The organism is Umezawaea beigongshangensis (assembly GCF_016464305.1).
Taxonomy (GTDB): Bacteria; Actinomycetota; Actinomycetes; order Mycobacteriales; family Pseudonocardiaceae; genus Umezawaea_A; species Umezawaea_A beigongshangensis.
Genome location: NZ_JAEIOJ010000005.1, coordinates 167,359 through 272,867, shown reverse-complemented (window position 1 = coordinate 272,867; position 105,509 = coordinate 167,359). Strand labels below are relative to the sequence as shown.

Genomic DNA, 105,509 nt, shown 5'->3' with positions numbered 1-105,509 from the left:
CGGGTGCGCAGCGTGGAGCTGATCTCTGCCATGGCGACGAGTGTCGACTGCGGCCCGTGGTCACACCAGGGGTCGCAGATCGCCCGACATGGTGGTCAGCACGGCGGCGAGGTCGGCCGTCGTGCGCTCCGGGTTGATCTCCGAGTCGTCGGGCAGGTAGGCGAGCGGGTCCTCCAGCAGCGGCTCCGGCAACCGCAGGAGCCCCTCCACGAGGGCGTGCAGGCACAGCGCCGCGTACCCGCGCAGGTACCCGCCCTCCTGGGTGAGCACGACGCGGTCGGCGAACTCCGCGACGCGGCGGCCGATCTCGCGGTAGCCGGACGCGGTGAGCGAGAGTCGCCCGTTCGGGTCGAACGCCGAGCCGTCGAAGCCGGACGCGCAGACCAGGAGGTCGGGCCGGAAGCGCCGCAGGGCGGGCAGCACGACCTCGTCGAGCGCCCGCAGGTGCGCCGCGTCCCCCGCGCCGAGCGACAGCTCCACGTTGATGTTGCGGCCACCGGCGCCGACCTCGTCCGGCGCTCCGGTCTGCCGGTGGTTCGGCCCCCACGCGCCGTGCCGCATGTGGATCGACGCGGTGAGCACGTCGGTGCGGTCGAAGAAGACGTCCTGGGTGCCGTTGCCGTGGTGGACGTCCCAGTCCAGGACGGCCACCCGCAGCCCGGCGCTCGCGGCGGCCTGCGCGGCGAGCGCGGCGTTGTTGACCAGGCAGTACCCGTCGGCCGACGCGCGCTGGGCGTGGTGGCCGGGCGGGCGCACGAGGGCGTAGGCGACGCGGGTGCGGCCGTCGAGCACGGCGCGGGCGGCCTCCAGGGTCGTCCCGGCCGCGGCGAGCACGGCGGGCCAGCTGCCCGGTCCGACGACGGTGTTGGCGTCCAGTGCCACCCGGCCGGGACCGGCGCACGCCTCCCGCAGCCGCTCCAGGTACTCGACCGAGTGAACGGTCGCCAGCTCGTCGAGCGTGGCGGCCCGGCCCTCGCGCCAGGTCAGGTGGGGTGCGACGGGACCGTGCCGCAGCGCGTGGCGGAAGGTGCGCAGCCGGGCCGCGCTCTCCGGGTGCCTCTCGGGCTCGTCGAGCCACTCCGGCGTGCCCGCCAGCTCCCACAGCCCCTCTCCGGCGTCGTGCTCCAGGCAGTCCTCGTGCCAGAAGATCTCCACGTCCCCAGTATCGGGGTGATCACGGATGTCCAGGAGGCCGTGCGGGCGGGCACACTGTCCCCATGGGCATCATCGCTGGTCTCATCGCCGTCCTGGGTCTGCTCGCCGCCCTGGCGCACGACGGCTACCTCGCCATGCTCGGCTCGGCGGCCAAGAAGAAGGCGGCGGCCGGTGCGCCGATCGCGCAGTTCGTCCGCAGTCGCTGGACGACGGCGGGCATCACGACCGCCATCGCGCTGATCGGGCTGCTGATCACCACCGGCGACGGCGCGGCGCTGGACGTCGTCGGGGCGATCGTGGCCGGCGGCAGCGGCCTGCTGGCGACGCAGCAGCTCAAGACCAGCCACCAGCGGTTGAGCAGCGGCGCCTGACACTCACACCTTCGGGTGCTGCTCGCGCTGAGACGGTGATCGGGGCGCGCGGGCCCGATCCACCCGACCTAGCCTTCCTGACACGAGGGAGCCGGTCACCACCGTCCTCCGGACGGTGACCGGCTCCCGGGTCGGGAGGGTCTGCGGACATGGACGACGGAGCGAGGCCCGAGCACACGGGCAGGCACCGGCTCGGTGAGCGTGACACCGGAGACGGCGCCGTCTCGTGGGGTCCGATGACCGGTCGGCTCGACCCGCCGCGGCCGGGCGACGACGTCCTTCTGGCGTGCGCCCCGCACACCGTCGACCCGGTGGAGGACTCCGACGGGCTGCGGAAGTTCAACATCGGCCTGGTCCCCGCGTCGGTCACCCCGCCGCGCACCTGGAAGCGGGCGGCGTGGTTCTCCGTGCTGTCGGCGACGAGCGCGCTCGTGGGGCTCGCGGTCGCCACGTCGCTGCTCGTCGGCTCGCGGTCGTCCACGGACCAGATCGGCCTGCCGGGCTATCCGTCGACCCCGCCGCGCCCGACCGGCCCGGTCACCGACGAGTTCGAGGTGGACGCGGCGATCGGCGAGCGGCTCCCGAGCACGACCCGCACGGCGCGGCGCGCGGGCGGTCAGCACGCGGGCGGTCAGCACGCGAGCGGGCACACCGATCGGGTTCCGGCGCGCAACCGCGCCGCGACCCCGGACGTCGCACCGGGCCGGGTCGTCCCCGGGGCCTCGCCACCCGCCGTCACGGCTCCCGCCGCCGACGGTGGTGCCATGGTGGCCAGGACCGGGACGTTCTTCTCCGAGATCGCGACGAACGCGGACACGGCGCTCGCGCTGGCGACCGACTCGTTCCGCACGAGCACCGAGGCGCTGGTCCAGCAGCGGTACGCCGACGTGGCCCACGTCGAGGTCCAGCAGATCACGGCCGATCCGGCGCGCGGGGTGACCGTGACGGTACTCCGGGTGACGCGCGAGGACGGCAGCACCACCACGGAGACGCACGAGCTGACGTTCACCCTGGGTGACGACCCCCTGATCGACGGCGAACGGCCAGCCAGCGGCGACCAGCGGTAGTTCGCAGACGCACAGCCAAACGACGGTCCGTGATCGTTGCTCCGTCCGAGCGACCACCAGTACCGCTAGACGCCACGAAAAGGTGAATACCGCAGTTCACCTGGCGTCCGGACTCCTGCACCGGGTACGAGTTGCGTCGACCGCAGAACGCACGGAGGAGTCGCCAGTGCAGCGCCCCACGACGTCTGGTCGTCGGCACGACCGCGCCGGAGCGATCACCGTGGCAGAGCTGATGGACAAGCAGCCGCGCCCGATCCGCATCCCCACGCACGACCAGGCGTCCACCGATCGCCTCGTGCTGGACCTGCTGCGCGCCGAGCGGCACGAGCACGTCGTCCCGCGACGGGCCAGCAGGGCGACCAGGGCCGCCGGTGTCGTCACGGGCGCCCTCGTGCTGTTCGCGTCGGTCGCGACGGCGGCCGCCCTGGCGGGGAACCGGCCGGCCGCGCACGTGCCGCCCACCGGCGAGCAGCTGGAGATCACCGGCGTCACCGCCCTGCGGCCCGACCTGCTGCGCGAGCAGCTCAGGATCGACGACGCGCCCGCGCCGGAGCGGAACGCCGGTGTCGCCGAGCCCTCCGCGTCGCCGCTGGCCGCCGACGTTCCGGAGACCGGGACAGCCGCGCCGTCCGCCGTGTCGTCCGCCCCCGCGGCGGGGAACACGGGGAACACGGGGAACGCGGAGACCACGGGGAACGCCGTTCCCGCGACCCCGCGGCAGCGGGACGTCGCGACGGTCGACGAGGTGGGACCGCTGTCGCAGGTCGAGGTCGTGCGGGCCTTCTACTCGCTGCTGCCCGGTTCACCGGCCGCCGCGGCGGAGCTTCTCGGCCCCGGTCTGCTCGACGGCGCTCCCGGCGACTTCGCGCTGTCGTGGGCGTCGATCAGGTCGCTGACGCTGCACAGCGCGACCGCGCGTCCCGACGGCTCGGTGCTCGCCGTGGTCTCGATGGAGGAGCTGACCGGCGGGCAGCTGCGGATCGAGCAGCTCTTCCGGTTCGCCGACGCGGTGACGCCGCGCATCACCGGCACCGAGGTGCTGTCCGCCCTGCGGAGCTGACGCTCGTGAACCCGGTGTGATCACGTCAGAACACCTCGTGGCGTTGATCACTCAGAGTAAGTAGATGTGTGGCGATACTCACCATGAGTATGACTTGATCAGCGATTACCTGTGAGATTGCCCCCGAAGGGGTTACGAATTGGGTCACAATTCGGTATCCATATGCACGGCCAGTACGCAGACGTCTGGCAGGAAAGGTGACGAGCGGTGCCGAACGAGGACAAACGTCGAAGGCTGGACGGGACGACCGACCGGCTCTCCGTGGCCGAGCTGATCGCCCGGCGCGAAGCCGAGACGCAGCCCATCCCCGTCGTCACCGCCGAGGACGCTCGCGACAGCCGCCCCGCGGGCGGCAGCACCGCCACCGAGCCGACCGTCAAGTTCGCGAAGGTCCGCCAGCTCCCCCCGGACAGCGAGCTGCACGTCACCGAGCTGCTGCGCCGCGAGGGCCGCGACGACGACCCCGACCGCGGCGGTCTGTCCATCGGCAAGCTCGTCGCCATCGCCAGTGGTGGAGTCGTGCTCTGCGGCTCCGTCGCCTTCGGCGCGTCGTCCTGGCTGTCGACGCCGGACGAGCGCCCGCTCGCCGACGTCCGCTTCGACACCACCGACCGCTCCACCGGTTCGGACCGGGCCGAGACCGGCAACGGCAACGCCGCGACCCGCCAGCCGACCGGTCAGGACTTCAGCACGTCGGTCCCCACGACCACCGCGACGCAGGTCCAGCAGCCGCAGCAGCAGCCGGAGGCGCGGGTCCCGCAGCAGGCGCCGCGCGAGATCCACCGCAACCCGGTGCAGCCGAAGCAGCAGCCCGTCGAGCAGACGGCGCCGCAGACGCAGACGCCCGCCCCCGGCACCGAGACGCCCGCCCCGGAGACCTCGGCCCCGCCGAGCACCAGCGCGCCGGTCGAGACCACGCCCTCCCCCGTCACCACCACGCCGCCGGTGTCGTCGGACGCACCCTCCACGGCCCTCCCGTCGGCGTCCGTGCCCGCACCCGCACCCGCACCCGACGAGAGCACCACCAGCCCGGCCCCGAGCAGCGGCGTCGTGGTCGACGTCGACCTGGACCTCGGCCCGGTCCTGAACCTCCTCGGCGAGTTCGACTTCTTCGCTCCGGCCGAGTAGGCGTTGCTCCACTCGGCCCCAATCCGCGACGATCTTCGCCCGAACCGGTGACGGCGGGGCCTCGCGTCCGGTATTCCGTTCGGAGTCGGACGACTGGCGGGAAGGGCTAATCGCGGTGCGCGGAGTGTGGCGTCCTGAACGGTTCGTCGTGTTCGGACCCGTGTCCGGCGGGCGTCCGGTGGTGACCCCGGCAGGGGTACGCTCTTCTGGCAGTCGCCCCCCGCACGTGCGTCGCAGGCTCGTTCCCGCGCAGGTGAGGGCTGGGCAGGGTCGGCCCGACACGACGAGGAGCCCCAGCGTGAGACCTGCAGCACCAGCCGCGGTCCCGCAACGCGCCGACGAGGTGGTCGGGTGAGTTCCGACGGTCGTCTGATCGCCGATCGGTACCGCTTCATCGATCGCATCGGCAGCGGTGCCATGGGCGTCGTCTGGCGTGCCCAGGACGAAAGACTCGGCCGCATCGTCGCGGTCAAGCAGCTGCTCCTCCAGCCGGGCCTGGAGACCACGGAGCAGGACGAGGCGATCCAGCGCGCCATGCGCGAGGGCCGCATCGCCGCGAAGCTGCACCACCCGAACGCCATCGCCGTGTACGACGTGGTGGAGGAGAACGGCGCTCCGTGCCTGGTCATGGAGTACCTGCCCTCGTGGAGCCTCGCCGACGCGCTCGCCGACCAGGGTTCGCTCGACCCGATCGAGGTCGCCCGGATCGGCGCGCAGGCCGCGTCCGCGCTGTCGGCCGCGCACGCGGCGGGCATCGTGCACCGCGACGTGAAGCCCGGCAACGTGCTGCTCGCCGAGAACGGCCTGGTGAAGATCACCGACTTCGGCATCTCGCGGGCCAGCGACGACATCACGGTCACCAAGACCGGGCTGATCGCCGGAACGCCCGCCTACCTCGCGCCGGAGATCGCGCGCGGTCAGGACCCGACGCCGGCGTCCGACGTGTTCTCCCTCGGCTCCACGCTGTACGCGGCGATGGAGGGCGAGCCGCCGTTCGGCCTGAGCGAGAACACGCTCGGCGTGCTGCACGCGGTCGCCGCGGGACGGATCAACCCGCCGGAGCACGACGGTCCGCTCGCGGACGTGCTGCTGCGGCTGCTGAACTACGAGCCCGACGACCGTCCCACGATGAGCCAGACCCGCGAGCTGCTCAACGCGGTGGCCCGCGGCAGGACGCCAACGCTCAGCGGTCTGCGGGCCGCCGGCACTCCCGGAGCCGCTCCCACGGGCGCGACGACGGTGTTCGACCCGGATCGCACGCGGGTCGTCGGCGGCGGCGCGCGCACCTCTCCGCCGCGGGGCCCGGTCCGCACCTCTCCGCCGATGGCCCCGGTGCACCCGGAGTCGAACAACCGGCCGCTGGTGATCGCCGCGGTCGTGCTGGTGCTCCTGCTCGCCCTCGGCGGCCTGCTGATCGCGCTGGGCGCGTTCGACTACGAGCAGAAGCCGAAGGACGAGCAGCAGCCCGACACCGGTGGCGGGGTCACGTCGTCGCAGACGGCCGCTCCGACGACCTCCTCGCGCGCCGCGGTGGCACCGCCTCCCGAGCAGCCCACCACCCAGGAGCCGACGACCGAGCAGGAGACGACGACGCAGGTGGTGGAGGAGAAGGAGACGACCACCACTCCGCCTCCGACGACGACCACCCAGCCCCCGGTCACGACCAGCAAGCCCCCGGTGACGACCACCCAGCCGCCCGGGACGAGCACACCCTCCCTCTCCCTGCCGCCAGGAGGCGGTGGAGGAGGAGGCGGAGAAGACGAATAGTCGACCTCGTAAGGTGGACACACGCACTAGAGGGTGACGTAATACCTCCAGAACGTGTGCAATGTTGTCGCCCGATGGCGATGCGAACACGTACGCGCCACGCAAGAAGCCGACGCAGCAGTACACAGGGAGCAACCGTGACCGACGATGGCCGCCTAGTTGCCGGCCGCTACCGGTTGGGTCGGAGAATCGGCAGCGGGGCGATGGGCGTCGTGTGGCAGGCGCACGACGAGCGTCTGCACCGCACCGTCGCGGTGAAGCAGCTCCTGTTGCAGCCGGGTCTGGCCGAAGCCGACACCGACGAGGCGAAGAGACGCGCGATGCGCGAGGGGCGCATCGCCGCCCGCTTGCAGCACCCGCACGCCATCGCCGTCTACGACGTCGCGGAGGACGACGGCCAGCCGTGGCTCGTCATGGAGTACCTGCCGTCCAAGAGCCTGTCCACCGTGCTGTCCGAGCGCGGCACGCTGAGCCCCCGCGACGTCGCCAACATCGGTTCGCAGGTGGCCTCGGCGCTGTCCGCCGCGCACAACGCGGGAATCGTGCACCGCGACATCAAGCCCGGCAACATCCTGCTCGGCGACGACGGCACCGTGAAGATCACCGACTTCGGCATCTCGCGGGCGACCGGTGACGTCACCGTCACCGCGACCGGCATGCTGGCCGGCACGCCCGCCTACCTCGCGCCCGAGGTCGCCAAGGGCTACGACCCCGGCTCGCCGTCCGACGTGTTCTCCCTGGGTTCCACGCTGTACGCCGCCGTCGAGGGCGCTCCGCCGTTCGGGTTGAACGAGAACACCATCGCGCTGCTGCACCAGGTCGCCTCGGGCAAGATCGTGCCGCCGAAGCACGCCGGGCAGCTCACGGCGCTGCTGATGCGCCTGCTGCGAGCCGAGCCGGAGGACCGGCCGACGATGGCCGAGGCCAAGGAGGGCCTGGCCGCGGTGGCCGCCGGTCGTGCCGCGCCGGAGTTCCCGATGGCCGCGCCGACCTCGCACCCGCCGTCGTGGCGAGGCACCCCGATCGCGGTGAACCAGCCCTCGGCGACCCGCGCGATGGCGCCCGCCGGACCTCAGCAACAGCAACAGCAGCAGCAGCAGCAGCAGCAGCAGCGACAGCAGCAGCCGCCGCCCGCGCCGAACGCGACGCGGGTCGACGTGCGCTCGGTCGACAACCGGGGCCACGCGCCCGGCCGGCAGGCCAGCCCTCCCCCGCCGCCTCCGCGCGCCGCGAACCGTCCGGCCGCCGCCCCGCAGTACAACTCGCGACCGGCCGCGTCGGCGCCGGGCAGCAACAAGAAGTCCGTGCTCTACACGGCGCTGGCGGTCGCCGCCGCGGCCGTGATCGGCATCCTGGCCGTGAACGCGTTCTCCGCCGACGAGGGCAGCAGCGGGAACAACAACGCGGGGTCTCCCGGCACGTCGTCGTCCGTGCAGCCCAGCAACGGCGCCGCGCCGCCCACCTCGCGGTCGCAGTCTCAGGCCGGGGGCAGGACGCCCAAGACCAACGGGTACACCGCCGCCCCCACCAGGGAGGAGCAGAAGGCGCTGTTCGAGGCGTACTTCGAGCTCGCGCCCAGCGATCCCACCGCGGCGTGGAAGTGCCTCAACCAGAAGATGCAGTCCGGCGGGTTCGACGGCTACCGCGGGTTCTGGGAGACGATCGAGTCGGTCGAGATCATCAACTTCACGCCGAACGACGACATGGCCTACGTCCTCGACCTGAAGTACACGAGCAAGGCCGGTGAGGTCGTCACCGAGCGCAAGCTCCTGTCCCTGGAGTGGCGCGGCGACGTGGTGCTGATCAGCAAGGAGGAGAACTACGGCTAGGGCCGGACGGCGCTGGTGAGCGCCTCGATGAGGCTCACCACCGCGGGGTTGCCCATCGCGTCGGCCCGCACGGCCGCGTAGATGTTGCGCACCGGTTCCGGCCTGCGCAGCCTGCGCACCACGACCCCCTGGTGGATCGTGTCCAGGCTCAGCCCCGGCACGACCGTCACGCCCAGGCCGGCCGCCACGAAGCCGCGGGCGGTCGGGAAGTCCTCGGCCTCGACGACGGTGCACGGCGTGAACCCCGCACCGGCGCACGCGTCCACGACCACGTCGCGGCACGGCCCCGGCTGGTAGAACGTGTCGACCCACGGTTCCTCCGCGAGGTCGGCCAGGTCGACGATCCGCTTGCGCGCCAACCGGTGCCCGCGCGGCAGCACCGCGACGTAGGCGTCGTCCAGCAGGTGCACCAGCCGCACCCCCGGCACGAGTTCCGTGCCGGGGTGGACGATCGCGATGGCCACGTCGGCGCGTCCGGCCTCGACCTCGCGCATCGGGTCGTCGGGCTCGGTGAGCTTGAGGTCGAGCCGCACGGCGGGGTGCGCGCTGCGGAAGCGGGCGACGGCCGGGGGGACCAGGGCGACCCCGGCGGTGGCGAAGTAGCGGACCCGCAGGCGACCGGCCCGGCCCGCGCGCAGGTCCGCCAGCGCGGCCTCGGCCTCCAGGAGCTTGTCGGCGAGCACGGCGGCGTGCTCGGCGAGCAGCGTGCCCGCCTCGGTCGGCCGCACACCGCGCCCGGCGCGCTCCAGCAGCGGAAGCCCGGCCTGCCGTTCCAGGACGGTGAGCTGCTGGCTGATCGCCGAGGGCGTGCAGCCGAGGTTCGTGGCCGCGGCGGTGATGGAACCGCTGCTCACGACGGCTCTGAGCACCTGCATCCTGCGCACGTCCAGCACGACGCGATCTTACAGTTCAGCTTAAGGGTCGTGCACTTCTTTTCACTTGTGCTGACGAGTCCGGCCGCTCATCGTGAAGGGGTGAACACCGCACCGAAGATCGGGGAAGAGTCGTGACGGCACCGGGCACGCTGGTCCGCATGGGAGTGCTCGCACTGCTGTGGGGCTCCAGCTTCCTGTGGATCAAGATCGCGCTCACCGGCCTGAGCCCCGTGCAGATCGCGCTCGTCCGCACGCTGCTCGGCGCGGCCGTGGTGGTCGCGATCACCGTGTCCCGCGGTCAGCGGCTGCCCGCCGACCGCGGCACGTGGGCGCACGTGGGCGTGGCCGCCCTGTTCGGCAACGCGATCCCGTTCGTGCTGTTCGCCGTCGGCGAGCAGACCGTGGACTCCGGCGTGGCCGGGGTGCTCAACTCGACGACGCCGCTGTGGACGCTCGCGCTCGGGTTCGCGCTGGGGTCGGAGAAGCGGCGCACCCCCGTCCAGCTGACCGGCCTCGCGCTGGGCTTCGGCGGCACGCTGCTGATCTTCGCGCCGTGGCAGCGGGGCGGGCTGATGACCTGGGGCGCGCTGGCGTGCCTGCTGGCCGCGATCTCCTACGCGGTGGCCTACACCCACATCGGGCGGCACGTGTCCGGCCGGGGCCTGTCCTCGCTGCAGCTCACGTCGACGCAGCTCCTCGCGGGCGGCGCGCTGATCGCGGTGACCGTCCCGGTCGGCGGCCTCCAGCCCGTGCACCTCGACGCGGGCGCGCTGATCGCCGTGGGGATCCTGGGCGTGTTCGGCACCGGCGCCGCGTTCATCATCAACAACCGCCTGATCGCCGACGAGGGCCCGACGAACGCGACGACCGTGGGATACCTGCTGCCGGTGGTGTCGGTGCTGCTGGGCGCGGCGTTCCTCGGAGAGGACCTGAACCTCCGGATCGTGGCCGGCGCGCTCGTGGTCCTCGTCGGCGTGGCCCTGTCCCGGCGGGCTCCGGCACCGGCGGTGGTTCCGCCGCCGACCGTCGCCGAGCCGGTTCTCTGCGCCAAGTAGTCGATCAACCACGGTGCGTTATCGCTGGTGAGAGGGCCATTCAAGACGGTTTTCCAGGGCAAACGGGTGAAAGTGAGACAGCCGTCTCCCCCGATCGAATGGTTCATCGGCGAATGTCGTCTGCGGGGGGTGGGTCGCGCGTCTTCTTCCATGAGAGCGTGAAGTCCGCAGGGAAGGAACCCGATCATGGAACTCGAAAACGCGCCCGTCAGCGTGGAGACCACCTTCCACCTCCTGGTGCCCGGCGTCGCCCCCGCACCCGTGGAGGCGGAGCTGACCTACAACCCGGAGGACCCCTACGCCGTGGCGGTCCTCTTCCACACCGGGCAGGGCAAGGTCGAGTGGATGTTCGCCCGCGACCTGCTGGCCGACGGCCTGCTGACACCCTCCGGCGAGGGCGACATCATGGTGCGGCCGGCGGCCGACGACCCGGCGCGCGTGCTCCTGGAGCTGAACGCGCCGACCGGTTTCGCGATCCTCACCGCGGAGGCCGAGGACGTCGCGGAGTTCCTCGACCTCACCTACGACGTGGTGCAGCCGGGCGAGGAGGACCTGTGGATCGACTTCGACCGCGAGCTGGCGAAGATGGTCTTCACGGACTGAGGAGCCGGCCGTGGCCTCCACGACGACTTCGCGCGGTGGGCTGAGCGGGCCGGTGCTCAGTCCAGCAGGACCCAGAAGGTGCCACCACCGACCACGACGCCCATGAGTGCTCCGGCCAGCACCTGGGCCGTCGTGTGGTCACCCAGCTCCACCCGCGACCACGCGACGAGCACGGCCGGCACCAGGAACACCAGCGGCCAGAGGCCGGACACGACCGCCATCGTCGCCGTCGAGGCGAACGCGACGGCGGAGTGCAGCGAGATCTTCCAGCGCAGACCGAACGTGACGACCGAACTGACCACCAGCGCGGCCACCATGCTCCCCATCAGCGCGAGCAGCGGCCGCGGCGCCCCGCCGACGAGCATGACGACGGTGCCCGAGATCAGCGACGCGGCCGCGACCAGCAGCGGCACGACCCTGCCCTCGCGGTTGGTGACGTGGTGCCCCTTCCAGCGCCCGAGCCTGGCTCCGCGCACGATGACGGCCATCGGGAGCACCGAGGCCGTCAGCGCCACCAGCAGACCCCACAGGAGGGTCCCGCCGAGCGTGCCGGTGACGTGCCACGCCAGCGCGAAGGGCAGTATCAGCACCCAGACCCACGGTGCGAGGACCTCGGTGCACGCGCGGGCGAGCCGACGGGCCACTCAGACCAGCCTGCGGTCGGACGCCCAGCGGGACAGCTCGTAGCGGTTGGACAGCTGCGTCTTGCGCAGCACGCTGGACACGTGCGTCTCGACCGTCTTGACCGAGATGAACAGCTCGGACGCGATCTCCTTGTAGGCGTAGCCGCGCGCCAGCAGCCGCAGCACGTCCCGCTCGCGCGGCGTCAGCAGGTCCAGCTCCGGATCGCTGATCGGAGCCGCGCCCGGCCGGTCGGCGAAGGCGTCCAGCACGAATCCGGCGAGCCGCGGCGAGAACACCGCGTCGCCCTCGGACACCCGCACGACGGCCTTCGCGAGCTCCTGGCTGGAGATGGTCTTGGTGACGTAGCCGCGCGCGCCGCCGCGGATGACGGCGATCACGTCCTCGGCCGCGTCGGACACCGACAGCGCCAGGAACACCACGTCGGGCAGCGTCGTGCGCAGCCTCTTGAGCACCTCGGCGCCGCCGCCGTCGGGCATGTGCACGTCGAGCAGCACCACGTCCGGCCGGTGGTGGCCGATCCCGGCGACGGCCTCGGCGACCGATCCGGCCTCGCCGACGACCCGCACCCGGTCGGTCACCGAGTCCAGCTCGGCCCGCACCCCCGCCCGGAACAGGGCGTGGTCGTCGACCAGGAACACCGTCACGAGCTCCTGCCCGTCCGGTCCCTCGTGTGCGCTCACGTGCGCGCCTCCGTCTTCCTCGGCATCTCCAGGTGCACCTCGGTCCCCTCTCCGGGGGCCGTGCGCAGCCCGGCACGTCCACCGTGCCGGTCCATCCTCCCCCGGATCGAGTCCGCCAGCCCGTGACGATCACCCGGAACGCCGTCCGGGTCGAATCCGGTGCCCCGGTCGCGCACGAACACGTTCACCCGGTCCGCCTCGACCTCGCCGTAGACGCTGACCTCGGAGACGCCCGCGTGCTTGGCGGCGTTGACGACGGCCTCCCTGGCCGCCTGCACGACCGCGTTGATCCGCTCGTCGACCTCGCAGTCGCCCACCACGACCTGCTGGACGCTGATCGCGAAGGCGTCCTCCACCTCGCCGCACACGGCGGCGACGGCGGCCGCGAGGGTCGTGCTGGCCCGCTGGGCGGTCATCTCGCGGCCGTAGCCGGACGGACCGTAGAGCCAGCCGCGCAGCTGCCGCTCCTGGCCGCGAGCGAGGCGGCGCACCTCGCGCGGCGCGTCGGCCTGCTTCTGGATGAGGGCAAGCGTTTGCAGCACCGAGTCGTGCAGGTGGGCGGCGATCTCGGCGCGCTCCTCGGTGCGGATGCGGGCCCGCCGCTCCTCGCCCAGCGCGCCCACCAGCTTGATCCACAGCGGCACGGTGAGGACGGCGACGCCGATCAGGGTGGCGGCCACCGCGAGCAGCGCGAAGCGCATCTGGTCCAGGCCGATGTTGGTGAACAGCAGCACGCCGATGCCGATGGCCACGAGCGCCACCCCCGCGAGGACGCGGAGCGCCGTGATCCGCCTCGTGCGGGCCCCGTCGCGCCAGCGGCGGCGCTGGGCCTCGTCCGCCTCGCGCCACACCACGGCCGCGCCGACGAGGGCCACCGCGACGGGTCCGGTGATCCAGCCGCTGATGGCGGACCCGGACGACATGCCGGAGAACACGGCCAGCCCGACGCCCAGTGCGGCGAGGCCGACGGCCTGCTGCCGCTCGCGCGGCGTCGGAGGCGCTTCCGGGGCGTCGGACGCCCGCTGGGGCACGAACAGCCAGAACATGCCGTAGGCGAGCACTCCGACGCCGTTGAGGGCCGCCAGCGCGGCGAACACCGCGCGCACCCAGAACACGTCGACGCCGAGGTGGTCGGCCAGCCCGCCCGACACGCCGGCGACCAGGCGCGCCGACCTCCGCCGCCGCACCGGTTCCACCGCTCGCACCTGCACCGTCTCCACCGGGGAACTCACCCCCTGATCGTCACACGTCCGCACGGCCGGGTCATCAGGGTCGCACCCTGAGTGCCCGGTTCAGGGGCGTCCCCGATGTGCTGGAGCCCCTCGGAGACGCATGCTCTTCGACGTGAGTGGACATGTGGGCACCCAGCCGAGCGTCGACGAGACGCTGAAGGACTTCTGGGCGACCCGGCCGAATCGCCCGCACAGCGGACGGAAGATCGCCGGCGTCGCCGCGGGTATCGCGGAGCGGTACCTCATCGACCCGGTCGTCGTGCGGATCGCGCTGGTCGTGCTGGCGCTGTCCAACGGCGCCGGACTGCTGCTCTACCTGGTCGCGTGGCTGCTGCTGCCGTCGCGCAACGACGAGGCGTCACCGGCGGAGTCGATCCTCGGCAGGGGACGCAGCTCGTCGTCCACGGGCCTCGTGGTCGTGCTGTGCCTGGCGCTGCTGCCGACGACCGGGTTCGTCGTCAGCGGCGGCTTCCCGACGATCAGCGGGCTGCTGCTGGCGCTCGGCGGCCTGTTCCTGCTGCACCGGCACCGCGGGCACCTCAACCCCGCGGCCGCGGTGGTGGCCGAGCCGCTGGCGCACCAGCACGTGCCGCCCGCCGCGCCGACGGCCCCGTTCCCCGCCCACTTCGGCGCGGTGCCCGCCACCGCGCCGCACGCCGGGTCCGGAGCAGCGGCGCAGTCGCCGCCCTCGTGGGACCCGCTGGGCGCGGCCCCGTTCGCGTGGGACCTGCCCGAGCCCTCGGCTCCCCCGGTGCCGCCGCGCGCCGCGGCGCCGCGCCACCGCTCGCGCGTCGGTGGCGTGACGTTCGCCCTGGCCGTGCTCACGGCGGGCGCCGGGGTGATCGCCGCGAACCACAACCCGTGGTTCACCGGGGGCACGATCGCCGGTCTCGCGCTCGGCGTCGTCGGCCTCGGCCTGGTGGTGAGCGCGTTCCGCGGCGGCGGGCGCGGCCTGATCGGCACGGCGGTCCCGCTGTCGATCGTGGCGCTGGTGCTGACGAACGCCGGGTTCGACCGCTGGGAGCGGGTCGGCGACGTCACGGCGAGGCCCACCGCAGTCGAGCAGGTGGACGACGCCTACGAGACGGGGGCCGGCAACGTCACCCTGGACCTGAGCGCCCTGCCCGCGCAGGGCGAGGTGGAGACGCGGGTCGAGGTGGGGGTCGGCGGCGCGGAGGTGATCGTGCCGAGGACCGCCGACGTCCAGGTCGTCTGCGAGAGCGGTGTCGGCTCGGTGTCGTGCCTCGGCGAGGAGCGCAGCGGTCCCGGCAGCGAGCTGGACGTCGAGGACCGCGGTCCCGACGGCGAGGGCGGCGTCGAGGTCGAGCTGTACGTGAGGTCCGGTGTGGGAGACGTGGAGGTGACCCGTGGCTGAGCACGACGTGCCCGAGCGCCGGGGGGTGGACCTGGTGGCCCTGCTGTTCGGTCTGGGGGCGCTGACGGTCTCCGGCTACGCCCTCAGCGGCGGCGAGTACCTGGACGAGGCGATCGACCTGCGCTGGGTGCTGGCCGGTGGAGCGGTGGTCGTCGGCCTGCTCCTGCTGATCAGCAGCCTGGTCCGCAAGCGGCCCTGAGAACGCGACGAGACCGCCCCGCCGGAATCCGGCCGGGGCGGCCTCGTCGTGGAACCGCTACTCCCACTCGATGGTGCCCGGCGGCTTGGACGTCACGTCCAGGACCACCCGGTTCACCTCGGCGACCTCGTTGGTGATGCGGGTCGACACGCGCTCCAGCACCTCGTACGGCAGGCGCGTCCAGTCGGCCGTCATGGCGTCCTCGCTGGACACCGGACGCAGCACGATCGGGTGACCGTAGGTGCGGCCGTCACCCTGCACGCCGACGCTGCGCACGTCGGCCAGCAGCACGACCGGGCACTGCCAGATCTGCCGGTCCAGCCCGGCGGCGGTCAGCTCCTCGCGGGCGATGGCGTCGGCCTGGCGCAGGATCTCCAGGCGCTCGGCCGTCACCTCGCCGATGATGCGGATGCCCAGGCCGGGACCGGGGAACGGCTGGCGCTGCACGATCACCTCGGGCAGGCCCAGCTCGGTGCCCACCCGGCGCACCTCGTCCTTGAACAGCGCGCGCAGCGGCTCGACCAGCTCGAACTGGAGGTCCTCCGGCAGGCCGCCGACGTTGTGGTGGGACTTGATGTTCGCCGCGCCCGTGCCGCCGCCGGACTCCACGACGTCCGGGTAGAGCGTGCCCTGCACCAGGTAGTCGTAGTGCTCGCCCTGATCGCCCGCCTCGGCCTGCAGGTCCAGGGCGGCCTGCTCGAACACGCGGATGAACTCGCGGCCGATGATCTTGCGCTTCTCCTCGGGGTCGGTCACCCCGGCCAGCGCGGTCAGGAAGCGCTCGCGCGCGTCGACCGTCACCAGCCGCACACCCGTCGCGGCGACGTAGTCCCGCTCGACCTGGGTGCGCTCACCGGCGCGCAGCAGACCGTGGTCGACGAACACGCAGGTCAGGCGGTCGCCGATGGCGCGCTGCACCAGGGCGGCGGCCACGGCGGAGTCCACGCCGCCGGACAGGCCGCAGATCGCGCGGCCCTCGCCGATCTGGGCGCGGACGCGCTCGACCTGCTCGTCCACGATCGACGAGGTGGTCCACTCCGGCTTCACCCCGGCGATCTCGTGCAGGAACCGCCGCAGCACCTCCTGGCCGTGCGGCGAGTGCCCGACCTCCGGGTGGTACTGCACGCCCGCGAAGCGCCGCTCCACGTCCTCGAACGCGGCCACCGGGGCGCCCTCGCTGGTGGCGGTCACCGTGAAGCCCTCCGGGGCCTTGGTGACGCAGTCGCCGTGGCTCATCCACACCGGGTGGCGGGCGGGCAGCTCCTCGTGCAGCGTGCCGCCCTCGGAGCTGACGTCCAGCTCCGTGCGGCCGTACTCGCGGGTGCCGGTGTGCTCGACGGTGCCGCCGAGCGCGCCCGCCATCGCCTGGAAGCCGTAGCAGATGCCGAACACCGGAACGCCGGTGGAGAACAGCTCCGGGTCGACGCGCGGCGCGCCCTCGGCGTAGACGCTGGACGGCCCGCCGGAGAGCACGATCGCGGCCGGGTCGCGCTCCAGCAGCTCGGCCGTGCTCGCGGTGTGCGGGACGACCTCCGAGTACACCTGCGCCTCGCGCACCCGGCGCGCGATCAGCTGGGCGTACTGCGCGCCGAAGTCGACGACGAGTACTGGACGACTGGTGCTGTCAGCCACGGGGGGCAAACCTCCTTGCGACGACGGTTTCGCGCAGGTGGAGGATGCCACGTGCGGGCGAGGAGGTGCTCACCGGAGGCGGTCTCGGCGAGGTCCTGCGCACCGGCGACGAGGTGCGCGGGGCGACGGGCCGGTGGACGCCGCGGGTGCGCGGACCGCTGCGCCACCCGGCCGCGCGCGGGTCCGACCGCGCGCCGGGTCCCACGACAGCCACCACCTCGCCGTCGCGGCGCACGTGCGCTCCCCGCCGCGGGGGTGAGCCGTCCGGGTCGCGCCGTGCGCGTGCGGGAGTGCGAGGGAATACCGTTGGGGCATGGACGCGATCACCCCGCAGCCCCGGCCCTGCTGGATCGCCGGACGTCCCGAGCAGGGCGTCGGCGAGATCACCGTGAGCCACCCGTTCGACGGCACCGAGGTGGCGACGGTCGCCGTGCCGGGGCCAGAGCAGGTCGAGCGCGCGGTGGCCGCGGCCGCCGCCGTCGCGAAGGAGTTCCGCCGCACCCCCGCCCACGTGCGGGCCGCCGCCCTCCACCACGTCGCCGACGGGCTGACCGAGCGGGCGGAGGAGGTCGCCGAGACGATCACCGCCGAGAACGGCAAGCCGCTGAAGTGGGCGGAGGTCGAGGTGAAGCGGGCCGTGTCCACGTTCCGCTTCGCCGCGGAGGAGGCGCGCCGGTTCACCGGCGACCTCCAGCGCCTGGACACCGACCCCGGCGGTGAGGGCCGGATGGCGATCGTGCGGCGCGTGCCGCGCGGCCCCGTGCTCGCCGTGGCCCCCTTCAACTTCCCGCTGAACCTCGTGGCGCACAAGGTCGCGCCCGCGCTCGCCGTCGGCGCGCCGGTCGTCGTGAAGCCGGCCAGCGCCACACCGCTGTCGTCGCTGCTGCTCGGCGAACTGCTCGCCGAGACCGGCCTGCCCGAGGGCGCGTTCTCCGTGCTGCCGGTGCGCGGCTCCGACACGAAGACCCTCGTGGCCGACGAGCGGCTGCCCGTCATCTCCTTCACCGGGTCCACCGGCGTGGGCTGGTCGCTCGCCGAGCAGGCGCCGCGCAAGCACGTCGTGATGGAGCTGGGCAGCAACTCGGCCGCCATCGTGTGCGCCGACTGGGACGACCTCGACCACGCCGCCGCGCGCATCGCCACCTTCGGCAACTACCAGGCCGGGCAGTCCTGCATCGCCGTGCAGCGCGTCATCGTGCACGCGAGCCACGCGGAGGCGTTCGTGCCGAAGCTCGTGGCGGCCGTGCGGGCGCTGCGGACCGGCGACCCGCACGACCCCGAGGTCGAGGTGGGCCCGCTGATCGACGAGGACAACGCCGAGCGCGTCGAGCGGTGGATCACCGAGGCCGTGGACGGCGGCGCCGAACTGCTGACCGGCGGCGGGCGCAGCGGCACGAGCGTCGAGCCGACCGTGCTGCGCGACGTGCCCAAGGACGCCGACGTGTGGCGGCAGGAGGTCTTCGGGCCGGTGCTGGCGGTGTCCGTCGTCGACGACCTCGACGCGGCGCTCGCCGAGGCCAACGACACCGAGTACGGCTTGCAGGCGGGCGTCTTCACCCGCGACGTGCGGGTGGCGTTCGAGGCCGCCGCCGAGCTGGAGGTCGGCGGCGTGATCATCGGCGACGTGCCGTCCTACCGGGCCGACCAGATGCCCTACGGCGGCGTGAAGAACTCCGGCACCGGCCGCGAGGGCGTGCTCTCGGCGATGGAGGACTTCACCGAGCAGAAGACCGTCGTCCTCACCGGCGTCCAGCTCTGAACCACTACCAGCCCGAGGCCCGTCGCCGCGCCGCCCGCAGACCGTCGGGCGGCGCGGCGGCGGCCACGTGGCCGTCGGGACGGACCAGGACCTCGCCGGGCAGCACCGTGAAGTCCGGGCCGAAGCGCCTGCTCCCCGGCAGCATCTCCCCCGCGCAGCCCGGCGTCGTCAGCGGCGAGTCGCGGTAGGCGAACGGCTGCGACAACGTGCCCGAGTCGATCTCCGCGCGGGCCGCGGGATCGTGCACGCTGCGTTCCAGCACGTCACGGCGGTGCGCCAGCTGCTGCGGGGTCTCCGGCACCAGGAACCGCATCGTGTCGCCCGTGACGCGCAGGTTCTCCCGCGCCGCCGCGCCGCGCTCGGCGTCGTAGGACGGCAGCAGCGCCGGCCCGGCCTCGCCCGTCCGGTGCAGGGCGATCTTCCAGGCCGCGTTGTCCGCGTCGCAGATGCCGGAGTTCGCGTTCCGCGCGCCGAACGGGCTCATCACGTGCGCCGCGTCGCCCGCGAACAGCACACCGCCCTCCACCATCGACGGCACGCGGCGCTGCTGGAACCGGCGCACCGACGCCCGCAGCACCTCGTGCGGCCCGTCGCCCACGACGTCCCGCACCCGCGCAGCCACCCGCTCCCCGGACGGCTCGAAGTCCTCCGGCACGCGCTGGTCGACGCGCACCACGCCGTCCGGCTGCGGGTGCAGCAGGACCTGACCGCCGGGATCGCTCGGCGGGTCGAAGTAGAAGTGCCGCTCCGGACGCGCCGCGCCGGCGCGCACCCGCACGTCGGCGACGAGGAACCGGTCGCTGAAGGAGTGACCGGGGAACGGCAGGCCCAGCAGCTCGCGCACGGTGGAGCGCGCGCCGTCCGCCGCGACGCAGTGGCTGCCGCGCAGCACCGTGCCGTCGGCCGTCGACACCGTGACGCCCCGCCCGTCCTGCCACAGCGCGGACACCCGCCGGTCGAAGCACAGCCGCACCAGCGGCGAGGCGCGCGCCCGCCGCTCCAGCAGGTGCTCCAGGACCGGCTGCGGCACGTTGACGAACGGCGGGAAGGCGTCCGGCCCGGCCTCGGCGAAGTCCGTCACCAGCACCTCGTGCCCCCGGAAGAACGTGCGCCCCCGGTACCAGGCGATCCCCGCGTCGGCGATCTCCCACCCGGCGCCGACCCGCTCCAGCACGTCCAGGACGTCGCGCTGCAGGCAGAGCGATCCGCTGCTGCGCACGACGTGCTCCGGCGCGGCCTCCAGGACGGTGCTGGGCACCCCGGCGCGGGCCAGCAGCAGCGCGGCGGTCAGCCCGACCGGACCGGCGCCCACCACCAGCACGGGAGACCTCATCGGCTTTCCCGCGCCTCGCGGTCCCCCGGCTCGCCGCGGGTCACGTCCCGCGGCGCGAGGTCTCCGTCGAACGCGATCGGCGGCGCTGCCACGCCCTCCACTGTGCCACCGGATCGGCACCGGTGGGGGGCGTGTGCGTCACGGCCGCGCGGGCGTCGTGCGCACCTCCGCGATCGGCAGCCGCAGCGCGCCTGGCGCGTGCGCCGGCACGGCCGGGTCCCTCGGCGGGACCGGTGCCACGCGCCGGTACTCAGCGCCCTGGGCCGGTCGCGGGTCGGGCTCGCCCCGGTTCGGCCACAGCGCGAACGCCCGCTCGGCCTGCGCGGCGATCGTCAGCGACGGGTTCACGCCCAGGTTCGCCGAGATCGCCGCGCCGTCCACGACCGACAGGCCGGGGTAGTGGTGCACCCGGTGGTAGGGGTCGATGACGCCCGATCGGGCGTCCGAGCCGATCGGGCAGCCGCCGATGAAGTGCGCGGTCAGCGGAACGTCGAACAGCTCGCCCCACGTGCCCCCGGCGACCCCGTCGATGTGCCGCGCGGCCAGCTCGTTCGCCCGGTGCCCGGCCGGGATGAACGTCGGGTTCGGCTCCCCGTGGCCCTGCTTCGAGGTGAGCCTGCGGCGGCCGAACACCCCGCGCCGGACGAACGTGGTGATCGAGTTGTCCAGGCTCTGCATGACCAGCAGGATCACCGTCCGCTCGCTCCAGCGGCGCACGGACATCATCCGGGCGAGCTGGCGCGGGTGCCGGACCGCCTTGCGCACGAACTGCACGATCCGGGGCGTGCTGGCCGCGCCGTCGGTCGACAGGGTCTGCAACAGGCCCATGACGTTGCTGCCCCTGCCGTACCGGACCGGCTCGATGTGGGTGCGCTCGTCCGGGTGGATCGAGGAGGTGATGGCGACCCCGCGGGTGAAGTCCCGCTCCGGGTCCACCGTGTAGCGGCCCGCGCCGACGATGGCCTCGGAGTTGGTCCTGGTCAGCTCGCCCAGCGTCGGCGACAGTCGCGGCAGCGTGCCGTCGGCGCGCATCCGGTGCAGCAGCTGCTGCGTGCCCCAGGTGCCGGCGGCCAGCACGACCTGGCCCGCGGTGATCGTGCCCCTCCCCCGGCGGAGCGTGCCACCGGTGCGGCGGGTGCTGATCTCCCACGTGCCGTTGACCCTCGGCCGCAGACCGGTCACCGTGGTCAGCGGCCTGACCTCGGCGCCCTTGCGCTCCGCGAGGTACAGGTAGTTCTTGACCAGCGTGTTCTTCGCGCCGACGCGGCAGCCCGACATGCAGGAGCCGCACTCGGTGCAGCCGGTCCGCTCGGGTCCCGCGCCGCCGAAGTAGGGGTCGGCCGCCCGCTGGCCGGGCTCGCCGAAGAACACGCCGACGGGCGTCGGGCCGTAGCTGTCGGCCACGCCCATGTCGGCGGCGACCTGCTGCATGACCACGTCCGACGGCGTCGTGGACGGGTTGGGCACGACGCCGAGCATCCGGCTCGCCTGGTCGTAGAACGGGTCGAGCTCGGCCTTCCAGTCGGTGATGTGCGCCCACTGCCGGTCCTCGTAGAACGGGCCGAGCGGCCGGTACAGCGTGTTCGCGTACACCAGCGACCCGCCGCCGACGCCCGATCCGGCGAGGACCATGACGTCGCGCAGCAGGTGCAGGCGCTGGATGCCGTAGCAGCCGAGCTGCGGGGCCCACAGGTACTTGCGCAGGTCCCAGGAGGTCGTGGCGAACTCGTCGTCGGCGAACCGCCGCCCCGCTTCGAGGACGGCCACGCGGTAGCCCTTCTCCACGAGCCGGAGCGCGGCCACACTCCCGCCGAACCCGGACCCCACGACCACGACGTCGTAGTCCGGCCCGTTCGAACGGTTGTTACTGGCGAGTTCACCCATGAGGACGAGGTTAGGCAGAGACGGCCCGCCCGGCTAGGGGCCGCACCCCGCCTGAACGGTTCAGAAGCGCCCTACAGCGAGGACCACGTCAGCAGCGAGGGGAACACCGCCGAGAACAGCCACACCGCGATGCCGAGCACCGCGGCCAGGGCGAGCACCGCCACGACCGCGACACCGGCGAACCAGGCCGGACCGTCGCCCCTGGACCGCCGCCCCTCGGTGGAGTCGTCTTCCTCGGCCGGTCCGAGTTCGAGCAGGTCTTCCACGTCGGTTCGTCAACTCCCTGTTCTGCGCCCCCGCCCGTCCCAGGGGGGCGGCCCCGAGGCCAGTCTATCGAGATCCGCCAGTCCCAAGATCAAGACTCGCGGGTCTGTGGACAATTCGGGGGCTGTGGATGGACGGGCCCCGGAAGGGCTCGTCCGCGATCGGACGTCGGTGTCGTGCGGTACTGGGGGAAACGCACGAGCGGGGGTGTCCGGTTCAGGTGACGAACCGGACACCCCCGCTCGGGCGGACGAACTCAGCCGCGGATGGTCAGGCCGACCTTCTGGAACTCCTTCAGGTCCGAGTAGCCGGTCTTGGCCATCGCGCGCCGCAGCGAACCGAACAGGTTCGTCACGCCGCGCGGGTCCGTCGACGGCCCGAACAGCAGGGTCCGCAGGTCGATCTCCTGGTCCACGCCCGCCGAGACGAAGCTGCGCGGCACCGTCGGGTGCGCGGACGCCGCCGTCCAGTACAGGCCCTGCCCCGGCGCCTCGGCCGCCGCGGCGAGGGGCTCGCCCAGCATGACCGCGTCCGCGCCGCACGCGATCGACTTGGCGACCTCACCGCTGGTCAGCGCGCCGCCGTCCGCGATGACGTGTACGTACCGGCCACCGGTCTCGTCCAGGTAGTCGCGCCGGGCGGCGGCCGCGTCGGCGATGGCCGTCGCCATCGGGACGCCGATACCCAGCACCGAGTCGGTGGTCGTCACGCCGGGCGTGTAGCCGTACCCGACGATGACGCCCGCAGCACCGGTCCGCATGAGGTGCATCGCGGTCCGGTAGTCGCCGACGCCACCGGCGATCACCGGCACGTCGAGGTCGGAGATGAACTGCTTCAGGTTCAGCGCCTCGCCGTCGCGGGACACGTGCTCCGCGGAGATGATCGTGCCCTGCACGATCAGGATCTCCACGCCCGCGGCCAGCAGGTCCGGCGTCAGCTCGGCGGCACGCTGCGGGCTCACCCGCACCGCGACGGTCACCCCGGACTCGCGGACCTGCTTGATCGCCTCGGCGATCAGGTCGATCCGCACCGGGGCGGAGTGCAGCTCCTGGAGCACCCGGACGGGCGCCGCCGGGTCGTCGGTGTCCTCGGTGGCCTGCACGAGGCGGAACAGCGCCTCGTCCACGTCGGTGTGCCGCGCCCACAGGCCCTCGGCGTTCAGCACGCCCAGGCCGCCCAGCTCGCCGACGGCCACGGCCGTGCCCGGCGAGACGATCGCGTCCGTGGGGTGGGTGATCAGCGGGATCTCGAAGCGGTAGGCGTCGATCTGCCACGCGGTGGAGACGTCCTTCGACGAGCGGGTCCGCCGCGACGGGATGATCTCCACGTCGTCCAGCTCGTAGGCCCGCCTCGCGGTCCGGCCCATCCCGATCTCGACCAGATCGCGCACTTGTCGTCCTCTCAGCGGGTGGTGTAGTTGGGGGCTTCGACGGTCATGGTGACGTCGTGCGGGTGGCTCTCCTTCAGACCCGCCGCCGTGATCCGGACGAGCTGGGCGTTCTGGAGTTCCGCGATGCTCTTCGAGCCCGTGTAGCCCATCGCCGAGCGCAGGCCGCCGGAGAGCTGGTGCACCACCTGGGCGAGCGGGCCGCGGAACGGGATACGCCCCTCGATGCCCTCGGGCACGAGCTTGTCCTCGGAGAGCACGTCGTCCTGGAAGTAGCGGTCCTTGGAGTAGGACTTGGCGTTGCCGCGCGACTGCATCGCACCGAGCGAGCCCATGCCGCGGTAGGTCTTGAACTGCTTGCCGTTGACCAGGATCAGCTCGCCCGGCGCCTCGGCGGTGCCCGCGAGCAGGCTGCCCAGCATGACGACGCTCGCACCGGAGGCGATGGCCTTGGCGATGTCGCCGGAGTACTGGATGCCGCCGTCGCCGATGACCGGGACACCGGCCGGGGCCGCGGCCAGGTTGGCCTCGTAGATCGCGGTGATCTGCGGGACGCCGACACCGGCGACCACGCGGGTGGTGCAGATGGAGCCGGGGCCGACGCCGACCTTCACGCCGTCCGCGCCCGCGTCGACGAGGGCCTGCGCGCCCGCGCGGGTCGCGATGTTGCCGCCGACGACGTCGACCGAGTCGCCCAGCTCCTTCTTGATCTTGGCGACCATGTCCAGCACGTTGCGCTGGTGGCCGTGGGCCGTGTCGACCATGAGCACGTCCACGCCCGCCTCGGCGAGCGACATCGCGCGGACGAAGGAGTCCTCGCCCACGCCGACCGCCGCGGCGCACAGCAGGCGGCCGTCGGGGTCCTTGGAGGCGTTCGGGTACTGCTCGGTCTTGACGAAGTCCTTGACCGTGATCAGGCCGCGGAGCTTGCCGTCGCCGTCGACGATCGGCAGCTTCTCCACCTTGTGCCGGCGCAGCAGGCCCAGCGCGGCCTCCGCCGAGACGCCGACCTGCGCCGTGACCAGCGGGCCCTTCGTCATGACCTCGCGCACGCTGCGCGCGTGGTCGACCTCGAAGCGCATGTCGCGGTTGGTGATGATGCCGACCAGGCGGCCGGAGGAGTCGGTCACCGGCACGCCGGAGATCCGGTAGCGCGCGCACAGCTCGTCCACGTGGGCGAGGGTGTCGTCGGGCGAGCACGTCACCGGATCGGTGACCATGCCGGCCTCGGAGCGCTTCACCGTCTCGGCCTGGCGGGTCTGCTCCTCGACGGAGAGGTTGCGGTGCAGCACGCCGATGCCGCCCTGCCTGGCCATGGAGATGGCCATGCGGGCCTCGGTCACGGTGTCCATCGCCGCCGAGGCGAGCGGAACCCTCAGGGTGATGTTGCGCGACAACCTCGTGCTGGTGTCGACGCCGCTCGGCACGATCTCCGACTCCGCGGGGAGCAGCAAGACGTCATCGAAGGTCAGTCCCAGCATCGCGAACTTGCTCGGGACTCCGTCAGCGTTGAGCTCGCTGGTCATGGCGGGTGGTGAGCCTTCCGTCGTGCGGTGGTCCCGCCGCGAGCGGGTGGGGGTTTCCGCAGGCGGCGACGGTTGGTGCCATGGTATCTGGACGTGTCGGGGGGTCGGCCCGGTACCGTGCTGGGTCGTGCCGCACGACGCCTTGCCACCAGACCCCTTCGCCGGCGACCCCGAGGACCCGGCGCGGGCCCTCGGCGAGCACAGCGACGACCACGAACACCCGCCCATGGGCGAGGACGAGCGGACGGAGCTGATCGGCGACCTGTCCGACCTGGCCGTCTACCAGGCTCTGCTGGAACCCCATGGAGTGCGGGGCATCGTCGTCGACTGCGGCGAGTGCGAGGAACCTCACTACCACGACTGGGCACTGCTGCGGTCGAGCCTGGAGCAGCTGCTCTCCGACGGGAAGATGCGGCCGCACGAGCCGGCCTACGACCCCGACCCCGCCTCCTACGTGAGCTGGGAGTACTGCCGGGGGTACGCCGACGGCGTCACCGCCACCGAGAGCGCCCGCTGAGCCGCGCGAACGCTTCCGAGCACGACGCGGCCCCCGGTCACGACCGCGGCCGGGGGCCGCGTCGTGCGGGCTCCTAGCCGACGGTCTCCTCGCCGGACGCGGTCTCGCCGGTCTGCACGTTCGTCCCCGGCTCCGTGCGCACACCGGTGTCGCTGGTGGGCGGCGGGGGCGGGACCTCGGAGCTGGTGGTCGTCGGGACCACGGGGGTGGTCGTCGACTCGACGGGCTCGGTGGGCCCGGTCGGTTCCCCGGTGTCGTCCGCCGGCTCCTCCGGGATCTCGTCCGCGTCGGACGAGGGGACCGTCGAGGGGACGACGCTCGTGAAGGGGCGCGGCACGGTGCCGGACGTCGGCTGCAACGGCGAGCTGGTCAGCTCCTCCAGCAGGGAGTGGTGCTTCTCCGACAACTCGCTCCTGCCGTCGTCGGTGGACACCTCGGGCAGGACGACGCCCGCCTTCGCCAGCGCGTCCTTCGCCTCGTCGACCCGGCCCTCGGCGAGCGCCACGCGGGCGGTGTCGAGGTCGGTGCGGACCACGGCCGCGGCCTCGACGGAACGGGCGTGGTCGGCGTAGAGGACCTTCGTGAGGGCCCACAGCGGGTCGCCGGGCAGGGAGTCGCGGGCGACGAGGCTGGTGCCGGTGAAGGCGATGGCCAGCACCGCGGCGGCCGTGGCCAGCGGGATGAGGAACCGGTGGCGGTGGGGCACGGGTCGCGCGGCGGCGATGGTCGCGACGGCCGTGTCGGTGTCCACCAGGACGGCGGCCGGCTCGTCGTCCACCTCCTGCCGCCACGCCAGCAGCAGAGCGTTCAGCTCGTCCTCGGCGACGACCCCGGGGGACTCGCGGTCACCACCGGCGCCACCGAGGGCGTCGAGGAGTTCGTCGTCGGCGCGGACCGCCGACAGATCGGTGGTGTCGGCGGAATCGCCGGTCGGCTGGACCGGGGGATCCTCCGGGGAGAGCCCTGCTCTCTCGTGCTGTCCGTGCACGATCTTCTCGTCACTCTTCTCGCGCTCGTCGGCCACTCAGACCACCTCCTCCGGGGACATCGTCTTGCGGAGCCTCGCGAGTGCGCGGTGCTGCGCCACGCGCACGGCTCCCGGGGTCGAACCGACGGCGTCGGCGGTCTCGTCCGCGGACAACCCGACGACGACCCTCAGCAACAGGATCTCGCGCTGCTTCTCGGGCAGGATCTTCAACAGCTGCGCCATCCGCTCGGACAGTTCGCCCTGCATCGCGCGCTGTTCGGGGCCCGCCTCGCTCTCCGGGGCGTCGGGGACCTCCGGAACCGGTTCTGAGCGGTTCCGGGCTGCGGACCGGTGAGCGTCGGCCACCTTGTGCGCTGCGATGCCGTACACGAACGCGAGGAAGGGCCGACCCTGGTCGCGGTAGCTGGGCAAGGCCGTGAGCACCGCGAGACACACCTCCTGGGCCACGTCGTCCGCCGAAGCGTAGGAACGCTCCTGCCTGCCAACACGGGCGCGGCAGTACCGCACCACGAGAGGACGGATCGACGCCAGCAGACGCTCTACCGCCTGACGGTCGCCCTCAACTGCTGCGCCCACTCCGGCGTCCAGTCCGTCCCCCACGTTGGTCATCGCAGACAGCAGCCCTGGTGTTACTTGTTGACGTACCGACGTGCCGTTCCACGAGACGATCACGCCATCGCTCGCACCGGCGACGCTCACCGTACCCGGACGCGTGCCTGAGAATCACCCTTGGGGGCAAAGAGCTTCTGTGAATAGGTAACACACTGAACCCGAACCAGCCCGGTGACTGAGGTCACCGGGCTGGAGGAGGTACTGCTGGCGAGCGGTACCGGTGTCAGGACACCAACCCGCGCCGGAAGCCGTGCGCCACGGCCTGAGCGCGGTCGCGGACCCCGAGCTTGCGGAACAACCGCCGCGCGTGGGTCTTCACCGTGTCCTCGGACAGGTAGAGCTCGCGCCCGATCTGTCCGTTGCTCTTTCCCTGGCTCATGCCGCGGAGGACCTGGAGCTCGCGCTCGGTGAGCTGAACTCCGGGATCCGACGGCTGCCGGGGCGCGGGCACCGAGGTGCTGGCGAGGGTGTGCGCCAGCGCGGCGACCAGCTCGGGACGCGAGGCGTCCCAGCGCAGGTAGCCGCGAGCGCCGCCCGCGATGGCCGCGGCGATGCTGCCGGCGTCGTCGGGCGCGCCGAAGACGATGACGTTCGCCTGTGGGTTGGCGGAGACGAGTCGCCGGGTCGCTTCCACCCCGGTCGGGACGGCGCGCTGGGTACCAACCAGTACGACGTCGACCGGCTGCCGGGAGAAGCGAGCCAACAACTCGTCACCGTGTGCAACGCAGTCGATGCGACTGACCCCTGGGACAGCCGACATCACGCGGGTGAGACCCTCCCGAACACTGCGCCGGTCGTCGCAAATCAAGACCGTCGTCACGGGGACTCCTTCCTGCAGCCGAGTGACGTTCCACTTCCCCTATCGGACGCCCCCGGCCCGACCTTGACACGATCCGGTGCTTAATCCGTCAAGAAGTTCGATCCGGTGTCCGCGTTCGGGGGTTCCCCGGAACGGAGCAGTGCAGTCGGAATCCAGGGTGACCGCGTCGCAGCTGCCCGCAGTGCCGGATCAGCTCGGGTCAACACGCAGCTCAGAGCGCTGCGAGCGTCGTCCAGAGCGTGCGGAGCCCGCTCCGGAGCGTGTTCGGCGAGGACGAGAGCGACGGGCCAGGCGAGCGAACGGAGCCGCTGAACCTTGATGTGATTTAAGTCACACAAGAGTAGATCCACGGCAGTTTTCCGCACTTCTGCAGTTCCGGTGACCAGCGAGGCCACCGCCGCGACGACCTCCGACTTGAGGACGTGCCGCACCGCCCCGACGTCGCGCGCGGTCGCCGCCGCGCGCTCCGCGTGCCCCGCGGCGGCCTCCGCCGCGCCGGTCGCGAGGTCGATCTCGGCCGCGACCCAGCCGAGCCTGACCTCCGCGCGCCAGTCGCCCGGCGCCGCGCTCGCGACGGCGGCGGCGTGCACCCGCCGCGCCACGTCCGGCCTCCCGGCGCCCAGGGCGTCCGCGGCGAGTCCGGTGAGCGCGTCCGTCCGCGCGCCCCGCGCGCCGATCCCGTGGGGGTCGTCCGGCGCATCCGTGCGCCCCGCGTCACCCAGCCGGGCCAGTGCCGCCGCGTCGAGACGGCGGGCGGCGGCGTGCGCGCCCAACTGCCGGCGGTGCGAGGCGAGGGCCGATCCGGCGAGCGAGGCGATCACCGGATCGGCTCCCCGCACGAGTGCGGTCAGGACGGTCGCCGCCGCGGCGTAGTGCCCGCGCGCTCCCAGGACCACCGCGGCGAGCCACCGCTCGCGCGGGACCTCCGACAGCACGGCCGGCCGGACGTCGGCGCCCGGCCGGTCGCCGAAGGCGGCTCGTCGCAACTCGCTCTCGTCCACCGGGCCATCCTGCACCCCGCCACCGACGACTCCCCCGCAGCGCCGGTCAGCAGACCGCGCGCTCGATCGCGTCGACGGCGGCGGCCAGCTCGCCCAGCCGCTCGACGCCGGTGGGCACGACGCCGCGCTCCCAGCCGGGGCCGCACGCGAAGAGGCGCACCTGCTGGCGGGGACGCGGCAGCGACGACAGCACAGCGGGGTCGGCGCAGCGCGGGAGCTGCGCCCAGAGGACGACGGCGGCCGGCGCGGTGCGCCGGACCGCCGCGTGCAGCGCGTCGATCGGCAGAGCGGCCCCGAGCTGCCGCACGTCGACGCCGCGCACGGCGAGCTCCGCGGCGAGCGGGTACATCGGCAGGGTGTGCCACTCCTGCGGCATCGCGGCCAGCAGCACCGGCCGGTGGTTGCGCGGCGAGCGCACCGGCGGCGTCGCGCGGACCATGGCGGCGAGCACGCACTCCTGGAACAGGTGCGACACCTCCACCCCGGCCCCCGAGTGCTCCCAGCGCGTGGCCACGGCGCCGAGCACGGGCCGGACCACGCCGTCCCAGGCGCCGATCACGCCGTCCTCGGCGACGGCGTCGTCCAGCAGCGCCGCGGCGGCTCCCGAGTCCATCGCCAGGACGGCCCTGCCGAGGCCGCGCGCACGTCGGCTCGCCCCCGGCAGCGGCAGTCCTCTTCCACCACGGGGTGAAGCGCCGGGCGCGAACTCTCCCCCCCGCAGCACCGGAAGTACCACCGGATCGAGTGAAGCGGAACCGCCTCCGGCGGCCGGGGTGACCGAGGTCGTCAGGGCGTAGCGGGCCGCTTCGGCGGAGGACGCGCCGCGCAGCAGCGCGCGCTGCATCAGTTCCAGCCGGGCGATGTCGAGCGGTCCGTAGCGACGGTGCCGACCGCTGGTGTGGTCGCTCGGTCCGAGGCCGTATCTGCGGTCCCACGTGCGCAGGGTCGCCGGTGCCACCCCGAGTCTGCGTGCCACGGCGGCGACGGAGAGCATCAGCTCGCCCTCGTCTCCGGTGCCCGCTCCGGGATCGGTGCCAGCAGCACTCTCGCGCTCGGGCCCGGTGGTCACCGGGACATCGTCCGGGCAGACCCGTCGCTGAGCAACTCCCCTGAGTGAGCGGTCGAACACGCTGTCGATCACCCATCGGCTGAATCGCGGAACTCCGACCTGTCCAAGTCTTGAACAAGTTTTGACTCGGTTCTACGGTGGATCAAGATTAAGCCAAATGGAGCAGTCCACTTCGAGTGGGCCAAGGAGGCGGTCTCGATGGCAGACACCCGAAGGCTCCCCGGTCCCAACGCCGACGTCTGGGACTGGCAGATGAGCGGGTCGTGCCGCGGAATGGACAGCGCGTTCTTCTTCCACCCCGACGGCGAGCGCGGTCCCGCGCGAGCCAGGAGGGAGGCGAGAGCGAAAGCGGTCTGCTTGTCGTGCCCGGTGCTGGAGATGTGTCGCAGACACGCACTGGCGGTGCAGGAGCCCTACGGGATCTGGGGCGGACTGTCCGAGTCCGAGCGCGACAACATCATCAAGATGCGGAAGCGACAGCTCAACCTGACGTGATCAGCTGATCGGTCGGGAGGCGAGCGAAGAGGGGCGGCACCCGGTGGGTGCCGCCCCTCTTCGCTCGTGCGGGTCGAACTCAGTGGCCGTGACCGTGGCCGTGCCCGTGGCCGCCCGAGGCGGGCTCCTCGTCTTCCTTCTTCTCCACGACGGCGCTCTCCGTGGTGAGCACCATGCGGGCGATGGAAGCGGCGTTGGAGACCGCGGAGCGGGTCACCTTCACCGGGTCGACGATGCCGTCGGCCAGCAGGTCGCCGTAGACGAGGGTCGCGGCGTTGAAGCCCTGACCCCAGTCCAGGTCGCGGACCTTGGACACGACGACCGCGCCTTCGAGACCGGCGTTCGCGGCGATCCAGTACAGCGGGGCCTCCAGGGCCTCGCGCACGATCGCCACACCCGTGGCCTCGTCACCCGTGAGCCCCAGGTTGCCCTTGAGCTGCTGGGCGGCGTGGACCAGCGCGGAACCGCCGCCGGTCACGATGCCCTCCTCGACCGCCGCCTTGGTCGCCGCGACCGCGTCCTCGATGCGGTGCTTGCGCTCCTTGAGCTCGGTCTCGGTGGCCGCGCCGACCTTGATCACGGCGATGCCGCCGGACAGCTTGGCCAGCCGCTCCTGGAGCTTCTCGCGGTCCCAGTCGGAGTCCGTCGCCTCGATCTCCTTGCGGAGCTGCTCGGCGCGACCGCTGATGGCCTCGGCCGTGCCGCCGCCGTCGACGATCGTGGTCTCGTCCTTGGTCACCACGATGCGGCGGGCGGAGCCCAGCGAGTCGAGGGACGCCTCGGACAGCTTCAGGCCGACCTCGGCCGCGATGACCTCGCCGCCGGTGACGGTCGCGAGGTCGTCCAGGAACGCCTTGCGGCGGTCGCCGAAGAACGGCGCCTTGACGGCGACGACCTTGAGCGTCTTGCGCAGGGCGTTGACCACCAGGGTGGACAGCGCCTCGCCCTCGACGTCCTCGGCGATGATGACCAGCGGCTTGCCGGTCTCCGCGACCTTCTCCAGGATCGGGAGCAGGTCGGCGAGCGCCGAGATCTTGTCGCGGTGCAGCAGGATGCGGGCGTCCTCGAACACCGCCTCCTGGGCCTCCAGGTCGGTCGCGAAGTGCGCCGAGATGTAGCCCTTGTCGAACTGCACGCCCTCGGTGATGGTCAGCTCGGTGGCCATCGTCGAGGACTCCTCGACGGTGATCACACCGTCCTCGCCGACCTTCTCGATGGCCTCGCCGAGCAGCGCGCCGATCGAGGAGTCGCGCGAGGAGACGGTGCCGACCTGGGCGACGCTCTCGCGGCCCTTGACCGGGGTGGCCTTGGCCTTGAGGGCCTCGACCACGGCGTCGGCGCCGGCCTGGATGCCGCGACCGAGCGAGGTCGGGTTGGCACCGGCGGCGACGTTGCGCAGACCGACGCGGACCATCGCCTGGGCGAGGACCGTGGCGGTCGTCGTGCCGTCACCGGCGACGTCGTTGGTCTTGGTGGCGACGTTCTTCGCCAGCTGCGCGCCGAGGTTCTCGAACGAGTCGTCGAGCTCGATCTCGCGGGCGATGGTCACGCCGTCGTTGGTGACGGTGGGGCCGCCGAACTTCTTGTCCAGGACGACGTGGCGACCGCGCGGGCCAAGGGTGACCTTGACGACGTCGGCCAGCTTGTTCACGCCGCGTTCGAGCGCTCGACGAGCGTCCTCGTCGAAGCGGATCTGCTTGGGCATTGCCTAGCCTCTCTTGTGCGAAACGCCCCGGTAGCCCCGGTCTGGGGCTGCCGGGGCGTCAGGCATGACAGCCGAAACGTCAGTGGACCGGAACGTCAGTTGACGACGGCCAGCACGTCGCGGGCGGAGAGGATGAGGTACTCCTCGCCGTTGTACTTGACCTCGGTACCGCCGTACTTGGAGTAGATGACGACGTCACCGACAGCCACGTCCACGGGGACGCGGTTGCCCTTGTCGTCGATCCGGCCGGGGCCGACTGCCAGGACCTTGCCCTCCTGGGGCTTCTCCTTGGCGGTGTCGGGGATCACGATGCCGGAAGCAGTCGTCGTCTCGGCCTCACTGGCCTGGACGACGATCTTGTCCTCGAGCGGCTTGATGTTCACGCTCACCGGAGTGACCTCCACGGGTCGTCGAAAGCGTTGGCAGGTTGCGTTACGGCTCCTGCCACCCCGCCGTCGCGGGGGTCGGGGCGGTACTGGTGCCGTTCGACTGGCACTCTACCCGTGCGAGTGCCAATCCTTCAACGAGGGGCCTCATCGTGGCTCGTTCGCCGACTGCTCACCGAGGTCGGGGGGCTCGTTCTCACCCGTGCGCGGCACCGTGGTCGCACGTCCGAACTCCCCGGCGCGTCCCGTCGCTCCATCCTCCCCGGTGGAGCCGCGGCACCCGGTCTCCCGGCTCTCGGCGGCGTGTCGCCCGCCGCCGCGTCGCCTCCGGCGCCCCCGGGAGATCGCCGAGGACCACCCGGACCTGGTCCCGCACCGGGGCGACCACCGGTACGAGCACGCGGCGAAGGCCACCGACGTCCGGCAGGTGGCCGGACCGGAGACGCGCACCCCGGCCGACCACCGGCTGCGGCACGCGCAGTGCACGACCGGCGCCGACCTCCAGCTCGCGCACTCCGTCGCGCCGCGGCTCGTCGTGCGGGACGTCGGCGAGCAGCCCGACCCCGCGTCCACGCCGGCGTCCTCCGCGATCGAGGACCGCGACCGGTCAGACGATCTGGACGGTGCCCACCGGCAGGCCGGGCACCGTGGACAGGTCCAGCGGCGACGGCTCGCGTCCCGCCGCCACCAGGTGAGCGCCGATGGCGGCGATCATGGCGCCGTTGTCGGTGCACAGCCGCGGCCGGGGCACGCGCAGCTCGATGCCCGCCTCGGCGCAGCGCTCGGCGGCCAGGCCGGACAGCCGCGAGTTCGCCGCCACGCCGCCGGAGATCACCAGCGTGTCCACCCGGAGGTCCTTCGCCGCCCGGATCGCCTTGCTGGTGAGCACGTCGGCGACGGCCTCCTGGAACGACGCGGCGACGTCGGCGACCGGCACCTCCTCACCTGCTCGCTCGCAGCGCTCCACCCAGCGGGCCACGGCCGTCTTGAGGCCGGAGAAGGAGAAGTCGTAGGTGTTGTCGCGGGGTCCGGTGAGGCCGCGGGGGAACGCGATGGCGCACCGGTCGCCGCGCGCCGCCATCCGGTCGATGGGCGGGCCGCCGGGGTAGGGCAGGTCGAGCAGCCGGGCCACCTTGTCGTACGCCTCGCCCGCCGCGTCGTCCACGGTGGACCCGACCTCGGTGATCGAGTGCGCCAGGCCCTCGACGAGCAGCAGCTGGGTGTGCCCGCCGGACACGAGCATCGCGAGGCAGCGCTTCGGCAGCGGGCCGTGCTGGAGGGTGTCGGCGGCGACGTGCCCGGCGAGGTGGTTCACGCCGTAGAGCGGCTTGCCGAGCGCGGCGGCGTACGCCTTGGCCGCGGACACGCCGACGAGCAGCGCGCCGGCGAGGCCGGGCCCGGCGGTGACGGCGATGGAGTGCACGTCGGCCAGCTCCACGCCAGCGCCGTCGAGCGCGCGGCGCATCGTCGGCAGCATCGCCTCCAGGTGCGCGCGGCTGGCCACCTCGGGGACGACGCCGCCGAAGCGGGCGTGCTCCTCGACGCTGGAGGCGACCTCGTCGGCCAGCAGCTCCACCGCGCCGTCGGGTCCGAGCCGGACGATGCCCACGCCCGTCTCGTCGCAGGAGCTCTCGATGCCGAGGATGAGCCGGTCGGTCACAGTCGTTCTTCCTTCACCTGAGCCGGGCGCCCCATCGTGTGGGCGTCCGCGCCGGAGGGCTGGTAGTAGCGGCGGCGCAGGCCGAGCTTGCTGAAGCCGTGCGCCTCGTAGAGCCCGATCGCCGGGGCGTTGTCGGTGCGCACCTCCAGGAACACCGGTGCGCCGACGCGGTCGGCCTCGGCGAGCAGGGTGCGCAGCAGGGACCTGCCCACACCGCGCCCCTGCCAGCGCGCGTCGACGGCGATGGTGTGGACGCTCGCCTCCAGGTCGGGTGGGCGCCCGGCGACCGACAGGCCCGCGTAGCCGATCAGCTCGCCCCCCGGGGCGTGGGCGCCGACGTAGAGGTTGCCCGCGTCGATCTCGGCGTGGAACGCCCGCGCGCTCCACGGGTCGTCACCGGGGAACAGCTCGTGCTCCAGGCGCACGCAGCTCGGCACGTCGGAGTGCCGCAGCGGCGCCAGGGTGAACGTCTCCGTGCTCACGCCCTGGTCACCCTCTTGCGCGCGGCGGGTTCCACGGCGTCGGGGCGGCGCAGGTACAGGGGGGTCAGCGGGGCCGGTTCGGCCCGTGCGAGCACCTCGCGGGCGGCGGCGCGGACGAGGCCGACGGGCGTCGGGTGGGCGGCGTCGAGCAGCGTCACGCCGAGCCCGGCCAGGCCGAGGACGTCGGCGTAGATCCGCGCGCCCTCGCCCGCGGCGGCGGCGAGGCCCAGCGACGACAGCTTCTCGGCCAGGTCGGCCGGGCGCTCCACGTGTGGCCCCCCGGTGCGGTGACCGGCGGCGTCGTAGGCGGCCCAGTACACCTCGCGGCGGCGCGCGTCCGTGGCGACGAGCAGCGGCACGCCGGAGTGGGCGTCCAGGGCGATCGCGTCGGGCGTGGGCACCGGGTAGGCGGGCCGGTCGAGCGCCTGACCGAGCGCTCCCGCCGTGGCGAGCCCGACCCGCAGGCCGGTGAACGGCCCCGGTCCGGCTCCGACGACGATCGCGTCCACGTCGGCGAGCGAGCGGCCCGCCTCGGCCAGAGCCCGCAGGAGGTGCGGGGTGAGCAGCTCGCCGTGGGCCTTCGCGTCGAGCGTCACCCGCTGCGCGAGCAGGCGGGGCGGGGAATCGGGCGTCAGGTCGACGACACCGGCGGTGACCGCGGGTGTGGCCGTGTCCAGGGCGAGCACAAGCACGGTTGTCAAGGGTACGGCGTGCCGGAAGCGACTGGACTTGACGTCGGCGTCAAGGTGGAACATCGGTCGCGAAGGGGGACGCGGATGCGCATCGGAGAGCTGGCCGAGCTGGCGGGGACGACGACCAGGGCCCTGCGGCACTACGAGTCGCGGGGGCTGCTGACCGCGCGGCGGGCCGCCAACGGTCACCGCGAGTACGACGAGGCCGACCTGCGGCAGGTGCTGGAGATCCGCTCGCTGGCGGCGATCGGCTTCGCCCTGGAGGACACCCGGCCGTTCGTGGAGTGCCTGCGGACCGGGCACGACTCCGGCGACGCCTGCCCGGCGTCGGTCGCGGTGTACCGGCGCAAGCTCGCCGAGCTGGACGAGCTGGTGGACCGGCTGCTGGAGGTCCGTTCGCACCTGCGGGCGCAGCTCGACCGCGCGGACGGCGTCCCCACCTCACCGCTGTGCGAGAGGAGAACGGATGCGAACGCTGACCGATGAGGACTTCGCCGAGGCCGTGCGCACGAGCACGACGCCGCTGCTGGTGGAGTTCTCGGCCGTGTGGTGCGGACCGTGCCGCATGATCGAACCGGCCCTGGAGGAGATCGCCGCCGAACGGGCGGGTTCGCTCGACGTGGTGAAGATCGACATCGACCGCAGTCCGCGCGCGGCGCGCGACACCGCGGTGATGAGCGCGCCGACGCTGGTGCTCTACCGCGACGGCGAGGCCGTGGCGAGGACCGTGGGGGCCAGGCCGAAGGCGCAGCTCCTCGCGCTGGTCGACGACGCGCTGGAACCCGCGCGGCAGCAGGTCGCTCCTCCGGCTGCCGGCTGAGCGACCGCACCTCGGCGACGGTCCGCACGTGCCGCCGCACCGCCGCCGCCGCCTCGGGGTCCTGCGCCCGGACGGCTGCGGCGGTGCTGCTCCAGCGACGGGGGCCCCGCTCCGCCGCACGGCGGCCGGTTCTCGGTCGGCCTGATCGGTGCGACGATCTCCCCGGCCGTGCCGCTCCTCGCCGAGGGCACCGTGAGCCCGGTCGCGATGGTCGCCGCGCTCGCCGTGTCGGCCACCGCGGTGGACGTGAGCCCGTTCTCCACCCACGGCGCGATCGTGCTCGCGAACGCGCGACGAGGGCCGGGAGCAGTTCTTCCGACGGCTGACGACCCGCGGGGCGATCGGCGTCGCCACCGTCCCACCGCTGGTCCGGCTGCTGCTCGTGCTGCCGACCACCCGACGACACCCAGGTGCAGGTGAACAGATGCCGGACCCCCTCCTCCCCGCGCTGCGGAACCCGAGCGACCGCGAGGCGCTGCGCTTCCCGGACCGCGCCCCGTCCCAGCACACCCCGTCCCAGCGCGCCCTGTCCCAGCGCGAGCTGGCCGCGCTCGCCGGAACGCTCGCCGGGCGGCTCTCCGGCGCCCGGCGGGTCGCCGTGTGGGCCACGCCGAGCGCGGAGACGTGCGTCGCCGTCGTCGCCGCGCTCCTCGCCGGCGTGCCCGCCGTGCCGCTCAACCCCAGGACCGGCGAGCGCGAGCTGACGCACGTCGTGTCCGACAGCGCGCCCGACCGGGTGCTCGCCGCGCCGGACGCCGACCTGCCGGAGGCGCTCGGCGGGACCGAGCGCGCAGACGTGCTCCTGACCGGGACCGGCACCCCGCCGGAGCTGCCCGAGCCCGGTGACGAGACCCCCGCGCTGATCGTCTACACCTCCGGCACCACCGGTCCCCCCAAGGGCGTCGTGCTGCCCCGCCGCGCGCTGCGCAGCAACCTCGACGCGCTCGCCGCCGCGTGGGAGTGGACGGACGAGGACGTCGTGGTCCACGCCCTGCCGCTGTTCCACGTGCACGGCCTCGTCCTCGGCGTGCTCGGTCCGCTGCGCCGCGGCGGAGCCGTGCACCACGTGGGCCGCTTCTCCACGGAGGCCGTCGTCGCGGAGCTGGCCGGGGACGCCACGATGATGTTCGGCGTTCCCACGACGTACCACCGGCTCGCCGCCGACGTGGAGGCGTCCCCCGAGCTGGCGCGGGCCGTCGCGGGCGCGCGGCTGCTGGTGTCGGGGTCGGCGGCGCTGCCCGCGAGCGTCCACGAGCGGATCGCCCGCGCCACCGGGCAGCGCGTCGTGGAGCGCTACGGCATGAGCGAGACGCTGATGAACGCCGGCGTGCGGGCGTCCGGCGACCGGCGGCCCGGCACCGTCGGCCCGCCCCTGGACGGCGTCGACCTGCGGCTCACCGACGACGCGGGCGAGGTGATCACCGCCAGCGACGGCGAGACCGTCGGGGAGGTCGAGGTGCGCGGCCCGAACCTGTTCCTGGAGTACCTCAACCGGCCCGACGCCACCGCGGCGGCGTTCCGCGACGGCTGGTTCCGCACCGGCGACGTCGCGGTGCGCGAGCCGGACGGCTACCTGCGCATCGTGGGGCGGCGCGCGACCGACCTGATCAAGTCCGGCGGCTACAAGATCGGCGCGGGCGAGATCGAGAACGCCCTGCTGGAGCACGCGGGCGTGGCCGAGGTCGCGGTGACCGGCGAGCCCGACCCCGACCTCGGGGAGCGGGTCGTGGCGTGGGTGGTCCCGGCGGGCAGCGCGCCGGACCCGGCCGAGCTGGCCGACCACGTCGCCCGGCTGCTCGCGCCGCACAAGCGCCCGCGCGTCGTGCGCTTCCTCGACGCGCTGCCGCGCAACGAGATGGGCAAGGTCCTCAAGCGCTCGCTCGGAACCTGACGCGGGCGGGTCGGTGGGCACGGCGGCGGCCGAGCGCGCCGGGGTGGGCAGCGCCGTCGCCGACGACCGGCGGGTGAGCGCTCAGGACGCCCACCCGTCGAGGACGGCGGGCAGCTCGGAGAGGGACCGGATCACGGCGTCCGGCTCCACGTTCACCGGCACCCGCTGGTGCTCCGGGATGTCGCTGTGCGGCACGAGCACCGCGCGCATCCCCACGGCCTTCGCTCCGCTGATGTCGTCGTAGGGCCGGTCGCCCACGAACACGCAGTCGGCCGGGTCGTCGACCCCCACGGCCTCCACCGCCGCCAGGAACGCCGACGGGTGCGGCTTGGTCCACTCCAGGTCGCTGCTCCACACGCAGCCGTCGAACAGGTCCAGCACGCCGTCGCGCCGCAGCACCGCCTCGTGCCACGCCGCGGGCCAGGCCGTCGAGGACAGCACGCCCGTGCGCAGGCCGCGCCCGCGCAGCTCGCGCAGCAGCGGCGCGGCCTCGGGGTCGGTCGCCGTCGCGGGGTCGTAGCCCAGGCGCAGCGCCTCCAGGGCGGCGTCGTCGTACGGCGAACCGGCGTCGGCGAGCACCTGTTCGAGGGTGAACGCCGTGTGGTGGTCGCGCACGCGCAGCCACGCCGCCCGCTCGGCCTCCGCCGCGGCGACCGCCACCCGCTGCGCCTCGGCCGGGTCGGCGGGGTGCAGCACGTCGGCGTAGCGCCGCCACACGGCCACGTGGTCCAGGCTCACCCACGGCGTCAGCGTGCCGCCCCAGTCGAAGATCACCGCTCGCACGAGCGGCGAGAGTACGCGACCTACGGCAGGGGCCGGTCCAGCCAGGCCCCGTGCGGCGTCAGGTGCGCCACGCGCGTGTCGTCGTCGCGGCGCTCCAGGGTGATCAGCAGGTGGTCGTCGGACAGCCGCTCGGCCATCCCCTCGCCCCACTCGACGGCCACGACGGCGTCCACCAGCTCGGTGTCCAGGTCGAGGTCGTCCAGCTCGTCGAGGTGCCCGCCGAGCCGGTAGGCGTCCACGTGCACCAGCCCGACACCGCGGCCGCCCTCGGCCGGCGGGTGCTCGCGGGCGATGACGAACGTCGGCGAACTGACCCGGCCCAGCACGCCCAGCCCGCGCGCCAGCCCGCGGACCAGCGCCGTCTTGCCCGCGCCGAGCGGCCCGGCGAGCAGCAGCAGGTCACCGCCGCGCAGCAGCTCGCCGAGGCGCCTGCCGAAGTCCTCGGTGTCCTCGACCGTCGCGAGGGTCCTCACGCTCGTCGCCACCACCGCCGCCGCTCCTCCTCTGGCCGGTCGGCCGACCGGCGGATCAGGTCGATCACGTGCCCGGTGACCAGCTCGGGCTGCTCCATCATGACCATGTGCCCCGCGCCCGGCGCGCGCACCAGCTCGCCGTGCGGCAGCTCCTGCGCCATCCGCTCGGCGTGCGAGAACGGCGTCACCCGGTCGGCGTCACCGCTGATCACCAGCACCTCGCAGTGCCGCAGACCGGCCAGTGCCCGGTACCGGTTGTGCGTGCCGAGGGTCTCCAGGAAGTCGGTGAGCACCTTCACCCGCACACCGCTGATCATGTCGTCCATCAGGTCGACCAGCGACGGGCTCACCGACCGGTCGCCGAACGCCAGCGCCCGGATGCCGCTCCAGGTGAGCATGTCCGCGGACCGGCGGGCCCACTCGACCACGCCCGGCTGGAAACCGGCCAGGCGGCCCACCACCTGCGTGACGGGGTTGTAGCGCGACAGCAGCGACTTCTGCAGGCCCGCGCCGCCGACCGCGCCGGCCGCCGTGCCGACGAGCGCGACGCCGCGCACCCGGTCGGCGAACAGCTGGGGCCGCTGCTCGGCCAGCGCCATGATCGTCATGCCGCCCATGCTGTGCCCGACGAGCACGAGCTGCCCCCTCGGCACGACCGCGCGCAGCACGGCGTCGAGGTCGCGCGCGAGCTGGTCGATGGTGCTGCCGTCGGCCGATCTGCCGGAACGGCCGTGGCCGCGCTGGTCGTAGAGGACCAGCTGCACCCGCGGCCCGCTGAGCTTCGCCAGGTCGCGGCGCTGGAAGTGCCAGCAGCGGCGGTCCAGGGCGAAGCCGTGCACGAGGACCACGGTCAGCTCGGGTGCGCCCCCGTCTGCCGGGTCGACCTCCTCGACCGACAGCGGCACGCCGTCGTCGGCGGCCACGGTCGACTCGCGGTCGGGCACGAGCTGGCCCAGCGGCTCGTCGGCCAGCGGGTCGCCGGCCCTGCGCCGCTGCTGCGACACCCTGGCGCTGTGGGCGACCGCGCTGACGGCGGCGCCGGTCACCGCGGCGCCGGTGACCCCGCCGACCCAGCCGAGAGCACGGAGAACGCGACTCACGCCAGCACCAGGGCCGAGGTGCCGGTGAACGTGCGTCGCACACGCGGACGGGACATGCCCGTGACTATCTCGTAGTCGATGGTCCCGATCGAGTCGGCCCACTCGCGCGCGGTCGGTTCACCCCGCTCCCCCGAGCCGAACAGCACGACCTCGTCGCCCTCGCGCACGACGTCGTCACCGCAGTCCACGACGAGCTGGTCCATGCAGATCCGCCCGACGACGGGCCTGCGCTCGCCCCCGAGCAGCACCTCCATCCGGCCCGACAGCGAGCGCGGGACGCCGTCGGCGTACCCGACCGGCACGAGCGCGAGGGTGGTGTCGCGCGGCGCGGTCCAGATCTGCCCGTAGGACACGGCCTCACCGGCGGCGACGCGCTTGACCAGCACGACCGTCGAGTGGAACGACATCACCGGGCGCAGGTCGAACTCGACCGGCACGGGGTTGAGGCCGTACACCGCGATGCCCGGCCGGACCAGGTCGAAGTGCAGGTCGGGACGGGTGAGGGCGGCGGCCGAGTTGGCGATGTGCCGCAGCGGGTTCAGCCCGGCCGCGCGGGCCTGCTGGTGGGCCGTGGCGAACCGGGCGGCCTGCGCGTCGATCGAGGGGTGGCCCAGCTCGTCGGCGCAGGCCAGGTGGGACCACACCGCCACCACCTCCACCTCGGGGGTGGTCGCGGCCTCCGCGACGAGCTCGGGCCACAGGTCCGGGGTGCAGCCGTTGCGGGACAGGCCGGTGTCGATCTTGAGGTGGACGCGGCCCCGCGTTCCGGCGCGGCGGGCGGCTGCGGCCACCTCGTGCAGTTCGCGCAGCGAGGAGACCGACACGTCCACCTCGGCCGCGACGCCGAGGTCGACGTCCTCGCCCGGCACGTCCAGCCAGGCCAGGACGGGCGCGGTGATCCCGGCCTCCCGCAGCGTCACGGCCTCGGGGAGCGAGCACGCGCCGAGCCACGTGGCGCCGGCGCGCAGGGCGGCGCGCGCGACCTGCACGGCGCCGTGGCCGTACCCGTCGGCCTTGACGACGGCCATCACCGCCGAACCGGAGGTCGCGGCCGTCCTGGCGAGCAGGGCGACGTTGTGCTCTAGGGCCGTCAGGTCGACGCGGACCTCGGCGCGAGGAGGAGGAACGGGCATGATCTGCTTCATGGTGTCACACGGCCGCGCAAGGCCCTGATGGCGTCCGGGACGGACGCGAGCAGCGCCGACGCGGGCGCGGGAGCCCCGTCCGCGGCCAGGTCGGCCGCGAGCGAGTGCACGTGGGCGGCCATCCCCGCGGCGAGCCACGGGTCGACGCCCGCGGCGAGCAGCGAGCCCAGCAGCCCGGACAGCACGTCCCCCGACCCGGCCGTGGCCGGCCAGGACGAGCGCGAGCCGCCGACCAGCACGCGCCCGTCCGGCGCGGCCACGACCGTGGTGTTGCCCTTGAGCAGCACGACCGCGTCGAAGCGCCGCGCGGCCCGCAGCGCCGCGGCGACCCGGTCGGTGCCGACGTCCCCGGCCAGCCGCGCGTACTCCCGGTCGTGCGGGGTCAGCACCAGGGCCGTGCCGGGGTCGCGCGCGTCCCACGGGGCCGCGTCCGAGGCGAGCAGGGTGATCGCGTCGGCGTCGGCGAGCACCGGCACCCCGGCACCCATGACGGCGGACAGCACCTCCGCCGAGGCCGTGCCGGTGCCCAGTCCCGGACCGACGACCCACGCCTGCACGCGTCCCGCGTCGGTCACCGACCCGGTGCAGATCGTCTCCGGCCAGCGGTGCGACACGACCTCGGCGGCGCTGCCCGCGTAGCGGACCATGCCGGAGGTGCCCAGGACGGCCGCGCCGGTGCACAGCACGGCCGCGCCGGGGTAGGTGGCCGATCCGGCGGCCACGCCCGTGACGCCCTGGGTGTACTTGTCGTCGGCCGGACCCGGCACGGGCCACGCGCGGCCGACATCGGCGGGTTCGAGGACCACCAGGTCGGGCTCGCCCAGCTCCGGCCGCAGGCCGAGGTCGACGAGCACGACGTCGCCGCAGTGGTGCGGAGCGAGGGCGTGGACGGGCTTGCGGCAGCCGAACGTGACGGTCACGTCGGCGCGCACGGCGGGCCCGTCGACGGCGCCGGTGTCGGGGTCGACGCCGCTGGGCAGGTCGACGGCCAGGACGGGCGCGGTGATCCGGTCCACCAGCGCGGCGGCGCGGGGGCGCAGCGGCCCGCGCGCCGACAGGCCCACGATGCCGTCGACCACCAGGTCGGCGCGCGGGGGCAGGTCGTCGGCGGTGCGGCCGCCGGCCCGGCGAAACGCCGCCAGCCCGGCCCGGTGCGCGCGGTCGGGGTCGAGCAGCACGGCGGTCACGGCCACGCCCCTGCGGCGCAGCTCGTACCCCGCCCAGAGCGCGTCCCCGCCGTTGTTGCCCGCGCCGACCAGCAGGACGACGTGACGACCCGGCACGGGGGCGGCGAGCATCCGCAGCGCGGCCGTGGCGATCCCGAACGCGGCACGCCTCATCAGCGCGCCCTCGGGCGTGCGGGCGAGCACCCGCTCCTCGGCCGCACGAACCCGGTCAGTCCTCCAGGCACCCAGCATGTGCGAATGGTGCCACGACGCCACACCCCCGACACGCGGCACGGGCGGCCCGCGACGCGGACCGCCCGTGCCGCGTGTCGGGGACTACTCGACGGTGACGGACTTCGCCAGGTTGCGGGGCTTGTCGACGTCGTAGCCGCGGCTGCGGGCGATCTCCGCCGCCAGCACCTGGAGCGGGATCGTGGACAGCAGCGGCTGGAGGAGCGTCGACACGGCCGGGATCTCGATCAGGTGATCGGCGAACGGGCGGACCGTCTCGTCACCCTCCTCGGCGATCACGATCGTGCGAGCGCCGCGCGCCTGGATCTCGCTGATGTTGGACACCATCTTCGAGTGCAGGACGGCCCTGCCCTTCGGCGACGGCATCACCACGACGACCGGCAGGCCCTCCTCGATCAGGGCGATCGGGCCGTGCTTGAGCTCACCGGCCGCGAAGCCCTCGGCGTGCATGTACGCCAGTTCCTTGAGCTTCAGCGCGCCCTCCAGCGCCACCGGGTAGCCCACGTGGCGGCCGAGGAACAGCACGGCCTTCGAGTCGGCCAGCTCGCGGCCCAGCTCGCGGACCTGCTCGACCGTGCCCAGCACCCGCTGCACGGCGGCGGGCATGGCCTCCAGCTCGGCGAACTCGCGGGCCACCTCGTCGGGGTACTTGGTGCCGCGCGCCTGCGCCAGCGCCAGGCCGACGAGGTAGTTCGCCGCGATCTGCGCGAGGAACGCCTTGGTGGACGCCACGCCGATCTCCGGTCCGGCGTGCGTGTAGAGCACGGCGTCGGACTCGCGCGGGATCTGCGCGCCGTTGGTGTTGCACACCGCCAGGACGCGGGCCTTCTGCTCGCGGGCGTGCCGCACGGCCTCCAGGGTGTCCGCGGTCTCGCCGGACTGCGACACGGCGACGACCAGCGTGTCCCGGTCGAGGACCGGGTCTCGGTAGCGGAACTCGCTGGCCAGCTCGACCTCGACGGGCAGCCGCGTCCAGTGCTCGATGGCGTACTTCGCGACGAGTCCGGAGTGGTAGGCCGAGCCGCAGGCCACGACGAACACCTTGTCGACGTCGCGGAGGTCCTGGTCGGACAGCCGCTGCTCGTCGAGGACGATCCGGCCGTCGACGAAGTGCCCGCGCAGGGTGTTCGCCAGCGCCTCGGGCTGCTCCTCGATCTCCTTGAGCATGAAGTACTCGTGGCCGCCCTTCTCGGCGGCCGAGAGGTCCCAGTTGACCGTGAACGGCTTGGCCTCGGCGGGCTCGCCGTGGAAGTCGGTGACGTCGTAGCCGTCGCGGGTGATCACGACCACCTGGTCCTGGCCCAGCTCGACGGCCTCGCGGGTGTGCTCGATGAACGCCGAGACGTCCGAGGCGACGAAGTGCTCGCCCTCGCCGACGCCGACGACCAGCGGGGAGGAGCGGCGCGCGGCGACGACCTGGTCCGGCTCGTCCGCGTGGGTCACCACGAGGGTGAACGCGCCCTCCAGGCGACGCACGACCGCGCGGACCGATCCGGGCAGGTCACCGGCGGTGTCGCCCTCGGCGTAGGCGCGGGCGACCAGGTGGGCGGCGGTCTCGGAGTCGGTGTCGCTGGTCATCTCGACACCGGCCGCCTCCAGCTCGGCGCGCAGCGCGGCGAAGTTCTCGATGATGCCGTTGTGCACCACGGCCACCCTGCCGGTGGCGTCGCGGTGCGGGTGGGAGTTGCGGTCGATCGGAGCGCCGTGCGTGGCCCAGCGCGTGTGGCCCATGCCGGCGGTGCCGCCGAAGGCGCCGCGACCCACCTCCTCCAGCCTGGCTTCGAGGTTGGTCAGCCGACCCGCCTTGCGCTCGACGGACAGGCCGCCGTCGCCGGTCAGGACCGCGACACCGGCCGAGTCGTAACCCCGGTACTCCAGTCGCCTGAGCCCGTCGAGGACGACGTCCAGCGCCGCCCGGTGACCCACGTATCCCACGATTCCGCACACACGGACAGGGTAGCCAGACCAGGCGGTAACCCGAAATTGCCACGGAGTGGACTTTGCGCAGGTCAGAACGCTCTTTGGTGTAGACCAATCGAGCAGCGGGTCGCGCGTCTCCCGGTCACGGCCGCACGGGGCCCGATCGACTACGGTTCTCCCATGGCGCTTCGGGTGACCGGTCATTCTGCGAAACAGGCGTTGGAGCGGCTCAGTCGTCCCGGCGAGCACCGGGTGCTGCGCGGCGACCTCGCGCTGGTCGGTCTCCCCGGCCTCGTCTACACGCCGCGCTCCGGGAAGGGGCTGCCCGCCGTCGCGTTCGGCCACGGCTGGCTCCAGCCCGTGAAGCGCTACCGCGGTCTGCTGCGCCACCTCGCGTCCTGGGGCATCGTCGCCGCCGCCCCCGCCGCGCAGCGGGGGCCGCTGCTGTCGGCCAGGATGCTCGCCGCGAACCTGAGCACGACCCTCGACGTGTGCACCGGCGTGCGGCTGGGCGACGGGGACATCAGCGTGGACCCCGGCAAGCTCGCGGTCGCCGGTCACTCCTCCGGCGGCGGCGCGGCCGTGCTGACCGCGGCCGACGACGACCGCGTGCGGTCCGTCGTGACGCTCGCCGCCACCGAGACCCGCCCGTCCGCGCTGGACGCGGCGCGGCGCTGCACGATGCGCGGCCTGCACGTCGCCGCCGGCGAGGACCGCATCGCCCCGCCCGTCGGCCACGCCGAGGCCATCGCGGAGGCGTGGCTCGGGCCGGTGCAGCTGCGCACGCTGCCGGGGGCCAGCCACCTCGGGTTCGCCGAGGGACGGCACTGGTCGGAACTGGTGCTGGACGGCCACGGCGAGCGCCCGACGCAGAAGTACGCCCGGTCCTACGTGACGGCGTTCCTGCTGCGCACCCTCACCGGCGACAAGTCGTGGGACGCGCTGCTGGAGGACGAGGTCAAGGGCGCCGAGCTGACCTACCAGCGCGGCGCGCTGCGACCGCCCCGCACCGGCTGAACCGGCTGACGCGGGTGTGCCGGGGTTCGTGGAGAACCCCGGCGCACCCCGCTCAGCTGAGCCAGCTCTGACCGCCGAAGTCCTCGTCGTCGTCCGCGGGCGCCGGTCGCCGAGCGGCGGGCCGGGCGCGGGGCGGCGGCGGGGGCGGCGGCGGAACGGCCACCGGCGGCTCCGGCTGGGGCGCGGGACGGCCCCACCGGTCGGCAGCGGGCTCCGGCTGGGGCGCGGGGCGACTCCACCGGTCGGGCGGCGGCGACGTCGTGTTCGCCGCCTGGAGGTAGGAGCCCTCCTCGGTCGCGGAGGCCCGCTCCTGCCGACCGGCGCGCAGCGCGGCGATGTCCGCGGCGAACTCGTCGGGCGCGGCCTCGTCCTCGATGCCGAACGACAGCTCGCGCTGCTTCTGCCCGGCGCCGCCGCGGGCCCGCGCGGCGCCGATCTCCTTGAGCCGCTCGTGGAGCCGCTGCTGCTTGTCCGCGAACTTCTGGTGGTTCTCCGCGGTCTCCTTCTGGATCTGCTCCAGCTTCCGCGACGCGAGTTCCATCCGCGCCGAGTGCTCGCCGGCGATGCCGGCGAGCTTGTTCTTGAAGTCGGCCAGCGCCTGGCTGTCGCTCATCGTCCCCCTCCCGATCCGCGGCCCTACCGGCTGTCGTCACCCAGTGTGCTCTGGACGGCCCGCAGGTCGGAAGCGTCGTCGAACAGCGAACCCGTGGTGCGCCACTGGCTCGGACCGCGCTCGGAGTCGCCGCCGCCCTGACCACCGCCACCGGCACCACCGGCCGGGGCGCCGCCCATCATGCCGCCGCCCATCATCCCGCCACCAGCGGCCTGCGGGGTGCCCGAGCCGTCCTGCATCGAGGGGAGGCTCGCCTGCCCGGCGGTTCCCGCCTGCGAGGCGTTGGTGTCGGCGAGGCCGAACTTGCTGCCGTCGTCGGCGTTGGAGGACCAGCCGCCGCTCGACATGCCGCCGTGCACGTCGCTCGAACCGCCGCCGTGCGAGCTGAGCGCGGAGTCCGCCGCGGCGAAGCCGCCCGCGCCGGACCCGGAGCCGAACATCGAGGCGCCCGAGGTCGCCGTGGTTCCGGAGTCCTGGTCCGCGGACCCCTGGGCGGGGAAGGACTGACCGCCGAAGCCCTGACCCGAGTACGGCTGGCTCGGGAAGTTCTGGGGCTGGAAGCCCTGGCCGCCGAAGTTCTGGTTCGGCACGCCCTGACCCGGTGCGCCGCCCTGCGGCGGCTGGGCCGTCGGCTGCGGAGCGGTGGCCGCCGCCGGCTCGGTGAACCCGGCCACGGGCTGCGCCGCCTCGGAGACCGCCGTCGCGCCGAGCGGCTCGAACGCGGGCTGCGCGCCGAGCCGGGTGAGCGGCTCGCCCTCGGCGGGCATCGTCGCCACGCCCTCCGGACCCGGCTGCGCGCCGAGCTGAGCGGGCAGCTCGCCCTCGGCCGGCATCGTAGTGAACTCGGGACCGGGGGACCCGTCCCCACCCGCGACGCCACCCGGCCCGATCTCGTCACCGGCCCTCTCGTCGCCGGCCCTCTCGTCGCCGAAGCCGACCTCGTAGCTCTGCGGCTCCCCCTCGCCCTCGGCCACGGACAGGCCGATGTCGCCGGTCTCCGGGTCGACCTCGGCGGTGATCGTCAGGCCGTCCAGCTCGACGACGGCCCTGCCGTCCGGACCGACCTCGACCGGGATCGGCGCACCGCCGGACGCGCCCGGCGTTCCGGGTGCCGCACCGGCCACCGGCGTCGCGCCGAGAGCGCCCGGCACACCGGCGGTGACGCTCTGGGCGAGCGCCGCGGCGCCCTCCTTCCCCAGCAGCGCCTCCGCGGCCTCCGGGTTCTCGCTGAAGTCGATGTCGTAGGTGGTCGGCTCGCTCTGCGGCGTGTCCACGGTCAGCAGCACGTGCCCGCGGGCGTCCGGCTCGGTGACCGTGATCTCGTTCTCGCCGCTCCGGATCGTCACCGTCTCGGCGTCCGACGGAGCGGTCGAGCCGCCCTCGCCCCGGTCCGGGCCCGGCTGGCCGACGCCGTTCGGGTCGTCGGCCTTGCCGTCGCCGTCGAGGTCGTCGACCTTCCCGTCGCCGTCGGTGTCACCCGGCAGCGGGGCGGTCGCCTGGTCGGGCGTGGGCGGCGTCGGCATGGTGGCGCCGGTCCCCGTGCTCCCGGTGCCCGTACCGGTTCCGGTTCCCGTACCGGTGCCGGTTCCCGTCCCCGTACCGGTTCCCGTCCCGTTCCCGTTCCCGTTCCCATTCCCGTTGCCGTTGCCGTTGCCGTCCGGCTGCTCCGGCTTGCCGTCCTTCACCGGGTCGAACGGCTTGGTGTTCACCTTGTCCAGGTGATCGCCCAGGTTCTTCCACGTGTCGTCGACGGACTGCTTGGTCGAGTCGCAGATCTTGACGAACTGGTCGTGCTTGCTGGTGACGTCGGTGTGGAAGCAGCCGCGCAGCCACTCGCCGGACTTCTCGCGGACCATCTTCTTGATGTCGTCGTCGTCGCAACCGCCGTCGTCGACGTCCACGTTGATGTACTTCGCGACCCGCAGGCACAGCGACTTGTCGTCCGTGTCGGTCGCCGCGACGACGTCCTCGATCTGCTGGGGCGTGAGACCCGCGATGTCGTAGACGTTCCGCACGCAGTCGAGGACCGTCCTGGCCTTCGTGGTCACCAGGCCGGAGACGGTGTGCGCCGCCGCCTTCACCGCGTCCGCGGCGTCGTCGATCGTGTCGGCGGCCGTGCCCGCCTGCTTGGAGAAGTTCGCGACGTAGGCGCGCGACGCGTCCGCCGCCGCACCCGTCCAGTCCGAGTACAGCTTGGTCATCGACTTCTCGGCGTCGGACTGCTTGGTCCGCGTGTCCTTCGCCACCTGCCGCAGCTCGGCGACCTCGAGGTCGATCTTGGCGAAGTCGATGTCGCGCTGCTCGTCGTAGCGCTTGTAGACGTTCTCGACGTTCGTGTCGAGGTTCGACCCGCCGAGGACCTTCTGCTTGGCCTTCTCGTACACGGGCAGGAAGTTCGCGAAGTACCGCAGTCCGGGCGCACCGGCGTCGAGCAGCGTGTTGGAGTTGGCGACACCCGCGTCACCGTCGCGCGCGCGGTCCTCGGCCGTCGTGAGGACGTCGTGGCCGCGCTTCTTCTCGTCCTCGTGCTCCTGGACCTTCTTGTTGCTCTCGTCGGACGCCTTCTTCGCGTCCTCGTAGGACTTGTCCAGCTGCTGCTCGTAGTCCCGTGCGCCGTACCCGGGCTCCCCGTAGCCCATCTGCGGGTGGGGGGTGTTGTACCGGTCGACGTACTGCGAAGCCTCGTCGTCGAGCTTGTCGTAGTTCGGCGGACCGACGACCGACCCGTGGTAGGCCGTGAGCAGGCTCTCCTTCTTGTCGAGGGGAACCTGCGGGTCGTCGAGGATCTTCTTGACCTCGTCCCAGGACGGCGTCGCCATCAGTTGCCCCCGCTGCTCTTGACGGTCGCCCGGCCGCTGGAGTCGCTCCAGTCGTACCCGGTGGCGGAGGCGCGCAGCTTGTCGGACAGGCCCCGCATGGCGGTGGCGTGCGCGGTGGTGATCTCGGCGATCTTCGTCAGACCCGCGACGTAGCGGGACCCGCCCTGCTCGTGGGCCCGCCCGAAGTCCCTCGCGCTCACGGCGCTGGTCGTCACGGTGGTCTTGAACTCGTCGATGTCCGACGCGATGCCCTGCACGGCCGTCGCCGACGCCATCATCTCGCCGGTGTTCGCCTGAAAGCCCGACATGCTCCTGCCTCCCCTTGGTCCCCCGTCTGACGTGCGCTGGCCTCCGCGGGTTCCGGACAAGAGTCCCAGCAGACTCCCCGCGGTGACCGTCTGTTCACGAGGACGGTTGCCTTAGTAAACCGGTGGGGGCGACGGGACCACCAGGCGGCACGAGCCGGGCCCCGGCGGTGAACACCGCCGGGGCCCGGTCGCACGCGGATCAGTCCCCCGTCACCAGGGGGTGTTCTCGTCCTCGTCGTCGTCGACCGGACGGCGGACCGCACGAGGCGCCGGAGTCCGCGTCGGCGGAGCGGGGGCGAAGCGGCGCTGCGGCTTCTCGTCCTCCTCGTCGAACCCGGAGTAGCGGTCCGGCGAGTCCGCCGTCGCGTACTCGTCGTCGACGTCGCCGATCACCGCGGGAGACGCTGATTCGAGGGTCAGCTCGCCGGTGGTGAGGTAGTGGACCCGCAACGCCTCGGCGAGGCTGCCCGGAGCGGACTGCGTGTCCACGGCTCCCCACGCCTGCCTCTCGGAGAGGTCCTCGCGGTACCGCTGCAACTCCTCGGTGACGCCGGGCACCTCGTCGAGGTCCTCTTCCTCCTCCTCGGCGTTGTAGGCGTGCTCCTCGACGTTGTCGTCGAGGTTGCTGGAGGTGCCCCAGCCGCCCGCCTCGCGCTCCTTCACACCGATGCCGTGGATGAGCGCGGAGACCCTGTCGATCTTCGCGGCCTCCTTGGCCTGCTTGTCCACCATCTCCTGCTGCTGCAACGCGAAGTCGCGGTGCATCGCGTCGGAACGCGCCTCGCGCTCCATCCGCAACTGCTCGAACTTCTCGTTCGTCGCCCTGAGCCGGTCTTCGTAGTTCATCTCTGCTCCTCGGACTCGGTCAGCGCTTGCTGTCGCCGACGACGCCGCGGATCTGCGTCGGGGTGAGCGGAGGCTCCATCTCGAACAGCGAGCCCGTCTGCCGCCACTGGTTGGCGTTGCGCTCGGTGTCACCGCCCTGCCCCTGACCACCGGCCATCGGCGGCGGCATCATCGGCATTCCCGCGCCCATGCCACCCGCACCGCCCGCACCGCTGGTGTCGACCGACGGCAGGGTGACGCCCTGCGCGACGCTCGTCGGCTGGAGCGGCACGGCCCCGGCCGCGTTGGCGGGCTGACCCTGCTGAGCGGCGTCACCCGAGGCCACGTCCGGCAGGGGCACCTCCGGCGGCACACCGCCGAGGCCACCGCCACCGCCGCCTCCACCGCCACCGAGGTCGCCACCGCCGAGGTCACCGCCACCGGTCTCCGGGGCGATGTCCGCCAGCGAGAAGGACTCCGCCGGCGTCGCCTCGGGGTCCAGCCCGTCCAGCACCGACGAGTCGAGGTCGGTGCGCTCACCCAGGAAATCGGGGACGATGTCCGCCGGGTCCACCTCGTCGTCGTCCTGGAACTCGACGCCGTACTCCTGCGGCTCACCGGAACCGTCGTCGACCGACAGGTCGATCTGGCCGGGCTCCTCGCCGAGCTCGGCGGCGATCTTCATGCCGTCGACCTCGATCATCGCCTTGCCGTCCGGCCCGACCGTGACCGGGATCGGCGATCCGGGCGCACCGGTCGCGACGGGCTGACCCGCGGTGTTCATCAGCGTGGCCACCGGAGCGCCCTCGCCGCTGAAGTCGACGTCGTAGATCTTGGGCTCGCCCTCCGGCGTGTCCACGGTGATCTGGACGTGGCCGTCCGCGTCCGGCTCGCGGACCTGGATGTCCGTCTCACCGCTCTTGATGGAGACGGTTTCGAGGTCCTCCTCGGACTCGACCGACTTGAGGTCGTCGAGCATGTCCGGCTCGCCGTCGCCGTCGGCGTCGATCGCCTCACCGGTCTCCGGGTCGATCAGCTCCCCGGTCTCCGGGTCGACCTCGGGCTTGATGCCCTCCAGCGGGTTGCCCTCGCTGTCGACGAGCTCACCGGTCTCGGGGTCGATGAGCTTGCCCGTCTCGGGGTCGATCTGGGACGGGTCGACGGGCTCGCCGGTCTCCGGGTTGATCATCTGCCCGGTCTCCGGGTCCAGCTCGGGCGTGATCCCGGCGAGCGGGTTGCCCTTGCTGTCCACCGGTGCGCCGGTCTCCGGGTCCACGAGCTGACCGGTCTCCGGGTCGATCTCGGGCATGATCCCGGCGAGCGGGTTGCCCGCTCCGTCCAGCGGACGTCCGGTCTCGGGGTCGAGGATCGCACCGGTCTCCGGGTCGATCTGGGACTCCGGCACCGGCTCACCCGTCACCGGGTTGATCATCTCGCCGGTCGCGGGGTCCACCTCGGGCATGAGACCGGCCAGCGGGTTGCCCTCGCTGTCCAGCGGGAGCCCGCTCTCCGGGTCGAGGATCTGACCCGTCTCCGGGTCGATCTGCGAGTCCGGCACCGGCTCACCCGTCACCGGGTTGATCATCTCGCCGGTCGCGGGGTCCACCTCGGGCTTGAGGCCCTCCAGCGGGTTCGTGGGGTCCGGGATGTCGAACTCCGGCACGGGAGCCGGACCGCCCTCGCCGGTCTCGCCCTCGCCGGTGCCGCCACCGGAACCCGGGCCGCCGCCGGTGCCACCACCAGCGCCCGAGCCCTCCGCGCCGGGGTCGGTCTCGGGAGAGAGGCCGTCCAGCGGACTGGTGGGATCGGGGATGTCGAAGTCGGGCAGGGGGGCGGGCTCGGGCTCGGTCTTCTTGCCGCCGGCACCGCTGCCGGAACCACTGCCGGAACCCGGGCCGCCGCCGGGAGCACCACCGGCGCCGAGTCCGCCACCGGGACCACCACCGGGCCCTCCACCGGGACCACCACCCGCGCCGGGGTCGCCCTCGGGCTTCAAGCCGCCGAGCGGGTTGCCGCCACCCGAGGCGGGCGGGACCGAGAGGTCGGGCATGGTCGCGGTGCCGGAGCTGTCCGTCGCACCCTCGTCCTCGGGCGCCCCGCTCTCCGCGGCGCCGCCGGCGCCGGGGTCCGTCTCGGGGTCCGGGATCTTGAAGTCGCCGGGGGACACGGGATCGGGCTTGGGCGTGTTCGCGCCGCCGGCACCACCGCCGAGCCCACCACCGGGACCGCCACCGGCGCCGGGGTCCGTCTCGGGCTTCGGGATGTTGCCACCGCCGCCACCGCCGGGACCCTCACCGCCACCACCGGCAGCCGGGTCCGTCTCGGGCTTCGGGATGTCGCCGCCACCGCCGCCACCGCCGGGACCCTCACCACCACCGGCGCCGGGGTCGACCTCGGGGTCGGGGATGTCGTTGACGTCGTCCTTGAGGTCTTTGACCTTGTCGTCGGCGTCGTCCTGGGCGTCGTCGTCCTTGTCGCCCCCGCCGCCCTTGGTGTCCTCGTCCTTGTCGTTGGTGATCCCGTCGCCGTCGGCGTCCTTGTCCTTGTCGTCGGGAACCCCGTCGCCGTCGGTGTCGCCGTCCTTGTCGTCGGTGACCCCGTCGCCGTCGGTGTCGGTGTCCTCGTCGTCGGAGTCCCCGTCAGAGCCCTCGCCGCCGTCGGGGTCCTTGTCGTCGGCGATCCCGTCGCCGTCCTTGTCCTTGTCGTCGGCGTCGGGGGTGCCGTCGCCGTCGGCGTCACCGGGCTTGCCGTCGCCGTCGCCGTCGCCGGGAGTCTCGGTGTTGGTGTCGATCGCCTCGAAGGGGGACTCGTTCTCGTCGATGTTGGCGTCGAGGAGCTTGTACGCCTTCTCGATGTTGTCGTACCCGGTCTTGCAGGTCTTCTCGAAGGCGCCCCAGACGATGGTGACGAGCTCTTCGGCGAAGTTGTTGGTCACCCACGCCTTGCACTTGTCGGCGGCGTACTTGCGCTCGGCGTCGCCGATCTTGTTGCACTTGGTGTTGGCCAGGTGCGACACGATGTCCGTGCCGTGGTTCTGGTCCATCCAGTAGGCGAGGGTCACCATGTCCTGGTCGGACATCGTCTGCGCGGTGGCAGCGCCGATGATCTTGCCGGCGATGAACGGGCTCGCCTTGCCGATCGTCATGCCAGGGCTCGCGTGCTGGCGGGAGTTGAACAGCTTGATGAGGTCGAGCGTGCGCGTGCGCGTCGCGTCGTAGACCTCCTTGACCATGCCGTCGATGACGTCGGCCGTGGCCCCGAGCTGACCGGCCATGTCGTCGATCTTCGGGTGGATGTGCTCCTCGTAGTGCTTCTTCGCCGAGTCGGCCGCCTCGCCCTTCCACTTCTCCGTGGTGAGCTTGGTGATCGTGTCCTTGATGGTGCCGCGGGCCGCCTCGACGGCCTTCATGTCGTCGCGCAGGCTCTGGGACTGCTTCTTGAAGTTGCCGAAGTCGATGCCCTTGATCTCGTCGAACTTCTTGCAGGCGTCCTCGTAGGTGAACTTCTTGCGACCCCCCAGCATGTCGTCGGGGACGCGCGCCAGGACGGGGCAGAACTTCTCGAACAGCCTCAGGACGACCAGGGACTTGTCGACGATCTCGTCCGAGGTCCCGAGGTTGGAGGTGGCGTCGGGCTTGTACGCCGGGACGTTCTTGTCGAAGTCCGTCTCGGCGGTCTTGCCCTGGCTCTCCCAGTCCTTGTACTCCTTGTTCTCCTTGCTGGACGCCTCGGACGCCTTCTTGTGCAGCTCGTCGAACTTGGTGTCGTCGTTCTTCTGGAACGCCTCGACGAGCTGCTTGCGCGTCTCGGGGTCTACAGCCGGGTCGGACAGGACCGCCTGGACCTTGGCGAACCTGTCGGGGTCCGCCTTCTCCTGCGCGTCCCACTTGTAGTTGTTCTTGCTGTTCGGCCCGTAGTCGGTGTTGTTTTCCGTGGTGTTGATGATGTCATCTGCGTACCCCATCAGACGTCACCAATCTTGTCTTTGATGTCGTTGACACCGCGGAAACCACTGACGTCGACGTCGTGGTAGGTCTTGGCGCCCGAATAGACCTTCGAGCTGTAGGACTCGATCCCGGCCTGCATGTTCTTCAGCCACTTGGCGAAGTCCTCGAGGCCGACCTTCAGCTTGTCGTGGTGAGCACCGAACGCCTCGGCCCTGCCGAAGTTCGCCTTCGTCGCGAGTGGCTTGCCGATGGTGTCGGTGTCCAACATCATCTCTCCGATGGCGTCGGCGAACACTTGGGTCGCCTTGTCCATCGCCTCCTTGTCGACCTCGAACTTCTCCGCCACGACGGTGTTCTCCCCTCAACGTTCCACTGGTCGGTGTCGATCGCGCGCGCTGGGTCTGAGACCTGCGGGCTGCGTCACGAGACACCGCTGACCCGTGCCGCCCATCCTGTCAGCGAACAGGGGGCGCGCACGGGGCGCGGTCGACATTGCTTGCGAGTGTGAACACCACGGGAGTAATTAATTGCACGTGTGAACCCGATGAAGTCGTCAACACGTGCCGAGATGAAGTCTCAGTGAACTGCGGAAACAACCTCGGCGAGCCGGTGGGCCGTGGATTCCGCCACCTCGTGACTCGTGGCCTCGACCATCACGCGCACGAGCTGCTCGGTTCCGGAGGGTCGCAGCAACACCCGTCCGGTGTCACCCAGTTCAGCGGTGGCCTCGTCGACCGCCGCGGCGACGGAGTCCGCGGCGGCGACGGCCGCCTTGTCGGACACGCGGACGTTCACGAGCACCTGGGGGAGGCGGGTCATGACCGACGCCAGCTCACGCAGCGACCTGCCGGTCTCGGCCATGCGGGCCATGAGCCGCAGTGCGGTCAGGAGACCGTCACCGGTCGTGGCGTGCGAGGGCAGCACGACGTGCCCGGACTGCTCCCCGCCCAGCGAGAAACCACCCGAGCGCAACTCCTCCAGCACGTAGCGGTCGCCCACGCCGGTGGTCCGGAGGGCGATGCCCTGCTCGCGCATCGCGATGTGCAGACCGAGGTTGCTCATGACCGTCGCGACCAGCGTGTTCTCGACCAGCTCGCCGGAGTCCTTCATGGCGAGCGCGAGGACGGCCATGATCTGGTCGCCGTCGATCTCGTCGCCCTCGGCGTCCACCGCGAGGCAGCGATCGGCGTCGCCGTCGTGGGCGATGCCCAGGTCGGCGCCGTGTTCGAGCACGGCGGCGCGGAGCACGTCGAGGTGCGTGGAGCCGCAGCCGTCGTTGATGTTCAGACCGTCGGGTGCCGCGTGGATCGCGACCACGTCGGCGCCGGCGCGGCGGTAGGCGTCGGGCGCGGCGATCGACGCGGCGCCGTTCGCGCAGTCCACGACGACCCGGATGCCCTTCAGGCTGTTCGGGGTGACCTTCAGCAGGTGCTCGACGTACTGGCCCTCGGCGTCGGCGACGTCGTGGACCCGTCCGATCCCGGCGCCCACCGGCCTGCCGTCGTGGGTTTCGAGCGTCCGCTCGATCTCGTCCTCCACGGAGTCGGGCAGCTTGTGCCCGCCCGCGGCGAAGAGCTTGATGCCGTTGTCCGGCATGGCGTTGTGCGACGCGGAGATCATCACGCCGAGGTCGGCGCCCAGGGCGGAGACCAGGTGCGCGACGGCCGGGGTCGGCAGCACGCCCACGCGCAGGACGTCGGCGCCCGCGGAGGTGAGCCCGGCCGTGACCGCGGCCTCCAGCATCTCGCCGCTGGCACGCGGATCTCGCCCCACCACGGCGACCGGCCGGTGCGACCGGTCGTGCTCGGCGAGCACTCGTGCCGCTGACGCGGCGACGGCGAGGGCGATTTCCGGGGTGAGGTCCGCGTTCGCGAGACCGCGCACACCGTCCGTGCCGAACAGGCGAGCCATGGCCGGGGGATCCTCCGTGATCGTCGACACAAGGGGGGAGAAAGCACTGCGGGAGCAGCAGTTCGATGACGAACTGGCTGCTCCCGCAGGGTGTGACCGGGCGACTCGCGTCAGCGCTTGCTGTACTGGGGCGCCTTGCGAGCCTTCTTGAGACCGTACTTCTTGCGCTCCTTGACCCGGGGGTCGCGGGTGAGGAAGCCGGCCTTCTTGAGGACCGGACGGTCCTCGGAGTCCACGGCGATCAGCGCGCGCGCGATGGCGAGACGCAGCGCACCGGCCTGGCCGGTGGTGCCGCCGCCACGCAGGTTCGCGATGACGTCGAAGGTCTCGGGCTTCTCCGTGGTGACCAGGGGCTCGCGGATGAGCTGCTGGTGCACCTTGTTGGGGAAGTACTGCTCCAGAGACTTGCCGTTCAGCGTGAACTTGCCGGTGCCGGGCAGCAGGCGAACGCGGACGATCGCCTCCTTGCGGCGGCCCACGGTCTGCGCGAGGTGGTGGGCGCCGTTGAGCTGGTGGCGCACCACGGGCGCGGACTCGGTGTCGTCCTCGGCCGCGTCGTCCTCGGTGGCGTCGTCCTCGGCGGTGGCGTCGCCCTCAGCGGCGGCGTCAACGGCCTCGGTGTCCTCGGCGACCTCGGCGGTCGGCTCGGAGTCGGCCGACTCGACGGCGTCGACCGCGTCGGTCTCGACCGCGTCGGTCTCGACCGCGTCGGTCTCGGTGTCAGGGGTGGTCACAGAGACTTCCTCGGTGTGCTCGTCGCCGCTCACTGGGCGATCTTCTTGATCTCGAACGCCTGCGGCAGCTGGGCCGCGTGCGGGTGGCTCGGGCCGGAGTAGACCTTCAGCTTGCTGCCGATGGCGCGGCCGAGGCGGTTCTTCGGGAGCATTCCCTTGATCGCCTTCTCCACCAGGCGGTCTGCGCGGGTGTCGAGCACCTCGCCGAACGACCGCTTCTTGAGACCACCGGGGTGGCCGCTGTGGTGGTAGACGAACTCCTGGTCACGCTTGTTGCCGGTCAGCGCCACCTTGTCCGCGTTGACGATGACGACGAAGTCGCCGCCGTCGACGTGGGGAGCGTAAGTCGGCTTGTGCTTGCCGCGCAGCAGCGTCGCGGCCTGGGTGGCGAGCCGACCGAGCACCACGTCCTGGGCGTCGATCACGTGCCAGGCGCGGGTCACCTCGCCGGGCTTCGGGCTGTACGTGCGCACGGATCTACCTCGTCGTCACTTGCGTCTGGGGTCATTGCGGCGGTCGTCCCAGCCAGACACCCAGTACAGACTAGACACGGGCAAGTGGTCCAGAACACACGCGGCACGCAGTTCGCGCCGGGTACCGCACAACAACGTAGGAAGATACCGGTTGGGTGGCGACCGGGTCAAAACGGCCCCACCGAACCGGGTGGTTCGGGGTCCTGACACCAGCGGACCCCGGTAGCCGATCGGGCTACCGGGGTCGGGGATCGTACACGATCGGAAGCTCAGCTCCCGAACATGTTGGCGATGCCCTTCTCGCCCTTCTCGAAGTCGTCAGCAGCGTCCTGGAGGCCCATGCCCAGCACCGGGAGAATGCCCTGCTTCTCCTTGGAGAGGAGCGCGTCAGCGGCGTCGTCCCACTCCTTCTGGCGGATGTTGTACTGAGCCTTCGCGCTCTGCTCGTCCTCGCCCTCCCACTGGTCGACGACGCGCTTGATGCGCTCACGGAGCTCGTCGAGCTGACCGTCGAGCTTGGCGGCGTAGTTGACCATGTCCTGGCCCAGGGAGCGAACCTGCTGCGGATCGACCCTCATTGCACCGGTCATTGTTGTGAATCCTTTCGAGTAGCAAGAACTGTGGTGGTCGAAGACGTCGATCTACCGAGCAGTGTGATGCGATGAACATCACACCGCTTCAGGGAGATCGGAATCAGCCGAGCCTGCTGCGGATGCTCGACATCGCCTGAGCGCCAGCCGCCTGGTCGGCGACGTAACGCTTGTAGGTGTCGGACAGCAGGCCGCCGATGACGTCGAGCGACTCGGTCAGCTTCTTGCCCTGGGCCGCCAGCTCCTCGTCGGCCTTCCACAGCTCGCGGGCGGTCTCACCCTCGAAGCCCGGCTTGACGGCCTCGATGCTCGAGTCGTACTGCGCCAGGACGCCGCGGATTTCGTCCGACTTGTTGTTGACCTCCTCGGAAAGGCTCCGAATGGTCTCGAGTTCTCCAACACCAAAAGTACCAGCCACGAAGAAAACCCCCTCGTTCGCGTTTCAGGGTCGGGGCGGGCGCGTACTCGCACCCACGCCCCTTACGACGCATACAGTGCCACGTCCGGTTCCCGCCTGTCGCCTTCTCGCCAGAAGTCGTTGCGCGAGTGAACGCCGACCGCGCTCAGCGCGGGAACCGTCGCCACCAGAAGTCGTCCTGGACGTCATCTTCCGGGTGTTGACGACGGCGTCTCAGGAGGTGACCCGCAGCGTCCGCACGACCTGCTCGCAGGCGGTGGCGACCCGTTCGCTGCCCGCGCCGCCGTACTGGCAACCGACGCTGACCTGCGCCTCGCCCCGGAACACCACGTACCAGTCCGCGGTCGCCGAGCCGAGCGCCTCCTGGAAGTGCACGACCTCCTTGCCCGCGAACACCGCGCTGTCGTCGAAGCCGGAGAAGTTCTCCGTCGCCTCGACCTGCGAGCGCAGTTCGGCGACCGCCCGGTCCCGCTGCTCGGTGCTGTCGTAGGTGAGCACCTGCTCCTGCACCACGATCACGTCGTCGCCACCGGAACCGGTGGAGGAGGTCGCGGAACCGGCCGGGACGAGCTGGACCTTCCTGCGCTCGACGTCACCACCGCTCTGCGTCCAGTCCTCCGGCAGGGCGAAGCTGTAGTCGTACTGGGCGATGCTCCTGCGCTCGCTGGTCGGCGCGGTCGCCGACGTCCCGGTCGTCGTGGTGCTCCGCGATCCTGCGCCGGTCACCACCCGGTGCACGACGAGAGCGGCCACGAGAGCGACCAGGACGACCCCGCCGGTCACCAGCAGCGGCACCCGCCAGCGGCGGGACGGCGGCGGCTGCGGCGGCGGCCAGTTCTGCTGCGGCACGACGGGGAACGACGTGTGCCAGCCGGGAGCGGTGTCCGGCCCCCGCGCGAGCTGCGCCTCGGTCGCGGAGATCTTCCTGGTGATCTTGCGGGTCGAGTCGCCGGCGTGGGGCAGGGCGCGCTGACCGCCGGTGTGCGGTCCGGAGCCCGCGCCGGGCCCCTGCCCGAAGCCCTGCTGCACCGGCGTCTGCCCGGTGCCGAACTGCCGCGGCGCGATGCGTCTGGTCGGGTCGTCGACGCCCGGCGTGACCCGCGCGCGGTCGGCGTCCGGCGCCGTCGCGGTGAGCGCTCCGCGCGCCACCACGGTCTCGGGCTGGTCGATGCTCGTCGGCACCACGCCGGACTGCTCGTGCACGAGCCTGGCCACCAGCGGGATGCGGCTGGAACCGCCCACCAGGAACACCCCGGCCAGCTCCAGCGGGGTCAGCCCGGCGTCGCGGACGGCGGCGACGACGAGCGCCACGACCCGGTCGAGCGGAGCGCTGATCAGCCCCTCCAGGTCGGCCCTGGTGACGTGCGCGTCGCGGAACGGCGGCGGCATCGGCACGTCGGTGTAGGCGTGCCGCGACAGCGTCTCCTTGGCGCCCCTGACGTCCTGGCGCAGCACGCGCCTGCGGCGGCGGTCGGCCAGTTCGCGGCCCTCGACCAGCTGCCGCCACGCCTCGGCGTCGTCCGCGCCGACGGACGAACCGAGGTGGTCCAGGAGGAGCTGGTCGACGTCGGCGCCGCCGAAGCCGGGGTCGCCCTTCGTGGCGAGCACCTGGAAGCGCCCGCCGCGGCGGGCGACGACGCTCGCGTCGACCGTGCCCCCGCCCAGGTCCAGCACGGCGAGGGCGGCCCCGTCGGCGAGGCCGCCCGCCGCGGAGTGGAACACCGCGGCGGCGACCGGTTCCGGCACGAGCACGACCTCGCGGCCGAGCCCGGCGGCGGCGCGGGAGAGCACACCGGTGCGGATCGCGCCCCAGTCGGCGGGGTGGGTGAGCACGAGCTGGTCCACGGGCGGCCCGCCGGCGACGCGGCGCGCTTCGGCCACGGCACGGGTCAGGACGGCGCGGACGACGTCGGCCACGGGCAGGACGGTGCTGCCGAGCAGCAGTTCGCCCTCGTCCACGCGGCGCTTGGGGGTCGGCTCGTAGCGGGACGGGTCGACGGCGGCGTGCCGTTCGGCCTCGTGCCCGACGAAGAGGGTGCCGTCGGCGGCGGCGAACACCGCGGAGGGCACCAGCGGCTGGCCGTCGAAGACCACGACCTGCGGTTCGCGTCCACCGGCCGACAGGGCGACGCACGTGCTGGAGGTGCCGAAGTCGACCGCGACGCGAAGACCCACCGCTCCTCCTCTTCCTCGCGTGCGGCGCGCGGAGCCGGACGCACCGCCGACGGTACGGGCACGGCTCGGGACGGCGGACGGCCAGGGGCACGGCCTCGCGAGCAGCCGCCCCGCGACGGGCGGGGCGGCTGCTCGCCGGAGGTCAGTGCGTGGGCGGTGACCAGGCCATCTGGACGCGCAACTGCCCGACCTTGCGGGTGACCATGACGCCCCGGCCCGGCGGCTGCGCGGACGGCTTGACGGCGCCCAGCAGGGCGCCCTCGCCCTTGTCGCCGTTGCCGACGAAACCGGGCGACGCGCCTTCCTTGATCTTGCCGATGATCGGGTCGTACATCGACCGCGACGCTCCGGCCACCCGTCGCATCACCACGAAGTGCAGACCGATGTCCGACGCCTGCGGGATGTACTCGGCCAGCACGCTCAGCGGGTTCTGCCCGCCCTGGGGAGCCACCAGGTCGTAGTCGTCGATCACGACGAACAGCTCGGGGCCGGACCACCAGGACCGCTCGCGCAACTGCTCCTGGGTGACGTCGGCGCCCGGCAGGCGGTTCTGCATGGAGCCCCGCACGTCGTTGACGACCGTCGCGAGCTGGGCCGAGGAGACGGCGTAGCTGAGCAGGTGGTCGGTCTCGATGAAACCGAGCATCGTGCGCCGGTAGTCGACCAGCAGGATCAGCGCCTCCTCCGAGGTGTAGCTGTCCATGATGCCGCGCACGATCGTGCGCAGCATGCTGGTCTTGCCGCTCTCCGAGTCGGAGAAGCCGATGAAGTGCGAGTCGGCGTTGAAGTCCAGGTACACCGGCGCGAGCTCGTTCTCGTCGACGCCGATCGGCACCAGCTTGCCCCGGTCGGGGGTGCGCTGGCGGACCTGGGCGAGCAGCTGCTCGTAGGGCAGCACGTCGGGCAGGAGGCGCACCGCGGGAGCGGCGGGACCGCGCCACGAGCCGCTGACCTTGGCGACGAAGTCCTGCACGCCCGGACCGACCGTCTGCGGGTCGGAGGAGGCGTCGATGCGCGGCAGCGCCGTCAGGAAGTGCAGCTTCTGCGGCGACAGACCGCGGCCCGGCCTGCCCTTGGGCACGTTGACGGCGACCTTGCGGTCGATGTCCGAGTCGCTCGGGTCACCGAGCTTCAGCTCGAACCGCGTGCCGATGAGGTCCTTCATCGCCGGGCGGATCTCGGCCCAGCGGTTGGCCGTGAGCACGACGTGCACGCCGAAGGACAGACCCTGCGAGACGAGCTGCTGCACCTGCGGTTCCAGCGACTCGAACTCCTGCCGGAAGTTCATCCAGCCGTCGATGATCAGGAACGCGTCGCCGAAGTCGTCACCCGGCGTCTCGCCCCGGCGCTTGCGGTTGCGGAACTCGACCATCGAGTCGATCCCCTGCTCGCGGAAGCGCAGCTCGCGCTCCGAGATCAGGGTCTTCAGCTCGGCCACCGTGCGGCGGGCCAGGTCGACGTCGAGGCGGCTGGCGAAGGCGCCGACGTGCGGCAGCTTCTCCATCGCCGCGAGCGTGCCACCACCGAGGTCGATGCAGTAGAACTGCACCTCGCGCGGGGTGTGGGTCAGCGCCATCGACGCGACCAGGGTGCGCAGCATCGTCGACTTGCCCGACTGGGGACCGCCGACGATCACACCGTGTCCGGCGGCGCCGGCGAAGTCCGCCCACAGCAGGTCCCGCCGCTGCTCGAACGGCTTGTCCACCACGCCGAGCGGCGCCTGGAGCTTGCTGTTGGAGAAGAAGCCCGGCGCGGTCAGGCCCCGGTCCTCGGTGGCGGCGAGCGGCGGCAGCAGCGTGTCCATCGACGGCGGCTCGTTCAGCGGGGGCAGCCACACCTCGTGCGCGGGCGGACCCTGGCCGACGAGGCGGCCGACGATGACCTCCAGCTCGCTGGGCTCGTTGCTGTCCTCCTTGGGCGGCTGCGGGGCCGCCTCCACGACGACCGGCTTCTCCGGCTCCTTCGGGATCTCCACGTAGTCGGGCACGAAGAACCGCGGGCGCTTGTCCCCGCGCACCGGCGCGGACGGACCGGCGACCTGGAGCCCGGCCGGGCGGTAGGGACCCGACACGTACAGCGCCTTGAAGCGCAGCAGCGGCGAGCCCTGGATCGCGAGGTAGCCGGAACCGGGGATGGGCGGCAGCTCGTAGGCGTCCGGCACGCCGATCGCGGCGCGCGACTCGGCGGCGGAGAACGTCTTCAGACCGATCCGGTAGGACAGGAAGGTGTCCAGGCCGCGGAGCTTGCCCTCCTCCAGACGCTGCGAGGCGAGCAGCATGTGGATCTGGAGCGACCGGCCGACGCGGCCGATCTGGAGGAAGATGTCGATGAAGTCCGGCTTGGCCGTCAGCATCTCGGAGAACTCGTCGATGCAGATGAACAGCGCGGGCAGCGGGTCGATGTCGGCGCCGTTCTCGCGCGCCTTCTCGTAGTCCCAGACGTTCTTGTAGTTGCCCTTCGCCAGCACCTCCTGGCGACGCGACACCTCGCCCGCGATGGCGTCCTTCATGCGGTCGACCAGGGTCAGGTCGCCCGCCAGGTTGGTGATGGTCGCGGCGACGTGCGGCGCGGCGTCCAGGCCGAGGAACGTCGCACCGCCCTTGAAGTCGACGAGGATCATGTTGAGCGACGTCGAGGAGTGCGTGGCGAGCATCCCCAGCACCAGCGTGCGGAGGAACTCGGACTTTCCGGAACCGGTGGCGCCGATGCACAGGCCGTGCGGGCCCATGCCCTCCATCGCCGCTTCCTTGATGTCCAGCTCGACGGCCTGGCCGTACTCGCCGATGCCGAACGGCACGCGGTAGCGGTCGCGCACCGGCCGGGGCCGCCACGCCTGCTGCACGTCGAACGTCATCGGGTCGCCGGCGATGCCCAGCAGCTCCAGCAGCGAGGCGTTCGCCGACAGCGGGTCCTCGTCCACGCCGCCGGTGTCCAGGCCGCCGGTGCGGTACGGCGAGATGCGCCGGGCGAGCGCCTCGGCCTCGACGAGGCTGAGCCAGTCCGGTGCGCCGAACCACTCGACGCCGCTGGCGCTGCGCGCGCCGAGCTTGCCGTCCTCGATGACCAGGCGCAGACCGCGGCGGGCGGTGAGGTTGCCCAGCGACTCGGACAGGTCGAGCAGGGTGACGCCGACCAGCCCCTCCTCCAGGAGGATCTGCTCCTCCCTGGTGACCTCGCCGTCGTCGATGATGATCACGACGTGCGGCTGGTCGGTGGGCGGCGGCGCGTTGCGGGTGAACCGCTGGCGGTCCCGCAGGGTCTCGTCGAGCATCTGCTCGACCTCCGACAGCGACCCGGCCATCATCCGGAGCTGGCCGATGCCGTCGACGATCGACGGGTGCTGCACGTGCGGCAGCCACTTCGCCCACTCCCACTCGGCCTTGGTGCGGCCGGTGGTCACGACCGCGATGAGCAGGTCGTCGGGGGCGTGGAACGTGGCGAGCTGGGCGATGAGCGCGCGGGCCAGACCGCGCTTCTCCTCGATATCGCCGATGATGCCGACGGCGGCGAAACCGCGCAGGGCGATGGAGATGGGCAGCTCGGGCACCAGCGAGTGGGCGCGCACGAAGCGGCGCAGCGCCAGCGTCGCGATGGGCTCCAGCTCCTCGACGGGGCCGGTCTGCGGCGGCACGAGCCTGGTCGCCAGGCGCTGCGAGCCGCGACCGGCGCGCAGGTGGCAGAAGTCGGGGTCGTTGGTCCTGCGCTCCCACATGCGGCGCGTGGTGGCGAGGGACCACAGCATCTGCGGGTCCGGGTGGACCCACTCGCGCTCGGCGCGCTGCTCGTTCGCGGCCTCGCGGGCGCGATCGCGCATCTGGCCGAGGTAGCGCAGGTAGTCCTTGCGGTCCTCGTTCTGCTCGGCCTTCTTCTGACCCCGGCCGCCACCCATGCCGCCGGCCATCATGCCGATCGTGGACACCAGCATCATGCCCGGCATGATCATCGCGGACGGGTTGCGCCCGCTGTAGGTGAACATCAGGACCATCATCCCGACGGACGAGATGATCATGACGATGGGCATCGCCTTCATCATGATGTTGCCGGGGATGATCCGCGGCACCTCGGGCGGCGGTTCGAGGTGGACCTCACCGCCGGGCGGGCGGGGAGCAGCAAGGCGTGCCGTTCGCTTGAACTGCAGCGTGCTCACCTGACAGGCACCTCTTCAAGTCGCTCGATCAACCCCTCGGCGCCCGCACGACGGAAGAGCTGCGGGGGCGCCACCTGCACGGACCGACACTATGGCGCACGGCGTGTCGGAGGAGTGTCCGGGTGGTGGAAAAACCCGTCGGCCCTCTTCGCCGAACCGCCGGTGCGCGACGGCCCGGTCCGGCCATACTAGGGCCGCCCGCACCGCCGCACGGCCCGTTCCGCGGACCTCGTGCGAGCGGAGTCGCCCGGTTGTTCCACCGGGGAACCGGGGCAATAGGCTCGGACCCGCACGCGGCGCTGCACGTGCGAGCCCGCACCACGACCGAACCACAGACACGTGATCAGGACTTAGGGGGCGCTGGTGGCGACCGGAACGACGGTGTTCAGCCGGGTGACGGTGGTGGCGCCGCGAACGCGCATCGACGTCGCACTTCCGGCCGACGTCGCGGTGGCCGACCTGCTGCCGATGCTGCTGGACATGGCCAAGGAGGCCACTCCGGACGGCGGCGTGCGGCACGGCGGCTGGTGCCTGGCGAAGCTCGGCGACAGTCCTCTCGACCCGAGCAGGACGCTCGCGTCGCTCGGCGTGGTCGACGGCGACCTGCTCCAGCTCCGGCGGCGCAACGAGAACCCGCCTCCCCCGCTGTACGACGACGTGGTCGACGCCATCGCCGAGTCCGATCCGGACAGCTACCGGCCGTGGACCAAGGAGACGGCACGCCGCTTCGGGCACATCGCCGGCTCGCTCGCGCTGCTCGCCGCGGCCGTCGCCGTGCTCCTCGCGGGGCCGCTCGGCGGGGGCAGCGGCCTGCCGGCCGCGCTGACCGCCGGCATCGCCGCGATCGTCGCCATCGCCGCGGGCGCGGTGATGGCGCGCTCCTACGGCACGGCCGACACCGGCGTGCTGATCGCCGCGGCCGGCGGTCTGCCGATGGCCTACGTCGCCGGCCTGTACGCCGTGCCCGTCATCCAGGGCGGCGGCATCGGCCGGCCCAACCTGCTGCTGGCGAGCGTCCTGGTGCTGCTGTGCGCCTCGGCGGCGATCTTCCTCGTGGGCCGCGGCATCACGATCTTCGTGGCCGCCGCCTCGGCGGGCGCGCTCAGCGCCATCGCCCTCGTCTTCGCCGTGTTCATCGCCCACCCGACGCAGGGCGTCGCCGCGGCCACGGCCGCCGTGTCGCTCGCCGCGCTGTCGGTGCTGCCGCGCATCACGATCCAGCTGGCCCGGCTGCCGCTGCCGACCGTGCCCACGAACGCCGAGGACCTCAAGGAGGACGCGGGGTTCCCGGAGTACGCGATCATCGAGCGGCGCACGGCCAACGCCCACGAGTACATGACCGGCATGATCATCGGCACCGGCACGGTCGCCGCCGTCGGCGCGGTGATCTCGGCGTCCGACGGCCGCGTCTGGGGCCCGATCCTCACCGTCGTCGTGAGCCTCGTGCTCATGCTGCGCGGCCGGTCCTACGCCAACGGCGCGCAGGCCGTCGCCCTGCTCGTGACGGGCATGATCGCCGCCTCCGGCCTGCTGATCGGCTGGCTGCTGTCGGCGTCGGCCTTCGACCGCCTGCTGCTGGTGTTCGGCACGCTCGTGCTCCTCGCCGCCGCCGCGCTCGTGCTCGGCGTGGTCTTCCCGAAGCAGAAGTTCTCCCCCGTGCTGCGGCGCACCGTCGACGTGCTGGAGGCCATCCTCATCGCCGTGGTGCTGCCGCTGGCGCTGGCGGTCATGAACCTCTACGTCGTGATGCGCACGCTCATCCCCGCCTGACGGTCAGGAGGCCATCCGTGCGCGTCGCCCGCACCCACAGGAGGTTCGCCGCAGCGTCGGCAGCGGTGCTGGTGCTGTTCACCGCCCCGCTCACGACGAGCACTGCGCTGGCCCAGCCGAGCACCACGACTCCGGTGAACTCCGCGCCGCCGCCGCTGAACAAGTCGCTGATCAACGGCGTGATCAGCGGCGCGGCCCCCAAGCCGGACGCGAACTACAAGCAGAAGAACGAAGCCTGCATCACCTCGGCCACCGGCAACACCACCATCCCCAACAAGCCCTGGGGCCAGATGCAGCTGCGGCTGGAGGAGGCCCACCGGTTCGCCACCGGCAAGGGCGTCAAGGTCGCGGTGATCGACACCGGGGTCAACGACGCTCAGCCGCGGCTCGGCGGCCGGGTCCTGCCCGGTGGTGACTACGTCGAGCAGGGCGCGGGCAAGGACGGCACCGACGACTGCGACGGCCACGGCACCGAGGTCGCCGGGATCATCGCGGCGGGCAAGGACCAGGCGACGGCGTTCATCGGCGTCGCCCCCGACTCCGAGATCATCGCGATCCGGCAGACCAGCTCGAAGTTCGCCGACGAGGCGGCCGGCCGCAAGACCGCGGGCCGGGTCAAGACCCTGGCGTTCGCGATCGTCACGGCCGTGAACAGGGGCGCCGACGTCATCAACATCTCGCTGACCTCGTGCCGCGCCGCCACGCAGCGGGCGAGCGAGGACGAGCCGATGCTCCAGGCCGCCATCGACTGGGCGGTCAACGAGAAGAACGTCGTGATCGTGACGGCGGCGGGCAACGTCAACCCCACGACGCAGCAGCAGGAGGAGCAGGACCCCTGCAGCCCGGCCAACGACAACCAGGACCCGAACGACGTCAACGTGGTCGCGTCGCCGCCCTGGTACGCGAACGACGTGCTGTCCGTGGCGTCGATCGGCCGCGAGGGCAAGGTGTCCTCGTTCAGCGTGTGGGGCCCGTGGGTGAGCATCGCCGCTCCCGGCGAGGAGATCATCACCATCGACCCGAAGGGGTCGGGGCTGACCAACGCCAACGTCGACGCGAGCAACAAGCAGGACACCATCCAGGGCACGAGCTTCGCCTCGCCGTACGTCGCGGGCGTGGCCGCGCTGGTGCGCCAGCGCTACCCGGAGCTGACCGCGCGTCAGGTGATGGACCGGCTGACCGCCACCGCCACGCACCCCGGCAACCCCGACGGGCGCGACAACAAGGTCGGCGCCGGCATGGTGAACCCGGTGGACGCCCTCACCGCCGTGCTGCCGGCCGAGCAGAACGGCGGTCGAGCCGCCGCCCCGCCGCCCCTGAAGACGGTGCTCGGTCCGGCGTACGTGCCCGACCGGACCCCGATGATCGTCGCCCTGTCGGGCACGGGCATCGGCGTGGGCCTGCTGCTGCTGACCATGTTCGTGGTCCACACGATCCGCAAGAACCGGCCCGACCGCCCCGCGAGTTGAGCGTTCGGGCACCGCGAGGTGCCCGTTCGGGAGGCGTGCGCGGAAGCGTTCGCGTCCCGAACGCTCAACTCGCAGTGCCCCAACGCTCAACTCGGGGTGCCCGAACGCTCAACTCGCGCGGTCAGTCCTCGCCGATCACCGGCGGGGTCGTCTTCCTCGGCTTGCCGAAGAGGGCCTCGGCCGACGAGTCCAGGCGCTGCTTCGGCTTGTGCTCCTTGTCCTCGCCCTGGCCGCCCTGGGCCATCATCGGCGGCATCATGCCCATTCCCGCTCCCACGCCGGCCCCGGCGGTGGCGGTGGCGGCCCTGGCCGGCGCGGCGTGCGGGTCCTGGCCCGGCTGAACCTGCGCGGAGGGCTCCTGCACCGCGGTGGCCCCGCCGAACTGGGGCGTCGCGGGCGGCTGCGGCGGTGCGGCGGGCACGGCTCCCGTCGGCACGGCTCCCGCTGGCGCGGCGCCGGTCGACGCGGCGGCCGACGGCACCGCGGCGCTCGGCGGCGCGGGCGACTTCGCCGGTTCCGGTTCCGGCTCGGGCTCGGGCGAGACCGCGGGAGCCGGCGCCGGAGCGGGGGTCGTGGCCGCCTCCGGGGCGGGCACGGCCTCAGCGGGCGCCCACGCCCTCTCCGGACGGTGGGAGGTCCGGTCCCCGGCCGGGTCCTCCTGCTCCACCAGCGCCTCGCACAGCCCCAGGAATGCCTCCAGCACCTCGCGGGCCGCGTCGTGCATCGCGCTCACGGGCTGCCGCAGCTCCTCCAGGTGCTCCACCACGGCGCGCTCGCCCTCCGGCGGCACCAGCGACGGGACCGGCAGCGCGTCCGCGGCGTCGGCGAGGAGCTCGGCCAGGTCGGCCACGATCCGGCGCAGGGCGTCGGCGGTCAGGTCGAGCGCGTCGGCCATCGCCCCCATCGCGTCGGACACGTCACCGCCCGCGCGGCCCGTCGCGCTCAGGTGCTCGACGAACGCGTCGGCGTCCCGGCCGCGCCACGCGGCGTCCAGCTCACCCAGCGAGCCGTCCGCCAGCTCGGCCGCTCCGGTCGTGATCCGCACCGCACGGCGCCAGCGCTCCGCCTCCTCGTGCAGGTCGTCCCACTCGCCCAGCAGGGGGCGGAAGAAGTCCTGCACGGGGTCGGCGACCCCGACCCGGCGGCTCAGCGCCGACAGCCGGTCGAGCTGGTCGGCCACGTCGGCGGCGATCTGCCGACCGCTGCGGCCACGCACCCTCCCGCGCGGTTCCGCGAACACGGCCCTACCGCCGATCGAGGCGCGCGATGGCCAGCGCCGTCTCGGCCGACAGGTTCTCGTAGCGGTCCGCGACGCCGCGCAGCCCGTCACCGGACGCGGCCAGCACGTCGCCCGCGCGGCCCAGCTGCTCGCGCAGCGACCGCGCCGCGCGTCCGTACGCCTCGGCCGCGCGCAGCGTGCCGCCCAGTTCGCCGAAGCTCTCCGGCCGCAGCGGCGAGCCGTTCAGGACCGTGTGCGCCTCGCGCAGCTCGGCCGCCGCCGCCTCGACCCGGTTCGCGCAGGACCGCAACCGGTCGGGGTCTGCCTCGATGCTCCCGCTCATCTTCCCGAACCCACCTCACCCGACTCGTCGTGCGCCACCCCGCCGGGTGGCACCGACTCCGACGGCGGCACGGGACCAGCCGTTCCACCCGCGGGACGAATCGAGCGTCCCGCGGGTGGAACGGCCTCAGCCGCCCTGCTTCTGGGCCTGCTCCGGGAGCAGCCCGGCGGACGAACCGTCCACGACGGAGTCGTAGCTGCGCTGGGCGTCGTTGCGGTTGAGCTGCGGCCCGTCCGGCAGCAGCCGCAGGATGGCGTTCGGCGCCGGGGTGAAGGGACCCGCGCCGAGCCCCAGGGCGCCCGCGGTCTCCACGTCGGGCACGCCGTACTTCACGCCGCGCCCGGTGATGAGCTGGATCGGGCCGCTGCCGAAGTCCTGTGTGGACGTCGAGGCGCGCACCACGGCCGCCTTGCCCGACTCCATCACGAACTTGTCGACCACGTCACCGGTGGCACCGGCCTGGTTGATCTTCACCGCGACCGTGGTCTGCGGCACGGGCAGCGACGCGCCGACCGTCACCTGGGTGCGCTCCGACCTGTTGTCGGCGTTGGCGTTCTCGGCCTTCCAGCCCAGGCACGTCACGGCGTTGTTCGCGTTCGGGTCCAGCACCTGCGGCACGTTCTCGGGGTAGTCGTCGATCGCGATCGGCGACTTCGGGTCGAGCTTGTCCCTGATCCGCGCCGGGTCGATCACGTCGGGCTCCTCACCACCGGCGAAGGCGAACCGGATGAGGTCGCCGACGGCCTTCGGGATGCGCTGGAGCCCGTCCGAGAGGGCGACGTAGAACTCGGGGTCCGCACCGGTGCGCCTGACCTCGACGACCTTGCCGATGGTCAGGTTCTCGCCCTGCACGTAGTTCACCGGCGTGCCCTGGCCCGCGATCTGCGGCGCCTTCAGAGGGCTGACCTCGGGGATCGCGTTGAGCAGACCCGAGCTGACCGCGCGCGGCGTCCTGCTGTCGAGGTTCAGCGCCACCGTGACCTCGTTGTCCGTCAGGTCGACGGCGGCGCGCACGGCGCCGGCGGACGCGATCTTGGAGTTCGGCGGGCGCACGTAGATCAGGTACGCCTTCGACGGATCGTCGCTGGCCTGCACCAGCAGCGCGGAGTCGCCGCTCAGCGTGGTCGCCGCGCTGCTGCTGCCCGCGATGACGGTCGTCTCCACCTCGCCCTTCGCCGCCTGGTTCGCCAGCGAGTTGTCGAGGATCAGCTGGTCGCACACGGACCACTCGGCGCCGATGCGCCGGTCGGCGCCGGGCAGCATGTCGGGGCCGTCGAGGATGCCGGTGTAGCGGTCCTTCGCCATCTTCGACAGCGCGGCCTCGCTCACCAGCTTGGGCTCGCCGCCCGCGGCCTCGGCGCTGACCGGAGCGCTGGCGGGCGCGTCGCCGCCGCCCTGTCCGGTGCCGCCCGCCGCCTTGTCCGGTGTCTGCTGACCGAACAGCAGCAGCCGGGCCGAGGCCAGGTTGGTCATCGGGACGAGGCGGTCGGGGTTCTTCGCCACGACGTAGACCTGGCCGGTCTCCTTGCTGATGGCGATCTGGGTGTTGCCGTCGACGACCGGCTGCGGCGAGAAGAAGCCGTAGATCAGGAAGCCGACCAGCCCGATGATGCCCAGGAGCACGCCCACGGCGGTGGCGCGGGAGTGGGTCCGCATCGGGTCGTGCAGCATCACGGCGTCCCGGCGCACCAGGGCGGACTGCATGCGACGCAGCACGAACCGGTATGCCTGAACCTGTGCCTTGGAGGTGGGTGTTGATGCCATTCTCGGCCTGCTGTCCTCCCAGTCGCGGTACCGTTCGGCAGGATAGCGGGACCGGGATCGGTCCGTGAGCGGGTTGGCAACACCCGACCGCACGCCGTCTCCGGGCAGGCCGCGTCTCCTCGCAGCCCGAGGCACAGACCACCGAGGGGAAAGAGACCACAAGGGATGTCCGTGACCACTCCACATCCGCCCCGGCCCAACCCGGGCTCGGCACGGGGCCCCGCGGCGGCAGGACCTCCTCCTCCCCCTCCTCCTCCCCCCGCCCCGCCCGCGAGCGCGGTGCGCGCGCGGCGCAGGAGGGCCGGCGCGAGCCTCGGTTCGCTGCCGGTGACCAACCTGGTCGTGCTGGAGGTCGGCGTCGCGCTGAGCCTCGTGCTGCTGACGATCGACTCCGGCCTGCTGTACGTGGCGGGTGGAATCCTGTTCGTCGCGCTGGTCGTCGCGTTCGCGCGCTCGCGCGGCCGGTGGCTCACCGAGCTGATCCGGCTCGTCGTGCGGTACGCGTTCCGCTCGCACTCCCGCGTCGCCGAGCGCGAGGGCCCGACGGAGATGAAGCCGCCGTCCGAGGACGAGACCACGGTCATCGGCGCCGACGACCCCAGGGTCGCGCTGCTGCGCCTCGTCGTGCCCGACCTCGTCGTGGCGCAGGGCGTCGACCACGAGCGCCGTCCGCTGGGACTCGCCTGGCACGACGGCGCGTGGACCGCCGTCCTGCTGGTCGACCCGGCGCCGGGCCTGATCACCGCCGTCGGCAGTGCGCCGAGCCTGCCGCTGGGCGCGCTCGCGCCGTGCCTGGAGGACCGGGGCGTGGTGCTCGACGCCATCTCGGTCATCTGGCACTGCTACCCCGGCAGCGCGGCGCTGCCCGCGACGTCGCCCGCCCTGAACTCGTACATGGAGGTGCTCGGCCCGCTGCCCGCGGCGGCCCGGCGCACCACCTGGATCGCCGTGCGGCTCGACCCGCGGCGCTGCGCGGAGGCGATCCGCGAGCGCGGCGGCGGCGTCGTGGGCGCCCACCGCGCCCTCATCGGCGCGCTGTCCCGCGTGCGCAACGCCCTGGAGTCAGCGGGCGTGTCGATCCGCCCGCTGGACTCGGACGAACTGCTGCGCGCCGGCATCTCGGCGGCCGAGCTGACCGCCGTCGCGGGCTCCACCAAGCCCGTGACGCTGCGGGAGAAGTGGTCCGGGGTGACCGCGGGCAGCGTCGGGCACGCGAGCTACGCCATCACCGGCTGGCCGTCGAAGGGGATGCGCAACAACCTCAACGCCCTCACGGGTGTGCGGGCGCTGTCCTCGACGCTGTCGATGACGATCTCCCCCAGCGGCGAGGACGGCCAGGTGGGCCTGCGCGGCGTGGCCAGGGTCAGCGCCCGCACCCCCAGCGAGCTGGAGAAGGCCGACGAGCGGCTCAAGACCCTCAGCGACAAGCTCGGCATCACCCTCACCCCGCTGCGGGGCCTGCAGGTCTCCGGTCTCGCCGCGACGCTGCCGCTCGGAGGTGTGGCGTGAGCCGCAGCCGACTCCTGAACACCCGCGGCAGCGACAAGGGGATCGCACCGGAGTTCCTGGTGTCCCCCACGATGCTCGACGTCGTCAGCCCGGCCGGCGACCGCGGCGGCATGGTGCTCGGCTCCGGTCTGAAGGGCGAACCGCTGACCGTGTCGGTGCTGCGCCCCGCCCCGACCAGGATGGTCGTCGTCGGCGGCCTGTACCTGGCCAGGCAGGTCGCGCTGCGCGCCATGGCGACCGGCGCGTGGATCATCATCGCCACGGGCCGCCCGGCGGCGTGGCAACCGGTCGTGCGCGCCGCGGGCAACACGCCGGACGGCAGGCCGTCACCGCTGGTGCAGCTGCGCCGGTTGAGCCCGGTGGACCTGCCGCGCCCCTCCGAGGACGCCCCGCTGCTCGTCGTGCACGACGGCGGGCACGTGCCGCAGGAGCTGTTCCCGCCGCGCTCGCCGTGGCAGACCACGATGTACGTGCTGCCCTACCTGCACCCGCAGGCCACCGGCACGGCCAACTCGGCCGACCTCGTCCTGCTGCAACGACTTCCGGTCGGTCAGGCGCAGCTCGCGAGCCAGGTGTGGCGGCTGCCGCCGCAGATGGCCCAGCAGCTCACCACGCTCAAGGACGACCAGGTGATCGCCCTCGGGCAGAACCTGTGGCGTCCGCTGCGGCTCGTCACGACGCCGGGCGAGCAGCAGATCCTGGGCGCGGTGCGCCGGGGCGACTGATCCACCGGCACGATCCGCGCGAGGCCCGCGACCGCTCCGGTCGCGGGCCTCGCGTCGTTCTTGCGATCGTCACGAACTCGAAAGGTCCTCGTCGCACAACAATGCTTCGCGTCCGGTGCACAATTTCTTTCCCGCGTCCAGCGTTCGCGCGACGCAACTCGTTGACACCGTTGGCAAAGCTGTGGAGCGTCCATCTGCGGGATATTCTCTGAAAATTCTTGCGCAACCCCCGTCGTGGAGTTACACCAGCATGAGTGCGCGGTCGGTGGTCGGCCGAGCACACCCCGCGACGAGAGGGACACCGCTGTGGGACAATTCCGCACGTCCTGGTCGAGAAGGATCACACGCACCGGAATCGCGACGGGAGCCGCCGCCGCGGTCGTCGCGGCACTGGCCACCGGGACCGCCGCCGCGGCGCCGGAGGGCCAGATCCTCGGACTCGACGCCGCCGAGCCCGTCCAGGACAGCTACATCGTCGTCCTGAAGCCGCAGTCGGACGTGAGCGCGTCCGCCGCCGACCTCGCGAACGAGTACGGCGCGGCGGTGAAGCACACCTACCGCAACGCCCTGCGGGGCTTCTCGGCCACGATGAGCGAGAAGCAGGCCCGCAGGCTCGCCGCCGACCCGGCGGTGCAGCACGTGGAGCAGGACGCCCGCGTGCACACCACCGACACCCAGGTGAACCCGCCGTCGTGGGGCCTCGACCGGATCGACCAGAAGATCCTCCCGCTCACCAGCTCCTACACCTACGCCACCGACGCCTCGAACGTCACGGCGTACGTCATCGACACCGGAATCCTCACCACGCACCAGGACTTCGGCGGACGGGCCGTGCACGGCTACGACGCGGTCGACGGTGACAACGATGCCACCGACTGCGCCGGTCACGGCACGCACGTCGCCGGCACCGTCGGCGGCTCCTCGCACGGCGTCGCGAAGGGCGTGCGGCTCGTCGCGGTGCGCGTCCTCGACTGCGCCGGCTCCGGCACCTTCGCCGGTGTCATCGCGGGCATCGACTGGGTGACCGCCAACGCTGTGACGCCCGCCGTGGCCAACATGAGCCTCGGCGGCGGCGCGAGCGCGACGGTCGACGCCGCCGTGCAGCGCTCCATCGCCGCAGGCATCACCTACGGCATCGCGGGCGGAAACAACTACAGCGCCAACGCCTGCAACCACTCCCCCGCCCGCACGCCGGAGGCCATCACCGTCGGCGCCACCGAGTCGAACGACGCCAAGGCGGCGTACTCCAACATCGGCTCGTGCCTGGACCTCTTCGCGCCGGGCAGCGCCATCACCTCCGCCTGGCACACCGGTGCCACCGCCACCAACACCATCAGCGGCACGTCGATGGCGACGCCGCACGTCGTGGGGGCCGCCGCGCTGTACCTGGCGGACAACCCGACCGCCACGCCGCAGCAGGTCCGCGACGCGCTGGTCGAGGCCGCCACGTCCGGCGTGGTGACCGGCCGGGGCAGCGGCTCGCCCGACGAGCTGCTCTACGTCGGCGACGGCAGCGACCCCGGCCCCGAGCTGCCGACGTTCTGCGCCACCGTCACCAACGCCACCGCCACCCCGATCCCCGACAAGGGCACCATCACCAGCGACGTCGTGGTGAGCGGCTGCGGGGGCCCGGCCTCCACCGGCGCGACGATCGAGGTGCACGCCACGCACACCTACCGCGGTGACCTGGTGATCGACCTGATCACGCCGCGGGGCGTCGTCCGCTCCCTCAAGGCGTCGAGCAGCGACAGCGGCGACGACGTGGACGAGACGTTCACGGTGAACCTCGCCTCCGAGCCGGCCGACGGCACCTGGCAGCTCCGCGTCCACGACGCCTACGCCGCGGACACCGGCACGCTGACCAGCTGGACCCTGCGGGTCTGACCTCGTGCGGCCGAGCCGGGGAGCGGGTGCCGCTCCCCGGCTCAGCCCGCGAGGGTGCGGACGTTGCGGGTCACCGAGGACCGCGCGGCCAGCTCGGCCTCGGCCGGGTAGTCCACCCGCACGAGGGACAGGCCGTGCGGCGGAGCCACGGTCACCCCGCTCGACCGGCGCGTCTCGCTCAGCAGCGACGCGGGCCACGACGGCGGCTTGCGGCCCTCCCCCACGGCCAGCAGCGCCCCCACGAGGCTGCGCACCATCGAGTGACAGAACGCGTCGGCCGACACCCTGGCCACCAGCACGCCCTCGCCGTCGCGCTCCCAGTCCAGCCGCTGGAGCTCCCGGATCGTCGTGGCGCCCTCCCTGCGGCGGCAGAACGCGCAGAAGTCGTGCTCCCCCATCAGGAGGGCCGACGCGACGTTCAGGGCGTCCAGGTCGAGCCTGCGGGGCCAGGAGAGGGTGTCCAGGCGACGCAGCGGGTGCGCGCCGAACACCGCGTCGCTCACCCGGTACTCGTAGTGGCGGCGCAGCGCGGAGAAGCGGGCGTCGAACTCCGGTGGCACGACCCGCGCCGCGAACACCCGCACGTCGCCGGGCAGCGCGCGGGCCAGCCGGTGCGGCAGCTCGGCGACGTCCACGTCCACCGACAGGTCGGCGTGCGCCACCTGGCCCGCGGCGTGCACCCCGGCGTCGGTGCGCCCGGCCACGGTCAGCCGCACGTCCTCCCGCAGCACGAGCGACATCGTGTCCTCCAGCACGCCGCACACCGTGCGGCGCTCGGGCTGACGGGCCCACCCGGAGAAGCCGGTCCCGTCGTACCCCAGGTCCAGCCGCACCCTGGCGGTGCGACCCGGCGCGCGAACGAGCCCGCCACCCCCAGCGGGGATGACGGGCTCGTCGGTGAAGTCGTGGTCCGTCAGGACTCGTCCTTCTTGTCCTCGACCTTCGCGGCCTCGTCGGCACCCTCTGCGGGGTCCTGCGAGGCGTTCTTGGTGGCCGACTCGGGCGCCTCGGCGTCCTGGTCGACGACCGCGGCGTCGGTGTCCTCGGCCTTGGTGTCCTCGGCCTTGGTGTCCTCGGCGACAGCCGGGGTCTCGGCCTTCTTCTCGTCCTTGGCGAACTTCGTCTTGCGAGCCGCCTCGGCCTCGGCCGTCACGGTCTTCTGCTGCACCAGTTCGATGACGGCCATGGGGGCGTTGTCGCCCTTGCGCGCCAGCGTCTTCGTGATGCGGGTGTAACCGCCGGGGCGGTCGACGAAGAACGGGCCGATCTCGGCGAACAGCTTGTGCACGACGTCCTTGTCCCGGATCACCTTCATGATCTCGCGACGGTTGTGCAGGTCACCGATCTTCGCCTTGCTGATCAGACGCTCGGCGTACGGCCGCAGCCGCTTCGCCTTGGCCTCGGTGGTCGTGATCCGGCCGTGGGTGAACAGCGCGGTGGCCAGGTTGGCCAGCATGAGCCGCTCGTGGGCCGGCGAGCCGCCGAGACGGGGTCCCTTGGTGGGGGTGGGCATCGCTTGCTCCTCGGATTACTTTCTGATCCTCTGCTCCGGCCCGGCCGGACGCCCACCGCAGCGGGCGTTCGACCATCAGAGCTGCTCGGTCTCCGCGTAGTCCTGGCCGTCGTCGTGACCCTCCACACCACCGTCGGCCCATCCCTCGGCCTGGTAGTCGGAAGCGGCAGCCGAGGGGTCGAACCCGGGGGGGCTGTCCTTCAGCGCGAGGCCGAGACCGACGAGCTTCATCTTGACCTCGTCGATCGACTTCGCACCGAAGTTCCGGATGTCCAGCAGGTCCGCCTCGCTGCGCGAGACGAGCTCACCGACCGTGTGAATGCCTTCACGCTTGAGGCAGTTGTAGGACCGCACGGTCAGGTCGAGGTCCTCGATCGGCATCGCGAACGCGGCGATGGTGTCCGCCTCGGCCGGCGACGGGCCGATCTCGATGCCCTCGGCGTCGACGTTCAGCTCGCGGGCCAGACCGAACAGCTCGACCAGGGTCTTGCCGGCGGAGGCGACCGCGTCCCTCGGGGTGATGGAGGGCTTGGTCTCCACGTCGAGGATCAGCTTGTCGAAGTCGGTGCGCTGCTCGACACGGGTGGCCTCGACCTTGTAGGTCACCTTCATGACGGGCGAGTAGATCGAGTCAACCGGGATGCGGCCGATCTCGGCACCGGCCTGCTTGTTCTGGACGGCGGGGACGTAGCCGCGACCGCGCTCGACGACGAGCTCGATCTCCAGCTTGCCCTTGCCGTTCAGGGTGGCGATGTGCAGGTCGGGGTTGTGCACGGTGACACCGGCCGGGGGCACGATGTCGCCTGCGGTCACCGCACCGGGCCCCTGCTTGCGCAGGTACATGGTCACCGGCTCGTCCTCCTCGGAGCTGACGACCAGCTCCTTGAGGTTCAGGATGATGTCGGTGACGTCCTCCTTGACCCCCGGCACGGTGGTGAACTCGTGCAGCACGCCGTCGATGCGGATGCTGGTCACGGCTGCGCCGGGGATGGAGGACAGCAGGGTGCGGCGGATGGAGTTGCCGAGGGTGTAGCCGAAGCCCGGTTCGAGCGGCTCGATCACGAAGCGCGACCGGGTCTCGTTGACGGACTCCTCGCCGAGCGAGGGACGCTGGGAAATCAGCACTGGGTTCTTCCTTCTCTGCTACCGACGCCCGCTATTTGACGTCGTCAGATCACCGGCCGCGGAGACCGGAACAACGGCGGCGCACCATTCGCGCCGCCGCCGTGGACCCGACTCCGGGACGGCCACCGACTGGAGGCCGTCCCGGAGGAGGATCACTTCGAGTAGAGCTCGACGATGAGCTGCTCGGTGACGGGCGTGTCGATCTGCGCCCGCTCCGGGAGCTGGTGCACGAGCACCCGCAGGTTCGAGGGAACGACCTGCAGCCACGCCGGGATCGGCCGGTCGCCGAACGAGGCCTTGGCGGCCTCGAAGGGCAGCGTCGGCAGCGACTTCGGCTTCACGTCGATGATGTCGAACTTCGACACCTGGTAGCTCGGGATGTTCACCTTCTGGCCGTTGACCAGGAAGTGCCCGTGGCTGACCAGCTGGCGAGCCTGACGGCGAGTGCGGGCCAGGCCAGCGCGGTAGACCACGTTGTCCAGGCGCGACTCGAGGATCTTCAGCAGGTTCTCGCCGGTCTTGCCGGGGCGACGAACCGCTTCCTTGTAGTAGCGGACGAACTGCTTCTCGAGGACGCCGTAGGTGTACCGGGCCTTCTGCTTCTCCTGAAGCTGAAGCAGGTACTCCGACTCCTTGATCCGACCGCGGCCGTGCTGGCCGGGCGGGTAGGGACGGCGCTCGAAAGCCTGGTCCCCGCCGACGAGGTCGACCTTGAGGCGACGCGAGATGCGCGTTGCCGGTCCGGTGTAGCGAGCCATGAGTTCTTACTCCTCCCCGTGCCTCAGACCCGGCGCCGCTTGGGCGGGCGGCAGCCGTTGTGGGGCTGCGGGGTCACGTCCTGGATGGTGCCGACCTCGAGGCCGGCTGCCTGCAGCGAGCGGATCGCGGTCTCGCGGCCGGAACCCGGCCCCTTGACGAACACGTCCACCTTGCGCATGCCGTGCTCGGCGGCCTTGCGCGCGGCGTTCTCGGCGGCCATCTGCGCGGCGAACGGCGTGGACTTGCGAGAGCCCTTGAAGCCGACGTGGCCGGCGGACGCCCAGCTGATCACGTTGCCCAGCGGGTCCGTGATGGACACGATGGTGTTGTTGAACGTGCTCTTGATGTGCGCCTGGCCGTGCGAGACGTTCTTCTTTTCCTTGCGCCGGACCTTCTTGACCCCGGCGCCCGTGCGGGACTTGGGTGGCATGTCTGTGGTGATCTCCTGCTTCAGCGACGCGGGGACTTACTTCTTTCCGGCCTTCTTCTTGCCGGCGACGGTCTTCTTCGGACCCTTGCGGGTACGAGCGTTCGTCTTGGTGCGCTGCCCGCGGACGGGCAGGTTCCGACGGTGACGCAGACCGCCGTAAGAACCGATCTCCATCTTCCGGCGGATGTCGGCCTGAACCTCGCGGCGCAGGTCGCCCTCGACCTTGAAGTGGTTCTCGATGTAGTCCCGCAGCTTCGCGAGGTCGTCGTCACCCAGGTCCTTGACCCGGAGGTCAGGGGAGATCTCGGTGGCGCTCAGCAGCTCCTTCGAGCGCGTGCGACCGATTCCGAAGATGTAGGTCAGCGCGATCTCCATCCGCTTTTCGCGGGGGAGGTCTACGCCAGCGAGTCGTGCCATACGGCGCTTGCTCCTAACGGTTGTCGCTCCAGGTCTTCTCCTCGCCCAGTTCCGGGACTGACTCGCTACTGCCGTTCCGGCCGCTTTCGCGGACGGTGTCCCGGCCCCGGCCTGGAGTCCGGGTGTGCACCGGGCGCACGTGGCGCCCGGTAGGTGCGAAGAGGCTTATTGGGTGGTCGTCGTCAGAAGCAACGGCGACGAAGTGCTGCTGCGATCAGCCCTGGCGCTGCTTGTGGCGCAGGTTCTCGCAGATGACCATGACCCGGCCGTGACGGCGGATCACCTTGCACTTGTCGCAGATCTTCTTGACGCTCGGCTGGACCTTCACGCGTCAGCTCTCCTGCTCAGCCCGTGCCGAGGGCGGCTGCCCCCGACACCGTGGAGGTCACTTGTAGCGGTAGACGATGCGGCCGCGGGACAGGTCGTAGGGCGACAGCTCCACGACAACCCGGTCCTCAGGAAGGATGCGGATGTAGTGCTGCCGCATCTTGCCGCTGATGTGCGCCAGAACCTTGTGACCGTTCTCCAGCTCAACGCGGAACATCGCGTTGGGAAGAGGCTCGACCACGCGGCCCTCGACCTCGATTGCCCCGTCTTTCTTGCCCATGTCCTCCGCGTTTCGTGACGGTGGTGTTACTTCCGGACTCGGGCGCGACCCACCCCGACTCCGACGGCCCTGCGGGCCTGATCACCCGGCTGGAGTCCGGTGGAGACCCACCTGACCACAACGGGCATGACGGAACCGGCGCGACGAGTGCGCCACCCGACCAGTGTACGCAGAGTGCGTCCACATCCCAAATCGAGGCACCGTACCCCACGAGCGCCGCTCTGCCCAGCCCCCCTCGCGCCAGCGGCCCGCGACGCCGTGGTGCGCGTCGCGGGCCGCTGGGGGTGCGGAGCGGCTCAGTCCTCCGGGGCCGTCAGGACCCAGGGACCGTCCTCGGTGATGGCGACGCTGTGCTCCCAGTGGGCCGCGCGCGAGCCGTCGGCCGTCACGACGGTCCAGTGGTCGTCCAGCTCCCTGGTGTCGTCACCGCCCAGGGTCAGCATGGGCTCGACGGCGATGGCCATGCCCACCTTGAGCCGGGGCCCCCTGCCGGGCTTGCCGTGGTTCGGCAGGAACGGGTCCATGTGCATCTTGGTGCCGATGCCGTGGCCGCCGTAGTCCGCGACGATGCCGTACTCGATGCCGTCGGCCTCACCGGCCGCGATGGTCGCGGACTCGATGGCGAACGAGACGTCGGTCAGCTTCGCGCCCGGCTGCAGCGCCTCGATGCCGGCGATCATCGACACGCGGGTGGCCTCGGACAGCTTCCGGTCGGCGGGCGAGAGCTCGCCGACGCCGATCGTCACGGCCGAGTCGCCGTGCCAGCCGTCCAGGATCGCCCCGCAGTCGACCGACAGCAGGTCGCCCTCGGCCAGCACCTGCGTCGCGCTCGGGATGCCGTGCACGACCTGCTCGTTGACCGAGGCGCAGATGCTCGCCGGGAAGCCGTGGTAGCCCTTGAACGACGGGATCGCCCCGGCGTCGCGGATCGTCTGCTCGGCCAGCTCGTCCAGCTCGGCCGTGCTGACGCCCACCTTGACCTGCGCGGTGACCGCGGCGAGGGTGCGCGCCACGACGAGACCGGCGGCGCGCATGGCCTCCAGCTCGCCGCGGCTCTTGATCTCGATCATGCGCTCACGCCCGCTGGGCACGATGCGCCGCAGAACGTCGAGGAGTCCACCGCTCACTTCTCGCCGCGCAGGGCGCGCAGAGCGCGCGCGCTGACCTCGTCGACGTCGCCGACGGCGTCGATGCTCACCACGACGTCGCTGTAGTAGTCCAGCAGCGGAGAGGTCTCCGTGCGGTACAGCTGCTGCCGGTGGCGGATGACGTCTTCCTTGTCGTCCGTCCGGCCGCGGGCGAGCAGGCGCTCCACGACGACGTTCTCGTCGATCTGGAACTCCAGCACGGCGTCGAGCTTCTGACCCGCGTTGGCGAGGATCTCGCCGAGCACGTTCGCCTGAGCGACGTTGCGCGGGAAGCCGTCGAGGAGGAAGCCGTTCGCGGTGTCCGGCTGGGACAGGCGCTCGCGGACCATCTCGTTGGTGACGGCGTCCGGCACGAGCTCGCCGGAGTCCAGGTACTCCTGGACCTCCCGGCCGAGCTCGGTCTGCTGGCTGATGTGGGCTCGGAAGAGGTCCCCGGTGGAGATGTGCGGGACGCCGAGGGAGTCGCGGAGACGATCGGCCTGGGTGCCCTTGCCCGCTCCTGGCGGGCCGACGAGAACGAGTCGCACTAGCGGAGGAACCCTTCGTAATTGCGCTGCATCAGCTGGCTCTCGATCTGCTTCACGGTGTCGAGGCCGACACCGACCATGATCAGGACGGCCGTGCCGCCGAACGGGAAGTTCTGGTTCTGGCCGGTACCGGTCAGGTCCAGGAACAGGTTCGGAAGGATGGCGACGATGCCCAGGTAGAGCGAGCCGGGCAGTGTGATCCGCCCCAGGACGAAGCGGAGGTACTCGGCGGTGGGACGACCGGGACGGATGCCCGGGATGAACCCGCCGAACTTCTTCATCTCGTCGGCACGCTCGTCCGGGTTGAACGTGATGCCGACGTAGAAGTAGGTGAAGAAGACGATCAGCAGGAAGTACAGCGAGATGTGCACCGGGCTCGACTGCGACACCAGGTGCGTCTGCACGAACGTCTGCCACCAGCCGGGCTCGCTCGTCGTGGAGGTCGTGAGCCGGGAGATCAGGTCGGGCAGGTACAGCAGCGACGACGCGAAGATGACCGGGATGACGCCGGCCTGGTTCACCTTCAGCGGCAGGTAGGTCGAGGTGCCGCCGTACATGCGGCGACCGATCATGCGCTTCGCGTACTGCACCGGGATGCGGCGCTGGGCCTGCTCGACGTAGATGACGCTGGCGATGATCAGCAGGGCGGCGACGCACACCAGGAAGAAGGTCAGGCCACCGCGCTGGAGGATGTTCTGGCCCTCGGTGGGGATGCGGGCGGCGATGCCGGTGAAGATCAGCAGCGACATGCCGTTGCCGATGCCCTTCTCCGTGATGATCTCGCCCAGCCACATGATGACGCTGGTGCCGGCGGTCATCGTCACGACCATGACGATCAGCGTGAAGATGCTGGAGTCCGGGATGACGTCGACGGAGCAGTTCTGGAACAGCTGACCGCGGACCGCCAGGGCGACGATGCCGGTCGACTGGAGCACCGCGAGAGCGATCGTGAGGTACCGGGTGTACTGGGTCAGCTTGCCCTGACCCGACTGGCCCTCCTTCTTCAACTGCTCGAACCGCGGGATGACCACGGTCAGCAGCTGGATGATGATGCTCGCGGTGATGTAGGGCATGATGCCCAGCGCGAAGATCGACAAGTTCAGCAGCGCACCGCCGCTGAACAGGTTGATCAGGGAGTAGATGCCCTGCTGGTCGATCTCCTCGACGCACTCTTTGACGTTCTTGAAGGACACGCCCGGCGCGGGCACGGTCGCGCCCAACCGGTACACAACGATGATCCCGAGCGTGAACAGGATCTTCTTGCGTAGGTCCGGCGTCGCGAGAGCCGAGCGGAATGCGCCGAGCACGCGAACCTCCTGAGCGTTGCCGGTCCGGAGACCGGCGTTGAGCGGTGCTGACCGGGCGCCAGCACGTGGTCTGCCCGTCGGCCGTGTCGCCGACGGTGGAGTCCGGTGGCGCCGCGTAGCCGCCACCGCCCCGGAGGACATCCGGGTTCAGCCCGCGACTTTAACAGTCGGATGCGTGATCCCCGTAAGCAGTCGTCGTTCACAGGTGAACGATCCGTTGAGCACCGATCGCGAAATCCCCCGAACGGATGAGTGCGCCCGGCCGGTCGGTCACGCGGACCGGGGCAGCTCCAGCACGGCCGCCGCGACGACGCCCGTGCCGTCCGCCGAGGTGACGAGGGCCCTGCGGCCCGCCGAAGCGGGGTCGGCCCCCGCCAGTGCCAGCACGGCCGCCACCTGGAAGGCCGCGGAGACCGCACCGCCGTGACCGATCAGTTCCGTCAGGCCCACGACGTGTACGCCCTCGGCGAACACGTGGTTCGCCGGATCGAGTGGCACCGCGGCCCACAGCTCGTCCGCGGCCGTGCCCGTCCGGCGCAGCAGGCCGGCGACGCACTCCCGCAGCGCCGCGGCGGTGTCCCCCGGCGCGTCGCCCAGGACCACGCGCGAGGACACGCCCAGCACCTCGGCCAGCACGGGCCGTCCGGCGGGGACGTCGTCGGCCCGCTCCACCAGCAGCGCGACCGCCCCCTCGCCGAGGTCGTCGCGGCCGGTGAGCCACCGGCGGGTCGGCGAGCACTCCTCCGCCGCCCCGGCGACCACGGCGTCGGCGCGGCCGGCCGTCAGCATCCGCCGCGCCTGGTCGAGCACCAGCAGCCCGGACACCGCTCCCGCGGCCACCGTGCTGTTGGCGCCCCGCAGGTGGTGCCGGATCGCGGTCCTGCTGGCCGCGCTGTTCAGCACGGCGTGCGGCACCAGCCCCGGATCGACGAGGTGCCGCCTGCGCCGGGTCGTGGACTGCACGGCCATGTCGTACTGCGCCTGGAGACTGCCGCTGGTCGTGCCGAGAACCACGGCGAGGTCGGTGCCCCGCGCCGGAGCGGTCTCGGCCAGCAGGTCGCCCACGGCCACGATCGCGTAAGCCGTCGCCCGGTCCATCGAGTTGGTGTCGCGCCTGCCGAGCAGCTCGCGGACGTCGAAGTCCGGCACCGTGGCGGCACCACCGGCCTCGCGGGCCGGTCGCGCGGCGAGCAGGCCGTCCGCGAAGGCCGCGGCTCCCCTGCCCCACGGCGAGACGGCGCTCCAGCCCGTGACGACCGCCCTCACGCCTCGTACCTCCCCAGGACGAGCACGGCGTTGTTCCCGCCGAAGCCCAGCGAGTTGTTCTGCACGATCCGCAGGTCCGCCTCCCGCGCCACGTTCGGCACGCAGTCGACGTCGCACTCGGGATCGGTGTGCCGGTGGTTGATGGTCGGCGGGACGAAGCCGTGCTCCAGGGCCAGCACGCAGGCCGCCGCGGCCAGCGCGCTGGCGGCCCCCATCGTGTGCCCGAGCATCGACTTCACCGAGATCACGGGAGGCGTGGCGTCGCCGAACACCTCGCGGATCGCCGCCACCTCCACGACGTCGTTGGCCTTCGTCGCGGTGCCGTGCGCCGAGACGAGGTCGACGTCCTCCGGCCGGACCCCCGCGTCGGCCAGCGCGCGGCGCACGCAGTCGGCCACGCCCTGCTGGTCGGGAGCGACCTGGTGGAAGGCGTCGCAGTTCAGGCCGCAGCCGAGCACCTCGGCGTGGATGTCGGCGCCGCGGGCCAGCGCGGCCTCCAGCGGCTCCAGCACCAGCACGGCCGCCCCCTCGCCGACGAGCATCCCGGTGCGGTCGGCGTCGAAGGGACGGCACGCGTCGGCGGCGACCGTGCCGAAGCGGGTGAAGCTCGCGAACGTGCCCACGCACATGGGGTCCACGCCGCCGCAGAGCGCGAACTCCACGTCACCGGAGCGGATCGCGTCGAAGGCGTTCGCGATGGCGTAGTTCCCCGCGGAGCAGGCCGTGCCGACGGTCGCGGTCTCGACGTCGGCGAGCCCCAGCTCGCGCGCGACCTCCAGGCACACGAGGTCCGCGGGCAGCAGGTCCGCGCCGGCGGGCGGCGGGCCGCTCTGCTCGCCCCCCGCCGCGATCTCCGCGGCGCACAGGTCGGCGAAGACGTTCGCCCGGCCGTTCGTGCCCAGCGAGATCGCGCCGCGCCGCTCGCGCAGCGCCGCGAGGTCCGCTCGTGCGTGCCGCACGGCCATGACCGCCGCCGCCACCGAGAGCTGCGCGATGCGGTCCAGGGACTCGGCGCGCTCGTCGGACATCCAGCGCCGGGGCTCGAAGCCGGGCACGTCGCAGCCGATCGTGGTGGGGAACCCCGTCGGGTCGAAGACGGTGATCTCCCCGGCCCCGTCGCGCCCGGCCCGCAGCCCGGCCGCGAACTCGTCCGCGCCGGTGCCGATGCTCGACACGATCCCCAGACCGGTCACCACGACCCGCCGGGTCGCGGTGGGGGTCACGGCCGGGGTCACGGCCGCGCCGCGGACAGCGTCTCGTCGAGCACTTCCTTCACCCCGCGCACGTTCACCATGCGCTCCAGGTGGTCCGTGCCGATCTCGACGTCGAACTCCACCTCGAAGGACGCCAGCAGCTCGATCAGCTTCAGCGAGTCGGCGCCGAGGTCCTCGCGGAACAGCGCCTCCTCGGTCACCAGCTCGGGTTCGACGCCCAGCACCTCGCTGATCGTCGCCGTGATCTCGTCGGACCGTCGTTCGACCGCCTCGTGCACGTCGTGCTCCTCGCATCTCGTCGCGGACCGGGGGACTGCGCCTCCATTGAACTACTGCGCGGATCGGGCCCGGAACGCGGCAGGGCCCGGACACCTGAGAGGTGTCCGGGCCCTGTTCGTGCGACGAGCGTCAGAGCGTGGTGGCGGTGCCACCCGCGCCGGCGATCTTGTCGACGGCGCTGCCCGAGAACTTGTGCGCGACGACGTCCAGCTTGACGCCGTCGATGTCACCGTCGCCCAGCACCTTCACCAGCTGGCCCTTGCGGACGGCGCCGGCGGAGACCAGCTTGTCGACGTCGATGCTGCCACCCTCGGGGAAGAGGCGGGCGAGGTCACCGACGTTGACGACCTGGTACTCGGTGCGGAAGCGGTTCTTGAAGCCCTTGAGCTTCGGCAGCCGCATGTGCAGCGGCATCTGGCCACCCTCGAAGCGAACCGGCACGTTCTTGCGTGCGCCGGTGCCCTTGGTACCGCGGCCAGCGGTCTTGCCCTTGGAGCCCTCACCACGACCAACGCGGGTCTTGGCGGTCTTGGCTCCCGGGGCGGGACGCAGGTGGTGGATCTTGATGGTCACGAGTTGACCTCCTCGACAGCCACCAGGTGCCGGACGGTGTGGATCAGACCGCGGACCTGGGGGGTGTCATCGCGCACCACGGACTGACGGATCTTGCGGAGCCCGAGGGTCCGCAGCGACTCGCGGTGGTTGTGCTTGGTGCCGATGCTGCTCTTCACCTGGGTGACCTTGAGCTGTGCCATGAGGTCACACCCCCTGGTTCGCTCGGGCCCGCAGCATGCCGGCGGGGGCCACGTCCTCCAGCGGCAGACCGCGGCGGGCCGCGACCTCCTCCGGACGCTGCAGACCCTTCAGGGCAGCCACGGTGGCGTGCACGATGTTGATGGCGTTGTCGGAGCCCAGCGACTTGCTCAGCACGTCGTGGACACCGGCGCACTCCAGCACCGCGCGGACCGCGCCACCGGCGATGACACCGGTACCGGCCGAGGCCGGGCGCAGCAGGACCACACCGGCGGCCTTCTCGCCCTGGATCGGGTGAGGGATGGTGCCGGCGATGCGAGGAACGCGGAAGAAGTTCTTCTTCGCCTCCTCGACGCCCTTGGCGATGGCGGCCGGAACTTCCTTGGCCTTGCCGTAGCCGACGCCCACCATGCCGTCGCCGTCGCCGACGACCACGAGCGCGGTGAAGCTGAAGCGACGACCACCCTTGACGACCTTGGAGACGCGGTTGATCGCAACCACGCGCTCCAGGTGCGGGGTCTTCTCCTGGGCCGCGCCGCCGCGGCCGCCATCACGACGGTCGCGACGCTCTCCGCGCTCGCCCCCGCCGCCTTCGCGACGCGTGCGTCCTGGCATCAGGCGTCCCTCTCAATTCCAGTGATGTGCATGTGTCTCAGAACTCCAGCCCGGCCTCGCGGGCGGCGTCAGCCAGGGCGGCGATGCGACCGTGGTAGGCGTTGCCGCCCCGGTCGAACACGACCTTGCTGATGCCGGCCTCCTTGGCCCTGGCCGCGGCCAGCTCGCCCACCTTCGCGGCGCGAGCCTTCTTGTCGCCGTCCAGCGCGCGGACGTCCGCCTCCAGGGAGGTGGCCGACGCGAGGGTGTGACCCGCCAGGTCGTCGACGATCTGCACGGTGATGTGCCGCGCGGAACGGTGGACGACGAGACGCGGACGCTCGGCGGTGCCGTTGACCTTCTTGCGCAGGCGGAAGTGACGACGGGCCTTGGAGACACGACGCTTCGTGGACATGTCCTTGCCCACCGGCTTGCGCTTGGTAGCAGTCGACTCGCTCATGTCACTTACCCGTCTTTCCGACCTTGCGGCGGATCTTCTCGCCCGAGTACCGCACGCCCTTGCCCTTGTAGGGGTCGGGCTTGCGCAGCTTGCGGATGTTGGCGGCGACCTCACCGACCAGCTGCTTGTCGATGCCCTGGATCGAGAACCGCGTGGGGTTCTCCACGACGAAGGTGATGCCCTCGGGGGCGTCGACCTTCACCGGGTGGCTGTAGCCCAGCGCGAACTCCAGGGACGAGCCCTTGAGCGCGACGCGGTAACCGACGCCGTGGATCTCCATCTTCTTCTCGTAGCCCTGGGTCACACCGATGACCATGTTGTGGACCAGCGTACGAGACAGACCGTGCAGCGACCGCGAGCGACGCTCGTCGTTCGGGCGCTTGACCTCGAGAGTGCCGTCCTCGGACTTCTCGACGACGATGGGCTCAGCGACGCTCAGCGACAGGGCACCCTTGGGGCCCTTCACCTTCACGTCCTGGCCCTCGATGTTCACGTCGACCCCGGAGGGGACGGTGATCGGCAGCTTTCCGATGCGCGACATGCCTAGTCCCCCTTCCTCACCAGACGTAGGCGAGGACTTCTCCGCCCACGCCCTGCTTGTTGGCCTGACGGTCGGTCAGCAGACCGCCCGAGGTCGAGATGATCGCCACGCCCAGACCGCCGAGCACCTTCGGCAGGTTCGTGGACTTGGCGTACACGCGCAGGCCGGGCTTCGACACCCGACGCAGGCCCGCGATGCTGCGCTCCCGGTTCGGGCCGTACTTCAGCTCGACGACCAGGTTCTTGGCGACGTCGCCCTGCTCGTCGCGGTAGCTCGCGATGTAGCCCTCGCGCTTCAGGATCTCCGCGATGTTCGCCTTGAGCTTGGAGTGCGGCATCACGACCTGGTCGTGGTATGCCGAGTTCGCGTTCCGCAGACGCGTCAACATGTCTGCGATGGGATCGGTCATCGTCATGGTGACCTTGTCAACCTTTCTCGCTGCGGTTCCCCAGCCCAGGGTCCTGACTCCGGGGAGTCGGTCGTGGACGGGCCTACAGCGAAGTGGAAAATTCTCGAAAACCTGGCCTTGCGCGTGGAGCCGCAGAACCGGTTTACCAGCTGGACTTGCTCACACCCGGAAGCTCACCGCGGTGGGCCATCTCCCGGAGGCAGATCCGGCACAGGCCGAACTTGCGGAAGACCGAGTGCGGACGGCCGCAGCGCTGGCAGCGGGTGTAACCCCGAACCTTGAACTTCGGCTTCTTCGCGGCCTTGTTGATCAACGCCTTCTTGGCCATCGAATCAGTTCTCCTTGAACGGGAAGCCCAGGTGCTTCAGCAGCGCCCGGCCCTCCTCGTCGTTCGTGGCGGTGGTGACGACGGTGATGTCCATGCCGCGGGGGCGGTCGATCGCGTCGGGGTCGATCTCGTGGAACATCGACTGCTCGTTCAGGCCGAACGTGTAGTTGCCGTTGCCGTCGAACTGCTTGCCCGACAGGCCGCGGAAGTCGCGGATGCGAGGCAGTGCGATGGTCAGCAGCCGGTCCAGGAACTCCCACATGCGGTCGCCGCGCAGCGTGACGCGGGCGCCGATCGGCATGCCCTCGCGCAGCTTGAACTGTGCGATGGACTTGCGCGCGCGGCGGACCTCGGGGCGCTGGCCGGTGATGATCGACAGGTCGCGGACCGCGCCCTCGATCAGCTTGCCGTCGCGAGCGGCGTCGCCGACGCCCATGTTCACGACGACCTTGACCACGCCGGGGATCTGCATGACGTTCTCGTAGGAGAACTGCTTGTGCAGCTCGGCGGTGATCTCGTCGCGGTAGCGGGTCTTCAGCCGCGGAACGATCTTCTCAGTGGTGGTCATGATCAGACGTCCTTCCCGTTGCGACGGGAAATGCGGACCCGCTTGCCCTCGTCGTTGGTCCGGTAACCGACCCGCGACGGCTTGCCGTCGGCGTCCACGACCATCACGTTGGACACGTGGATCGTGGCTTCCTGGGTCACGATGCCGCCGGACTGCGCACCGCGCTGGGTCTGCGAGATCCGGGTGTGCTTCTTGATGCGGTTGACACCCTCGACGAGGACTCGGTTGTTCTCCGGGTAGGCCTGGATGACCTTGCCCTTCGCACCCTTGTCCTTGCCGGCGATGACGACGACCGTGTCGCCCTTCTTCACCTTCATCAGAGCACCTCCGGAGCCAGCGAGATGATCTTCATGAACTTCTTGTCGCGAAGCTCGCGACCGACCGGTCCGAAGATGCGGGTGCCCCGCGGCTCGTTGTCGTTCTTGATGAGCACGGCAGCGTTCTCGTCGAACCGGATGTAGGAGCCGTCGGGACGGCGCCTCTCCTTGACCGTGCGGACGATGACGGCCTTGACCACATCGCCCTTCTTGACGCCGGCGGCGGGGATCGCGTCCTTGACGGTGGCGACGATGATGTCCCCGATGCCCGCGTAGCGGCGGCCGGAGCCACCGAGAACACGGATGCAGAGGATTTCCTTCGCACCGGTGTTGTCGGCGACGCGCAGCCGCGACTCCTGCTGGATCACTTCAACTCCTGACCATTCTTGGCCCGCCAGATTTCCGACCTGACGGGCTCGGTCCCCTGCTCCCCGCGCGGGTTCGCGCGGGAAGCGGGAAGTTTACTTGGCCTTCTCGAGGACCTCGACCAGCCGCCAGCGCTTCGTGGCGGACAGCGGCCGGGTCTCCATGAGCAGAACGCGGTCGCCGACACCGGCGGTGTTCTGCTCGTCGTGCGCCTTCACCTTGGTGGTGGAGCGCAGCACCTTCGCGTAGCGGCGGTGCTTCTTGCGGTCCTCGAGCGCGACCACGATCGTCTTGTCCATCTTGTCGGACACGACGTAGCCCTCGCGGACCTTGCGGTCGTTACGGGTCTCAGCCGTCTCGGACACAGTCGTCACTTCGTTGCCTTCGGTCATGCCGCACCCTCACCAGTGGAAACCGCGTCCGGGGAGACGGAGAGACCGAGCTCCCGCTCCCGCATCACGGTGTAGATGCGGGCGATCTCGTGCCGCACCGTGCGCAGTCGCCGGTTGTTGTCGAGCTGCCCGGTGGCCATCTGGAAGCGGAGGTTGAACAGCTCCTCCTTCGCCTCCTTCAGACGCAGCACGAGCTCCTCTTCGGTGAGCTCACGCAGCTCGGAAGCGGTCGTACCCGCTGCCATCAGAACTCACCACCCTCACGTGTGACGATGCGGCACTTCATCGGGAGCTTGTGGATCGCGCGGCGGAGCGCCTCGCGGGCCACGGTCTCGTTCGGGAAGCTCATCTCGAAGAGCACCCGACCCGGCTTGATGTTGGCCACCCACCACTCCGGAGAGCCCTTGCCGGAACCCATGCGGGTCTCGGCCGGCTTCTTCGTCAGCGGACGGTCCGGGAAGATGTTGATCCAGACCTTGCCGCCACGACGGATGTGCCGCGTGATGGCGATACGAGCGGACTCGATCTGCCGGTTGGTCACGTAAGCCGGCTCCAGCGCCTGGATGCCGAACTCACCGAAGGTCACCCTGGTGCCGCCCTTGGCGGCGCCGGAACGACCGGGGTGGTGCTGCTTGCGGTGCTTGACCCGCCGTGGAATCAGCACGGATCAGCCCTCCTTCTGAGCAACAGCCGGGGCGTTGGCGGTAGCCACGTCACCGGTCGTCTGGTCGCTGGCCTGGGCGTCGGCCGCAGCGCGTCCCGCCTCGGTGCTCGTCGCCGTGGTGCCGCTGGCACCCGAACGACGGGCCCGGTTCGGGCGCTCGTTGCGGTCGCGCCGAGGCGCACGGTCTGCCGAGGGAGCGGCGTCGCGCTCGCGCTTGGCGTTCAGGCCGCCGACCACGTCACCCTTGTAGATCCACACCTTCACGCCGATGCGGCCGAAAGTGGTGCGGGCCTCGAAGAAGCCGTAGTCGATGTCGGCACGCAGCGTGTGCAGCGGCACCCGGCCATCGCGGTAGTGCTCGGAACGGGACATCTCGGCACCGCCGAGACGACCGCCGCACTGCACGCGGATGCCCTTGACCTGCGGCGAGCGCATGGCCGACTGAATGGCCTTGCGCATCGCGCGCCGGAAGGCGACGCGGTTGGACAGCTGCTCGGCCACACCCTGAGCGACGAGCTGAGCATCCGACTCGGGGTTCTTGACCTCGAGGATGTTCAGCTGCACCTGCTTCTTGGTGAGCTTCTCCAGCTCACCGCGGATGCGGTCGGCCTCGGCACCACGACGACCGATGACGATGCCCGGTCGCGCGGTGTGGATGTCGACGCGAACCCGGTCACGGGTCCGCTCGATCTCCACCTTGGAGATTCCGGCACGCTCCATGCCGCGGCCGAGCAGCTTGCGGATCTTGACGTCCTCGGCCACGTACTCGGCGTACTGCTTGTCGGCGTACCAGCGGGACTTCCAGTCGGTGGTGATCCCCAGCCGGAAGCCGTGCGGGTTGATCTTCTGACCCACTACCGGGCACTTCCCTTCGCGCTGGTCTTACGAGCCGTCTTGGGACGAGACTCGACCTCGACGGTGATGTGGCTCGTCCGCTTGCGGATCCGGTACGCACGACCCTGGGCACGCGGGCGGAACCGCTTGAGGGTCGGGCCCTCGTCCACGAACGCCGCGCTCACCCAGAGGGTGTCGGGGTCCAGGGACAGGTTGTTCTCCGCGTTGGCCACGGCGCTGGCGAGCACCTTCGCGACCGGCTCACTTGCCGCCTGCGGCGCGAACTGGAGCACGGCCAGGGCCTCGCTGGCGCTGCGGCCCTTGATGAGCTCGATCACGCGGCGCACCTTCATGGGCGTGTCGCGGACGTAGCGAGCCCGAGCCACGGCGCGCGGGTACTCCTGCGCGGCGGCATCGTTGCGGGCGTTCATCGCTGCTTCCCCTTGCTCTTTTCCCAGTTCGTCGCCTAGCGGCGGCGAGACTTCCGGTCGTCCTTGATGTGGCCCTTGAAGGTGCGCGTCGGGGCGAACTCGCCCAGCTTGTGCCCCACCATGGCCTCGGTCACGAACACCGGAACGTGCTTCCGGCCGTCGTGCACCGCGATGGTGTGCCCCAGCATGTCCGGAATGATCGTGGACCGGCGGGACCAGGTCTTGATGACGGTCTTCTTGCCCGACTCGTTGAGAACGTCCACCTTCTTGAGCAGGTGGTCGTCCACGAAGGGGCCCTTCTTAAGGCTGCGAGGCATCCTTCACTCCCTCCCTGCTCAGCGCTTCTTACCGGTGCGACGACGCCGGACGATGAGCCTGTCGCTTGGCTTGCGGCGGCGGGTGCGACCCTCGGGCTTGCCGGCCGGGTTCACCGGGTGGCGACCACCGGAGGTCTTGCCCTCACCACCACCGTGCGGGTGGTCGACCGGGTTCATGGCGACACCACGGACGGTGGGCTTGCGGCCCTTCCACCTCATGCGGCCGGCCTTGCCCCAGTTGATGTTGGCGTGGTCGGAGTTGCCGATCGCGCCGATCGTGGCGCGGCAGCGCACGTCCACGTTGCGGATCTCGCCCGAGGGGAGACGCAGCTGGGCGTACGGGCCGTCCTTGGCGACGAGCTGCACGCTCACACCGGCCGAGCGCGCGATCTTGGCGCCGCCACCGGGGCGGAGCTCGATCGCGTGGATCACCGTGCCGACCGGGATGTTGCGCAGCGGCAGGTTGTTGCCCGGCTTGATGTCGGCCTTGGGGCCGTTCTCCACCGTGTCGCCCTGGCGCAGCTTCTCCGGGGCGATGATGTAGCGCTTCTCGCCGTCCACGTAGTGCAGCAGCGCGATGCGCGCGGTCCGGTTCGGGTCGTACTCGATGTGAGCGACCTTGGCCGGCACGCCGTCCTTGTCGGTGCGGCGGAAGTCGATCAAGCGGTAAGCCCGCTTGTGACCGCCACCCTTGTGCCGGGTCGTGATCTTGCCCGACGCGTTGCGGCCACCACGGCCGTGCAGCGGACGAACCAGCGACTTCTCCGGAGTCGACCGAGTGATCTCGGCGAAGTCGGAGACGCTCGCACCGCGACGACCCGGAGTCGTCGGCTTGTACTTGCGAATGCCCATCTCTACGCAGTCCTCGTCGTCATCAGGCGGCCGGGCCGCCGAAGATCTCGATCGGCTTGCTCTCGGCGGACAGCGTCACGATCGCGCGCTTGGTGTCCTTGCGCTTGCCGTACCCGGTGCGGGTCCGCTTGCGCTTGCCCTGGCGGTTGATGGTGTTGACACTGACGACCTTGACGCCGAAGACCTTCTCCACGGCAATCTTGATCTGGGTCTTGTTCGAGCCCGGCGCCACCACGAAGGTGTACTTGTTCTCCTCGAGCAGTCCGTAGGACTTCTCGGAGATCACGGGCGCGAGCAGGATGTCCCGCGGGTCGGGGATCACTTGGAACCCTCCTCAACCTCACTGGAGCCCGCGACGGCCGACGCCGAGCCACGTCCCTGCTGGGACTTGCTGGCGAGGAACACGTCGAGCGCGTCCTTGGTGAACACCACGTCGTCGTTGACGAGCACGTCGTAGGTGTTCAGCTGGTCCGGCGCGATCACGTGGATGTGCGCGAGGTTCCGCACGGACACCCACGACACCTCGTCGGTGCGGTTCAGCACGACGAGCACGCGACGGGCCTCGGTCACCGACTCCAGCAGCTTGCGGGCGGTCTTCGTGGACGGGGTGTCCCCGTTCACGAGGCCGCTCACGACGTGGAGCTGACCGGCGCGGGCGCGGTCGGAGAGGGCGCCGCGCAGAGCGGCGGCCTTCATCTTCTTGGGCGTCCGCTGGGCGTAGTCGCGCGGCACGGGGCCGTGCACGATGCCACCACCGGCGAACTGCGGCGCGCGGGTCGAGCCCTGACGGGCGCGGCCGGTGCCCTTCTGCCGGTACGGCTTCTTGCCGCCACCGCGAACCTCGCCGCGGGTCTTCGTGCTGTGCGTGCCCTGGCGAGCCGCGGCGAGCTGTGCCACGACGACCTGGTGCATCAGCGAGATGTTCGCCTGCACGTCGAAGACCTCGGCGGGCAGCGAGACGCTGCCGTCGGTCTTGCCGTCGGGCGTGCGAACCTCAACGGTCGTGGTCATCAGGCACCACCCTTCGCAGCGCTCTTGACGAACACCAGACCGCCCTTGGGACCGGGGACCGCGCCCTTGATGAGCAGCAGACCCGACTCCAGGTCGACCTTGTGCACGGTCAGGTTCTGGGTCGTGACACGCACGTGGCCCATGCGACCGGCCATGCGCAGGCCCTTGAACACGCGGCCGGGCGTGGCGCAGCCGCCGATGGAACCCGGCGAGCGGTGCTTGCGCTGCGTGCCGTGGCTCGCGCCCAGGCCCTTGAAGCCGTGGCGCTTCATGACACCCGCGGTGCCCTTGCCCTTGCTGGTGCCGGTGATGTCGACGACGTTGCCGGCCTCGAACACCTCGGCGGTGACTTCCTGCCCGACCTCGTAGTCAGCGGCGTCCGTCGTGCGCATCTCCACCAGGTGACGGCGGGGCGTGACGCCCGCCTTGGTGAAGTGGCCCGCGACGGGCTTGTTGACCTTGCGCGGGTCGATCGCGCCGAAGGCCAGCTGCACGGCCGAATAGCCGTCGGTTTCCTGGGTCCGCACCTGGGTGACCACGTTCGGCTCGGCCCTGACGACGGTAACCGGAACGATCCGGTTGTTCTCGTCGAAGACCTGGGTCATGCCGAGCTTGGTCCCCAGGAGCCCCTTCATCTGCCTGTCAGACATGGGTCTCGTTACTCTCCGCCCCAAATGGGATCAACACTGCCGCGCCCAACGCTTACTGGATGTTGACGTCGACGCTCGCCGGCAGGTCGATGCGCATGAGCGCGTCGACCGTCTTCGGCGTCGGGTCGAGGATGTCGATCAGACGCTTGTGGGTGCGCATCTCGAAGTGCTCGCGCGAGTCCTTGTACTTGTGCGGCGAGCGGATGACGCAGTAAACGTTCTTCTCCGTGGGCAGCGGCACTGGCCCGACGACCCGAGCGCCGGTGCGCGTCACGGTCTCAACGATCTTGCGCGCGGACGCGTCGATCGCCTCGTGGTCGTAGGCCTTGAGCCGGATGCGGATCTTCTGTCCCGCCATAGTGGCTTGCCGTTCCTCTGCTTCTCGTACCGCTGCGGTGCGGTGCCTTCGGTGGGCCGCTGGGGACCCTTGGCGCGCTCCGCCCCTGTTCAAGTGTCACGGTGCCCGGTCCACGCGGTCGGGCGTGTCGCACCGCCCGCACATACCGGTCCCACTGAGATGACTCGGTGGGATGGGTCTTGCTCGTCACTGCTCGACCCTCTGCACCCTGACGTCCCCGAGAGGGGCCGTCGTGGACCGCCTGCCTCACGGCTGGGTCCCCTGCGGAATCAGGGCGCGGACTGCTCGTGGCGGGGCGGCCGCCCGAAATCGAAACGGCCGCCCCGTCGAGCAACCCGTCAAGGATCGCACACATGGGTGTGCGGGTCCAAATCGGGGTCGGTGAAACTAGACCAGCGTCACTTGATGATGCTGGTGACCGAGCCGGCACCCACGGTGCGGCCACCCTCGCGGATGGCGAACCGCAGACCCTCGTCCATGGCGATCGGCTGGATCAGCTTGACCGTCATGCCCGTGGTGTCGCCCGGCATGACCATCTCGGTGCCCTCGGGGAGGGTCACGACGCCGGTCACGTCGGTGGTGCGGAAGTAGAACTGCGGGCGGTAGTTGTTGAAGAACGGGGTGTGACGACCACCCTCGTCCTTCGACAGGATGTAGACCTGCGCCTCGAACTCGGTGTGCGGGGTCGTGGTGCCCGGCTTCACGATGACCATGCCGCGCTCCACCTCCTCGCGCTTGACACCGCGGAGCAGCAGGGCGGCGTTGTCGCCCGCGCGGCCCTCGTCGAGGAACTTCTTGAACATCTCGATCGAGGTGACCGTGGTCTTCTTCGAGGTCTCCTTGATGCCGACGATCTCGACCTCTTCGTTGACCTTGATGATGCCGCGCTCGATACGACCGGTCACCACGGTGCCGCGGCCGGTGATCGTGAAGACGTCCTCGACCGGCATGAGGAACGGACGGTCGACCTCGCGCTCGGGCTCGGGGATGTTCTCGTCCACCGCGTCCATGAGGCCGATCAGCTTCTCGCCCCACTCGGCGTCGCCCTCGAGCGCCTTCAGCGCCGAGACGCGCACGACCGGCAGGTCGTCGCCCGGGAACTCGTACTCGGAGAGCAGCTCGCGGACCTCGAGCTCGACGAGCTCCAGGATCTCCTCGTCGTCGACCATGTCGGCCTTGTTCAGCGCGACGACGATGTACGGGACACCGACCTGGCGGGCCAGGAGCACGTGCTCCTTGGTCTGCGGCATCGGGCCGTCGGTCGCGGCGACCACGAGGATGGCGCCGTCCATCTGCGCCGCACCCGTGATCATGTTCTTGATGTAGTCCGCGTGACCGGGGCAGTCGACGTGCGCGTAGTGGCGCTTGTCGGTCTGGTACTCGATGTGCGCGATCGAGATCGTGATACCGCGCTGCTTCTCCTCCGGCGCCTTGTCGATCTGGTCGAACGGCGTGAAGGGGTTGAGGTCCGGGTACTTGTCGTGCAGGACCTTGGAGATAGCAGCAGTCAGCGTCGTCTTACCGTGGTCGATGTGACCGATGGTGCCGATGTTGACGTGCGGCTTCGTCCGCTCGAACTTCGCCTTCGCCACTGGATTGTCCTCCTGGACTTCATTTGCTTGCCCGGTGAGCGGATCTTCCGCCCACCCGGCTACACGTCAGGGTCGATTGTGCGGACCCCGGGGAGTTCCCCCGGGAGAGCCCGCACGACTGTGCGGTGCTCCGGATCGGGGTTACTCGCCCGTCGCCTTCGCGATGATTTCCTTCGCCACGTTGGTCGGAACCTCGGCGTAGGAGTCGAACGTCATCGAGTAGTTCGCACGGCCCTGGGTCTTGGACCGCAGGTCGCCGACGTACCCGAACATCTCCGACAGCGGGACCAGCGCCTTGACGACGCGGACACCGCTGCGCTCCTCCATGGCCTGGATCTGACCACGGCGGGAGTTCAAGTCGCCGATGACGTCGCCCATGTACTCCTCGGGCGTGGTCACCTCGACCGCCATCATCGGCTCGAGCAGAGCCGGGTCCGCCTTCCGAGCGGCTTCCTTGAGCGCCATGGAACCGGCGATCTTGAACGCCATCTCGGAGGAGTCGACCTCGTGGTAGGCGCCGTCGAGCAGCGTCACCTTGATGCCGACCAGCGGGTAGCCCGCCAGCACGCCGTACTGCATGGCGTCCTGCGCGCCGTGGTCGACCGACGGGATGTACTCCCGCGGGATGCGACCGCCGGTGACCTTGTTCTCGAACTCGTACAGCGCGCCGGCCTCGTTCTTCTCGAGCGGCTCGAGGTCGATCAGGATCTTGGCGAACTGGCCGGAACCACCGGTCTGCTTCTTGTGCGTGTAGGAGTACTTCTCCACCTTGCGGCGGATCGTCTCCCGGTACGCGACCTGGGGCTTGCCGATGTTCGCCTCGACCTTGAACTCGCGGCGCATCCGGTCGACCAGGATGTCGAGGTGCAGCTCGCCCATGCCGGCGATGATCGTCTGACCCGTCTCGTCGTCGAGGTTGACCCGGAAGGTCGGGTCCTCTTCGGCGAGCTTCTGGATCGCGGTGCCCAGCTTCTCCTGGTCGGCCTTCGTCTTGGGCTCGATGGCGACCTGGATGACCGGCTCCGGGAAGGTCATCGACTCCAGCACGATGGGCTGCTGCGGGTCGCTCAGCGTCTCACCGGTGGTCGTGTCCTTCAGACCGATCACGGCGTAGATGTGGCCCGCGATGGCCTCGTCGACCGGGTTCTCCTTGTTGGCGTGCATCTGGAAGATCTTCCCGATGCGCTCCTTGCGGTCCTTGGTCGAGTTGACGACCTGGGTGCCGGAGGCGACCTTGCCCGAGTAGACCCGGATGTAGGTCAGCTTGCCGAAGAACGGGTGAGCCGCGATCTTGAACGCCAGCGCGGAGAACGGCTCGTCCATCTTGGGCGCGCGGAAGGCCGGCGTCTCGCCGTCCTGCAGCGTGCCCTCGACGGGCGGGAGGTCCACGGGGGCGGGCAGGTAGTCGATGACCGCGTCGAGCATGGGCTGCACGCCCTTGTTCTTGAACGCGGAACCGCACAGCACCGGGTAGGCGGTGGCGTCGGCGACGATCTTGCGGATGCCCGTCTTGATCTGCTCGACCGACAGCTCCTCGCCGCCGAGGTACAGCTCCATCAGGTCGTCGTCGGTCTCGGCGACGGCCTCGACGAGCTGCTCGCGGTACTCGTTCGCGCGGTCGACGAGGTCGGCCGGGATCTCCTCGACCGTGTAGTCCTCGCCCTTCTGGACCTCGCCGCGCCACGTGAGCGCGCGCATCTCCACCAGGTCCACGACGCCGATGAAGTCGCTCTCCGACCCGATCGGGATCTGGATCGGCAGCGGCTTCGCGCCGAGGCGCTCGGAGATGGTGCGCACGGTGAAGTAGAAGTCCGCGCCGAGCTTGTCCATCTTGTTGACGAAGCAGATGCGCGGGACGTCGTACTTGCTCGCCTGGCGCCACACCTGCTCGGACTGGGGCTCGACGCCCTCCTTGCCGTCGAAGACGGCAACGGCACCGTCGAGGACGCGGAGGTTGCGCTCCACCTCGACGGTGAAGTCGACGTGGCCCGGCGTGTCGATGATGTTGATCTGGTGGTTCTTCCAGAAGCAGGTCGTCGCGGCCGACGTGATCGTGATGCCGCGCTCCTGCTCCTGCTCCATCCAGTCCATCACCGCGGCGCCGTCGTGCACCTCGCCGATCTTGTAGCTGATCCCCGTGTAGAAGAGGATCCGCTCGGTCGTCGTGGTCTTGCCCGCGTCGATGTGGGCCATGATCCCGATGTTGCGGACCTTGGCCAGATCAGTGAGCACGTCCTGTGCCACGGGTGTCTTCCCCTGTCTTGAGCTAGCTGGGTAGCAGGCTCACTAGTGCCGGGAGCACCGGGCCGGGCGCGCGTCGTGCGCGCACCGGCCCGGTGTCAGCTCACCAGCGGTAGTGGGCGAAGGCCTTGTTCGACTCGGCCATCTTGTGCGTGTCCTCGCGGCGCTTGACGCTCGCGCCGAGACCGTTGCTCGCGTCGAGCAGCTCGTTCATCAGGCGCTCGACCATCGTCTTCTCACGGCGCTGCCGGGAGAAGGTGATCAGCCAGCGCAGCGCCAGCGTGGTCGCGCGGGTCGGCTTGACCTCGATCGGCACCTGGTAGGTGGCGCCACCGACACGACGGCTCTTCACCTCGAGGGCGGGCTTCACGTTGTCGAGCGCGCGCTTCAGCGTGACGACGGGGTCGGTGCCGTTCTTCTCACGGGCGCCTTCGAGCGCCTCGTAGACGATCTTCTCGGCCACCGAGCGCTTGCCGTCGACCAGCACCTTGTTGATGAGCTGGGTCACCAGCGGAGAGCTGTAGACCGGGTCGGAGATCAGCGGCCGCTTCGGGGCCGGTCCCTTGCGGGGCATCAGCTCTTCTCCTTCTTCGCGCCGTAGCGGCTGCGAGCCTGCTTGCGGTTCTTCACGCCCTGGGTGTCCAGGGAACCGCGGATGATCTTGTAACGAACGCCGGGGAGGTCCTTCACACGACCGCCGCGCACGAGCACCATCGAGTGCTCCTGCAGGTTGTGGCCTTCACCCGGGATGTATGCCGTGACCTCGATGCCGCTGGTCAGCCGCACGCGGGCCACCTTGCGGAGCGCGGAGTTCGGCTTCTTGGGCGTGGTGGTGTAGACGCGGGTGCACACACCGCGTCGCTGCGGGCTCCCCTTGAGGGCCGCGGTCTTCTGCTTGGCGACCTTGTCCTGGCGGCCCTTGCGGACCAGCTGCTGGATCGTGGGCATACGCCGGCTGCTTCTTCCGTTCGCGTCTCGTCGGAACTGACCGAGCTCTGTTTACTTGATCCCTCTCTGTAACCCGAGGTCGGGCGTGTCGCCCCGTTTTCCCAGGTCCGCAGGCAACACCGGAGCGTCCCTGCGAGTGGAGGACACCGCTTCCCGGACGCGTCGGCGGCTGAGGAGAAGCACAGCTTCCCGTCCACCCGGCGCTCACAGGCACGCGGAGCGGCCCGACATGGGTCGGGCACGAGTACCAAAGATACCCGGCTCGGGTCTCACGGGTCAAAACGGGGGGCGTCCCGAACAGGGGCGACGCCCGTCACAGCGCCCGCGCGCGGCACTGCTTGACTGACCACGTGGAGCGGGAACTGGCGGCTGGGCTCGCCGAGGTGGGACGGACGTACGGCGGCGAGGGCGACGTGGAGGTGATCGCCGACCGCCGCGAGGTCGCGGTGCTGCGCGTCGGGGAGGTCGCGGTGAAGGCGCACCTGCCCGGAGCGGACGCCGCCGCCCTGACCGAGCGGCTGCGCCTGGTGTCGCACCCCGCGCTGGCGGAACTGCTGCTCGCCCCGCTGTCGCCCCTGCCCGTCGTGGTGCGCGACCGCCTGGTGACGGCGTGGCCGCTCGGCACTCCCGTCGACCCCGACGCGCCGGACGCCGCGCCGTGGGAGCAGTCCGCGCGGCTGCTCGCCCGGCTGCACCGGGTGGACACCGGCCAGCTCGCCCCGCTGCCCCGCTCGGCCGGGCCGGACCGCTTCCTGCGCACGGTCGACGAGCTGCGCGCGCACGACGGGCCCGAGGTGCGCGAGGTGTTCGGCGCGTTCGGGACCCTGCCGCCGCTGCGACCTCCGGTGCGGGCGCTGCTCACCCACGGCGACTGGCACCTGGGCCAGCTCGTGACGGTGCCCGGCGGCTGGCGGCTGATCGACGTGGACGACCTGGGCGCCGGCGACCCGGAGTGGGACCTCGCCCGCCCGGCCGCGCTGCACGCGATCGGCGTGCTGGAGCCGCGCGAGTGGGACGTGTTCCTCGGCGCCTACCGGGCCGAGCGCGGTCCGGCCGTCCCCGCGGAGGGCAACCCCTGGCCCGCGCTCGACGTGACCGCTCGCGCCCTGGTCGTGCAGATGGCGGCGCGCTCGCTGCTCACCGCGCGGCGCACCGGGACCGCGCTGGACGATCTCGACCTGGCGCTGGTCGACGCCTGCGCGCGCATCGGGGCGGACATGCGGCACGGCTAATATGAAGCACATCGCCAAGGGGAGCGATCCGACGCAGGAGGGCTCGATCTGATGCAGTGTCCCAAGTGTCACGCGAACATGCGCACCTACGACCGCATGGGAGTGCACATCGAGCAGTGCGACGGCTGCCGCGGTGTCTTCCTGGACTACGGCGAGCTGGAGGCGCTGAACCGCCTGGAGGGCCAGTGGGCGCAGCCCGCGCCGCCGCCGCCCGCCGCGGCGCCGTACCCGGCCCAGCCCGCGTGGGGCGCCGGTCACCACGGCGGCCACTACGGCCACCGCAAGCAGGGCTTCGGTCGTCTCTTCTTCTCGTCCTGATTCGCCGAGCACTCCCGAACGGCCTCGTCGCTTCCCGCGGCGGGGCCGTTCGCGCGATTGCGACTACCGAGAAGAGGCCCGATAATCGGTAGTGCGAGGGAGGTGGTCCCGATGTCCGTCACCGCGGAGGCCGAGTACGTCCGCGAGCTGTTCTCACAGGTGGAGGAGATCGAGGAGGTGGCGGGCACGCTGTCCGCGGACGACCAGCGCAGGCGCCGCCTGACCGACGTCGTGGACAAGGTGCTGCGCCAGGCGCCGCCGGTGCGCCCCGTCGTCGCGGGCGAGCTGCTGGACCTGACGGAGAAGACCGTGCGGGCGTGGGCGCGCGAGGGAGTGCTGACCGTGCACAGCGAGAAGCCCAGGATGCTGCTCGACACGAGCCGGGTGCACGAGGTGCTGCACCTCGTGGCCGAGCTGCGCGTGGCGGGACGGACCCGCGGCCTGCTCGACGAGGTGCACCGCAGGCTGAGCGACCGGGCGCTGCGCGAGCGCGACGACCTGGCGGAGAGCCTGGCGCAGATGCGCGCGGGCGAGGGCCGCGTGGTCAGGACCGGTTGATCCGGGTCGTCGAGACCCCGGTCGCCACCGCTCAGGCGGCCGGACTGCGCGGCACGGCCCGCCAGGCATACGAGCGGTTCCTCGACGCGCTCTCCCACGAGGGGTGCGCCGCGCTCGGCTACCGCGTCACCGGGCCGGAGCCGCTGCCCCGGCTGTGCGTGCGGCACCTGCGGGGCGCCGACCGGGTCGTGGTGGCGTTCCCCGGCGACGACACGGCGTGGGTGCTGCTGGTGGGCGCGCACGACGACGCCGATCCCGGTCGCAACGTCTACGAACTGCTGTACGAGCTGGCCGACGTGCGCCCCCGCTCCGCCGACCGCCGCACGAAGCCGAGCTGCTGCGACGACGAGAGCGGCGCACCGCCGATCACCGACCCCGCCGTGGTGGACGACCTCGTGGCACGGGCCAGGGCGCTCGTCCGCCGCCGCCGCTGACGACGGACACCCCGCGACGACGAGAGGGGCCCCCGGAGCAGTGCTCCGGGGGCCCCTCTCGTGGAGACGTCGGTCAGCGGTAGTCGCGGCCGAAGTCGTAGTCGTCCAGCGGAACGGCCGCACCCGTGCCCGTGCCGAAGACGTCCGGCGTGTAGTAGCCGTCGTCGTAGGACGGGATGGCGTAGGCCGCGGCCCGCGCTTCCTCCGTCGGCTGGACCTGGATGTTGCGGTACCTGTTGATGCCCGTACCGGCCGGGATCAACTTGCCGATGATCACGTTCTCCTTCAGGCCGATCAGCTTGTCGGACCGGCCGTTGATCGCGGCGTCGGTCAGAACACGCGTGGTCTCCTGGAAGGAGGCCGCCGACAACCACGAGTCCGTGGCCAGCGACGCCTTCGTGATGCCCATCAGCACCGGACGGCCGGCAGCCGGCTCGCCGCCCTCGGCGACGACGCGGCGGTTCTCCGACTCGAACTCCGCGCGCTCGACCAGCGAGCCCGGCAGGAACTCCGTCGCACCCGAGTCGATGATCGTGACCCGGCGCAGCATCTGCCGGACGATCACCTCGATGTGCTTGTCGTGGATCGCCACACCCTGCGCGCGGTACACCTTCTGCACCTCGTTGACGAGGTGGAGCTGGGCCTCGCGCGGACCCATGACCCGCAGCACCTCGTGCGGGTCCGGGGTGCCCTCCAGCAGCTGCTGGCCGACGGACACGTGGTCGCCGTCCGACAGCGGGCCGGTGGGGGTGTTCGCGAGCCGCTGGCGCTTCGACAGCTTGTCGAAGACGATCTCCTCGGACCCGTCGTCCGGGATGAGGGTGATCTTCCAGAAGCGGTCGCTGTCCTCCAGGCGCACCCGGCCGTCGACGTCCGCGATGGGCGCCTTGCCCTTCGGCACACGAGCCTCGAAGAGCTCCTGCACACGGGGCAGACCGGTCGTGATGTCGTCACCGGCGACACCACCCTGGTGGAAGGTGCGCATCGTCAGCTGCGTGCCGGGCTCACCGATGGACTGGGCGGCGACGATGCCGACGGCCTCGCCGACGTCGACCAGCTTGCCGGTCGCCATCGAGCGGCCGTAGCAGCTCGCGCACACGCCGACCGCCGACTCGCAGGTCAGCACCGAGCGGACCTTGACCCTGGTGACGCCGGCGGAGACCAGCTTCTCCAGGGCGGGGTCGCCCAGGTCGTCGCCGCGGTTGAGGATCAGGTCGCCGTTGGCGTCGCGCAGGTCGTCCGCCAGGGTGCGGGCGTAGACGCTGGTCTGCGCGTACTCGTGCAGGACCGTCTTGTCGCCCAGGTCCTCGCCCACCGTGAGGTTGACGCCGCGGGTGGTGCCGCAGTCGACCTCGCGGATGATGACGTCCTGCGACACGTCCACCAGACGACGGGTCAGGTAACCCGAGTCGGCGGTGCGCAGCGCGGTGTCGGCGAGACCCTTGCGGGCACCGTGGGTGGCGATGAAGTACTCCAGCACCGACAGGCCCTCGCGGAACGAGTTCTTGATCGGCCGCGGGATGTACTCGCCCTTCGGGTTCGTCACCAGACCGCGCATACCGGCCAGCGAGCGGACCTGGGTCATGTTGCCCGCCGCGCCCGACTTCACGATCATGCGGATCGGGTTGTCGTCGGGGAAGTTGGCCTCCATGACCTCGGCGACCTCGTCGGTCGCCTTGGTCCACACCTTGACCAGCTCGTTGTTGCGCTCCGCGTAGGAGAGCTGACCGCGCTGGTAGCGCTTCTCCACGGCGTCGGCGAGCTTCTCGTACTCGTCGAGGATGCCCTGCTTGGCCGCGGGGACCAGCACGTCCGAGATCGCCACGGTCACGCCGGAGCGGGTGGCCCAGTAGAAACCGGCGTCCTTCAGCTTGTCCAGCGTCCGGGCGACGGTGACCATCGGGTACCGCTCGGCGAGGTCGTTGATGATCGTGGCCTGCCGCTTCTTGGGCATGACCTCGTTGATGAACGCGTAGTCCTGCGGCAGGACCTCGTTGAACAGCACGCGACCGAGGGTGGTGTTCGCGAGCCACGGCTGACCGGGCTCCCAGCCCTCGGGCGTCTCGTCCTTCGGCGGGTTCTTGTCCGTCACGCGGATCTTGACCATCGACTGCAGACCCACGACCTTGCGGTCGAAGGCCATCATGGCCTCGGCCGGGGACGAGAACGCCAGGCCCTCGCCCAGGTCGTTCTCCTTGTGCCGGGTCAGGTGGTACAGACCCGTCACCATGTCCAGACGCGGCATGGCCAGGGGCTTGCCGGACGCCGGGGAGAGGATGTTGTTCG

Annotated in this window: 109 protein-coding genes and 1 pseudogene (1 of these 110 running past the window's edge); 27 read left to right on the top strand and 83 right to left on the bottom strand. The window is 71.5% G+C overall.

All coding sequences use genetic code 11. From position 1 onward, the window contains the following. Positions 1 to 60: 60 nt before the first annotated feature. Complete coding sequence (locus tag IMZ35_RS15805; protein WP_307868188.1) at positions 61 to 1,155, bottom strand: arginase family protein; 1,095 nt, start codon at positions 1,153 to 1,155, stop codon at positions 61 to 63. Between the two features lie 62 nt (positions 1,156 to 1,217). Between IMZ35_RS15805 and IMZ35_RS15800 the strand changes: the two genes are divergently transcribed. The 6 genes from IMZ35_RS15800 to IMZ35_RS15775 all read left to right on the top strand — a co-directional run bounded on the left by IMZ35_RS15800 (position 1,218) and on the right by IMZ35_RS15775 (position 8,377). Beyond that, complete coding sequence (locus IMZ35_RS15800) at positions 1,218 to 1,526, top strand: hypothetical protein (RefSeq protein WP_199441826.1); 309 nt, start codon at positions 1,218 to 1,220, stop codon at positions 1,524 to 1,526. A gap of 236 nt (positions 1,527 to 1,762) precedes the next feature. Continuing rightward, a complete protein-coding gene (locus IMZ35_RS15795; RefSeq protein ID WP_199441825.1) occupies positions 1,763 to 2,593 on the top strand; it encodes a hypothetical protein in 831 nt (276 codons plus the stop codon). A 220-nt stretch (positions 2,594 to 2,813) separates the two neighbouring features. Continuing rightward, a complete protein-coding gene (locus IMZ35_RS15790; RefSeq protein ID WP_199441824.1) occupies positions 2,814 to 3,653 on the top strand; it encodes a hypothetical protein in 840 nt (279 codons plus the stop codon). 207 nt (positions 3,654 to 3,860) lie between these two features. Beyond that, the gene (locus tag IMZ35_RS15785) at positions 3,861 to 4,781 is read left to right on the top strand and encodes a hypothetical protein (protein WP_199441823.1); all 921 of its coding nucleotides are present in this window, start codon (positions 3,861 to 3,863) and stop codon (positions 4,779 to 4,781) included. Between the two features lie 351 nt (positions 4,782 to 5,132). Next, a complete protein-coding gene (locus tag IMZ35_RS15780; protein ID WP_199441822.1) occupies positions 5,133 to 6,548 on the top strand; it encodes a serine/threonine-protein kinase in 1,416 nt (471 codons plus the stop codon). A gap of 137 nt (positions 6,549 to 6,685) precedes the next feature. After that, positions 6,686 to 8,377: a serine/threonine-protein kinase gene (locus tag IMZ35_RS15775; RefSeq protein ID WP_199441821.1), complete on the top strand. Its 1,692-nt coding sequence runs from the start codon at positions 6,686 to 6,688 to the stop codon at positions 8,375 to 8,377. On the opposite strand, the gene IMZ35_RS15770 is transcribed toward IMZ35_RS15775, so the two are convergent. Further along, positions 8,374 to 9,270 carry a LysR family transcriptional regulator gene (locus tag IMZ35_RS15770; protein WP_199441820.1) on the bottom strand — a complete coding sequence of 299 codons (897 nt, stop codon included), beginning with the start codon at positions 9,268 to 9,270 and terminating at the stop codon, positions 8,374 to 8,376. The genes IMZ35_RS15775 and IMZ35_RS15770 overlap by 4 nt on opposite strands. A 140-nt stretch (positions 9,271 to 9,410) precedes the next feature. On the opposite strand from IMZ35_RS15770, the gene IMZ35_RS15765 reads away from it, so the two are divergent. Beyond that, positions 9,411 to 10,307: a DMT family transporter gene (locus IMZ35_RS15765; RefSeq protein ID WP_199441912.1), complete on the top strand. Its 897-nt coding sequence runs from the start codon at positions 9,411 to 9,413 to the stop codon at positions 10,305 to 10,307. Positions 10,308 to 10,493: 186 nt separating this feature from the next. Next, the gene (locus IMZ35_RS15760; protein WP_199441819.1) at positions 10,494 to 10,910 is read left to right on the top strand and encodes an SsgA family sporulation/cell division regulator; all 417 of its coding nucleotides are present in this window, start codon (positions 10,494 to 10,496) and stop codon (positions 10,908 to 10,910) included. Positions 10,911 to 10,966: 56 nt separating this feature from the next. Here the strand turns inward: IMZ35_RS15760 and IMZ35_RS15755 are convergent, their stop codons facing one another. The 3 genes from IMZ35_RS15755 to IMZ35_RS15745 are packed head-to-tail and all read right to left on the bottom strand — an operon-like array spanning position 10,967 to position 13,467. Further along, complete coding sequence (locus tag IMZ35_RS15755; RefSeq protein ID WP_307868183.1) at positions 10,967 to 11,500, bottom strand: phosphatase PAP2 family protein; 534 nt, start codon at positions 11,498 to 11,500, stop codon at positions 10,967 to 10,969. 54 nt (positions 11,501 to 11,554) lie between these two features. Further along, a complete protein-coding gene (locus IMZ35_RS15750) occupies positions 11,555 to 12,235 on the bottom strand; it encodes a response regulator (RefSeq protein WP_199441817.1) in 681 nt (226 codons plus the stop codon). Continuing rightward, the gene (locus IMZ35_RS15745; RefSeq protein ID WP_307868182.1) at positions 12,232 to 13,467 is read right to left on the bottom strand and encodes an ATP-binding protein; all 1,236 of its coding nucleotides are present in this window, start codon (positions 13,465 to 13,467) and stop codon (positions 12,232 to 12,234) included. The genes IMZ35_RS15750 and IMZ35_RS15745 overlap by 4 nt, the downstream gene beginning before the upstream one ends. Positions 13,468 to 13,579: 112 nt before the next feature. Here IMZ35_RS15745 and IMZ35_RS15740 point away from each other — a divergent pair, with 112 nt between their 5' ends. Next, positions 13,580 to 14,842 (top strand): PspC domain-containing protein, encoded by a 1,263-nt coding sequence (locus tag IMZ35_RS15740; RefSeq protein WP_307868180.1) that lies wholly within the window; start codon positions 13,580 to 13,582, stop codon positions 14,840 to 14,842. Beyond that, positions 14,835 to 15,041, top strand: coding sequence for a hypothetical protein (locus tag IMZ35_RS15735; protein WP_199441814.1), 207 nt, complete (start codon positions 14,835 to 14,837; stop codon positions 15,039 to 15,041). Before IMZ35_RS15740 ends, IMZ35_RS15735 begins: the two co-directional genes overlap by 8 nt. 57 nt (positions 15,042 to 15,098) lie before the next feature. Here IMZ35_RS15735 and guaA read toward each other — a convergent pair whose 3' ends face one another. Further along, the gene (gene guaA / locus IMZ35_RS15730; RefSeq protein WP_199441813.1) at positions 15,099 to 16,673 is read right to left on the bottom strand and encodes a glutamine-hydrolyzing GMP synthase; all 1,575 of its coding nucleotides are present in this window, start codon (positions 16,671 to 16,673) and stop codon (positions 15,099 to 15,101) included. Between the two features lie 313 nt (positions 16,674 to 16,986). Here guaA and IMZ35_RS15725 point away from each other — a divergent pair, with 313 nt between their 5' ends. After that, positions 16,987 to 18,432, top strand: coding sequence for an aldehyde dehydrogenase family protein (locus IMZ35_RS15725; RefSeq protein ID WP_199441812.1), 1,446 nt, complete (start codon positions 16,987 to 16,989; stop codon positions 18,430 to 18,432). 4 nt (positions 18,433 to 18,436) lie between these two features. Here IMZ35_RS15725 and IMZ35_RS15720 read toward each other — a convergent pair whose 3' ends face one another. The 5 genes from IMZ35_RS15720 to guaB form a co-directional block, all read right to left on the bottom strand. Beyond that, positions 18,437 to 19,765, bottom strand: a complete 1,329-nt coding sequence (locus IMZ35_RS15720; RefSeq protein ID WP_199441811.1) for an FAD-dependent monooxygenase — start codon at positions 19,763 to 19,765, stop codon at positions 18,437 to 18,439. Between the two features lie 138 nt (positions 19,766 to 19,903). After that, complete coding sequence (locus tag IMZ35_RS15715) at positions 19,904 to 21,649, bottom strand: GMC family oxidoreductase (RefSeq protein ID WP_199441810.1); 1,746 nt, start codon at positions 21,647 to 21,649, stop codon at positions 19,904 to 19,906. A gap of 71 nt (positions 21,650 to 21,720) precedes the next feature. Then, on the bottom strand, positions 21,721 to 21,915 hold the full coding sequence (locus IMZ35_RS15710; RefSeq protein ID WP_199441809.1) for a hypothetical protein: 195 nt from the start codon (positions 21,913 to 21,915) through the stop codon (positions 21,721 to 21,723). A gap of 254 nt (positions 21,916 to 22,169) precedes the next feature. Continuing rightward, the gene (locus IMZ35_RS15705; RefSeq protein ID WP_199441808.1) at positions 22,170 to 23,303 is read right to left on the bottom strand and encodes a GuaB3 family IMP dehydrogenase-related protein; all 1,134 of its coding nucleotides are present in this window, start codon (positions 23,301 to 23,303) and stop codon (positions 22,170 to 22,172) included. 11 nt (positions 23,304 to 23,314) lie between these two features. Beyond that, entirely contained in the window at positions 23,315 to 24,826 is a 1,512-nt protein-coding gene (guaB, locus tag IMZ35_RS15700) for an IMP dehydrogenase (protein WP_199441807.1), read from the bottom strand. 127 nt (positions 24,827 to 24,953) lie between these two features. Here guaB and IMZ35_RS15695 point away from each other — a divergent pair, with 127 nt between their 5' ends. Next, complete coding sequence (locus tag IMZ35_RS15695; RefSeq protein ID WP_307868179.1) at positions 24,954 to 25,343, top strand: DUF5319 domain-containing protein; 390 nt, start codon at positions 24,954 to 24,956, stop codon at positions 25,341 to 25,343. 73 nt (positions 25,344 to 25,416) lie between these two features. Here the strand turns inward: IMZ35_RS15695 and IMZ35_RS15690 are convergent, their stop codons facing one another. The 5 genes from IMZ35_RS15690 to IMZ35_RS15670 all read right to left on the bottom strand — a co-directional run bounded on the left by IMZ35_RS15690 (position 25,417) and on the right by IMZ35_RS15670 (position 29,758). After that, positions 25,417 to 26,367 (bottom strand): anti-sigma-D factor RsdA, encoded by a 951-nt coding sequence (locus IMZ35_RS15690; protein WP_199441806.1) that lies wholly within the window; start codon positions 26,365 to 26,367, stop codon positions 25,417 to 25,419. Beyond that, positions 26,368 to 26,940, bottom strand: coding sequence for a sigma-70 family RNA polymerase sigma factor (locus IMZ35_RS15685; protein ID WP_199441910.1), 573 nt, complete (start codon positions 26,938 to 26,940; stop codon positions 26,368 to 26,370). It abuts the gene before it with no gap. A gap of 226 nt (positions 26,941 to 27,166) precedes the next feature. Continuing rightward, positions 27,167 to 27,763 carry a response regulator transcription factor gene (locus IMZ35_RS15680; protein ID WP_015805222.1) on the bottom strand — a complete coding sequence of 199 codons (597 nt, stop codon included), beginning with the start codon at positions 27,761 to 27,763 and terminating at the stop codon, positions 27,167 to 27,169. A gap of 80 nt (positions 27,764 to 27,843) precedes the next feature. Continuing rightward, positions 27,844 to 28,764 carry a hypothetical protein gene (locus tag IMZ35_RS15675; protein ID WP_199441805.1) on the bottom strand — a complete coding sequence of 307 codons (921 nt, stop codon included), beginning with the start codon at positions 28,762 to 28,764 and terminating at the stop codon, positions 27,844 to 27,846. A gap of 46 nt (positions 28,765 to 28,810) precedes the next feature. After that, positions 28,811 to 29,758 carry a MerR family transcriptional regulator gene (locus tag IMZ35_RS15670; RefSeq protein ID WP_199441909.1) on the bottom strand — a complete coding sequence of 316 codons (948 nt, stop codon included), beginning with the start codon at positions 29,756 to 29,758 and terminating at the stop codon, positions 28,811 to 28,813. 273 nt (positions 29,759 to 30,031) lie between these two features. Here IMZ35_RS15670 and IMZ35_RS15665 point away from each other — a divergent pair, with 273 nt between their 5' ends. Continuing rightward, positions 30,032 to 30,328: a WhiB family transcriptional regulator gene (locus IMZ35_RS15665; protein WP_199441804.1), complete on the top strand. Its 297-nt coding sequence runs from the start codon at positions 30,032 to 30,034 to the stop codon at positions 30,326 to 30,328. 79 nt (positions 30,329 to 30,407) lie between these two features. Here the strand turns inward: IMZ35_RS15665 and groL are convergent, their stop codons facing one another. Together groL and groES are read right to left on the bottom strand one after the other, a co-directional pair. Then, complete coding sequence (gene groL / locus IMZ35_RS15660) at positions 30,408 to 32,033, bottom strand: chaperonin GroEL (protein ID WP_199441803.1); 1,626 nt, start codon at positions 32,031 to 32,033, stop codon at positions 30,408 to 30,410. A 95-nt stretch (positions 32,034 to 32,128) separates the two neighbouring features. After that, positions 32,129 to 32,422: a co-chaperone GroES gene (groES, locus tag IMZ35_RS15655; RefSeq protein ID WP_199441802.1), complete on the bottom strand. Its 294-nt coding sequence runs from the start codon at positions 32,420 to 32,422 to the stop codon at positions 32,129 to 32,131. Here groES and IMZ35_RS15650 point away from each other — a divergent pair. Then, positions 32,343 to 32,951: pseudogene (locus IMZ35_RS15650) on the top strand (alkaline phosphatase D family protein); the annotation flags it as partial. The gene groES and the pseudogene IMZ35_RS15650 overlap by 80 nt on opposite strands. A gap of 75 nt (positions 32,952 to 33,026) precedes the next feature. Here the strand turns inward: IMZ35_RS15650 and tsaD are convergent. The 3 genes from tsaD to tsaB are packed head-to-tail and all read right to left on the bottom strand — an operon-like array spanning position 33,027 to position 35,253. Beyond that, positions 33,027 to 34,079, bottom strand: a complete 1,053-nt coding sequence (gene tsaD / locus IMZ35_RS15645) for a tRNA (adenosine(37)-N6)-threonylcarbamoyltransferase complex transferase subunit TsaD (RefSeq protein WP_199441801.1) — start codon at positions 34,077 to 34,079, stop codon at positions 33,027 to 33,029. Continuing rightward, positions 34,076 to 34,561, bottom strand: a complete 486-nt coding sequence (gene rimI / locus IMZ35_RS15640; protein WP_199441800.1) for a ribosomal protein S18-alanine N-acetyltransferase — start codon at positions 34,559 to 34,561, stop codon at positions 34,076 to 34,078. Before rimI ends, tsaD begins: the two co-directional genes overlap by 4 nt. Beyond that, positions 34,558 to 35,253 (bottom strand): tRNA (adenosine(37)-N6)-threonylcarbamoyltransferase complex dimerization subunit type 1 TsaB, encoded by a 696-nt coding sequence (tsaB, locus tag IMZ35_RS15635; protein WP_199441799.1) that lies wholly within the window; start codon positions 35,251 to 35,253, stop codon positions 34,558 to 34,560. Before tsaB ends, rimI begins: the two co-directional genes overlap by 4 nt. A gap of 84 nt (positions 35,254 to 35,337) precedes the next feature. Here tsaB and IMZ35_RS15630 point away from each other — a divergent pair, with 84 nt between their 5' ends. The 3 genes from IMZ35_RS15630 to IMZ35_RS15620 all read left to right on the top strand — a co-directional run bounded on the left by IMZ35_RS15630 (position 35,338) and on the right by IMZ35_RS15620 (position 37,964). Then, positions 35,338 to 35,739, top strand: coding sequence for a MerR family transcriptional regulator (locus IMZ35_RS15630; RefSeq protein ID WP_199441798.1), 402 nt, complete (start codon positions 35,338 to 35,340; stop codon positions 35,737 to 35,739). Beyond that, the gene (trxA, locus tag IMZ35_RS15625; protein ID WP_199441797.1) at positions 35,720 to 36,073 is read left to right on the top strand and encodes a thioredoxin; all 354 of its coding nucleotides are present in this window, start codon (positions 35,720 to 35,722) and stop codon (positions 36,071 to 36,073) included. The genes IMZ35_RS15630 and trxA overlap by 20 nt, the downstream gene beginning before the upstream one ends. Positions 36,074 to 36,497: 424 nt before the next feature. Continuing rightward, positions 36,498 to 37,964, top strand: a complete 1,467-nt coding sequence (locus tag IMZ35_RS15620; RefSeq protein WP_199441796.1) for an acyl-CoA synthetase — start codon at positions 36,498 to 36,500, stop codon at positions 37,962 to 37,964. 81 nt (positions 37,965 to 38,045) lie between these two features. Here the strand turns inward: IMZ35_RS15620 and IMZ35_RS15615 are convergent, their stop codons facing one another. The 6 genes from IMZ35_RS15615 to glmS form a co-directional block, all read right to left on the bottom strand. Beyond that, on the bottom strand, positions 38,046 to 38,747 hold the full coding sequence (locus IMZ35_RS15615; RefSeq protein ID WP_199441795.1) for an HAD family hydrolase: 702 nt from the start codon (positions 38,745 to 38,747) through the stop codon (positions 38,046 to 38,048). A 20-nt stretch (positions 38,748 to 38,767) separates the two neighbouring features. Next, complete coding sequence (tsaE, locus tag IMZ35_RS15610; protein WP_199441794.1) at positions 38,768 to 39,235, bottom strand: tRNA (adenosine(37)-N6)-threonylcarbamoyltransferase complex ATPase subunit type 1 TsaE; 468 nt, start codon at positions 39,233 to 39,235, stop codon at positions 38,768 to 38,770. Continuing rightward, positions 39,217 to 40,320 (bottom strand): alpha/beta fold hydrolase, encoded by a 1,104-nt coding sequence (locus IMZ35_RS15605; protein WP_199441793.1) that lies wholly within the window; start codon positions 40,318 to 40,320, stop codon positions 39,217 to 39,219. The genes tsaE and IMZ35_RS15605 overlap by 19 nt, the downstream gene beginning before the upstream one ends. After that, positions 40,317 to 41,465 (bottom strand): alanine racemase, encoded by a 1,149-nt coding sequence (gene alr, locus IMZ35_RS15600; protein ID WP_229372012.1) that lies wholly within the window; start codon positions 41,463 to 41,465, stop codon positions 40,317 to 40,319. The genes IMZ35_RS15605 and alr overlap by 4 nt, the downstream gene beginning before the upstream one ends. Further along, on the bottom strand, positions 41,462 to 42,883 hold the full coding sequence (locus IMZ35_RS15595) for an NAD(P)H-hydrate epimerase (protein WP_199441792.1): 1,422 nt from the start codon (positions 42,881 to 42,883) through the stop codon (positions 41,462 to 41,464). The genes alr and IMZ35_RS15595 overlap by 4 nt, the downstream gene beginning before the upstream one ends. 84 nt (positions 42,884 to 42,967) lie before the next feature. After that, a complete protein-coding gene (gene glmS / locus IMZ35_RS15590) occupies positions 42,968 to 44,830 on the bottom strand; it encodes a glutamine--fructose-6-phosphate transaminase (isomerizing) (RefSeq protein ID WP_199441791.1) in 1,863 nt (620 codons plus the stop codon). 153 nt (positions 44,831 to 44,983) lie between these two features. Here glmS and IMZ35_RS15585 point away from each other — a divergent pair, with 153 nt between their 5' ends. Beyond that, positions 44,984 to 45,820: a dienelactone hydrolase family protein gene (locus IMZ35_RS15585; protein WP_199441790.1), complete on the top strand. Its 837-nt coding sequence runs from the start codon at positions 44,984 to 44,986 to the stop codon at positions 45,818 to 45,820. Positions 45,821 to 45,872: 52 nt separating this feature from the next. Here the strand turns inward: IMZ35_RS15585 and IMZ35_RS15580 are convergent, their stop codons facing one another. From IMZ35_RS15580 to eccCa, 13 genes are all read right to left on the bottom strand, one after another. Then, a complete protein-coding gene (locus IMZ35_RS15580) occupies positions 45,873 to 46,433 on the bottom strand; it encodes a hypothetical protein (protein ID WP_199441789.1) in 561 nt (186 codons plus the stop codon). Positions 46,434 to 46,456: 23 nt separating this feature from the next. Further along, positions 46,457 to 49,252, bottom strand: coding sequence for a hypothetical protein (locus IMZ35_RS15575; RefSeq protein ID WP_199441788.1), 2,796 nt, complete (start codon positions 49,250 to 49,252; stop codon positions 46,457 to 46,459). Beyond that, on the bottom strand, positions 49,252 to 49,560 hold the full coding sequence (locus IMZ35_RS15570) for a type VII secretion target (protein ID WP_199441787.1): 309 nt from the start codon (positions 49,558 to 49,560) through the stop codon (positions 49,252 to 49,254). The genes IMZ35_RS15575 and IMZ35_RS15570 overlap by 1 nt, the downstream gene beginning before the upstream one ends. Before the next feature lie 210 nt (positions 49,561 to 49,770). Continuing rightward, positions 49,771 to 50,406 (bottom strand): hypothetical protein, encoded by a 636-nt coding sequence (locus tag IMZ35_RS15565; protein WP_199441786.1) that lies wholly within the window; start codon positions 50,404 to 50,406, stop codon positions 49,771 to 49,773. A gap of 19 nt (positions 50,407 to 50,425) precedes the next feature. Next, positions 50,426 to 54,349 (bottom strand): hypothetical protein, encoded by a 3,924-nt coding sequence (locus IMZ35_RS15560; protein WP_199441785.1) that lies wholly within the window; start codon positions 54,347 to 54,349, stop codon positions 50,426 to 50,428. Then, positions 54,349 to 54,678, bottom strand: a complete 330-nt coding sequence (locus IMZ35_RS15555; protein WP_199441784.1) for a hypothetical protein — start codon at positions 54,676 to 54,678, stop codon at positions 54,349 to 54,351. The genes IMZ35_RS15560 and IMZ35_RS15555 overlap by 1 nt, the downstream gene beginning before the upstream one ends. A 230-nt stretch (positions 54,679 to 54,908) precedes the next feature. Continuing rightward, complete coding sequence (gene glmM, locus IMZ35_RS15550; RefSeq protein ID WP_199441783.1) at positions 54,909 to 56,243, bottom strand: phosphoglucosamine mutase; 1,335 nt, start codon at positions 56,241 to 56,243, stop codon at positions 54,909 to 54,911. A gap of 110 nt (positions 56,244 to 56,353) precedes the next feature. Beyond that, positions 56,354 to 56,977, bottom strand: coding sequence for a 30S ribosomal protein S9 (gene rpsI / locus IMZ35_RS31770; RefSeq protein ID WP_307868173.1), 624 nt, complete (start codon positions 56,975 to 56,977; stop codon positions 56,354 to 56,356). A gap of 29 nt (positions 56,978 to 57,006) precedes the next feature. Beyond that, on the bottom strand, positions 57,007 to 57,450 hold the full coding sequence (gene rplM, locus IMZ35_RS15540; protein WP_199441782.1) for a 50S ribosomal protein L13: 444 nt from the start codon (positions 57,448 to 57,450) through the stop codon (positions 57,007 to 57,009). Positions 57,451 to 57,719: 269 nt separating this feature from the next. Continuing rightward, positions 57,720 to 58,040: a WXG100 family type VII secretion target gene (locus IMZ35_RS15535; protein WP_199441781.1), complete on the bottom strand. Its 321-nt coding sequence runs from the start codon at positions 58,038 to 58,040 to the stop codon at positions 57,720 to 57,722. 103 nt (positions 58,041 to 58,143) lie between these two features. Then, positions 58,144 to 58,458 (bottom strand): hypothetical protein, encoded by a 315-nt coding sequence (locus IMZ35_RS15530; RefSeq protein WP_199441780.1) that lies wholly within the window; start codon positions 58,456 to 58,458, stop codon positions 58,144 to 58,146. Between the two features lie 213 nt (positions 58,459 to 58,671). After that, a complete protein-coding gene (locus IMZ35_RS15525) occupies positions 58,672 to 60,633 on the bottom strand; it encodes a type VII secretion-associated protein (RefSeq protein WP_199441779.1) in 1,962 nt (653 codons plus the stop codon). Between the two features lie 142 nt (positions 60,634 to 60,775). Beyond that, positions 60,776 to 64,780: a type VII secretion protein EccCa gene (gene eccCa / locus IMZ35_RS15520; protein WP_199441778.1), complete on the bottom strand. Its 4,005-nt coding sequence runs from the start codon at positions 64,778 to 64,780 to the stop codon at positions 60,776 to 60,778. A 363-nt stretch (positions 64,781 to 65,143) separates the two neighbouring features. On the opposite strand from eccCa, the gene eccD reads away from it, so the two are divergent. Together eccD and mycP are read left to right on the top strand one after the other, a co-directional pair. After that, positions 65,144 to 66,550, top strand: coding sequence for a type VII secretion integral membrane protein EccD (eccD, locus tag IMZ35_RS15515; RefSeq protein ID WP_199441777.1), 1,407 nt, complete (start codon positions 65,144 to 65,146; stop codon positions 66,548 to 66,550). 17 nt (positions 66,551 to 66,567) lie between these two features. Continuing rightward, the gene (mycP, locus tag IMZ35_RS15510; RefSeq protein WP_199441776.1) at positions 66,568 to 68,019 is read left to right on the top strand and encodes a type VII secretion-associated serine protease mycosin; all 1,452 of its coding nucleotides are present in this window, start codon (positions 66,568 to 66,570) and stop codon (positions 68,017 to 68,019) included. A 121-nt stretch (positions 68,020 to 68,140) separates the two neighbouring features. Here the strand turns inward: mycP and IMZ35_RS15505 are convergent, their stop codons facing one another. The 3 genes from IMZ35_RS15505 to eccB form a co-directional block, all read right to left on the bottom strand. Next, on the bottom strand, positions 68,141 to 69,259 hold the full coding sequence (locus tag IMZ35_RS15505; protein WP_307868171.1) for a WXG100 family type VII secretion target: 1,119 nt from the start codon (positions 69,257 to 69,259) through the stop codon (positions 68,141 to 68,143). 4 nt (positions 69,260 to 69,263) lie between these two features. Continuing rightward, positions 69,264 to 69,581, bottom strand: a complete 318-nt coding sequence (locus tag IMZ35_RS15500; RefSeq protein ID WP_199441775.1) for a hypothetical protein — start codon at positions 69,579 to 69,581, stop codon at positions 69,264 to 69,266. 126 nt (positions 69,582 to 69,707) lie between these two features. Next, the gene (gene eccB / locus IMZ35_RS15495; RefSeq protein ID WP_199441774.1) at positions 69,708 to 71,345 is read right to left on the bottom strand and encodes a type VII secretion protein EccB; all 1,638 of its coding nucleotides are present in this window, start codon (positions 71,343 to 71,345) and stop codon (positions 69,708 to 69,710) included. A 327-nt stretch (positions 71,346 to 71,672) separates the two neighbouring features. Between eccB and eccE the strand changes: the two genes are divergently transcribed. The 3 genes from eccE (at position 71,673) to IMZ35_RS15480 (ending at position 75,463) form a co-directional block, all read left to right on the top strand. Beyond that, entirely contained in the window at positions 71,673 to 72,854 is a 1,182-nt protein-coding gene (gene eccE, locus IMZ35_RS15490; protein ID WP_307868169.1) for a type VII secretion protein EccE, read from the top strand. 71 nt (positions 72,855 to 72,925) lie between these two features. Continuing rightward, positions 72,926 to 73,579, top strand: a complete 654-nt coding sequence (locus IMZ35_RS15485; RefSeq protein WP_229372188.1) for a hypothetical protein — start codon at positions 72,926 to 72,928, stop codon at positions 73,577 to 73,579. Between the two features lie 306 nt (positions 73,580 to 73,885). Beyond that, positions 73,886 to 75,463, top strand: a complete 1,578-nt coding sequence (locus IMZ35_RS15480) for a S8 family peptidase (protein WP_438816873.1) — start codon at positions 73,886 to 73,888, stop codon at positions 75,461 to 75,463. 41 nt (positions 75,464 to 75,504) lie between these two features. Here IMZ35_RS15480 and truA read toward each other — a convergent pair whose 3' ends face one another. The 39 genes from truA to rpsL form a co-directional block, all read right to left on the bottom strand. After that, complete coding sequence (gene truA / locus IMZ35_RS15475; protein WP_307868167.1) at positions 75,505 to 76,296, bottom strand: tRNA pseudouridine(38-40) synthase TruA; 792 nt, start codon at positions 76,294 to 76,296, stop codon at positions 75,505 to 75,507. A gap of 80 nt (positions 76,297 to 76,376) precedes the next feature. Then, positions 76,377 to 76,976 (bottom strand): 50S ribosomal protein L17, encoded by a 600-nt coding sequence (gene rplQ / locus IMZ35_RS15470; RefSeq protein WP_199441771.1) that lies wholly within the window; start codon positions 76,974 to 76,976, stop codon positions 76,377 to 76,379. Positions 76,977 to 77,051: 75 nt separating this feature from the next. Continuing rightward, positions 77,052 to 78,101 carry a DNA-directed RNA polymerase subunit alpha gene (locus IMZ35_RS15465; protein WP_199441770.1) on the bottom strand — a complete coding sequence of 350 codons (1,050 nt, stop codon included), beginning with the start codon at positions 78,099 to 78,101 and terminating at the stop codon, positions 77,052 to 77,054. Positions 78,102 to 78,253: 152 nt separating this feature from the next. Beyond that, positions 78,254 to 78,859 carry a 30S ribosomal protein S4 gene (rpsD, locus tag IMZ35_RS15460; protein ID WP_199441769.1) on the bottom strand — a complete coding sequence of 202 codons (606 nt, stop codon included), beginning with the start codon at positions 78,857 to 78,859 and terminating at the stop codon, positions 78,254 to 78,256. 23 nt (positions 78,860 to 78,882) lie between these two features. Next, a complete protein-coding gene (gene rpsK / locus IMZ35_RS15455) occupies positions 78,883 to 79,290 on the bottom strand; it encodes a 30S ribosomal protein S11 (RefSeq protein WP_015105236.1) in 408 nt (135 codons plus the stop codon). A 36-nt stretch (positions 79,291 to 79,326) separates the two neighbouring features. After that, positions 79,327 to 79,707 carry a 30S ribosomal protein S13 gene (gene rpsM, locus IMZ35_RS15450; RefSeq protein WP_199441768.1) on the bottom strand — a complete coding sequence of 127 codons (381 nt, stop codon included), beginning with the start codon at positions 79,705 to 79,707 and terminating at the stop codon, positions 79,327 to 79,329. Positions 79,708 to 79,921: 214 nt separating this feature from the next. Continuing rightward, positions 79,922 to 80,035 (bottom strand): 50S ribosomal protein L36, encoded by a 114-nt coding sequence (gene rpmJ / locus IMZ35_RS15445; protein WP_010148647.1) that lies wholly within the window; start codon positions 80,033 to 80,035, stop codon positions 79,922 to 79,924. Positions 80,036 to 80,092: 57 nt separating this feature from the next. Next, a complete protein-coding gene (gene infA / locus IMZ35_RS15440) occupies positions 80,093 to 80,314 on the bottom strand; it encodes a translation initiation factor IF-1 (RefSeq protein WP_005166804.1) in 222 nt (73 codons plus the stop codon). 296 nt (positions 80,315 to 80,610) lie between these two features. Continuing rightward, a complete protein-coding gene (map, locus tag IMZ35_RS15435) occupies positions 80,611 to 81,384 on the bottom strand; it encodes a type I methionyl aminopeptidase (RefSeq protein ID WP_199441767.1) in 774 nt (257 codons plus the stop codon). A 53-nt stretch (positions 81,385 to 81,437) separates the two neighbouring features. After that, positions 81,438 to 81,989: an adenylate kinase gene (locus IMZ35_RS15430; RefSeq protein WP_199441766.1), complete on the bottom strand. Its 552-nt coding sequence runs from the start codon at positions 81,987 to 81,989 to the stop codon at positions 81,438 to 81,440. Then, positions 81,989 to 83,296: a preprotein translocase subunit SecY gene (gene secY, locus IMZ35_RS15425; RefSeq protein WP_199441765.1), complete on the bottom strand. Its 1,308-nt coding sequence runs from the start codon at positions 83,294 to 83,296 to the stop codon at positions 81,989 to 81,991. The genes IMZ35_RS15430 and secY overlap by 1 nt, the downstream gene beginning before the upstream one ends. A 270-nt stretch (positions 83,297 to 83,566) precedes the next feature. Continuing rightward, positions 83,567 to 84,562, bottom strand: coding sequence for a beta-ketoacyl synthase N-terminal-like domain-containing protein (locus IMZ35_RS15420; protein WP_199441764.1), 996 nt, complete (start codon positions 84,560 to 84,562; stop codon positions 83,567 to 83,569). Next, positions 84,559 to 85,797, bottom strand: coding sequence for a beta-ketoacyl-[acyl-carrier-protein] synthase family protein (locus IMZ35_RS15415; protein WP_307868165.1), 1,239 nt, complete (start codon positions 85,795 to 85,797; stop codon positions 84,559 to 84,561). Before IMZ35_RS15415 ends, IMZ35_RS15420 begins: the two co-directional genes overlap by 4 nt. Next, complete coding sequence (locus IMZ35_RS15410) at positions 85,794 to 86,054, bottom strand: acyl carrier protein (protein ID WP_199441763.1); 261 nt, start codon at positions 86,052 to 86,054, stop codon at positions 85,794 to 85,796. The genes IMZ35_RS15415 and IMZ35_RS15410 overlap by 4 nt, the downstream gene beginning before the upstream one ends. A gap of 130 nt (positions 86,055 to 86,184) precedes the next feature. After that, complete coding sequence (gene rplO, locus IMZ35_RS15405; protein WP_199441762.1) at positions 86,185 to 86,628, bottom strand: 50S ribosomal protein L15; 444 nt, start codon at positions 86,626 to 86,628, stop codon at positions 86,185 to 86,187. Beyond that, on the bottom strand, positions 86,625 to 86,810 hold the full coding sequence (gene rpmD, locus IMZ35_RS15400) for a 50S ribosomal protein L30 (RefSeq protein WP_199441761.1): 186 nt from the start codon (positions 86,808 to 86,810) through the stop codon (positions 86,625 to 86,627). The genes rplO and rpmD overlap by 4 nt, the downstream gene beginning before the upstream one ends. Before the next feature lie 4 nt (positions 86,811 to 86,814). Then, positions 86,815 to 87,423 (bottom strand): 30S ribosomal protein S5, encoded by a 609-nt coding sequence (rpsE, locus tag IMZ35_RS15395; protein WP_199441760.1) that lies wholly within the window; start codon positions 87,421 to 87,423, stop codon positions 86,815 to 86,817. Between the two features lie 37 nt (positions 87,424 to 87,460). Next, positions 87,461 to 87,862, bottom strand: coding sequence for a 50S ribosomal protein L18 (rplR, locus tag IMZ35_RS15390; RefSeq protein WP_307868164.1), 402 nt, complete (start codon positions 87,860 to 87,862; stop codon positions 87,461 to 87,463). Position 87,863: 1 nt separating this feature from the next. Next, on the bottom strand, positions 87,864 to 88,403 hold the full coding sequence (rplF, locus tag IMZ35_RS15385) for a 50S ribosomal protein L6 (protein ID WP_199441759.1): 540 nt from the start codon (positions 88,401 to 88,403) through the stop codon (positions 87,864 to 87,866). Positions 88,404 to 88,419: 16 nt separating this feature from the next. Then, positions 88,420 to 88,818, bottom strand: a complete 399-nt coding sequence (gene rpsH, locus IMZ35_RS15380; protein WP_199441758.1) for a 30S ribosomal protein S8 — start codon at positions 88,816 to 88,818, stop codon at positions 88,420 to 88,422. 136 nt (positions 88,819 to 88,954) lie between these two features. After that, the gene (locus IMZ35_RS15375) at positions 88,955 to 89,140 is read right to left on the bottom strand and encodes a type Z 30S ribosomal protein S14 (protein WP_121224918.1); all 186 of its coding nucleotides are present in this window, start codon (positions 89,138 to 89,140) and stop codon (positions 88,955 to 88,957) included. 4 nt (positions 89,141 to 89,144) lie between these two features. After that, the gene (gene rplE, locus IMZ35_RS15370) at positions 89,145 to 89,708 is read right to left on the bottom strand and encodes a 50S ribosomal protein L5 (protein WP_199441757.1); all 564 of its coding nucleotides are present in this window, start codon (positions 89,706 to 89,708) and stop codon (positions 89,145 to 89,147) included. A 2-nt stretch (positions 89,709 to 89,710) separates the two neighbouring features. Further along, entirely contained in the window at positions 89,711 to 90,025 is a 315-nt protein-coding gene (gene rplX / locus IMZ35_RS15365) for a 50S ribosomal protein L24 (protein WP_199441756.1), read from the bottom strand. Then, entirely contained in the window at positions 90,025 to 90,393 is a 369-nt protein-coding gene (gene rplN / locus IMZ35_RS15360) for a 50S ribosomal protein L14 (RefSeq protein WP_199441755.1), read from the bottom strand. The genes rplX and rplN overlap by 1 nt, the downstream gene beginning before the upstream one ends. Positions 90,394 to 90,486: 93 nt before the next feature. Beyond that, the gene (gene rpsQ / locus IMZ35_RS15355; protein WP_199441754.1) at positions 90,487 to 90,783 is read right to left on the bottom strand and encodes a 30S ribosomal protein S17; all 297 of its coding nucleotides are present in this window, start codon (positions 90,781 to 90,783) and stop codon (positions 90,487 to 90,489) included. Next, positions 90,780 to 91,028 carry a 50S ribosomal protein L29 gene (rpmC, locus tag IMZ35_RS15350; RefSeq protein ID WP_199441753.1) on the bottom strand — a complete coding sequence of 83 codons (249 nt, stop codon included), beginning with the start codon at positions 91,026 to 91,028 and terminating at the stop codon, positions 90,780 to 90,782. The genes rpsQ and rpmC overlap by 4 nt, the downstream gene beginning before the upstream one ends. Continuing rightward, positions 91,028 to 91,447, bottom strand: a complete 420-nt coding sequence (gene rplP / locus IMZ35_RS15345; protein WP_199441752.1) for a 50S ribosomal protein L16 — start codon at positions 91,445 to 91,447, stop codon at positions 91,028 to 91,030. Before rplP ends, rpmC begins: the two co-directional genes overlap by 1 nt. Positions 91,448 to 91,450: 3 nt before the next feature. Beyond that, entirely contained in the window at positions 91,451 to 92,302 is an 852-nt protein-coding gene (gene rpsC / locus IMZ35_RS15340; RefSeq protein ID WP_199441751.1) for a 30S ribosomal protein S3, read from the bottom strand. Continuing rightward, positions 92,302 to 92,712: a 50S ribosomal protein L22 gene (rplV, locus tag IMZ35_RS15335; RefSeq protein ID WP_199441750.1), complete on the bottom strand. Its 411-nt coding sequence runs from the start codon at positions 92,710 to 92,712 to the stop codon at positions 92,302 to 92,304. The genes rpsC and rplV overlap by 1 nt, the downstream gene beginning before the upstream one ends. 35 nt (positions 92,713 to 92,747) lie before the next feature. Further along, positions 92,748 to 93,029: a 30S ribosomal protein S19 gene (gene rpsS, locus IMZ35_RS15330; RefSeq protein ID WP_015105260.1), complete on the bottom strand. Its 282-nt coding sequence runs from the start codon at positions 93,027 to 93,029 to the stop codon at positions 92,748 to 92,750. Between the two features lie 18 nt (positions 93,030 to 93,047). Further along, a complete protein-coding gene (rplB, locus tag IMZ35_RS15325; protein WP_199441749.1) occupies positions 93,048 to 93,881 on the bottom strand; it encodes a 50S ribosomal protein L2 in 834 nt (277 codons plus the stop codon). Positions 93,882 to 93,903: 22 nt separating this feature from the next. Next, entirely contained in the window at positions 93,904 to 94,203 is a 300-nt protein-coding gene (gene rplW / locus IMZ35_RS15320; protein WP_199441748.1) for a 50S ribosomal protein L23, read from the bottom strand. Next, entirely contained in the window at positions 94,200 to 94,892 is a 693-nt protein-coding gene (gene rplD / locus IMZ35_RS15315) for a 50S ribosomal protein L4 (protein WP_199441747.1), read from the bottom strand. The genes rplW and rplD overlap by 4 nt, the downstream gene beginning before the upstream one ends. After that, complete coding sequence (gene rplC / locus IMZ35_RS15310) at positions 94,892 to 95,542, bottom strand: 50S ribosomal protein L3 (RefSeq protein ID WP_199441746.1); 651 nt, start codon at positions 95,540 to 95,542, stop codon at positions 94,892 to 94,894. The genes rplD and rplC overlap by 1 nt, the downstream gene beginning before the upstream one ends. Positions 95,543 to 95,594: 52 nt before the next feature. Next, positions 95,595 to 95,900, bottom strand: a complete 306-nt coding sequence (rpsJ, locus tag IMZ35_RS15305) for a 30S ribosomal protein S10 (protein ID WP_003938093.1) — start codon at positions 95,898 to 95,900, stop codon at positions 95,595 to 95,597. A 398-nt stretch (positions 95,901 to 96,298) separates the two neighbouring features. Beyond that, positions 96,299 to 97,492 carry an elongation factor Tu gene (gene tuf / locus IMZ35_RS15300; protein WP_199441745.1) on the bottom strand — a complete coding sequence of 398 codons (1,194 nt, stop codon included), beginning with the start codon at positions 97,490 to 97,492 and terminating at the stop codon, positions 96,299 to 96,301. A 141-nt stretch (positions 97,493 to 97,633) separates the two neighbouring features. Further along, on the bottom strand, positions 97,634 to 99,736 hold the full coding sequence (fusA, locus tag IMZ35_RS15295) for an elongation factor G (protein ID WP_199441744.1): 2,103 nt from the start codon (positions 99,734 to 99,736) through the stop codon (positions 97,634 to 97,636). 100 nt (positions 99,737 to 99,836) lie between these two features. After that, on the bottom strand, positions 99,837 to 100,307 hold the full coding sequence (rpsG, locus tag IMZ35_RS15290) for a 30S ribosomal protein S7 (protein WP_199441743.1): 471 nt from the start codon (positions 100,305 to 100,307) through the stop codon (positions 99,837 to 99,839). Continuing rightward, positions 100,307 to 100,681: a 30S ribosomal protein S12 gene (rpsL, locus tag IMZ35_RS15285; RefSeq protein WP_015805295.1), complete on the bottom strand. Its 375-nt coding sequence runs from the start codon at positions 100,679 to 100,681 to the stop codon at positions 100,307 to 100,309. Before rpsL ends, rpsG begins: the two co-directional genes overlap by 1 nt. 350 nt (positions 100,682 to 101,031) lie before the next feature. On the opposite strand from rpsL, the gene IMZ35_RS15280 reads away from it, so the two are divergent. The 4 genes from IMZ35_RS15280 (at position 101,032) to IMZ35_RS15265 (ending at position 103,223) form a co-directional block, all read left to right on the top strand. Further along, positions 101,032 to 101,913 carry a phosphotransferase family protein gene (locus tag IMZ35_RS15280; protein WP_307868161.1) on the top strand — a complete coding sequence of 294 codons (882 nt, stop codon included), beginning with the start codon at positions 101,032 to 101,034 and terminating at the stop codon, positions 101,911 to 101,913. Positions 101,914 to 101,964: 51 nt separating this feature from the next. Further along, positions 101,965 to 102,231 (top strand): TFIIB-type zinc ribbon-containing protein, encoded by a 267-nt coding sequence (locus IMZ35_RS15275; RefSeq protein ID WP_199441742.1) that lies wholly within the window; start codon positions 101,965 to 101,967, stop codon positions 102,229 to 102,231. Positions 102,232 to 102,342: 111 nt separating this feature from the next. Beyond that, entirely contained in the window at positions 102,343 to 102,789 is a 447-nt protein-coding gene (locus IMZ35_RS15270) for a hypothetical protein (protein WP_199441741.1), read from the top strand. After that, positions 102,786 to 103,223 carry a hypothetical protein gene (locus IMZ35_RS15265; protein ID WP_199441740.1) on the top strand — a complete coding sequence of 146 codons (438 nt, stop codon included), beginning with the start codon at positions 102,786 to 102,788 and terminating at the stop codon, positions 103,221 to 103,223. Before IMZ35_RS15270 ends, IMZ35_RS15265 begins: the two co-directional genes overlap by 4 nt. A 73-nt stretch (positions 103,224 to 103,296) precedes the next feature. Here IMZ35_RS15265 and IMZ35_RS15260 read toward each other — a convergent pair whose 3' ends face one another. Continuing rightward, positions 103,297 to 105,509, bottom strand: the 3' portion of a protein-coding gene (locus IMZ35_RS15260) for a DNA-directed RNA polymerase subunit beta' (RefSeq protein WP_199441739.1). Its footprint extends 1,684 nt past the window's final position; the window shows 2,213 of its 3,897 coding nt (coding positions 1,685–3,897); its start codon lies off the right edge, out of view; the stop codon is at positions 103,297 to 103,299.

Coding starts and splice junctions, on each gene's coding strand:
- IMZ35_RS15800 (WP_199441826.1), top strand. CDS start 1,218: ATGGGCATCATCGCTGGTCTCATCGCCGTCCTGGGTCTGCTCGCCGCC.
- IMZ35_RS15795 (WP_199441825.1), top strand. CDS start 1,763: ATGACCGGTCGGCTCGACCCGCCGCGGCCGGGCGACGACGTCCTTCTG.
- IMZ35_RS15765 (WP_199441912.1), top strand. CDS start 9,411: ATGGGAGTGCTCGCACTGCTGTGGGGCTCCAGCTTCCTGTGGATCAAG.
- IMZ35_RS15760 (WP_199441819.1), top strand. CDS start 10,494: ATGGAACTCGAAAACGCGCCCGTCAGCGTGGAGACCACCTTCCACCTC.
- IMZ35_RS15725 (WP_199441812.1), top strand. CDS start 16,987: ATGGACGCGATCACCCCGCAGCCCCGGCCCTGCTGGATCGCCGGACGT.
- IMZ35_RS15720 (WP_199441811.1), bottom strand. CDS start 19,765: ATGAGGTCTCCCGTGCTGGTGGTGGGCGCCGGTCCGGTCGGGCTGACC.
- IMZ35_RS15715 (WP_199441810.1), bottom strand. CDS start 21,649: ATGGGTGAACTCGCCAGTAACAACCGTTCGAACGGGCCGGACTACGAC.
- guaB (WP_199441807.1), bottom strand. CDS start 24,826: ATGACCAGCGAGCTCAACGCTGACGGAGTCCCGAGCAAGTTCGCGATG.
- IMZ35_RS15685 (WP_199441910.1), bottom strand. CDS start 26,940: ATGACCAACGTGGGGGACGGACTGGACGCCGGAGTGGGCGCAGCAGTT.
- IMZ35_RS15670 (WP_199441909.1), bottom strand. CDS start 29,758: ATGCTCTCCGTCGCCGCCGTGGCACGCAGACTCGGGGTGGCACCGGCG.
- IMZ35_RS15665 (WP_199441804.1), top strand. CDS start 30,032: ATGGCAGACACCCGAAGGCTCCCCGGTCCCAACGCCGACGTCTGGGAC.
- groL (WP_199441803.1), bottom strand. CDS start 32,033: ATGCCCAAGCAGATCCGCTTCGACGAGGACGCTCGTCGAGCGCTCGAA.
- IMZ35_RS15630 (WP_199441798.1), top strand. CDS start 35,338: ATGCGCATCGGAGAGCTGGCCGAGCTGGCGGGGACGACGACCAGGGCC.
- trxA (WP_199441797.1), top strand. CDS start 35,720: ATGCGAACGCTGACCGATGAGGACTTCGCCGAGGCCGTGCGCACGAGC.
- IMZ35_RS15620 (WP_199441796.1), top strand. CDS start 36,498: ATGCCGGACCCCCTCCTCCCCGCGCTGCGGAACCCGAGCGACCGCGAG.
- alr (WP_229372012.1), bottom strand. CDS start 41,465: ATGAAGCAGATCATGCCCGTTCCTCCTCCTCGCGCCGAGGTCCGCGTC.
- IMZ35_RS15595 (WP_199441792.1), bottom strand. CDS start 42,883: ATGCTGGGTGCCTGGAGGACTGACCGGGTTCGTGCGGCCGAGGAGCGG.
- IMZ35_RS15585 (WP_199441790.1), top strand. CDS start 44,984: ATGGCGCTTCGGGTGACCGGTCATTCTGCGAAACAGGCGTTGGAGCGG.
- IMZ35_RS15580 (WP_199441789.1), bottom strand. CDS start 46,433: ATGAGCGACAGCCAGGCGCTGGCCGACTTCAAGAACAAGCTCGCCGGC.
- IMZ35_RS15575 (WP_199441788.1), bottom strand. CDS start 49,252: ATGGCGACGCCGTCCTGGGACGAGGTCAAGAAGATCCTCGACGACCCG.
- IMZ35_RS15570 (WP_199441787.1), bottom strand. CDS start 49,560: ATGTCGGGCTTTCAGGCGAACACCGGCGAGATGATGGCGTCGGCGACG.
- IMZ35_RS15565 (WP_199441786.1), bottom strand. CDS start 50,406: ATGAACTACGAAGACCGGCTCAGGGCGACGAACGAGAAGTTCGAGCAG.
- IMZ35_RS15560 (WP_199441785.1), bottom strand. CDS start 54,349: ATGGGGTACGCAGATGACATCATCAACACCACGGAAAACAACACCGAC.
- glmM (WP_199441783.1), bottom strand. CDS start 56,243: ATGGCTCGCCTGTTCGGCACGGACGGTGTGCGCGGTCTCGCGAACGCG.
- IMZ35_RS15535 (WP_199441781.1), bottom strand. CDS start 58,040: ATGACCGGTGCAATGAGGGTCGATCCGCAGCAGGTTCGCTCCCTGGGC.
- IMZ35_RS15500 (WP_199441775.1), bottom strand. CDS start 69,581: ATGAGCGGGAGCATCGAGGCAGACCCCGACCGGTTGCGGTCCTGCGCG.
- eccB (WP_199441774.1), bottom strand. CDS start 71,345: ATGGCATCAACACCCACCTCCAAGGCACAGGTTCAGGCATACCGGTTC.
- IMZ35_RS15485 (WP_229372188.1), top strand. CDS start 72,926: ATGCTCGACGTCGTCAGCCCGGCCGGCGACCGCGGCGGCATGGTGCTC.
- rplQ (WP_199441771.1), bottom strand. CDS start 76,976: ATGCCCACCCCCACCAAGGGACCCCGTCTCGGCGGCTCGCCGGCCCAC.
- rpsD (WP_199441769.1), bottom strand. CDS start 78,859: ATGGCTCGCTACACCGGACCGGCAACGCGCATCTCGCGTCGCCTCAAG.
- rpsK (WP_015105236.1), bottom strand. CDS start 79,290: ATGCCACCCAAGTCCCGCACGGGCGCCGGGGTCAAGAAGGTCCGGCGC.
- rpsM (WP_199441768.1), bottom strand. CDS start 79,707: ATGGCACGACTCGCTGGCGTAGACCTCCCCCGCGAAAAGCGGATGGAG.
- infA (WP_005166804.1), bottom strand. CDS start 80,314: ATGGGCAAGAAAGACGGGGCAATCGAGGTCGAGGGCCGCGTGGTCGAG.
- map (WP_199441767.1), bottom strand. CDS start 81,384: ATGATCGAGATCAAGAGCCGCGGCGAGCTGGAGGCCATGCGCGCCGCC.
- rpmD (WP_199441761.1), bottom strand. CDS start 86,810: ATGGCACAGCTCAAGGTCACCCAGGTGAAGAGCAGCATCGGCACCAAG.
- rpsE (WP_199441760.1), bottom strand. CDS start 87,423: ATGCCAGGACGCACGCGTCGCGAAGGCGGCGGGGGCGAGCGCGGAGAG.
- rplR (WP_307868164.1), bottom strand. CDS start 87,862: ATGAGCGAGTCGACTGCTACCAAGCGCAAGCCGGTGGGCAAGGACATG.
- rplF (WP_199441759.1), bottom strand. CDS start 88,403: ATGTCGCGCATCGGAAAGCTGCCGATCACCGTCCCCTCCGGGGTCGAC.
- rpsH (WP_199441758.1), bottom strand. CDS start 88,818: ATGACGATGACCGATCCCATCGCAGACATGTTGACGCGTCTGCGGAAC.
- IMZ35_RS15375 (WP_121224918.1), bottom strand. CDS start 89,140: ATGGCCAAGAAGGCGTTGATCAACAAGGCCGCGAAGAAGCCGAAGTTC.
- rplE (WP_199441757.1), bottom strand. CDS start 89,708: ATGACCACCACTGAGAAGATCGTTCCGCGGCTGAAGACCCGCTACCGC.
- rplX (WP_199441756.1), bottom strand. CDS start 90,025: ATGAAGGTGAAGAAGGGCGACACGGTCGTCGTCATCGCCGGCAAGGAC.
- rpsQ (WP_199441754.1), bottom strand. CDS start 90,783: ATGACCGAAGGCAACGAAGTGACGACTGTGTCCGAGACGGCTGAGACC.
- rpmC (WP_199441753.1), bottom strand. CDS start 91,028: ATGGCAGCGGGTACGACCGCTTCCGAGCTGCGTGAGCTCACCGAAGAG.
- rplV (WP_199441750.1), bottom strand. CDS start 92,712: ATGAACGCCCGCAACGATGCCGCCGCGCAGGAGTACCCGCGCGCCGTG.
- rpsS (WP_015105260.1), bottom strand. CDS start 93,029: ATGCCTCGCAGCCTTAAGAAGGGCCCCTTCGTGGACGACCACCTGCTC.
- rplB (WP_199441749.1), bottom strand. CDS start 93,881: ATGGGCATTCGCAAGTACAAGCCGACGACTCCGGGTCGTCGCGGTGCG.
- rplD (WP_199441747.1), bottom strand. CDS start 94,892: ATGACCACGACCGTTGAGGTTCGCACGCCCGACGGCAAGACCGACGGC.
- rplC (WP_199441746.1), bottom strand. CDS start 95,542: ATGTCTGACAGGCAGATGAAGGGGCTCCTGGGGACCAAGCTCGGCATG.
- rpsJ (WP_003938093.1), bottom strand. CDS start 95,900: ATGGCGGGACAGAAGATCCGCATCCGGCTCAAGGCCTACGACCACGAG.
- rpsG (WP_199441743.1), bottom strand. CDS start 100,307: ATGCCCCGCAAGGGACCGGCCCCGAAGCGGCCGCTGATCTCCGACCCG.
- rpsL (WP_015805295.1), bottom strand. CDS start 100,681: ATGCCCACGATCCAGCAGCTGGTCCGCAAGGGCCGCCAGGACAAGGTC.
- IMZ35_RS15275 (WP_199441742.1), top strand. CDS start 101,965: ATGCAGTGTCCCAAGTGTCACGCGAACATGCGCACCTACGACCGCATG.
- IMZ35_RS15270 (WP_199441741.1), top strand. CDS start 102,343: ATGTCCGTCACCGCGGAGGCCGAGTACGTCCGCGAGCTGTTCTCACAG.